A 113,550-nucleotide genomic window follows, 5' to 3' on the forward strand; every position below is an offset into this window, starting at 1 on the left:
CGACCAGCTTCGGCGGGATCCACACCTCGGTCGACCGCCGCGCCCGCTGGGGCGACGCGGTCAGCGACGGGTTTGCGCGCATCTCGTTGGGCATCGAGGACATCGACGATCTGATCGCCGACGTCGAACAGGCGCTCGGCTGAAAACGCCACGTCGTCGCGGTCGACATCATCGCTTTCGGCCTCGGGCGGTAGCCTCTCTAGGTTGTGACTGCCCACAGTGACTCCGGCTCGGAGCGCATCCGGGTCGCCGTCGTCTACGGCGGACGCAGCTCCGAGCATGCGATCTCATGCGTCTCTGCAGGCAGCATCCTGCGCCATCTGGATCCGGCGCGCTTCGACGTCAGCGCGGTCGGCATCACGCCGCAGGGCGCGTGGGTGCTCACCGACGCCCAACCCGACACCCTGGCGATCACCGATGGGCGGCTGCCCGAGGTGACCGAGGCGTCGGGCACCGAACTGGCGCTGGCCGCCGATCCCGGCCGTCGCGGCCACCTGCTGTCGCTGGAACAGGGCGCCGGTGAGCTGCTCGCCGCGGTGGACGTGGTGTTCCCCGTGCTGCACGGCCCCTACGGCGAGGACGGCACGATCCAGGGACTGCTCGAGCTCGCCGGTGTGCCGTACGTCGGCGCCGGCGTGTTGGCCAGCGCGGCAGGTATGGACAAGGAGTTCACGAAGAAGCTGCTCACCGCGGCTGGCCTGCCGATCGGCGATCACGTGGTGCTGCGCCCGCGCGACGAAACACTGGAGCTGGAGGCACGTGAACGGCTCGGTCTGCCCGTCTTCGTCAAACCGGCCCGGGGCGGCTCCTCGATCGGCGTCAGCCGCGTCACCGCGTGGGATCGGCTGCCCGACGCGATCGCACAGGCGCGCCGCCACGACCCGAAAGTGATCGTCGAGGCCGCGATACCGGGACGTGAATTGGAATGCGGGGTGCTGGAATTCCCCGACGGCCGCGTCGAGGCGAGCGCGATCGGCGAGATCAGGGTGGTCGCCGCCCAGGGCCGCGAGGACGGGTTCTACGACTTCGCGACCAAATATCTCGAAGAGGCCGCCGAACTCGACGTGCCCGCCAAGGTCGACGATGACACCGCGGATGCGTTGCGCAGCTTGGCCATTCGCACGTTTCACGCCATCGACTGCCAGGGGCTGGCCCGGGTCGACTTCTTTTTGACCGACGACGGCCCGGTGGTGAACGAGATCAACACCATGCCGGGCTTCACCACGATCTCGATGTATCCGCGGATGTGGGCTGCCAGCGGCGTGGACTATCCGACGTTGTTGGCCACCATGGTCGAAACGGCCATTGCGCGCGGCACCGGCCTGCGTTAGCCCACCGGCGCCGGGTCAACCGGCTTGGCCGGCAACGACTTCGCGATCGCTTCCGATATCTGCTGAATCGGTGTCGGCCCGGAATCCTGCGGCAGGGTCAACGCGACGTAGACGGGCCGGTCGACGGCATACCACGTGCTACGTCCGGCCTCGGAGACCTGAAACCAGCTCACCGCGTCGACGACCTGCAGCGGGGTGCCCACCACGAATTCGGCGGGCCGCTCGAGCCCACAGCGCAGGATGACCGCCTCACGGTCGGGGTCGGTGCGCCACGCCGCTGATCCCGGCGGTGCCGGTTCGGCGAGGCGGGCACGGTCGAAATCGCCCAGCTTGTCCGGCAGCGCGTCGATGAGCGTGTCGCACTCCGCGCTTTGCGCCTGGGGTGCGGGCACCGCCACGATCCCTACCACTTGTTGTTCGGCGGGGGTTTCGCGCAGCGCCGCGACCGCCAGGATCGCGACGACGGCACCCACCGCCACCACCACAGCCGCGATCAGCAGCGCGCGCGGCGGGCCGTCTCGGTCGTTCGAGTCCACAGCCCAACTCTATGGCCGCATAGACTCCACGCCGCAGGGGCCGGTACAGCACGGGTTCCGGGGAGGTGACATGGCGACAGATGATCCCGCCGAGACCCTCGCGAGCCAGGGCGAGTTCGAGGTGATCTCGCGGTTGGTGGCGAATCGCGAACAGCCACCGGCGGTGGCGCTCGGCCCCGGCGACGACGCGGCGGTGCTACATGCCCCAGACGGAAAGACGGTGGTGTCCACCGACATGCTGGTGGCCCAGCGGCACTTCCGGCTCGACTGGTCCACGCCGTATGACGTCGGGCGCAAGGCGATCGCCCAAAACGCCGCCGACATCGAGGCGATGGGGGCACGCGCCACAGCGTTCGTCGTCGCGTTCGGCGCACCGTCGCACACCGCCACGGCGCAGGCGCTCGAACTCGCCGACGGTATGTGGCACGAGGCGCGGCTGGTGGGTGGCGGGATCGTCGGGGGTGATCTGGTGAGCGCTCCGCAGTGGGTGATCTCGGTGACTGCGCTCGGCGACCTCGACGGCCGTCGACCGGTGCTGCGCAGCGGCGCACGAGCGGGTGACGCCGTGGCCGTGACCGGCGCGCTGGGGTACTCGGCAGCTGGATATGCGTTGTGGCACAACTCGGTCAGTGGGTTCGAAGAATTGCGGCGACGTCATCTGGTTCCCGAACCGCCGTACGGGCAGGGGCGGGTCGCGGCCGATGCCGGCGCTACCGCGATGACCGATGTGTCCGACGGGTTGCTGGCCGACGTCGGGCATATCGCCTCGGCCTCGGGTGTCGTGGTGGAGGTGTCGACGGACATGTTGAGCGCTGATCGCGCGGCCGTCGAGGCGGCGGCGGCGGCGGTCGACACCGACCCCTGGGCGTGGGTGCTCGGCGGCGGTGAGGACCACGCGCTGGTGGCGGCGTTCGCGGATGGGGTGCCCGAGGGGTGGCGGGTGATCGGGCGTGTGCTCGAGGGGGCGCCTGGGGTGCTGGTCGACGGCGCCGAATGGCAGGGCGATCCGGGCTGGCAGTCGTTTGACTCGTTAGGGTGACGGATCGTGACGGTGTACGCGATCGCGCAACTGAAGTTCACGGACCGTCGCGCCTATGACCGTTATCAGGCGCGCTTCATGGAGGTCTTCTCACGGTATGCCGGGACGCTGCTTGCCGCCGACGAGGCTCCTCAGGTCGTGGAAGGCCAGTCGGATCGAGAGAAGGTGGTGCTGATGTCGTTTCCCGACGAAGCGTCGTTTCATCGGTGGGCGCAATCACCTGAGTACCAAGAGATCTCCAAGGACCGCCGCGCGGGGGCGGATGCCGTGGTGCAGTTGGTCAAGGGGCTGACGTGACCGCGCGGCCGCTGGGCGAACTCGTCGAGGAGGGCTGGGCCAGCGCGCTGGAACCGGTGGCGCCGCAGGTCGCCCAGATGGGGGAGTTCCTGCGTGCCGAGCTGGCAGCGGGCAACGGGTACTTGCCTGCCGGTCAGAATGTGTTGCGGGCCTTCACCTTTCCGTTCGATCAAGTCAGGGTGCTGATCGTGGGGCAGGATCCGTATCCCACACCCGGCCATGCGGTCGGGCTGAGCTTCTCGGTGGCCGCCGACGTGCGTCCGCTGCCGCGAAGCCTGGAGAACATCTTCACCGAATACGGCAAGGACCTCGGTCATCCGCCGCCGGCCAACGGCGATCTCACGCCGTGGGCCGAGCGCGGGGTGATGCTCCTCAACCGGGTGCTCACCGTGCGGCCCGGCAGCCCGGCGTCACATCGCGGTAAGGGGTGGGAAGCGGTGACCGAATGCGCGATCAAGGCGCTGGTCGCCCGCAAGCAGCCGCTGGTGGCGGTGCTGTGGGGGCGCGACGCGTCCACCCTGAAACCGATGCTCGAGGGCAACGACTGCGTGTCGATCGAATCGCCGCACCCGTCACCGCTGTCGGCCTCACGCGGCTTCTTCGGCTCGCGCCCGTTCAGCCGGGCCAACGAGCTGCTGGAGAAGATGGGGGCCGACCCGATCGACTGGCGCCTCACCTAAGCCGTTAACCCGCCGAGCCGACCCGCGCCTTGCGCCGAGATCGACGTTTTGGCGCGCTTTACTCGCACTTTGCCGCCCGTATGTCCCAGTGGCGCGACAAGCGCGCGCCCCTACGTGCCGGGGATCGGCGGCGGCGACGGAATCGGCGGCGGTGACGGGATCGGTGGCGGTGACGGGATGTCGGGCACCGGAATCTCGACGGTGGCGTCGGGCGGCGGACCCGCGGTGGTCTCGGCCGGCACTTCGGGCGACGCCGTCGGCGGCGCCGACGTCTCAACCGTCGTCTCGACCGTGGTTTCGACCGACGTCGTAGTCGTCGTCGTGGTGGTGGTCTCGGAATCGGCGGCGTCGTCGCCACCGCAGGCCGTCACCAACGACGCCACCGCAATCCCGGAGGCCAGCGCGAACAGTTTCGGTTTAGATGCTCCGCGTGAGGTCATGAAGCCACGACTTACCCGAGACGGCAGGCGTTCAAACGCCTGGTTGCTTTGAGACGTCCCGGGTGACCGTCACGTCGGGATATCGATACTCCACCTCGTCGCGCCGAGGTCGACGCCCGTGTGTCCCGTTCGGCGCGACGAAAGCGCAACAAAGTTAGTTCTGCGGGGTCATCGTCACTTCGGGAACATCGATATCCGGTGAAGGAATCTCGATGGTGTTGTCGCCCTCGGTAGTTTGGGGAGCCTCAGTGGTCGTCTCGGCCGTGGTGGTAGTGGTCGTCGTCTCGGTTTCGGTGTCGGCGGTCTGGCTGTCGCCGCATGCCGCTAACAGCCATCCAGCGGCAAGGGCTCCGCTGATGGTGACCAGTGCAGGACGAGCGATTCCAGAGTGCATTTGTGACCGTTCCTTCCGACCGGGCCGGGTGCCCGATCTCACGGTCAGCCTTTCCCACCCGCGGCGACGCTAAACGTCGCGGTCACCGGGCAGCCTCAGGCGCGCGCGACCTTTCCGGCCTTGATGCACGACGTGCACGCGTTGATGCGCTTCTTGTTCCCGCCGGGAACGGCGGCGTGCACGGTCTGCACGTTCGGATTCCACCGACGGCTGGACCGGCGATGGGAGTGCGACACCGACTTGCCGAAGCCGGGGCCCTTCCCGCAGATATCGCAGACGGCAGCCATATGTAGAACTCCTCGGATCAGTACTTGGGGGGTCCGGACTTCGTTCGCCGCGCCTCGCGACGGGGCCGACCCGACAACCTGATCAGGATACCGGTAGCTGCATTGATCGCCAAAATAGGCGCTGTAAAGCCGTCGGCGCCCTCGAACGTTAGCTCGTGCGCGCCGCTGGCGCGAAATCTTGCACACAACCTCACGTTGGGCGCAAAGAGCGGCCACAACAGTGTGTCGGCGCTGTCAGCAAGAGTCGTTAGGCTGACGCCCACGGCGGCATCGAAGCGGCGATATCTGGCGGGAGGTGGGCATGTCGAGTCGACGGCTGGACGCCTCTGCGCTGCGGGGTTGGGCGCACACCGCCGTCGGCGACCTCATCACCCACACCGACGAGATCAACCGGCTCAACGTGTTCCCCGTCGCCGACGCAGACACCGGCACGAACATGCTGTTCACCATGCGTTCGGCGTGGGCGCAGGCCGACGCCCTGCCGGAGACTGACGACGTCGCGCAGGTGGCAGCGGCGCTGGCCCGTGGCGCGCTGCACGGCGCCCGCGGCAACTCCGGGGTCATCCTGTCCCAGATCATGCGCGGGCTCGCAGACGTCAGCGCCGAAGCAGCCGCCCAGCGGCGTGCGGTGCTGGTCGAGGTCGACGGCGACCTGCTGGCCTCGGCGCTTCGCCGGGCGGTCACGCTGGTGGTCGCCTCGATCGGCCAACCCGTCCCCGGCACCATCTTCACCGTGCTCAGAGAGGCGGCCAACGCCGCCGAGCAGGCGGTTGCCGACGGCTCCGGGTTCGCTGACGTGCTGCTGGCCGCCGGTGACGCCGCGGCCGTCGCCCTGGACAAGACACCCGGGCAGCTCGCCGTGCTGGCCGAGGCCGGCGTGGTGGATGCCGGTGGGCGGGGCCTGCTGGTGCTGCTGGACGCGATGAGCGCCACCTTGACCGGACACGCGCCCCGCCGGCCCCAGTACGTGCCAACGCCACGCCACGCCCACGCCGACGTCGCCGCAGATACCACCGCAACGCCGCAGTTCGAGGTGATGTACCTGCTCACCGGCTGCGACGCCGGCGGGGTGGAGAAGCTGCGCGGCGAACTGGACCGGCTCGGTGATTCGGTGGCCATCGCCGCCGCCGGAGCCGGCGGGCAGTACTCGGTGCACGCGCACGTCGACGACGCCGGAGCCGCCGTCGAGGCAGGTCTGTCGGTGGGAACACCGAACCGCATCCAGATCACGTCGCTCACCGGCACCAGCGGTACCCGCCCGTCGGGAGGCTGGGCGCGTGAACGGGCGGTGCTTGCCGTCGTCGACGGGGTCGGGGCGCAGGAACTGTTCGCCGGTGAAGGCGCGCACGTGCTGCGTCTGCCGCCCGACGGCCCGGTCAGCGCCAAACAACTGCTGCACGCGTTGGTCGACGCCGGCGCAGCCCAGATCATGGTGTTGCCCAACGGTTATGTCGCCGCCGAGGAACTGGTCGCGGGATGCACGGCGGCGATCGGCTGGGGCATCGACGTGGTACCGGTGCCCGCGGCGTCGATGGTGCAGGGACTGGCCGCGCTGGCCGTCCACGACGCCGGCCGCCAAGCCGTCGACGACGGCTACACCATGGCCCGCGCGGCGGCGGGCGCCCGGCACGGTTCGGTTCGGGTGGCCACCGAGGAGGCGCTGACCTGGGCGGGCACGTGCAAACCCGGTGATGGACTTGGTATTTCGGGCGACGAGGTGCTGGTCGTGGGCGAGGATGTCGCCGTGGCGGGCGCCGGCCTGATCGACCTGCTGCTGGCCGCGGGCGGGGAACTGGTCACCGTGCTCACCGGCGCCGGCTCCGACGTCGGCGTTGGCGCCGCACTGCAGGAGCACATGCACCGCCGCCACCTCGGGGTCGAGCTCGTCATCTACCACACCGACCACCGCGGCGACGCGCTGCTGATCGGGGTGGAGTAGCGGTGGCCGCCCTCGACGATCGACTCGACTACATCATCGGCAGCAAGGCCGCCGAACCGCTGAAGGAACACTTCGGCATCCTCACCGTCAACGATCTGCTGCGCCACTACCCGCGCAAGTACAGCGACGGAATGACTGTGCTCGACGCCGACGAGGAACTCCAAGAGGGCGAACACGTCACCTTCGTCGACACGATCACCGACACGAAAGTCGGTGACATGAAGCCGCAATACGACAAGAAGTCGAAGAAGACGCGCAAACGCAAATGGCTGCGCGTGACGCTCGGGGAGCGGCGCTCGAAGGTCACCGCGACGTTCTTCAACGCCGACTGGATGCTCGACGGTCTCGTCGTCGGAACCCGGTTGATGTTGTCGGGAGAGGTCAAATACTTCCGGCGCACACTGCAGCTGACGCATCCCGCGTTCCTGGTGCTGGACTCGCCGAAGGGCAAGACGTTCGGCACCAAGTCGCTCAAGACCATCGCCTCGGCCTCCGGAGCCGTCGGCGACGACGTGTTGTCGGCGTTCGAACGCGAGTTCTTCCCAATCTATCCCGCGAACAACAAGATACAGAGCTGGGACATCTACGCGTGTGTGCGCCAGGTGCTCGACGTGCTCGACCCCATCGCGGAGCCGCTACCGAAAACCCTTCTGCAGCAGCATAACCTGGTCACCGAGGATGAGGCGCTACGCGCCATCCACATCGCCGAGAACAAGACCGAACGCGAGCAGGCCCAGCACCGGCTCACCTACGACGAAGCCATCGGCCTGCAGTGGGCGCTGGTGAAACGGCGGTACAGCGATGTCGGCGAGTCCGGTCCGGCGGCCCCGCTGCGCGATGACGGGCTGGTGGCGGCACTGCGTGACCGACTACCGTTCGCGTTGACCGACGGCCAAACCGAAGTGCTCGACGTCATCTCCGCCGAGTTGGCGGCCAGCAGGCCGATGAACCGCATGCTGCAAGGCGAGGTGGGTTCGGGCAAGACCATCGTCAGCGTGCTGGCGATGTTGCAGATGGTCGACGCCGGCTATCAGTGTGCGCTTCTGGCGCCGACGGAAGTGCTTGCCGCCCAGCATGACCGGTCGGTGCGTGAGGTTCTCGGCCCGCTCGCGATGGCGGGCCAGCTCGGCGGAGCGGACGGCGCGACGCGGGTGGCGCTGTTGACCGGGTCGATGTCGGCCGCGCAGAAGCGGGCGGTGCGCGACGAGGTCGCCGGCGCGGAGGCGGGCATCGTCATCGGCACCCATGCGCTGCTGCAGGACGCCGTCGAGTTCCACCGGCTGGGCATGGTCGTCGTCGACGAACAACACCGCTTCGGTGTGGAGCAGCGAGATCGCTTGCGCAGCAAGGCCGCCGAGGGAGTGACGCCGCATCTGCTGGTGATGACCGCCACGCCGATCCCGCGCACCGTGGCGCTGACCCACTACGGCGACCTGGAAACCTCGACATTGCGCGAACTGCCCCGCGGCAGGCAACCGATCGCCACCAACACCATTTTTATCACCAAGCACCGCTCCTGGCTGGACCGGGCCTGGCAGCGGATCACCGAAGAGGTTCACGCGGGGCGACAGGCCTACGTGGTCGCGTCGCGCATCGACGCCGAGGACAAACCCAAGGATGCGGAGGACCCCGAGCGGCAGAGTGTGCCGCCGCCGGTCACCGTCGTCGACCTGTTCGAGGGGCTGCGCCAAGGCCCGCTTTCGCAGCTGCGGCTCGGGCTGATGCACGGCCGACTACCCGCCGACGAAAAAGACGCGGTGATGGGCGCCTTTCGAGCCGGTGAGATCGACGTGCTGGTGTGCACGACGGTCATCGAGGTCGGCGTCGACGTACCCAACGCCACCGTGATGCTGGTGATGGACGCCGACCGGTTCGGCATCAGCCAGCTGCACCAGTTGCGTGGCCGGATCGGCCGCGGTGAGCACCCCAGCCTGTGCCTGCTGGTCACCAACCTCTCCGAGGACTCCAAGGCCGGCGCGCGGCTGAAGGCCGTCGCCTCCACGCTGGACGGCTTCGAACTCGCCGACCTCGACCTGAAGGAGCGCCGCGAAGGAGATGTGCTGGGACACACCCAGTCCGGGCAGGCGATCACGCTGAAATTCCTGTCGCTGGTGGATCACCTGGAAATCATCCTGGCCGCCAGGAAGTTCTGCGAAGCGATGTATCAGAAGAACCCGGCCGATGCCGGGCTGGCCATGCTGGCCGCACCGTTCGCCGACACCGACCGCGTCGAGTACCTCGACAAGTCATGAACCGCAAGCGGTTTCTGTGGCTGGCCGCGTTCGTCGCGCTCGCCGTGCTCGTCGCGGTGCAGACCACGACGTCGACCGGACAGCGTGCACCGGTGGCCGCGGACGCGGAGATACCCACCGTCGCACCGGGCGTCGACGTGCTGGCCGGTGTCGCGGTGATACCGCAGCGGGTCCGCACCCACGACTACCGGCGTGCCGCGTTCGGTGACAGCTGGACCGACGACAACACCGCCCCTGGCGGCCACAACGGCTGTGACACCCGCAACGACATCCTCGAGCGCGACCTCGCCGACAAAACCTACGTGCCGATCACACGGTGCCCCACCGCCGTTGCCACCGGCACGCTGCACGATCCCTACACCAACGCCGTCGTGGCGTTCACCCGCGGCGCCGGCGTCGGAGCGTCGGTGCAGATCGACCACCTCGTGCCGCTGGCGTTGGCGTGGGATCTCGGCGCGCGCGACTGGCCCGGCCACACGCGAGTCCGGTTCGCCAACGATCCGGCCAACCTGATTGCCGTCGCAGGGGATGCCAACCAGGACAAAGGGGATCAGGAACCCGCCGACTGGATGCCGCCCAACACCGCGTTTCACTGTCAGTACGCCATGCAGTTCATCGAAGTGCTGCGCGGATACGAGCTGCCGATCGATGCGCCGTCGGCGACGGTGCTGCGCGACGCCGCAGCCACCTGCCCGGCAGGCTGAACCCGAGCTCGCCAGGTCTTGCCGGAAAACATTACAACTGTAATCATGTCGGCTCATGGGCTCTCTGTCCGGCAAGATCGCCATCGTCACCGGCACCAGCCGAGGTGTCGGCGTCGGCATCGCACACGAACTGTTACGGGAAGGCGCGACCGTCGTCGGATGCTCCCGATCCGCGCTCGACGCCATGCCCGGTACCGCCGACAATCCGGACTGGGCCGCTCGTAGCGCCCAATGGGTCTGCGACCAAGGCGATTACGAAGCGATCGACGCCTTCGTGCAGCGCGTCGCCGACACGTACGGCCGGATCGACATCCTGGTCAACAACGCCGGCGGGACGGTGCCCACCCCGCACGTGCACGACGTTCCAGAACTCGTCCAGAAGATCCAAGGCGCCCCACGCGCCCAGGACGACTTCGCCCGCACGGCGCTGTTTCACTCCTTCGCCATCCAGATGAACCTGATCAGCCCGATGTGGTTCGCCATCCGCGTCTATCGGCAGATGCAGACCCAGGACGGCACCGGTGCGATCGTCAACGTCTCCAGCGGGGCAGGCCATCCCGCCGGATCGCCCACGCTGGTGTCCTACGGCGCCGCCAAATCCGGCCTCAACCATCTGACCCGCTCCCTGGCCCAGGAATGGGGTCCGAAGGTACGGGTGAACTGCGTGGCCCTGGGGCCCACCATCACCGAGAACTTCCGCTCGTTCGTGCTGCCCGAAAGCGACCCGACCGGCACCCAGTACTTCGAGGCCATCCCGTTGAAACGGGGCGGGGAACCCGAAGAGGTCGGCCGCACGGTGGTGTTCCTGTGCGCGGGCGGAGCGGATTTCGTCAACGGGACCACCGTCGAGATGGACGGCGGAATGCTGCCGGGCGTGCTGTACGACGCCGGCCTCAAGACCATCACAGACCTTCTGTGACAACGGGAAAGGCGCACATGACACGGCGAGTCATCCAGTTTTCCACCGGCAACGTCGGCGTGCATTCGCTGCGGATGCTCATCGAACGCCCGGATTTCGAGCTGGTCGGTCTGCACGCGTCGAACCCGGCCAAGGTGGGTCGCGACGCAGCTGAGTTGGCCGGTCTGCCGAACCCGGTTGGCGTCACCGCCACCGACGACGTCGACGCGCTCGTGTCGCTCAACGCGGACTGCGTGGTCTACACGTCGCAGGCCGAGACACGTCCCCATGACGCCCTGGCGGAGATCACGCGATTTCTGCGCGCCGGCATCAACGTCGTCGGTACGTCGTTCGTGTGGATGGTCGCCCCCGACCAGGCCGACGACTGGCTGCGCGAACCCCTGCGTCAGGCCTGCGTCGACGGCGACGCGACGCTCTACATCAACGGTGTGGACCCGGGCTTCTCCGGTGACACCCTGGTCTACACCGCGCTCAGCCTGGCCGGGCGGGCGACGTCGATCACCGTTCAGGAGGTGTGCGACTACGGCAGCTACGACGACGCGGAATTCACCGGCGTGACTTTCGGATTCGGGATGCCGCCCGAGCACACCCCGATCCTGTTCAGCCCCGGTGTGCTCGCGTCGATGTGGGGAGCACAGGTGCGCAGCCTGGCCAGCGACCTCGGCATCGAACTCGACGAGGTCCGCGAGCGGCACGAAAAATGGGCCACCCCGACGCCGATCGACTGCACAATGATGCGCGTCGAACCGGGACAGGTCGCCGCGGTCCGGTTCGCCGCGGAGGGCCTGCGTGACGGCCGGCCGGTGATCACCATGGAGCACGTCAACCGCCTGACCGAGGCCGCCGCACCCGAATGGCCCTATCCGCCCGAGAGCCGCGCCGGTGTGCACCGGGTCGTCGTGGAGGGCGATCCCGGCATCGTCATCAACGCCCACGTCGGAACTTCGGGAATCGACCACAACCAGGGCGGGGTCATCGCCACCGCCGCTCGCGCGGTCAACATGATCGAGGCGGTGTGCCGTGCACCCAGCGGCATCCTGGCCGCACACGACCTGCGTCCCAGCGACCACGTGCGCGGCGTGATGTGGTAGGCCGCATGACAACACCGCGCCGGCCGCCGTCGGGCAGCCAGGCGCGCGCCGATCGCAGCCGGCGAATCGTCGTCGAGGAGACGGTTCGCTACATCCTCGAGGAGGGCTTTCCGCCACCCAGCATCCGACGCATCACCGAACGCGCCGGGTTGACTTGGGGCACAGTCCAATACCACTTCGGAGACCTCGACGGGGTCCTGATGGCCGTGGTCGACGCGGGATTTGCGGAAGTGGTCGAAACGCTCGAGACCGTGGCCGCCCAAGTCCCCGCCATCGACACTGAGGAACGGCCCGCATATGTGGTCGATGCGGTGTGGCAGGCGTTTTCGCGGCCAGCGTCGATCGCGGCGATGCAGATCCTGATCGCCACCCGGGGTGAGCGGACCGCCGCCGCCAACGCCCGCCTCGCCGACATGGCCGAGCGCATCACCCAGATCGGTCGACACCTGCGCCCGGACATCGATGCCACGCTCGCAAGACGTCTCGGCAACCTGGTATGGCACACGATCCGCGGCATGGTGACGGTGCAGTTGCTGTGGCCCGAGCCGTTCGACAGCAGCCGGGACCGTCAGATGCTCGTCGAGGTGCTCGCGGGGTACCTGGCCGGCCGACGTTGAGGCCCCGGCTCACCGGCGAAGAGGCTACTCGCCCTGGTAGGTGTCGGGGTTCGGGCGGAAACGGGTGCCGGCATCGAGCCCGTTGAGCGAGGCCATCTGATCGTCGGTGAGCTCGAAGTCGAACACCTCGATATTCGATTTGATCCGCTCCGGCGACGACGACCTGGCCACCACGGTGTTGCCCAGCTGCAGGTTCCAGCGGATCAGCACCTGGGCGGGGGTCCTGTTCTGCGCCTGCGCCACCGAGGTGACCGTCGCATTGTCGATCAGCTGCCCGACACCCAACGGGCTGTAGGCCTGCGTGACGATGCCGTAGCCGGCGTTGACCGTGCGCAGCTCGGCCTGGTTCAGCAGCGGGTGCAGCTCGATCTGGTTGACCGCCGGCGTGAAGAACGACAGGTCGATGATGTCCGAAAGGTGTTCGGCGTGAAAGTTGCTCACCCCGATCGACTTGGTGTCGCCGTCCTCCTTGCGCTTCATCAGCCCGCCCCAGCTGTCGACGTACTTGCCCTGCTCGCCTGCGGGCCAGTGGATCAGGTACAGGTCGACGTAATCCATGCCCAGTCGTTGCAGGCTGGCAGTGAGCGCGTCCTGCGATGACTGAAAGCCCAGATCCGTTGCGGCCAGCTTGGTGGTGACGAACACCTCCTCGCGGGGCACGCCCGACGCTTTGACGGCGCGGCCGACGGCTTCCTCGTTGCCGTACGCGGCGGCCGTGTCGATCAATCGGTATCCGGACTCCAAGGCGGTGAGGACCGCTTGTTCGGTCTCAGTGTCGGACAACTCACCGACGCCGAAGCCGATCACCGGCATCGCGTTGTCGTCGTTGAGCGCGACGGTCGGAATCGCGGTCATGTCACCTACCCTGTGAAGTTGAATGTGCGGGGGTCGGGACCCAGGCGCGTGTCGTCGCCGAGCGAAGAGATGGACGCCATGTCCTGCTCGCTCAGCTCGAAATCGAACACGTCGAAGTTGCTCACAATTCTCTCTGGGGTCACCGATTTCGGGATGACTATATTGCCGAGTTGGATATGCCACCTAATCAGTACCTGCGCGGGCGTTTTCGAATGTGCCTCGGCGACGGCCGTCACGGTCGGATCGGCCAGCAGTGAACCCTGGCCAAGGGGGCTCCACGCCTCGGTGGCAATGCCCTGCTGAGCGTGCATTTCGCGCAGCTCATGCTGTTGCAGACGCGGATGCAACTCGATCTGGTTGACCGCGGGCACGATCCCGGTGGCGTCGACGAGCTTGCGCAGATGTTCGGGGGCGAAGTTGCTGACCCCGATCGAGCGGATGCGCCCCTGTTTGCGCAGTTCGGCGAACGCCTTGAAGGTCTCGACGTATTTGTCGTTGGCCGGCACCGGCCAGTGGATCAGGTACAGATCGAGGTAGTCCAACCCGAGCCGGTCCATGCTGGCGTCGAACGCCTTCAGCGTGCTGTCGTAGCCCTGGTCGGCGTTCCACAACTTGGTGGTCACGTAGACGTCCGCACGGGCCAACCCGGATTTGGAGATCGCCTGCCCGACCTCGCGCTCGTTGCCATACGCTGCGGCGGTGTCGATGTGTCGATAACCGGCCTCCAACGCCGTCGCCGCCGCACGCTCGGTGTCTTCGGGCGGGGTCTGCCAAACGCCGAGCCCGACCTGGGGAATCGAATTGTCGTCGTTCAACCTGATCGAGGGAGATGCCATGGCTCAAAGTCTGCCAGGTGAGGTTTCGTGGCGTCCGAGCCGCAAGGACGCCGTCGTCAACGCCGCCGCGGGCCTGACGCTGCGTGCCCTGCCCCGGATCCCCGAACCGGTCAAGCGCGCACTGCTGGGCGGGCGGGCGGTCACCATCGACGGCAACACGCTGGACACGACGCTGCAGCTGATGCTCGCCGGGCAGAAGGCGGCAGGCATCGACGGCCTGGTGGGCAGCGACGACGTCACCGCCGCACGCCAGCAGCTGGAAGCCCTGTCGGCCAGTTTCAAACAGAACATCCCGGTGGCCGCAGTGACCAATCTCTCGATACCGGGCCCGGCGGGACCGATCGCGGCGCGCCATTACCGGCCCGACCCCGGCCACGGCCCGCTGCTGGTCTTCTACCACGGCGGCGGTCAGGTGATCGGCAGCATCGAGACCCACGATGACCTGTGCCGTCAGCTCTGCCGCGACGGCGGCGTGCACGTGCTGTCAGTGGAATACCGGCTGGCCCCGGAGCACAAGGCGCCCGCGGGCACCGACGACGCCTACGTCGCCTTCGGGTGGGCGCTCGACCACGCCGCCGAACTCGGCGCAGACCCGCAGCGGGTCGCGGTCGGCGGCGACAGCGCCGGCGCCAACCAGGCCGCGCTGGTGTCCCTTCGCGCCCGCGCCGACGGGGCGCGGTCGCCCGCGCTGCAACTGCTGTTCTATCCGGTCACCGACTACAGCGCCCAGACCCGATCCAAGACGCTGTTCGCCGAGGGTTTCTTCCTGACCAAACAGGACCTGGACTGGTTCAGCGGGCACTACCTCGACGGCGCGGCCGTAGCCGCGTCGGACCCGCGGGTGTCGCCGCTGCTGGCCGACGACCTGTCCGGGCTGCCGCCCGCCCTGGTGCTGACCGCCGGCTTCGACCCGCTGCGCGACGAGGGCAGGCAATACGCCCAGGCCATGCGCGCTGCCGGCGTCGCGGTGGACTACCGCGAGTTCGGGTCGCTGGTCCACGGCTTCGCGAACTTCTTCCCGTTGGGCGGGGACAGCGCCACCGCGATGGCCGAGAGCATCTCGGCGATGCGCGCGCACCTGGCCCGCGCCTGAACGACGGCAGAAAGGTCGCCGGTACGCTTACCCCGTGGCCTCCAAACCCAAGAAAAACCCCCGGTACGACCTCAAGGCGGCGGACCGCAAACGCAACCTGGCGATTCAGATCGGGTTGACCGCGGTCGTCGTCGTGTTCGCCGTCGGGTTGGTCCTCTACATCGTCACGTCGGCCGAGGAGAAACCCAGAGACGGCGACGCCCAGGCGATCCGGGTGACCTCCAGCGAGCTGATCACCCAGGAAGGCAGCTCGGAGCCCAAAGCGGTGGTCTCGCTCTTCGAGGACTTCCTGTGCCCCGCGTGCGGAAACTTCGAGCAGATGTTCGGTCCCACGCTGAACAAGCTGATCGACAGCGGCGCCATCGCCGCCGACTACCACATGATCTCGATCCTCGACCGCCAGGGCGACGGCTACTCGACCCGCGCAGCCAACGCCGCCTACTGCGTGGCCGACGAATCCACCGACGCGTTCCGGCGCTTCCACTCCGCGCTGTACGCCCAGCAGCCCCCCGAGGGCGTGGGCCCGTTCCCCGACAACGCCCGGCTCATCGAAGTGGCGCGGCAGGCCGGCGCGGCAGGTGGTGTCCCCGAGTGCATCAACAGCGGCCGCTACAACGACATGGTGAAGGGCATGGCCTCGGCCACCGGCGTGCGCTCCACGCCGACCGTGCGCATCAACGGCGAGGACTACAAGCCCACGACCCCCGATGCGCTGATCGCCAAGATCGAGGAGATCGTCGGCAACGTGCCCGCCCTGGACGCCGGCGCGCCGCCGCCCGCGCCTGATCCGACCCCCGCAGTACCGGCGCCGTGACCGTCACCGCGCCCGGCACCGACGCGCCGAGCGAACCCGCGGACACACCGTCGGGCCCGCAGGTGCGCCGGCCGAGCGCGGCCTGGCTGCTGATCGCCGGGCTCGCCGGTCTGGCGGCGTCGTTCACGCTGACCGCCGAGAAGATCCAGACGCTGATCGACCCGAATTACGTGCCGAGCTGCAGCATCAACCCGGTGCTGTCGTGCGGTTCGGTGATGATCACCCCGCAGGCGTCGCTGTTCGGTTTCCCCAACCCGCTGCTCGGCATCGCCGCGTTCACCGTCGTCGTGGTGACCGGGGTGCTTGCGCTGGCGCGCGTCGAGTTGCCCCGCTGGTACTGGGCGGCGCTGGCGGTGGGCACGCTGCTCGGTGCGGTGTTCGTGCACTGGTTGATCTTTCAGAGCCTGTACCGCATCGGCGCGTTGTGCCCGTACTGCATGGTCGTGTGGGCGGTGACCATACCGCTGCTGGTGGTGGTGGCCGCCATCGCCGGGCAACCCGAACGCGGCGGCGCCATCGCGCGCGGTCTGTACACCTGGCGGTGGTCGCTGGTGACATTGTGGTTCACCGCGCTGATTCTGCTGATCCTCGTGCGGTTCTGGAGTTACTGGTCCACGCTCGTCTAGTCCCCACGAAATCCGACCGGGTTAAGGTAGCGCGTGATCTCTAAAGTCCTTGTGGCCAATCGCGGTGAGATCGCGATTCGGGCGTTTCGCGCGGCCTACGAGCTGGGGATCGCCACCGTCGCGGTCTATCCCTATGAGGACCGCAACTCGCTGCACCGGCTCAAGGCCGACGAGTCGTATCAGATCGGGCAGACCGGCCATCCGGTGCGGGCGTATCTGTCGGTCGACGAAATCGTCCGAGTCGCACAGGGCGCGGGCGCCGACGCGGTCTATCCGGGGTACGGCTTTTTGTCGGAGAACCCCGAGTTGGCGGCCGCATGCGCGCAAGCGGGGATCACATTCGTCGGTCCGAGCACCGAGGTGCTGGAGCTGACGGGCAACAAGTCCCGCGCGATCGCCGCGGCCCGCGACGCCGGCCTGCCGGTGCTGGACTCCTCGGCGCCGTCGGCGTCGGCCGAGGAGCTGATGGCCGCCGCGGAGGCCATGGAGTTCCCGCTGTTCGTCAAGGCGGTATCGGGCGGCGGCGGACGGGGGATGCGCTACGTTCCCGACCGCGACGCGCTGCCCGAGGCGATCGATGCCGCCGGCCGGGAAGCCGAGTCCGCGTTCGGTGACCCGACGCTGTATCTGGAACAGGCGGTGGTGAACCCGCGCCACATCGAGGTGCAGATCCTGGCCGACACCCACGGCAATGTGATCCACCTGTTCGAGCGTGACTGCAGCGTGCAGCGCCGCCACCAGAAGGTCATCGAGCTGGCCCCGGCCCCCAACATCTCCGACGACCTGCGTGGGCGGATGTGCGCTGACGCCGTCGCGTTCGCCCGGCACATCGACTACAGCTACGCGGGCACCGTGGAGTTCCTGCTCGATGAGCGCGGCCACTACGTGTTCATCGAATGCAATCCGCGTATCCAGGTCGAGCACACCGTGACCGAGGAGATCACCGACGTCGACCTGGTCGGCTCCCAACTGCGCATCGCCGACGGCCAGACTCTCGACGAGCTCGGGCTGAGCCAGGACTCGGTGCAGGTGCGGGGCGCGGCCATGCAGTGCCGGATCACCACCGAGGATCCGGCCAACGGCTTTCGGCCCGACACGGGCCGCATCACCGCCTACCGGTCTCCGGGCGGGGCGGGGATCCGGTTGGACGGCGGCTCGCATCTGGGCGCGGAGATCAGCGCGCACTTCGACTCGATGCTGGTCAAGCTGACGTGTCGCGGCCACGATCTGTCGGCGGCGATCGCGCGGGCACGACGGGCGTTGGCGGAGTTCCGGATTCGCGGTGTGTCGACGAACATCCCGTTCCTGATGGCGGTGGTCAACGACGCCGACTTCCGCGCCGGGCGCATCACCACGTCGTTCATCGACGAGCGCCCCTACCTGTTGACCGCCCTGACTCCGGCCGACCGCGGCACCAAAATCCTCAACTACCTCGCCGATGTCACCGTCAACCAACCGCACGGGGCGCGCAGCGCCGCGGTGTATCCGCGCGACAAGCTGCCGCACATCGACCTGCGCTCCACACCGCCCGACGGCTCTAAACAGCTGTTGGAGCAGCTGGGCCCCGACGGGTTCGCTCGGTGGCTGCGCGACTCCAAGGCGTTGGGCGTCACCGACACCACGTTCCGCGACGCCCATCAGTCCTTGCTTGCCACCAGGGTTCGCAGCACCGGACTCTTGGAAGTGGCGCCGTACGTGGCGCGCACGACGCCGCAGCTGTTGTCGGTGGAGTGCTGGGGCGGGGCGACTTACGATGTGGCGCTTCGGTTCTTGAAAGAAGACCCGTGGGAGCGGCTGGCCGCGCTGCGGGAGGCCATTCCCAACATCTGCCTGCAGATGCTGCTGCGCGGACGCAACACCGTCGGCTACACGCCGTATCCGGAGTCGGTCACCGACGGGTTCGTCGCCGAGGCGACGGCTGTCGGCATCGACATCTACCGGATCTTCGATGCGCTCAACAACGTCGAGTCGATGCGCCCGGCCATCGACGCGGTCCGCGAAACCGGCACGGCGATCGCCGAAGTCGCGATGAGCTATACCGGGGATCTGTCCGACCCCGGCGAAAACCTGTACACGCTGGACTATTACCTCAAGCTGGCCGAGCAGATCGTCGACGCCGGCGCGCACGTGCTGGCGATCAAGGACATGGCCGGGCTGCTGCGCCCGCACGCCGCGCACACCTTGGTCTCCGCGTTGCGGTCCCGGTTCGACCTGCCGGTGCACGTGCACACCCACGACACACCGGGCGGGCAGTTGGCGACCTATCTGGCCGCGTGGCAGGCGGGCGCCAACGCGGTCGACGGGGCGTCGGCGCCGTTGGCGGGCACCACCAGCCAGCCCGCGTTGAGCTCGATCGTGGCGGCGGCCGCGCACACCGAACACGACACCGGGCTGTCTCTTGCGGCGGTGTGCGACCTGGAACCGTACTGGGAGGCGCTGCGGAAGGTCTACGCGCCCTTCGATGTTGCGGCGTCGGGCCCCTTCACGTCGACGGGGCGGGTCTATCACCACGAGATCCCCGGCGGTCAGTTGTCGAACCTGCGTCAACAGGCCATCGCGCTGGGCTTCGGGGACCGGTTCGAGGAGATCGAGGCCAATTACGCCGCGGCCGATCGAATCCTGGGCCGGCTGGTGAAGGTGACCCCGTCGAGCAAGGTGGTCGGTGATCTGGCGCTGGCCCTGCTGGGCGCGGGGATCACCGCCGAGGAGTTCGCCGAGGACCCTTCGCGGTTGGACATCCCCGACTCGGTGATCGGCTTCTTCCGCGGGGAACTCGGCGATCCGCCCGGCGGATGGCCCGAACCGCTGCGCACCAAGGCGCTCGCCGACCGGGCGCCGGCCAAACCCCAAGCCGAGCTCAGCCCCGACGATGAGGCGGCGCTGAGCCAGCCGGGACCCAACCGGCAGGCAACGCTCAACAGGCTGCTTTTCCCTGGCCCGACAAAGGAATTCGAGGAGCACCGGGAAATCTACGGCGACACCTCGAGCCTTTCGGCCAACCAGTTCTTCTACGGGCTGCGGTCCGGCGAGGAGCACCGGGTCAAGCTCGAACGGGGGGTTGAACTGCTGATCGGCCTCGAAGCGGTCTCCGAAGCCGATGAACGCGGCATGCGCACCGTGATGTGCATCATCAACGGCCAGTTGCGCCCCGTCGTGGTGCGTGACCGCAGCATCGCCAGCGACGTCCCCGCTGCCGAGAAGGCCGACCGGTCCAACCCCGACCACGTCGCGGCCCCGTTCGCCGGCGTGGTCAACGTCAACATCGCCGTCGACGACGAGGTGCAAGCCGGCCAAACCATCGCCACGATCGAGGCGATGAAAATGGAAGCCGCGATCACCGCGCCCAAGGCCGGCAAGATCAGCAGGGTCGCGGTGTCGACCACCGCACAAGTCGAAGGCGGTGACCTGCTGGTGGTGGTCAGCTGACCCGCATCATCGCCGGAGCACTCGGTGGACGCCGGATTGTCGTGCCGCAGCATCGATCTGGGCGGGGCACCCGACCGACCACTGACCGGGTGCGCGAGTCGTTGTTCAACGTGCTGGCTGCGCGCGTCGACCTGACCGGCGCATCGGTGCTCGACCTGTACGCGGGCTCGGGCGCGCTCGGGCTGGAGGCGCTGTCGCGGGGGGCGGCCACCGCGCTGTTCGTGGAGTCCGATCCGCGCGCGGCCGCCGTCATCGCCAAAAACGTCGCCGCGCTTGACGTGCCGGGTGCCACGGTGCGCCGCGGCGCCGTCGTCGCGGTGCTGACAGCCGGTGCGCAGCGGCCGGTTGACCTGGTCCTGGCCGACCCGCCCTACGACGTCGACGCCGCCGAAATGCGGCGCGTGCTGGACGCGTTGAGCCGGCACGGATGGAGCGCGCCCGGCACCGTCGTCGTCGTCGAACGCCCAACGGCGACACCCGCACTGGACTGGCCGGACGGCTGGGCGCCGTGGGAACCGCGGCGCTACGGCGACACCCGCGTGGAGTTGGGGGAGCGGCGCTGACCCCCTGATAGCGTCATCACCCATGAGTGGCGTGGTATGCCCGGGCTCCTTTGACCCGGTGACCCTTGGCCATGTCGACGTCTTCGAACGCGCGGCGGCCCAGTTCGACGAGGTCATCATCGCGGTGTTGGTGAACCCCAACAAGAAGGGCATGTTCGACATCGACGAGCGCCTGGCGATGCTCGAGGAATCCACCGCACACCTGCCCAACGTGCGCGCCGAAGCCGGTGAGGGCCTGGTGGTGGACTTCGTCAGGAACCACGGGCTGAGCGCCATCGTCAAGGGACTGCGCTCCAGCACCGACTTCGAATACGAGTTGCAGATGGCGCAGATGAACAATCACGTCGCCGGGGTCGACACGTTCTTCGTCGCCAGCGCGTCGCGCTACTCGTTCGTGTCGTCGTCGCTGGCCAAGGAGGTCGCCTCGCTGGGCGGCGACGTGACCGAACTGCTGCCCGAACCGGTCAACCGGCGGCTGCAGGCAAAGCTCAAGGGTTAGCTCGCTCACATCACGGGTAATCGCTGGCAGGCGCACAGCCCCTCGCGCCCCGCCCAACCCATTGAGTATGGAGTTCTTGCCATGGTGCAGACGTTTGTTCAGTCGACCGACGATGTCGTGAACTTTTTGACCGATCAGCACAACCTGATCAAGGACCTGTTCGAAGAGGTGCTCAGCGCCTCCGACGACAAGGCCCGCGAGACCGCCTTCGTCGAATTGCGCCAACTGCTCGCGGTGCACGAAACCGCCGAGGAGATGGTGGTGCACCCGCGTGCGCGCCGCGAGATCGCCGACGGTGAGGCGATCGTCGACGCCCGCCTCCAAGAGGAGCACGACGCCAAGGAAGAGCTGACGGCGCTCGAGCAGATGGACATCGGGTCCAAGGAGTTCATCGACAAGCTCAAACGGTTCCGCGAGGACATCCTCCACCACGCCGAGGCCGAGGAGCGCGAAGAGTTCAGCAAGCTGCAACGCGAACTCGACGCCGACGACCTCGAGCGGATGGTCAAGGCGGTGCAGGCCGCGCAGGCCATCGCGCCGACCCGCCCGCACGCCGGGGTGGAGTCAGCCACCGCCAACTTCGCCGTCGGCCCGTTCGCGTCGATGCTCGACCGCGCCCGCGACATCATCTCCGCTGTCCTGCGGTAGCCCAGCTCCTGGTGACGCCTGCATTCCTTCCGTGTTGACATAATGTGAGGGTTAGCAATTTCACACGGGAGTGGCAGCCTGGGGAAGCGGCGGCACAGCAAGACGCCCGGAATGCGACACACCGGCGTCGGTAGCTGAGTCACAGGCGTAACACCAGGCACACTGGTAACTGTCAACTACGCCTGGAGGGTGTTGCCGTGTACCGAGTTTTTGAAGCGCTCGACGAGTTGGGCGCGATTGTCGAAGAAGCCCGCGGTGTGCCGATGACGGCCGGCTGCGTGGTGCCCCGCGGTGATGTCCTCGAGTTGATCGACGACATCAAGGATGCGATCCCAGGCGAACTCGACGACGCCCAGGACGTGCTGGACGCGCGCGACGGGTTGCTGCGCGAGGCCAAGGAGCATTCCGACTCGATGGTCGCCACGGCGTCCGCCGAGGCCGACTCCATGATCAACCACTCCCGCGCCGAGGCCGACCGGCTGCTCGCCGACGCCAAGGCCCAGGCCGACCGGATGGTCGCCGAGGCCCGTCAGCACAGCGAACGCATGGTCACCGAGGCCCGCGACGAGGCCAACCGCGTCGCGGCGACCGCCAAGCGGGAGTACGAGGCCAGCACCGGGCGGGCCAAGACCGAGGCCGACCGCCTGATCGAGAACGGCAACCTCGCCTACGAGAAGGCCGTGCAGGAAGGCATCAAGGAACAGCAGCGGCTGGTGTCGCAGACCGAGATCGTGCAGACCGCGACGGCCGAGGCCACTCGCCTCATCGACTCGGCGCACGCCGAGGCCGACCGGCTGCGCGGCGAATGCGACATCTACGTCGACAACAAACTCGCCGAATTCGAGGACTTCCTCAACGGCACGCTGCGCTCGGTGGGACGGGGCCGCCACCAGCTGCGCACCGCCGCCGGGACCCACGACTACGCAGCCCGTTAGCGCTGGGCAGGGGTCGCCGTAGGATTGAACTATGGCGACGCATGCGAACGCGGCGGCGCACCAAGGGTCGCGAACGCCGCTTGTCATCGAAATTTCCCGGCTCGGCAGGCGGCCCGGCTCCATGTTGACGGTTTCCGAGACGATTTCTGCCCCATCACGCATCGGGCTGGAGCTGATCGGAATCGCCGAAGGTGCGCCGCTGGAACTGGACCTTCAGATCGAATCCGTCTCGGAGGGCGCGTTGGTGACCGGCACGGTGGCCGCGGAGACCTCGGGCGAATGCGCGCGCTGCCTGACCGGGGTCACCGGCCACGTGGAGATCTCGCTCACCGAGCTGTTCGCGTATCCGGCCAGCGCGACCGACGAAACCACCGACGCCGACGAGGTCGCGCGGGTCTCCCACGAGGGTGGGGCCGACATCATCGACCTGGAGCAGCCGATCATCGACGCGGTGGGCCTGGAGCTGCCGTTCGCGCCGCTGTGCGAACCGGACTGTCCCGGTTTGTGCCCGAAGTGCGGCGTGGCGCTGGCGACCGCGGAGCCCGGACACCACCACGAGCAGATCGATCCGCGGTGGGCCAAGCTGGCAGGCATGTTCGACACTGTCGGCGGAGCCGACGATCCCACTGAGGGCGCCGGTGACTGACCGCGAGCCGCTGCTGGCGGCGCTCGGCGTGAAGCTGCCCCACGACCTGCTCACCATGGCGTTGACGCACCGCAGTTACTCCTACGAGCACGGCGGGCTGCCCACCAACGAGCGCCTGGAGTTCCTCGGCGACGCGGTGCTGGGGCTGACCATCACCGAAGAGCTCTACCACCGGCACCCCGACCGCAGCGAGGGCGATCTGGCCAAGCTACGGGCCAGCATCGTCAACACCCAGGCGCTGGCCGACGTCGGGCGCAACCTTTCCGGCGCTGGGCTGGGCAGTTATCTGCTGCTGGGTAAGGGTGAGGAGAACTCCGGCGGCGCGGACAAGGCCAGCATCCTGGCCGACGGTGTCGAATCCTTGCTCGGTGCAATCTATGTCGAGCACGGCATCGAGGTCGCCCGCGAGGTGATCCTGCGGTTGTTCGGCGAATTGCTTGACACCGCACCGACGTTGGGCGCCGGGCTGGACTGGAAGAGCAGCCTGCAGGAGCTGACCGCGGCGCGGGGGATGGGTGCGCCGTCGTACGTGGTGACCTCGACGGGACCCGACCACGACAAGGAATTCACCGCGACGGTGATCGTCACCGAGATCGAGTACGGAAAAGGTGTGGGCCGCACCAAGAAGGAGGCCGAACTCAAAGCGGCCTCGGCGGCGTGGAACACGCTGTCCGCGGCATCTGATGTAGATGCCTGAGCTGCCCGAAGTCGAGGTCGTCCGACGGGGATTGCACGCGCACGTGGTCGACAAGACCGTCACCGCGGTGCGGGTGCATCATCCGCGCGCGGTGCGTCGGCACGAGGCGGGTCCCGCCGATCTGACCGCGCGGCTGCTCGGGTCGCGCATCGTCGGCACGGGACGCCGCGGCAAGTACATGTGGCTGACGCTGGACGACGGTTCGGCGCTGGTGGTGCACCTGGGCATGAGTGGGCAGATGCTGCTGGGCGCGGTGCCCAACGAGCGGCATCTGCGGATCGCGGCGCTGCTCGACGACGGCACCGCGCTGAGCTTCGTCGACCAGCGCACCTTCGGCGGGTGGCTGCTCACCGACATCGTCACCGTCGACGGCAGCGATGTTCCGGCGCCCGTCGCCCACCTGGCGCGTGACCCACTGGATCCGATGTTCAACCGCGACGGTGTCGTTACGGTGTTGCGGCGCAAGCACTCCGAGATCAAACGTCAGCTGCTGGACCAGACGGTGGTGTCGGGCATCGGCAACATCTACGCCGACGAGGCGCTGTGGCGCGCGCGGGTCAACGGCACCCGGCTGGCGTCGGCGCTGCCCCGTCGTCAGCTCGGCGAGGTGCTCGATGCAGCGGCCGAGGTGATGGCCGAGGCGCTGGATCAGGGCGGTACCTCGTTCGACTCGCTGTATGTCAACGTCAACGGCGAGTCCGGCTACTTCGAGCGCTCGCTGGACGCCTACGGCCGCGAGGGTGAGCCGTGTCGGCGCTGCGGCGCGGTGATGCGGCGGGAGAAGTTCATGAACCGCTCGTCGTTCTACTGCCCGAAATGCCAACCCCGCCCGCGGGTCTCACGCGGAAAGCCGCGAGGTGCACGTTAGCGAGGTCTCTACTCGCACTCTTCCGCGCTAACGTACATCTCGTGACGGAACTCTGGGTGGAGCGCACCGGCGTGCGCCAATACGTCGGGCGCAGCTCACGCGGCGCGCAGGTGCTCGTCGGCAACGAGGACGTCGACGGCGTCTTCACCCCCGGTGAGCTGATGAAGATCGCGCTGGCGGCCTGCAGCGGGATGGCCAGCGACTCGCCGCTGCGGCGCCGGCTCGGCGACGACTATCCGGCCACGATCCGGGTGTCGGGCGCCGCCGACCGCGACCAGGAGCGCTACCCGCTGCTGGAAGAACACATGGAACTGGACCTGTCCGGGCTCTCCGAGAACGAGCGGGCCCGCGTGCTCACGGTCGTCGAACGCGCCATCGACCAGGTCTGCACCGTTGGCCGCACGCTCAAAGCCGGGACTAAAGTGACGTTTGAGGTAAATGATGCAGGAGTTAGCTGAGGTACGCCTGACGGCATGGGTGCACGGCCACGTCCAAGGTGTCGGCTTCCGGTGGTGGACCAGATCGCGCGCGCTGGAGTTGGGGCTGACCGGCTACGCCTCCAACCGGCCCGACGGCCGCGTCCAGGTGGTCGCTCAGGGCCCGCGCGACGCCTGCGAAAAGCTTCTTGAACTGCTGCGAAGCGGTAATACACCCGGCCGCGTGGACAACGTGGTCGCCGAGTTCTCAGAAGTTCGCGACTCACTTGTCGGCTTCATCGAGCGATAGCCCGCGCGGCGGTAGGGTTGCACGTCGTGCACCTCAAGAGTCTGACGCTGAAGGGCTTCAAGTCCTTTGCTTCGCCCACGACTCTGCGTTTCGAACCGGGCATCACCTGTGTCGTCGGCCCCAACGGGTCGGGTAAGTCCAACGTGGTCGACGCGCTCACGTGGGTGATGGGCGAACAGGGCGCCAAGACGTTGCGCGGCGGCAAGATGGAAGACGTCATCTTCGCCGGCACGTCCTCACGGCCGCCGCTGGGCCGCGCCGAGGTCACCGTGACGATCGACAACTCCGACAACTCGCTGCCGATCGAGTACTCCGAGGTGTCGATCACCCGGCGGATGTTCCGCGACGGCGGAAGCGAGTACGAGATCAACGGCAGCAGTTGCCGGTTGATGGATGTGCAGGAGCTGCTATCGGATTCGGGCATCGGCCGCGAAATGCACGTCATCGTCGGACAGGGCAAGCTCTCCGAGATCCTCGAATCGCGTCCGGAGGACCGGCGCGCGTTCATCGAGGAGGCCGCCGGTGTGCTCAAGCACCGCAAGCGCAAGGAGAAGGCGGTCCGCAAGCTCGACGCGATGTCGGCCAACCTGGACCGGCTGACCGATCTGACCACTGAACTGCGCAGGCAGCTCAAACCGCTGGGCAGGCAGGCGGAGATGGCCCGGCGCGCGCAGACCATCCAGGCCGATCTGCGCGACGCCCGGTTGCGGCTGGCCGCCGACGACCTCGTCACCCGCCGCGCCGAGTTCGACAACACCAATCAGGCCGAGACGACGCTGCGTCGCGAGCACGACGAGTTGAGCACCCGGCTCGAGACCAAGACCGTCGAGTTGGCCGGCCACGAGTCGGCCGTCAACAGCCTGTCCGAGCGGGCCGACGCCGCACAGCAGACCTGGTTTTCGTTGTCGGCGCTCGCCGAGCGGGTCAGCGCGACAGTGCGCATCGCCAGCGAACGTGCCCAGTACCTCGACACCGCGCCCGACGCGTCCACCGGCCCCGACCCCGACGAGCTGGACGCCCAGGCCGAGGAGGTCGCCGCCGAGGAACGCCGGCTCCTCGAGGAGCTCGAGGAGGCCCGGGCCACGCTGGAGGCGGCCCGCAGCGAACTCGCCGAACGCGAACAGGTGGCCGCCGAGGCCGAACAGGCGCACATGGCGGCCGCGCGCGCCGAGGCCGACCGGCGCGAGGGGGTGGCGCGGCTGGCCGGCCAGGTCGACACGATGCGCACCCGCGTCGAGTCGATCGACGAAACCGTGGCCCGGCTCAGCGCGGGCATCGACGAGGCGGCCGCGCGCGCCCAGCAGACCCAGGCCGAGTTCGAGACCGTGCAGGGCCGCGTCGGCGAACTCGACGCCGGCGAGGTGGGGCTGGACGAACACCACGACCGCACCGTGACCGCGCTGCGGCTCGCCGACGAACGGGTCACCGAACTGCAGGCCGCCGAGCGCGGCGCCGAACGCCAGGTCGCGTCGCTGCTGGCGCGCATCGAAGCGCTCTCGGTGGGTCTGGACCGCAAGGACGGGGCTGCTTGGCTGCAGGAAAACCGCAGCGGCGCAGGGCTTCTCGGGACAGTCGCGAACCTGCTCAAGGTGCGCGACGGCTATCAGGCCGCGGTGGCCGCGGCGCTGGGCGCCGCAGCGGACGCCGTGGCCGCCGAAGACGCCGGGGCGGCCCGCTCGGCCGTCGCCGCGCTCAAGGAGTCCGACGCCGGGCGCGCGGCGATCGTGCTCAGCGACTGGCGCGCCCACACCCCGCCGCAGCGCGGGCAGCTGCCCGACGGCGCCGTGTGGGCGGTCGAGCTCGTCGAGGCGCCGCCGCGGCTGCAGGGCGCGGTCACCGCGATGCTGGCCAACGTCGCCGTGGTGGCCGATCTATCCGCGGCGCTCGACGTGGTCGGCTCCCGGCCGGAGCTGCGGGCGGTCACCACCGACGGCGACCTCGTCGGCGCCGGCTGGATCAGCGGCGGCTCCGATCGCAAGCCCAGCACGCTGGAGATCGCCTCGGAGGTGGACAAGGCCCGCGCCGAACTGGCCGACGCCGAGAAGCAGGCCGGTGAATTGTCGGCGGCCTTGGCCGGTGCGTTGGCCGAACAAGCGGCGCGCCGCGACGCCAGCGAACAGGCGCTGGCCGCGCTCAACGAGTCCGACGCGGCGATCTCGGCGATCTACGAGCAGCTGGGCCGCCTCGGGCAGGACGCCCGCAGCGCCGACGACGAGTGGCAGCGGCTGATCAAGCAGCGCGACGAGCTGGAAGCCAACCGGTCGCGCACCGTCGAGGAACTCGCCGGGCTCGAGCAGCGGCTGCACAACGCGCAGCAGGAGCCGACGTTCGAATCCGAACCGGTGAACCGGCAGGAGACCATGGCCGCCGCCGAAGCCGCGCGAGCCGTCGAGGTCGAGGCGCGGCTGACGGTGCGCACGGCCGAAGAGCGGGCCAATGCCGTTCGGGGCAAAGCGGATTCGCTGCGACGCGCAGCGGCCGCCGAGCGGGAGGCGCGGGTGCGCGCGCAGCGGGCCCGGGAAGCACGCGCCCACGCCGCCAAGGTGGCCGCGGCCGTCGCGGAATCGGCACGCCTTGTCGCACAACGGCTCAGCGCGGTGGTGACAGTGGCGTCGCGGGCCCGCGACGCGGTCGCCGAGGAACGCCAGCACCGCTCGGGCGCGTTGACCAAGACCCGCGACGAGGTCAACGAACTCACCGCCAAGATCAACGGCCTCACCGACGCGCTGCACCGTGACGAGGTCGCCAAAGCCCAAGCGGCACTGCGGATCGAGCAACTCGAAGAACAGGTTCTCGAACAGTTCGGGATGGCCACCGCCGACCTCATCGCCGAGTACGGGCCAGATGTGCCGTTACCGCCGTCGGAGCTGGAGATGGCCGAGTACGAACAGGCCCGCGAACGCGGCGAGCAGGTCACCGCACCGGCCCCGATGCCGTTCGACCGGCCCACCCAGGAGCGGCGCGCCAAGAAGGCCGAACGTGAGCTGGGCGAGTTGGGCCGGGTCAACCCGTTGGCGCTGGAGGAGTTCGCGGCGCTCGAGGAGCGCTACAACTTCCTGTCCACCCAGCTCGAGGACGTCAAGGCCGCGCGCAAGGACTTGCTCGACGTCATCGAGGACGTCGACGACCGGATCCTTCAGGTGTTCACCGAGGCCTACACGGACGTGGAACGCGAGTTCCAGCAAGTGTTTTCGGCGTTGTTCCCCGGTGGCGAGGGCAGGCTGCTGCTCACCAACCCCGATGACATGCTGACCACCGGCATCGAGGTCGAGGCCCGCCCACCGGGTAAGAAGATCAAGCGGTTGTCGCTGCTGTCCGGCGGTGAGAAGTCACTGACCGCGGTGGCGATGCTGGTGGCGATCTTCCGGGCCCGGCCGTCGCCGTTCTACGTGATGGACGAAGTCGAGGCCGCGCTCGACGACGTGAACCTGCGCCGGCTGCTCGGGTTGTTCGAGCAGCTGCGGTCGCAGTCGCAGCTGATCGTCATCACCCACCAGAAGCCGACGATGGAGGTCGCCGACGCGCTGTACGGCGTCACGATGCGCGACGACGGCATCACCCAAGTGATCAGCCAGCGGATGCGGGGCCAGGAGCTGGTGGCCGCGACAAACTAGCGGTTCGGGCGTAGTCGGTCACGGGAAGCGTGACCAACCGCGCCGAAATCACTGCGGTGGCGGCTGAGACAATGGCGGCGTGACAGAAGGTTTGTGGATCGCGATCGCGGTCATCGCTGTACTGCTGGTTGCCGCGCTCGTCGTCGGATTGGTGCGCTACCGGCGGCGACGGATCAGGTTGTCGTCCGCAGAAACCGCCACACCGCTGGACCGCTCGGGGGGCTACACCGCGTCATCGGGGTTCACGTTCTCCTCCGGTGCGGCGACCGCCGAACCCGTCGAGAAGATCGACACCACCGGTCTGCCCGCCGTCGGCGACGACGCCACCATTCCGCGCGACGCGCCCAAACGCTCGATCGCCGACGTGCAGCTTCCCGAGCCCGAAGCGCCGCCGGTCGAGGAGCCCGCGCCGGTTGTCGAGCAGCCCGAAGCGCCGCCCGCAGCACCCGAGGCACCGGTCGAAGAGCCGGTCGAGGCGCCGACCGCACCGGCCGTCGAGGAGATCGCCCCACCGGAAGGCCGCCTGGAACGGCTGCGCGGACGGCTGGCCAAGTCGCAGAACACGCTGGGCCGCAGCATGCTCGGCCTGCTCGGCGGCGGCGACCTCGACGAGGACTCCTGGGAGGAGGTCGAGGACACGCTGCTGATCGCCGACCTCGGCCCGACCGTCACCGAGTCGGTGATCGCCGCCCTGCGGTCACGGATGGCCGCCGCTGCTATTCGCACCGAAGCCGACGCCCGCGCGGTGCTGCGCGAGGTGCTCATCGAACAACTGCAACCCGACCTCGACCGTTCGATCAAGGCGCTGCCGCACGCCGACAAGCCGTCGGTGCTGCTGGTCGTCGGGGTCAACGGCACCGGTAAGACCACGACGGTCGGCAAGCTCGCCCGCGTTCTGGTCGCCGACGGGCGCCGCGTCGTACTCGGCGCGGCCGACACGTTCCGCGCCGCGGCGGCCGACCAGTTGCAGTCGTGGGCGTCGCGGGTGGGTGCGCAGGTGGTGCGCGGCGTCGAGGGCGCCGACCCCGCGTCGGTGGCGTTTGACGCCGTCGACGCCGGCATCGAGTCCGGCGCCGACGTCGTCGTCATCGACACCGCCGGACGGCTGCACACCAAGACCGGTCTGATGGACGAGCTCGGCAAGGTCAAACGCGTGGTGAGCCGCCGCACCCAGGTCGACGAGGTACTGCTGGTGCTCGACGCCACGATCGGTCAGAACGGGCTGCCGCAGGCGCGGGTGTTCGCCGAGGTCGTCGACATCACCGGGGTGGCGCTGACCAAGCTCGACGGCACCGCCAAGGGCGGGATCGTCTTCCGCGTCCAGCAGGAACTCGGTGTCCCGGTCAAGCTCGTCGGCCTTGGCGAAGGCCCCGACGACCTCGCGCCGTTTGAGCCCGCGGCGTTCGTCGACGCGCTGCTGGGCTGACCCGCCCGCCGGTGCGCGCCGGCGAAACATGAGCGTAACGATGTCCACGGATGCGTTCACATCGACGAAACGCACACGCATCACCGGTGAAACGCCGGGCGCAGAGTCTCTTCGGGAGGCCCGATCTTTATCGGCCCACGTCCCAAGGAGGTTCACACAAAGTGCTTCTAGCCTTACCAGACGACGCGTTCGCGCCTTTCGGGCCCGGCGGGCTGAGTTCCGGCGATACCGCCTGGGTGCTCACCGCTGCCGCGCTGGTGTTGTTCATGACACCGGGCCTGGCGTTCTTCTACGGCGGCCTATCGCGGCAGAAGTCCGTTCTCAACATGATGATGATGTCGTTCGGTTCCATCGGCGTCGTCAGCGTCATCTATGTGCTGTGGGGCTACTCGATGTCGTTCGCCTCGGCGCACACGGGTCAAAGTGACATCCTGGGCGTCTTCGACAACCCGTTCGCACTGTTCGGGCTCAGCCCCCTGCTCCAGACCCAAGAACTGGGCGCCGACACCCTTTACGTGGTCGGTGGGTTCGGCAGCGTGCCTGCGATCGTGTGGGCGGGTTTCCAGCTCACGTTCGCCGTGATCACCGTCGCCCTGATCAGCGGCGCGGTGGCCGAGCGGATGAAGTTCGAAACCTGGCTGGTGTTCGGCGCGATCTGGGTCACGCTGGTGTACTTCCCGCTGGCGCACATGGTTTGGGGCGGTGGGCTGTTGTCGGGTGCCGAAAACGGTATTGCCTCATGGCTGTTCGGCTACGACGCGGATGCTGGCGCGGCCAACGTGGCGCCGATCGACTTCGCCGGCGGCACCGTGGTGCACATCAACGCCGGGATGGCTGCCCTGGTGTTGGCCGTGCTGCTGGGCAAGCGAAGGGGCTTCGGCAAGATGGCCTACCGCCCGCACAACATCCCGTTCGTGATGCTGGGTGCCGCGATCCTGTGGTTCGGGTGGTTCGGCTTCAACGTGGGCTCAGAGGGTGCGGCCGACATGCTCGCCGGCCAGGTCTGGGTGAACACCACCGCCGCCACAGCCGCCGCGATGCTCGGCTGGTTGGTGGTCGAACGTATCCGCGACGGCAAGCTGACGAGCGTGGGCGCGGCCTCCGGCATTGTCGCGGGGCTCGTGGCGGTCACCCCGGCCTGCGGTGCGCTGTCGCCGATCGGAGCGCTCATCCTCGGTGTGGTCGCCGGTGCGTTGTCGTCGCTGGCGGTCAGCCTGAAGTACAAGCTGGGTTACGACGATTCGCTCGACGTCGTCGGCGTGCACCTCGTCGCCGGCCTGTGGGGCACCATCGGTATCGGCCTGCTGGCCACCGAAACCGGCCTGTTCTACGGCGGCGGTCTCCAACAGTTGGTGGTGCAGGCGGTAATCGCACTGGCCGCAGTGGTGTTCACTGGCATCATGACGGCGATCATCGCGTTCATCGTCAAACCCATGGGGTGGCGGGTGAGCGCGGAGAACGAGGAAACTGGTATCGATGAGACCGAACACGCTGAAACGGCTTACGAGCTCGCCTGAGCGGCGACAATTTCATCGGAAGGGAACACCTACATGAAGCTGATCACGGCGATCGTCAAGCCGTTCACGCTCGAAGACGTCAAGACGGGGCTCGAGCAGACGGGCATTCTCGGGATGACCGTCAGCGAGGTTCAGGGGTATGGACGCCAGAAGGGTCACACCGAGGTGTACCGCGGCGCCGAGTACTCCGTCGATTTCGTGCCGAAGGTGCGCGTCGAGGTCGTGGTCGAGGACTCGGCGGTGGACAAGGTGGTCGATGTCATCGTGCAGGCCGCACGCACCGGGAAGATCGGCGACGGGAAAGTGTGGGTCAGCCCCGTGGACACCGTGGTGCGGGTGCGCACCGGTGAGCGGGGGCCCGACGCCCTTTGAGCCGCATCTGAACTCACGAGCTCGTCGTCCGGCTACACACCGTAGGCATCGATTTGGTTGAGGCCGGAAAAGGACACCGATGACAGAGCAGACACCCGATCCCGCTCTCGGCGAGCCCACATGGGCGGCGCCGGGGGCGGGATCGGCTCGTCCGGCCACCGACCTCGTCGCCGCGTGCAAGCAGCTGCTGTCGGGTTCGACGCACCAACTGAATTCGGCCGCGCTGCGCGATGCGCTGCTGGAACTACACGAATTCTGGCTCACCACAAAGGCTACCGAGATCGGCGTCACGCCGAGTAGCGGCTTCGCCATCGTCGCGACCGGCGGGCTCGGACGCGGTGAGCTGGTGCCCTACTCCGACCTGGACCTGATGCTGCTGCACGACGACATGCCATCCGACATCGTCGGAAAGGTCGCCGAACTGTTGTGGTATCCGTTCTGGGACGCCAACATTCGCATCGACCACAGTGTGCGCACCGTCCCCGAGGCGTTGCGTGTCGCAGGCACCGACATCTCGGCCGGTCTGGCGATGCTGGAAGCCCGCCACATCGCAGGCAATTCGGAGCTGGCGTCGGCGCTGGTCAGCGGAGCCCGCCGGCAGTGGCGCACCGGAATCGCCTCGCGGTTCGACGAACTCGTCGAACACACCCAGGCGCGATGGCAGCGCAGCGGTCAGATCGCGCACCGCGCCGAACCCGATCTCAAATGCGGACGCGGCGGCCTGCGTGACGTGCAACTGCTCAACGCGCTGGCCATCGCGCAGTTGGCCGACGGCTACCCCAACCGGTCGTCGGCCTCACCGAGCGCGACGCTGGGCGAGGCGCACCTGGCGTTGCTCAACGTGCGCACCGAACTTCACCGGGCCGCAGGCCGTGGACGCCAGGTGCTGCTGGCCCAGCACGCCGATGAGATCGGCGCCGCGTTGCAGATCGGGGACCGCTTCGATCTGGCGCGGATGCTCTCCGACGCAGCACGCACGATCAGCTTCTATGTGGAGACCGGGCTGCGCACCGCAGCCAACGCGCTGCCGCGCCGTGGTCTCGCAGCGTTCCGCAGGCCCGCGCGTCGTCCCCTCGACGAAGGCGTCATCGAGTTCGCCGGCGAGGTGATCCTGGCCCGCGATGCCCGACCGCAGCGCGACCCCGGCCTGGTGCTGCGGGTGGCGGCCGCCTCGGCCACCACCGGGCTGCCGATGGCAGCGTCCACGCTGGGGCGGCTGGCCGAGACAGCGCCCGAGTTGCGGGCGCCCTGGCCGTGTCAGGCGCTCAAAGACCTGCTGGTGATGCTGGGCGCAGGGTCGGCCACAGTGACGACCATCGAGGCGCTGGACCGCACCGGCCTGTGGGGCCGGCTGTTCCCGGAGTGGGGTGCGGTGCGCGACCTACCGCCGCGCGACGTCGTGCACATCTGGACCGTCGACCGACATCTAGTCGAAACCGTCGCGCGCGCAAGCGCATTCACCACCCGGGTGTCGCGTCCGGACCTTCTGGTCCTCGGTGCGCTGTGTCACGACATCGGCAAGGGCCGCGGCGGCGACCACAGCGTCATCGGCGCCGAGTTGGCCGTGCAGATCGGCACCCGGCTGGGCCTGCGGCCCTCAGACGTCGAAACCCTGTCGAAGATCGTGCGCTACCACCTGCTGCTCGCGCATACCGCGACCCGACGCGATCTGGCCGATCCCAAGGTCATCGCCTCGGTGGTCGACGCTCTCGACGGTGACCCCGTGCTGCTGGAACTGTTGCATGTGCTCGCCGAGGCGGACTCGCAGGCCACCGGGCCCGGTGTGTGGGGTGACTGGAAAGCCGCCCTGATCGGCGACCTGGTGCGGCGCTGCCGGCTGGTGATGGCCGGCCAGCCGCTGCCGCAACCCGATCCCATTGACCCGCAGCATGTTTCGTTGGCCGCTGACGCCGGTGTGCACGTCGAGCTGGTGGCCGGCGACAGCCCGCACGTCTACCACGTCACGATGATCGCCCCCGACCGGCGCGGGGCGCTGTCGAAGGCGGCCGGTGTGCTGGCGCTCAACTCGTTGCGGGTGCACTCCGCGTCGGTCAACGGCCTTTCCGGTTCGGCGATCAACACCTTCGTCGTATCCCCGCATTTCGGCTCGCCGCCGTCCGCGGAGTTGCTGCGCCAGCAGCTCGTCCTCGCGCTCGACGGGGACCTCGACGTGCTGGCATCGCTGGACCGCCGCGAAACCGACGCCGCGCAACACGGGGCCGCCAGGGCTGGGCAGGCGACGGCCGCCGTGCCCATCAACCACGTCACCGCGCCACCGCGGATCCTGTGGTCTGACGGCGCCGCACCGGGGGAGCAGGTGGTCCAGATCCGCAGCATCGACCGCACCGGCCTGCTGGCGAGGCTGACGGCCGTGTTCGAACGCGACGGTGTCGACATCGCATGGGCCAAGGTCACCACGCTGGGGTCGTCGGTGGTCGACGTGTTCGGCATCACCGGCGTCACCGGCGCCGACGCCAGCCGTGCCGACATCGAGCGCGCCCTGTACGCGGTGCTGCCCGCCCCGCCCGCCCCGCCGGCCAAGCCGGTTCCCGAGGCCGGATAGCCACCGCTAGGTCGGTGGTGGCCCGGCGACGTCGGGATGCAGGTAGTTCGGTCCGGGCAGCCCGAGGCGACGCATCGCCAACCCGGTCAGCGCCTCGAAAATGGCGCGTCGCGCGTTCATCGTCGTGGTGTAGCCAGGGTCGAGATGGGGTGCGACCTCGACGACTTCCATTCCCACCACCGGGGTTTCGTGACAGATTCGCCGAATCGCCGGCAGCAGTTCGCGGTTGGTCAGACCGGGCGGTTCGGGGGTTCCGGTGCCGGGGGCGAAGGCGGGATCCAGCACGTCGATGTCCAGCGACAGGTACAGGTATTCCGGCCCGTCGAGGGCTTCGCTGATCGCGTGTTCGAGCACGACGTCGAACCCACGCCGATCGATCTCGGCCATGAAGTGGGTGCGAAGCCCGTTCTCCCGCATCCACCCGAACAACGCGTCATCGGGTGCCACCGCGCTGCGCAACCCGATCTGGATGAAGTTGCGCCCCGGGATGTGCTCGTCGTCGATCAACCGGCGAATGGGTGTGCCGTGTGACGCCAGGTGACCGACGAGGTCGTTGGCGCAGTCGGGATGGGCGTCGAAGTGCACGACGCCGACCTTCCCTGGCCCGTACACGTCGGCCAAAGCTGCGGCGTTGGGCCACAGGATCGAGTGATCCCCGCCGAGCACGACCGGCACCGCGTTCACCTCCGCGATCTCGCGGACCAGGGCGCGGATCGGCTCCATCGAGTTCTCGATGCTCAACGGGTCCACCGCCGCGTCGCCGTAGTCGACGACCGTGAGCACCTCGAATGGGTGCACCCGGGTGCTGTCGTTGACGAGCATCCCGGGCGTGTGGGCCAGCACCCGTTCGTCGGCGCGGATTCCGCGGGGCCCGAACGCGGCGCCCCGGTGGCCCATCGACATGTCGACGGGCGCGCCGAGCACGGCCACGTCGACGCCGCCGGCGCGCAGGTCGTCCTGGTTGAGGCACAGCGGCAACCCGAACAGGGTGGCGATGCCGGCGTAGGCGGGGGTGAACTGGTAGCGCTGGAGGTTGATGGGACCCGGTTCGCGGTGCGGGTCCCTCGAGCGGTCCACGGGCGCGCGCCAAACCTCTCCCGACAGATCCATGACGTTTCTCCCATGTAGGTGCCGGTCCGTGCGCCAGCAGAACCTACGCGACAACCGTCGCGGTGTCTCGTATTCGACACCGGCAGCGAGTCGAACCGGGGAGGCGCGCTCCGATGGCGTCTGCGGATGCCAAGTAGTCTGGCCTCGTGTTTGAATCCCTGTCCGACCGATTGACCGGCGCCCTGACGGGGCTGCGCGGCAAGGGCCGGCTGACCGACGCCGATATCGACGCGACGGCCCGCGAGATCCGGCTGGCGTTGCTGGAAGCCGACGTGTCGCTGCCCGTCGTGCGCAACTTCGTATCCCGCATCAAGGAGCGCGCCAAGGGCGCGGAGGTGTCCGCTGCACTCAACCCCGCTCAGCAGGTCGTCAAGATCGTCAACGAGGAACTGATCGGGATCCTCGGCGGCGAGACGCGCCAGCTCGCGTTCGCCAAGACCCCGCCGACCGTCGTCATGCTCGCCGGCCTGCAGGGCTCGGGTAAGACGACGCTGGCCGGCAAGCTCGCGAAATGGTTGAAGGACCAGGGTCATACCCCGCTCCTGGTGGCGTGTGACCTGCAGCGTCCTGGCGCGGTCAACCAGCTGCAGATCGTCGGCGAACGCGCCGGCGTGGCGGTGTTCGCCCCGCATCCCGGCGTCGGGCCCGACGGCCAGGAGAACGCCGCACCCGGCGATCCGGTCGCCGTCGCCGCGGCCGGGCTGGAGGAAGCCAAGACCAAGCTCTACGACGTGGTGATCGTCGACACCGCGGGCCGCCTCGGCATCGACGACGAGCTGATGAGCCAGGCCGCGGCGATCCGCGAGGCCGTCGACCCCGACGAAGTGATCTTCGTGCTCGACGCGATGATCGGCCAGGACGCCGTCACCACCGCCGAGGCGTTCCGTGAGGGCGTCGGCTTCACCGGGGTGGTGCTGACCAAGCTCGACGGCGACGCCCGCGGCGGCGCCGCGCTTTCGGTGCGCGAGATCACCGGCGTACCGATCCTGTTCGCCTCCGCAGGGGAGAAGCTCGAGGACTTCGACGTCTTCCACCCCGACCGGATGGCCAGCCGGATCCTGGGCATGGGCGATGTGCTCACGCTGATCGAGCAGGCCGAACAGGTCTTCGACGCGCAGAAGGCCGAGGAGGCCGCGCACAAGATCGGCAGCGGTGAGCTGACGCTGGAGGACTTCCTCGAGCAGATGCTGGCGATCCGCAAGATGGGCCCGATCGGAAACCTGCTGGGCATGCTGCCCGGCGCCGGGCAGATGAAGGACGCGCTGGCCGCCGTCGACGACAAGCAACTGGACCGGCTGCAGGCCATCATCCGCGGCATGACCCCCGAGGAGCGCGCTGACCCGAAGATCATCAACGGGTCGCGCCGGCTGCGCATCGCCAACGGGTCCGGCGTGACGGTCGGCGAGGTCAACCAGCTCGTCGAGCGCTTCTTCGAGGCCCGCAAGATGATGTCGCAGATGGCCGGGCAGATGGGGATGCCGTTCGGCCGCAAGAATTCTCGCAAGGGCGGCAAGAAGGGCAAGAAGGGGAAGAAGGGCGGACGGGGGCCGACGCCGCCGAAGACGCGCAACCCGTTGGGCGCCGGGATGCCGGGGTTGCCCGCGGGCTTCCCAGACCTGTCGGAGATGCCCAAGGGGCTCGATGAGTTACCGCCCGGGCTCGCCGACATCGACCTGTCGAAGCTGAAGTTCCCGAAGAATTGACCCGCCTACACGTGCGCGGGCGCGGGCTGCCCGACGAAGAACCGGTCGAGTGGTGGGTCGTCAATGGGGTGCTCAGCGCCGAGCCGGTCGCCGACGCCACGACGGTCTTTGACGGCGGGTGGATCCTGCCCGGCCTGGTCGACGCGCACTGCCACGTCGGGCTGGGTGAGCACGGCGCGCTGGACAACCTCGACGACTGCGTCGCGCAGGCCGAGGTCGAACGTGACGCGGGCGCGCTGCTGCTGCGCGACTGCGGTTCGCCGATCGACACCCGGGCCCTTGCCGACCACGACGATCTGCCGGAGATCATCCGCGCGGGCCGCCACCTCGCTAGGCCCAAGCGCTATCAGCGCGGGTTCGCGATCGAACTCGACGACGAGTCCGCGCTGCCCGACGCGGTGGCCGACCAGGCCCGCTTCGGCGACGGCTGGGTCAAGCTCGTCGGCGACTGGATCGATCGCGACGTCGGCGACCTGGCGCCGCTGTGGTCCGACGACGTGCTCAAGGCCGCGATCGACGCCGCGCACGCCAACGGCGCCCGCGTCACCGCGCACGTGTTCAGCGAGGATGCGCTGCCCGGGTTGATCAGGGCAGGGATCGACTGCATCGAGCACGGCACCGGGCTGACCGATGACACCATCGACTTGATGGTCGAACACGGCACCGCGCTCGTGCCGACGCTGATCAACGTCGAGAACTTCCCCGGCATCGCCGCGGGCGCCGGCGAAAAATACCCGACCTATGCCCAGCACATGCGCGATCTCTACGAGCGGACCCCGGCGCGGATCGCCGCCGCCCTCGAAGCAGGGGTGCCGATCTATGCGGGCACCGACGCCGGCAGCATGGTGGCCCACGGCCGCATCGCCGACGAGATCGACGCGCTCAAGGGAATTGGGATGAGCCCGACGCAGGCGCTCGGCGCGGCGTGCTGGGACGCCCGCGAATGGCTCGGTCGGCCCAACCTGGAGCACGGGTCGCCGGCGAATCTGGTGTGCTTTCGCGACGATCCGCGCACCGGCGCGGCCGTCGTCAACCACCCCGATCTGGTGATCCTGCGCGGCGTGACCTTCTAGCGCGAGACTCTCTAGCGCGAGCAGACACAGAAGGCCCCGTCGCGCCGACGAAAAAGGGCACTTTGCGTCTGCTCGCGGGGGAAAGTCTCGCGGTCACCGGTACTGGCTGAAGCCCCAGTCCAGCAGCTTGATCGCCTGCCCGTACAAGTCGCCGCTGCCGTACAGCTGCGCCACCACCAGCCGGTGGCCATTGCGTTGCGCCGCACCGACATACGTCTTGCGGGCGAGGTTGGTGTAGCCGGTCTTGCCGACCAGCGTGCCGGGATAGCGCTTGAGCAGTTCGTTCTGATTGGTGATGGTCTTGGGCCCGTTGTCGGTGGGAAATAGCGACGACGGCTGGCGCACGATGGCCGCGAACGCCGGATATCGCAGCGCCGCGCGGTAGATGATGGCCAGATCGTTGGCGGTGGTCACCGATTCCATTCCGGGCCCGTCCAGACCCGACGGTGAGGAGGCGCGGGTGCTTCGCGCGCCCAGCGCCGCGGCTTTGGCGTTCATCCGTGCGACCGCGACACGGTAACCGCCGAGCCCGTCGGCCAGCGTGTTGGCCGCGTCGTTGCCTGACACCAGCATCAACCCGTCGAGGAGTTGACGCACGGTGTACGGCCGGCCGGCTTTGACGCCGGCGCAGGAGCATTCCACGTCGGCGGCGGCCTGGCTGGCGCGGATCACCGCGTTGAGCGGAAGGTGGTCGAGCACGACCATCGCCAGCAGCGCCTTGATGGTGCTGGCCGGCGGATGCGGCGCATAAGGGTTGCGCGAGGCCAGGATTCGGCCGTTATCGAGGTCGGCGAGCACCCACGCCTGCGCCGGCCCGTCGGGAAGCGTGACGGCGCCCGACGGTTCGACGCCGGGCTGCGCGGATGCCGGGGTTGCGATGACCACGGCTGCCGACAGCGTAACGGCCAACGCGGCCAGCAGCTTTCGCATGGCCGCCGAGCGTATTCACCGCGGTCGCCGACGCGGTCTCGAAAGTGTTGCGATTCGGCAACTTTCGGTGTGGGAGCTGGCTACAGGTAGCCGATGCTCTTGTTCGGGTCCAGTGCGAAACCCCAGTCGAACAGGTTGGCGGCTTGGTCCCAGTAGGTCGGCTGGCCGGGTTTGTCCATGCCGAACATCAACGCCACGACCAGCCGGCGGCCGTCACGTTCGGCGGCGCCGACGAACGTCTTGCGGGCGATGTCGGTGAAGCCGGTCTTGCCGCCGATGGTGCCGGGATAGCGCTCGAGCAATTCGTCCTGGTTGACCAGCACCCGGTCGCCGTTCTTGGTCGGGAACACAGCGGTCGGCTGCCGGGTGATCTGGGCGAACACCGGGTTGGCCATCGCCGCGCGGAAGATCACCGCCAAATCGTGCGGTGAAGACCACATCGCGACCCCGGGACCGTCCAGCCCCGACGGTGACCCGGCGTTGGTGCCGTAGGCGCCAAGCAACGCGGCCTTGGCGTTCATCTTCGTCAACGCGACGTCATGGCCGCCGAGCATGGTGGCCAGCGTGTTGGCCGCGTCGTTGCCCGACACCAACAGCAGTGCCTCGAGAAGCTGACGCGTGGTGTAGACCATGCCGGGCGTCACGCCCGCGCAGTTGCACTCGACCTTGGTGTCGGCCTCGTTGGCGACGATGGTGGCGTCCAGCGGCAGCTCGTCGAGCACGGTCAGCGCCAACAGCACCTTGATGGTGCTGGCGGGGGCGTACTGGCCGTACTCGTCGCGGGCGGCGAGCACGGCTCCGGTGTCCATGTCGGCGATGAGCCAGGCCTGCGCCGGGCCCTCCGGGATCGGCACCGAACCCGCGGGTTGCTCGACGCCGAGCGGCGCGGCAATCACCGTCGCGGACTGTCCGAGGAGCAGACACAGGGCGGCCGTTAAGCCGATCAGCAGCCTTCGCATGGGCAGGCAGCTTAGTCGTGTTGAATCGACCCATGTTGAGCCTGGAAGAGATTTCGGATCGGTTGGAGATCCAGCAGCTGCTGGTCGACTACTCGACGGCCATCGACCAACGCCGGTTCGACGACCTCGATCGCGTGTTCACCTCAGATGCCTACATCGACTACCGGGCGATGGGCGGCATCGACGGCCCCTATCCGCAAGTCAAAGCGTGGCTGGCCGACGTGCTGCCGAACTTTCCGGCCTACGCCCACATGTTGGGCAACTTCGACGTCCGCATCGCCGGCGACACCGCGTCGTCGCGGACCATCTGCTTCAACCCGATGGTGATGGGCGGGGAGCAGGGTCAGATCCTGTTCTGCGGCCTCTGGTACGACGACGAGTTCGTCCGCACCTCGCAGGGCTGGCGGATGACCCGGCGGGTCGAGACCAAGTGCTTCGACAAGCTGGTGTGACCCGATGAGCGACGAGCGGGTCCGCACCATCGAGCGGGCGCTGGGCCTCACCGATCTGACGGAGCTGACGGCGGCGGTGCGCGCGTTGACGCCGTCGGAAGCCGTCGAGGTGCTCGAGCGCCACGACAGCACCAATCGCGCGGTGCTGTACCGGCTGCTCGCCAAGGACCAGGCGCTTCGGGTGTTCGAAGCGTTGGACCCGAGCCTGCAGAGCGACCTGGTGCGCGCCCTGCAGGACGACGACGATGTCGCCGCCCTGTTCGCTGGCCTGGAACCCGATAACCGGGTGGAGTTGCTCGATGAGCTGCCCGCCTCGGTGGCACGACGGCTGATGCGGGGACTGCCTGCTCCCGAACGCGATATGACAGCCGGCATCCTCGGCTATCCGCCGGGGTCGATCGGCAGGCGGATGAGCCCGGAGTTCGTCGCGCTGCGCGCGGATCTGACTGCCGGCCAAGCACTCTCGGTGATCCGCGAACGCCTGGCCGACGCCGAGACCGTCTACACGCTGCCCGTGACCGACGACCAGCGCGCCGTCGTGGGCATCGTCAGCCTGCGCGATCTGATGAGCGCGGCGTCCGACACGCCGATCCGCGACGTCATGCAGCACGCACACTTTGCGCGGGCCACCGACAGCGCCGAGGAGGCGGCGCGGCGGTGCGCCGATCTCAAACTGCTCGCCCTTCCGGTGGTCGACGCGGAGTCGCGGCTGGTCGGCATCCTCACCGTGGACGATGCGCTGCGCATTCTGGAATCCGCCGAGACCGAGGACCAGGCCCGTATCGGCGGCACCGAACCGCTGCGCCGCCCCTACCTGGCCAGCCCGATCAGCGCGCTGGTGCGCGCCCGCGTGGTCTGGCTGCTGGTCCTGGCGGTCGGCGCGACGCTCACGGTGCAGGTGCTGGAGGTCTTCGAAACCACCCTGAGCCAGGTGGTGGCGCTGGCCTTGTTCGTCCCGCTGCTGATCGGCACCGGGGGCAACACCGGAAACCAAGCGGCCACCACGGTGACGCGGGCGCTGGCGCTCGGCGACGTCGGGACCCGCGACCTCACCAAGGTGCTGATCCGCGAGTTCAAGGTCGGGTTTTCGCTCGGGCTGCTGCTCGGCGCGGTGGCGTTTGTGGCGACCAGTTTGGTCTACGACCGCCAACTGGGCACGGTGATCGGGCTGACCCTGCTGGCGGTGTGCACGATGGCCGCCACCGTCGGCGGGGTCATGCCGCTGCTGGCCCGCGCCGTGCGCGCCGATCCCGCGGTGTTCTCCAATCCGTTCATCACGACGTTCGTCGACGCGACCGGGTTGCTGATGTACTTCCTGATCGCCAGGGCCGTCCTGGGCATCTGATCGATTTCCGCTGGATCACCCGGTTCTGGCACAATGGGCGGCTGTCTGCCCACGGCCACGGCCGTGCGGCGGTCACACACGTAAGGCAAAACCGGACCCGGGCATCCCGCCCAGGTTGCTGAATTGCCAGCGTGGCAATCACAGGAGAAGTCGCTTAACCATGGCTGTCAAGATCAAGCTCACCCGGCTTGGCAAGATCCGCAATCCCCAGTACCGCATCTCCGTCGCCGACGCGCGCACCCGCCGCGACGGCCGCGCGATCGAGGTCATCGGCCGGTACCACCCGAAGGAAGACCCCAGCCTCATCGAGATCGACTCGGAGCGGGCCCAGTACTGGCTCAGCGTCGGCGCCCAGCCCACCGAACCGGTGCTGGCGCTGCTGAAGATCACCGGCGACTGGCAGAAGTTCAAGGGGCTGCCCGGCGCCGAGGGCTCGCTGAAGGTCAAGGAGCCCAAGCCCAGCAAGCTGGACCTGTTCAACGCCGCGCTGGCCGAGGCCGAGGGCGGCCCCAGCACCGAGGCCACCCAGCCCAAGAAGAAGAAGGCGCCCGCCGCCAAGAAGGCCGCGGACAAGGCGAGCGAGGAGTCGGCCAAGAAGGCCGTCGAAGCCGAGGCCACCGCCGATCCGTCCGGCGCCAAGGACGCATCTGAGGCGGCAGCTGAAGGTGCCGACGCCACCGCGGCCGGCGCCGCGGACAACGCCGCCTCGGGCGAGTCCGCGCCGGCCGAAAGCTGAGCGCGGCCGTGAGCTCAGTCGTCGTCGACGCCGTCGAGCATCTGGTGCGCGGAATCGTGGACAACCCCGACGATGTCCGCGTCGACATGGTCACCAGCCGTCGCGGCCGCACCGTCGAGGTTCATGTCCATCCCGACGACCTCGGCAAGGTGATCGGCCGTGGGGGCCGCACCGCGACCGCGCTGCGCACGCTGGTGGCCGGGATCGGCGGTCGGGGCATCCGCGTCGACGTGGTGGATACCGACCAGTAGACGCTTCCATGGACCTGGTTGTCGGGCGGGTCGCCAAGGCGCACGGCGTCGCAGGCGAGCTCGTCGTCGAGGTCCGCACCGACGAGCCCGACGAGCGGTTTGTTCCCGGCGCCTCGCTGCGCGGCCGGTCCGCCAAGGGCGGATCCGAACAGCGCTACGAGATCGAATCGGTGCGCCCGCACGGCAATCGGCTGCTGGTGCGCCTCGCCGGAGTGAGCGACCGCAACGGCGCAGACGCGTTGCGGGGCACCCTTTTCCTGGTGGACGCAGCCGAACTGCCGCCCATCGACGACCCCGACGAGTTCTACGACCATCAACTCGAAGGGTTGGCTGTCCGCACCACCGACGGCACGCACGTCGGCGCGGTCGCCGAGGTGCTACACACCGCCGCAGGCGAACTGCTCGCGGTTCGCGCCGGCGATCGGGAGGTGCTGGTGCCGTTCGTGAGCGCGATCGTGACGTCGGTGTCGCTGGCCGACGGGGTGGTCGAGATCGATCCGCCCGAGGGCCTGCTGGAGTTGGGCTGATGCGCATCGACGTGGTGACCATATTTCCCGACTATCTCGACCCGCTGCGACAATCGTTGCCCGGCAAGGCGATCGAGGCCGGCATTGTGGAGTTTGCGGTGCACGATCTGCGGCGCTGGACCCACGACGTGCACCGGTCCGTCGACGACACACCCTATGGCGGCGGCCCAGGCATGGTGATGAAGGCCCCGGTCTGGGGCGATGCGCTCGACGAAATATGTTCGCCGGAAACGCTTCTGGTGGCGCCGACCCCGGCAGGTCGGCTGTTCACCCAGCGCTATGCGCAACGCTGGAGCGCCGAGAAGCACCTGGTGTTCGCCTGCGGGCGCTACGAGGGTATCGACCAGCGCGTCGTGGAGGATGCAGCGCGCCGGATGCGCGTGGAGGAAGTGTCGATCGGTGACTACGTGCTACCCGGCGGTGAATCGGCGGCGCTGGTGATGATCGAAAGCGTCGTACGCCTGCTGCCCGAGGTTCTGGGCAATCCCGCCTCACACCAAGACGATTCGCATTCCGACGGCTTGCTGGAGGGACCCAGCTACACCCGGCCACCGACCTGGCGCGGCCTCGACGTGCCCGACGTCCTGCTGTCGGGCGATCACGCCAAGATCGCGGCCTGGCGCCGCGAGCAGAGCCTGCAGCGCACGCGGGAGCGGCGCCCAGACCTGCTGGACTAGCGCCTCGCCGGAGAGTTTTGTGGCTAGTTGATCCGGCCGCCGGGGAACATCGTCTTGACGGCCTCGGTGATGGTGTTGCGCGCGGTCGCGTCGTCGGTGGGGTGCATCGAGCCGATCGCCATCACGTAACGCCGGTCCGGCCCGATCACGCCCGTGGACAGGTGCACCCAGTTCCCGGCGTCCCAGCAGCAGAACCAGCCTTGTTTGACCGCGACGGGTTCGGCGTAGAGCCCGTCGGGGATGCCGAACCGCTGCGGATACACGCCGCCGGGCACCGTGCCGTCCGGTGCGGTGGGGGTGTGCTCCGCCAGGGCGGACAGGATGATGTCGGCCTGCTCGGACGGCAACCCGCCGGCGCCCGAAAGCAACATGTCGTAGTAGCGGACCAGGTCGGGCGTCGTGCTCAAGGTGTTGTACCAGCGCCCGTTGTAGGGCGCGGTGGTGGCGTTCAGGCCGTAGCGGTCCTTGATCCGGCCGATGACCTCACTGCCGCCGCTGCGGTTCCAGAAGACCTCGGCCGCGCTGTCGTCGGACGCCCGCAACATGACGTCGAGGGACGCGCGGTCCTCGGGGGACAGTTGCGTCTTGCCCTCGGCCACCTGCAACAGCAGGTCATCGGCGATGAACACCTTGACCACCGATGCGATCGGCATCGCCATGGCGTTGCCGTTGGAGACGACCTGACCGGTGTTGCGATCGAGCACGGTGACCGTGATGTCGGCGCCCGCCGCGGCAGCGGCCGCGGTGGCCTGTTGGGTCCGCTCCTGCAGTCCGTCGAACGAGGCGGGGGGTTCGCCGGGCGGCGCTTCGGGGAGCGGGGCCATGCGGCCCTGCGGCGCGATGACGACAACGGGAGCTTCGGCGGGCGGGGGAGGCGTGCCGTACACCTTGGCCTCGCATCCCGAACACGCGAGCACCGCAACGCTCGTCGCCGCTAACGCCGTGACCAGCTTCGACGGCACCCGTCGCATGGCCCTCCTTCGCGGCTCGCCCGCACGATCGGCACCCATCTCAGCGCCATACCCTCTGTCATGGAGCCTAACCGCGACGGCGCCCACCTGCTCGGCCGACACCGCCGCGTCCCGGCGGCCTGGCCACGGCATTCACCGGATTTCAGAGATCCGACGCCATCTGGCACAATTGAGCAGTTGTCTGTGCAGGCTGGCTCTGCCCACTGCGAGATACACCCCATACGCCCGATCCATCGGCTCGGCCACGCGTCGCAACGGCGACCGCGGCGCCGGCAGCCCGACAGCAAGGAAGTGTCACCGATGAACACGCTGGACTTCGTCGACCAGACGTCGCTGCGCGACGACATCCCGGACTTCGGCGCCGGCGACACCGTCAACGTCCATGTGAAGGTCATCGAGGGCTCCAAGGAGCGCATCCAGGTCTTCAAGGGTGTGGTCCTGCGCCGCCAGGGCGGTGGCGTCCGCGAGACTTTCACGGTGCGCAAGGAAAGCTACGGCGTCGGCGTCGAGCGCACTTTCCCGGTGCATTCGCCCAACATCGACCACATCGACGTCCTCACCCGCGGTGACGTCCGCCGCGCCAAGCTCTACTACCTGCGTGAACTGCGCGGCAAGAAGGCCAAGATCAAGGAAAAGCGCTGACGTTTGGTCGGCTGCTTACGCACGGACTCTGATCGTTGGAGCGCTCACGGCGCGGTGATGAACAACGCGCTGGCTACCCTGATGCGGTGACCGGACCCACTGCGCCCGATGATTCGTCGGCTGAGCCCGAACTCGACAACACCGCTTCCGACGCCGACCCGACGGACGAGAAACCCGAGAAGCCCAAGAAAAAGGGCGGCGCGCTGCGGGAATTCGCAATCCTCGTCTCGATCGCGCTGGTGCTCTACTACGTGATGCTGACGTTCGTCGCGCGGCCGTACCTCATACCGTCGGAGTCGATGGAGCCCACGTTGCACGGCTGCCCGGGCTGCACCGGCGACCGCATCATGGTCGACAAGATGACCTACCGGTTCACCGAGCCCGAACCCGGCGACGTGGTGGTGTTCAAGGGCCCGCCGAACTGGAACATCGGCTACAAGTCGATCCGGTCGGACAACACCGCGGTGCGCTGGGTGCAGAACGCGTTGTCCGTCATCGGGTTCGTCCCGCCGGACGAGAACGACCTCGTCAAGCGCATCATCGCGGTGGGTGGACAGACCGTGCAGTGCCGCGAGAGCACCGGGCTGACGGTGGACGGCGAGCCACTCGACGAGCCGTACCTGGACCGCGAAACGATGAACGTGCCGGACCCGAACTTCTACAAGTGTCTGGGCCCCGAGTTCGGGCCGGTGACCGTGCCCGAGGGCAGGCTGTGGATGATGGGCGACAACCGCACCCATTCGGCCGACTCGCGCGCGCACTGCACCAACACCCCCGCCGATGCGCAGCGTGGAATCCTGTGCACCGGTGATCCGATGGCAGGCACCGTGCCGGTGGACAATGTCATCGGAAAGGCGCGCTTCATCGCCTGGCCCCCGTCGCGGTGGGGTGGCGTGGGAAGCGTGAACCCGCAGACCTGAGTCCCGACGCAGTAGGAGAGTTACTGTTGCCGCCGACATGGCCTCCGCGAACGGTGATCCGCAAATCCTCGGGCCTGCGAACGCTGGAGTCCGCGCTGTACCGCAGCGGCCTCGGGCCGGTGGCCGGCGTCGACGAGGTTGGTCGCGGGGCGTGCGCGGGACCGCTCGTGGTCGCCGCATGTGTGCTCGGGCCCAACCGGTTGGAGAGCCTGTCGGCCCTCGACGACTCCAAGAAGCTCAACGCCAAGGAACGCGAGCGACTCTTTCCGCTGATCTGCCGATACGCGCTGGCCTACCACGTGGTGTTCATCCCATCCGAAGAGGTGGATCGGCGCGGCGTGCACGTCGCCAATATCGAGGGCATGCGCCGCGCGGTGGCGGGCCTGTCGGTGCGGCCCGGCTACGTGCTCTCCGACGGGTTCCGGGTACCGGGCTTACCGACGCCGTCGTTGCCGGTGGTGGGTGGCGACGCGGCCGCGGCGTGTATCGCGGCGGCCAGCGTGTTGGCCAAGGTCAGCCGGGACAGGCTGATGGTCGAGATGGAAGCCGAGCATCCTGGCTACGGCTTCGCCGACCACAAGGGCTACAGCACCCCCGCGCACAGCGCCGCACTGGCCGAACTCGGGCCGTGCATCCAGCACCGCCACTCGTTCATCAACGTGCGCCGGGTGGCCACCAGGGCGGGGATCAAGGTGGTCACCGAGTTGGTGACCGGACCGGCAGGCGACGGGAGTGAGCCGGATCAGTGCATCGAAGTCGGGTAATGGGAGAATTGACGGATACCGGCTGCGCGACGAGCAGACGTGCCGGTGGGGACCGATATGAAGGACAGCTGAGCTGATGAGTGCCGAAGATCTCGAGAAGTACGAAACCGAGATGGAGCTCTCGCTCTACCGCGAATACAAGGACATCGTCGGGCAGTTCAGCTACGTCGTGGAGACCGAGCGCCGCTTCTACCTCGCCAACAGTGTGGAGCTGGTGCCCCGCAACACCGACGGTGAGGTCTACTTCGAGCTGCGGCTTGCCGACGCATGGGTGTGGGATATGTACCGGCCCGCGCGGTTCGTCAAGCAGGTCCGGGTGATCACCTTCAAGGACGTCAACATCGAAGAGGTCGAGAAGCCCGAGCTGCGCCTGCCCGAGTAGCAGGCGGGGGTCTGCCTGGAATTGACACGGCCGCAAGGGCTGTCGTCGGCTGACTTACCGGCCGGCCTATTTGTATAAAAATTGCCGTTTTGGACATTACGGGCGGTTCTTGCGGCGATCATGAAGGTCGAGCGCGGGTCGCCGCCGTGCCGCCGTTTTCCATTATTGACCTAAGGTTTGCTCCGTGGCGGTGGACGTTGACGACTGACGAAGGTATCGGACACAAGCTGTCGCGGCGTTTCACGCGCAAGACAGATAACTCCGATTTGTCTTGTCAGTAGCCTGTGCCTGCATCGAATCTTGGCCACCGTTCATATAGCAAATACTGTCGGTCGGTGTGCCGATGGGCGCCGCCCGAGGCAACCGAACTGCGGTATGTGTTACGCGGTGAGCTGTTGACCCAAAGATGTGTTCCGGCGTAAAGTGCTGCACCGTCGTCCAACGCGCGATGGGGGTGCGACCGGCTTGTCGAACCGAACGCCGTGGCGCCGCTCGATGCACTGCGTGTGCGGAGCACATCGATGACACGCACGCTGCTGCGTCCACTGGTGGGTTTGATAGCCATCGTCGTGGTCGTGGCGGTAGTTGTGTTGGCGGGGAGCCTATTCCGCGGCAGCTTCACCGATTCTGTGCCGGTCACGGTGCTGTCGCAACGCGCTGGTCTGGTGATGAACCCGGACGCCAAGGTCAAGGTCCGCGGGGTGCAGGTCGGCAGCGTTGCCTCGATCGAAGAGTTGCCCGGCGGTACCGCGGCGATCCACCTCGACATGGATCCCGCGCGGCTGCACGCGATACCGGCCAACGCGTGGGTCGATATCGCTTCGCCGACGGTATTCGGTGCCAAGCAGGTCCAGTTCGTCTTTCCCGATCGCCCGTCGACGGAGTCGCTGCGAGCTGGTCAGGTGATCGACGCACAGCACGTCATGGTCGAGGTCAACACCGTATTCGAGCAGTTGACCTCGGTGCTGTCGAAGGTCGAGCCCGCCAAGCTCAATGCCATGCTGGGCGCGATCGCGTCCGCAGTCAGCGGCCGCGGCGAGAAGTTCGGCCAGATGCTGTCGGATCTGGATGCCTATCTGGCCACGCTCGAACCCAGCCTTCCCGCACTTCGAGCCGACCTGCAAACGGCGCCGGGCGTGGTGCGCGCATACACCGATGTGGCACCGGATTTCGTCACGATCGCCGACAACGCCGCGCAGATCAGCGACTCGATCGTCGATACGCAGTCCCACCTCGACGCGGCACTGGTAAGCGTGACCGGACTGGCGGACATCGGACACCAGGTGCTGGGTGAGAACCGCCAACCGATGACCGAAGTGGTGCGCCTGCTGGTGCCGACCACCGATCTGCTCAACGAGTACAACCAGGCGCTGTGGTGCGCGCTGTCCGGCATGGTCGAGGCGACACACCGGCCACCGCTGAAGGAACCCGGCGTGGTGGTGTTGGCCGGGTTCCTCTGGGCCCAAGAGCGATACCGCTATCCGCTGGACCTGCCCAAGGCCGGGGCGGAGGGCGGCCCGCAGTGCACCGGCCTGCCCAACCTTCCGTTCGAAGCGGTTCCGCCGTACGTCGTCGCCGACACCGGGACCAACCCGTGGCGACGCACCTATCCGGGCATCGTGCTCAACTCCGACCTGATCAAACAGATCATGTTCGGTAACACCGAGACCGCGGGCCCACCCCGCAATACCGCGCAGGTCGGTCAACCCGGATGAGGCAGTCGTTTCGCCCCACGCTGATCAAGTTCGCGATCTTCGCGACGGTGATGATCGTGCTGACGGCCTTGCTGTTCTTCATCTTCGGCCAGTACCAGACCGGTTCGAGGAAGGGCTATTCGGCGGTGTTCGCCGACGTATCGCGGCTCGAGGCCGGGGCGTCGGTGCGGGTCGCGGGCATGCGGGTCGGCACGGTGAACGGCGTCGAACTCCAACCGGACAAATCGGTGGTCGTGACGTTCGACGCGGGTCCGGACGTGGCGATGACCACCGGTACGCGCGCGGCGGTGCGCTATCTCAACCTGGTCGGCGACCGCTACCTGGAGCTCATTGAGGGCCCGACAGGTGACCCGCTGCCGCCCGGCGGACAGATCCCCAAGGACCAGACCAGGTCCGCGCTCGACATCGACCTGCTGCTCGGCGGGCTCAAACCGGTTCTGCGGGGGCTCAATCCGCAGGATGTCAACGCGCTGTCCGCTTCGATCATCGGGATCTTCCAGGGCCAGGAGAACACGCTGCATTCCCTGTTCTCCAACACCTCGGGCTTCACCGCGGCGTTGGCCGAGCACAACAAGACGATCCAGGCGCTGATCGACAACCTGCGCACGCTGCTGGCGACCCTGACCAAAGAGGGCGATAAGTTCTCCGACACGATCGGGCAGCTCGAGGCTTTGGTGAGTGCGCTTGCCGCCGAACGTGATCCGATCGGAACAGCCATCGAAGCGCTGAACAACGGCACGGCGTCGGTGGCCGACCTGCTGGCCGACGCGCGAGAGCCGTTGGCGGACAGCGTCGATGAACTAAGCCGACTGGCCGGCCATCTCGATGCCCAGAAGGATCGCCTCGACACCAGCCTGCAGAAGGCCCCGGAGAACTACCGCAAGCTGGTGCGCACCGGCTCCTACGGCAGCTTCTTCAACTACTACATCTGCGAGTTGAAGTGGCGGGTGACCGATCTGCAGGGCCGGACCGCGGTCTTCCCGTGGATCAAACAGGAGAACGGGAGGTGTACCGAACCCTGATGCGCAAATATCGAGGAATACAGTTGGTTCGGGTGGGGTTCCTGGGCATCGTCCTGGTGGTCTTGGTCATCGCGGTCGGCCTCGCCCCCGAACGGCTGCTGTCCTGGGCGACGTCGATCCGGTACCAGGCGCAGTTCACCGACGCCGGCGGCATCACGGCGGGCAACGAGGTGACGATCTCGGGTATGAAGGTCGGCTCCGTCTCCGACGTCGCGCTGCGGGGTCGCCATGCCGTGGTGACGTTCAGCGTCGACGCGACGGTGCAGCTCGGCTCGGGTACCACAGCGCACGTGCGCACCGGCACCCTGCTGGGAGAACGCGTGCTGACCCTGGAACCCGGCGGCGACGGCACGATGAGCCCGATGGACGTCATCCCGGTGTCGCGTACCGCTTCGCCCTACTCGCTGACCCAAGCCGTCAGCGAGTTGACCACGAACACCGCCGGAACCGACACCGCTTCCCTGAACGAGTCGCTGGACACCCTGTCGACGACACTGGATCAAGTTGCCCCACAACTAGGTCCGACGTTCGACAGCGTGACCAAGCTGTCGCAGGCGATCAACGAACGCGACGACACGCTTGGTGATCTGCTCGAGAACGGTGCCGATATCTCCGCGATCCTGGCGGAGCGCAGCGCGCAGGTGAACACGCTGATCCTCAACGCCAACGACTTGGTGGCGGTGCTGTCGGAGCGCCGCCGCGCCATCGTCGAGCTCCTGGTGCACACCTCGGCGCTGGCCAAGCAGATGTCGGGTCTGATCCGCGACAACGAGGCCGAGCTCGCGCCGACGCTGGACAAGCTCAACGGCGTCACCGCGATCCTGGAGAAGAACCGCGACAACATCGCCAAAGCCCTTCCCGGGCTGGCGAAGTTCCAGATCACCCTCGGCGAGACCATCGGCAACGGCCCCTACTACCAGGCCTACATCCCCAACATCATGTTCGCCCAGCTCTTGCAGCCGTGGCTGGACTACGCGTTCGGGTTCCGGCGCGGGGTCGACGCCGGCCAGCCGCCCGACAACGTCGGTCCGCGCGCTGAACTTCCGTTCCCGTACAACGGCATTCCGCAGCCATGGGAGCAGTGGGGGGAGCCGCCGCGATGATCCGCAGCCGTGGTGTGCAGCTCGTCCTGGCGGTGACGCTGGTCGCACTGCTGGTCGGCGGGGTCGCGATCGTGATCGCGCAGACCGTGTTGCGTCCGACCCGGATCATCGCCTACTTCACCACCGCCACCGCGATATACCCCGGCGATGAGGTGCGTATCGCGGGCGTCAAGGTGGGCTCGATCGAGTCGATCGAGCCGGTCGGCACGCAAGCGCGGATGGCAGTTTCCGTCGGGCACGGCATCTCGGTGCCTGCCGACGCCAGGGCCGTCATCGTCGCCCAGAACCTCGTTTCGGCGCGCTACGTCCAACTCACACCGGCATTCGAATCGGGTCCGGTGATGCAGGACGGCGCGGTGATTCCGGTCGAGCGCACCGCGGTTCCGGTGGAGTGGAACGAGGTCAAAGAGCAACTGATGCGGCTGGCGACGGAGTTGGGGCCCGGAAGTGACGCCGACGCCGCCGCAACGGGTTCGGTCGGCCGGTTCATCGACAGCGCGGCGGCGGCGATGGATGGTAACGGCGCCAAACTGCGCCAGACACTCGAACAACTGTCCGGGGTGGGTCGGATATTGGCCGACGGCGGCGGCAACATCGTCGACACGATCACCAACCTGCAGACCTTCGTGACCGCGCTGCGCGACAGCAATCAACAGATCGTGCAGTTCCAGAACAGGTTCGCCACGCTGACCAGCGTGATCAACGACAGCAGGTCGGAACTGGACGCGGCGCTGACCAACCTGTCCGAGGTCGTCGGTGAGGCAACGCGTTTCGTTCACGGTACGCGGGACAAGACCTCTGAGCAGATCCAGCGGCTGTCCAACGTCGTGCAGAACCTCGCCGAGCACCGCATGGAGCTGGAGAACGTTCTGCACATCGCACCGCACTCGATCGCCAACTCGGTCAACATGTTCGATCCGCGCACTGGGGCTGCCAGCGGAGTGTTCGTGCTGAACAACATGGCCAACCCCGAATGGTTCATTTGCGGAATGATCGGGGCTCTGGAAAACGTCACCGCCCCGGCCACCTCCAAGCTGTGTACCCAGTACCTCGGGCCCGGATTACGCCTGGCGAACTTCAACAACCTCCCGTTCCCGTTCAGCCTGTTTCTGAGCTCCAATCCACCGCCGCACATGTTGCGCTACAGCGAGCCGAGTTTGTTGCCGGGTGCCGGGGGGCCGCCGCCCGGACCGCCTGACATCCCACCGGCCGTGTCGGCGTACACGGGCGCCGGCGATGTGCCGCCGCCGTCCGGCTACAGTCCGCCCTCGGGACCGCCGACGTTGCCGGAGATGCTGCTGCCGGCCGAGCAAGCGCCGCCGAACGAGGTGACCCCGCCATGATCGGTGTGCGGGCGGGACGCCGGGTGTTGGCGATCGGTTCGGCCATGGTGCTGAGCACCGCCGGCTGCGCGTTCGACGGGGTGAACTCGCTGCCGCTGCCCGGCGCGGTCGGGCAGGGCCCGGCCGCGCACGTGTATCACGCCGAGCTGGCCAACGTTGGGACATTGGAGTCCAAATCGCCGGTGATGATCGACGACGTCGTGGTCGGCAGCGTCGGCGAGATGACGTTGCACGGCTGGCATGTCGATCTGGAGTTGTCGGTGCTGCCCGATGTCGCAGTGCCGGCCAACGCGGTGGCGAGCGTGGGGCAGACCAGCCTGTTGGGTTCGATGCACGTCGCGCTTGATCCGCCGCCGGGTGAAGCTCCGAGCGGTCGGTTATCACCCGGCGCGACAATCGGCTTGAACAATTCCTCGACCTACCCGTCGACCGAACGCACACTGTCCTCGCTGGCGGCCGTCGTCAACGGTGGCGGGCTGGGCCAGATCGGGGACATCATCGGCAATTTCAACATCGCCCTGTCGGATCGCAGAGACGTCGTGCGCGATCTGCTCACCCGGCTCGACACGTTCGCGGGCACCCTGTACGAACAGCGCGACAACATCATCGCGACCATCGAGGAGCTGAACCGCTTCTCCGAACGCCTGGTCAGTCAGCGCGACGTGATCACCCGGGCGCTCAACAAGATTCCACCGGCTCTCGATGTCCTGCTCGAGGAGCGGCCGAAGATCACCACGGCTCTGAAACGGCTGGGGGAGTTCAGCGACACCGTTTCCGGGCTCGTGAACGACACGCACGCCGATCTGGTGAAGAACCTGCAGAACCTCGCGCCGACGCTGCGTGCTCTGGCCGACGTCGGGCCGGAGATCGACAGCGCGCTGGCCTATCTGCCGACGTTCCCGCTGACCCAGAACATCATCGACCGCGGTGTGCGCGGTGACTACATGAACCTGTTCGTGACGGTCGATCTCACCAACTCGCGGATAAAGCGCGGTCTGCTGCTCGGTACCGGGCTCGGTCAGGACCGGGCGTCTCTGATTCCGGCGCCGGGGGATCCCGGCTACGACGCCTACTACACGAAGTTCCCGCTCGGCGTCGGTACCTCACCACCGTTCGGCCCGATCCCGAACGCAGATCCGGCGCCGTGGGAGCCGGGGGGCGGAGGCTGAGATGCTCTCGCGGTTGGTCCGAATTCAGCTGGTGATCTTCACGATCGCTTCGGTTGTGGCGATGTTGGTGATGGCGTTCGTCTACCTGCAGGTACCTACACTGTTCGGTGTCGCGCGGCTCACCGTCAAGCTGGAGCTGCCTGCCTCAGGCGGTCTGTACCGCTTCGCCAACGTGACCTATCGCGGGGTGCAGATCGGCAAGGTGACGGCGGTCGACGTGTCCCGCACGCACGCGACCGCGACTTTGTCGCTGGACACCTCACCGAAGGTCCCCGCCGACCTGGTGGCCGAGGTGCGCAGCGTGTCCGCGGTCGGTGAGCAGTACGTCGAACTGCTGCCGCGCACCGACGCGCCGCCATACCTGCGGAACGGATCGGTGATCACCATGGGGGACACCAGAATCGGCCAACCGGTCAGCCCGATGCTCGATCAGGTCAGCGCGCTGCTGAACAGCATCCCGCAGGACAGCCTGAGCGAGCTGATCGACGAATCCTTCGACGCGTTCGGCGGTGCCGGATACGAAATGGGCTCGCTGGTCGACTCGTCGGCGACGATCGCGGCCGAGCTCAGCTCGGTGGCGCAGCCATCGGCGATCCTCGTCGAAGATTCACGGCCCCTGCTGGACGCGCAAGCTCAGAGCACCGACACATTGCAGGTGTGGGCGCAAAGTCTGACCGGTATCACCGGTCAGGTGGTGACCAACGACGCGCAGATCCGCACGCTGTTACGGCAAGGGCCCGACGCGGCCGACGAGGTCTCGCAGTTGCTCAACCAGATCAAGCCGACCCTGCCGGTGCTGCTGGCCAACCTCACGACCTTCGGCCAGGTCGCGGTCACCTACCGGCCGTCTCTCGAACAGGTTCTCGTGCTGTTACCGCCGTTCGTGGCCAACACATTGGCATCGGCTCCAGAGAACAACCCCACGGGTATCCCGTTGGGCGACTTCCGGATCCAGATCGCCGACCCCAACCCGTGCACGGTCGGGTTCCTGCCGCCTTCGTCGTGGCGCAGCCCCGCAGACACCACCACGCTCGACACTCCGGACGGCATCTACTGCAAGCTCCCGCAGGACTCGCCGATCGTCGTTCGGGGAGCACGCAACGCGCCGTGCATGGGGGTGCCCGGTAAGCGCGCGCCCACGGTGGAGATCTGCTACAGCGACGAGCCCTACCGGCCGCTCGCGATGCGCGAGCACACCCTCGGCCCGGCACCGATCGATCCGAACTTGATCGCGCAGGGTGTGCCGCCCGATGACCGGGTGACTTTCCAGGAGAACATTCACGCTCCGATCGAGGGCACGCCGCCACCGCAGGGTTCGCCGCCGGCCGCGGTTCCCGCGGCGCCGAACTCGTTCGGTACCACGGGTGCCGAGCCGGCCCCGTCGGTGGCGATTGCCCATTACGACCCGCAGACCGGCCAGTTCGCCACCCCCGACGGCACGGTCGGCCAGCAGACCGACCTCGTCGACCCGCCGAAGAACTGGCAAGACCTGGTGTACAAGGCGCCACGATGATGCGGGGCCGGATGGTGATGAGTGTGGCGACAGCGGTGCTGCTGTGTTCCGCTGGCACGGCAACTCCCGCGCACGCCCATGACGAACTGGCGCTCAACGGCACCTACACCGCGTTTTCCGACGGCCGGTGGGCGAAGACGAACGACTCCCGCCACGACGAGAAGAGCGTGCACCAGACGTGGACCATCACGTCGACGTGTATGAGCTTCCAGGACTGCACCGGCCGGGTGGTCAGCGACCACGGGTGGAGCGGCGATCTGGTCTATCTGAGCGGGCGCTGGAAAGTCACCCACACCGTCGAGAACTGGGAGCCCTGCATCGACGGCACGGCACACCCGGGACAGCAGAGCTTCATCTTCTGGGTCGGCTACCCGAAGGTGCCCGGCCAGTACGTGGGCTGGGACAGGACCGAAGGGCCAAGTGGCGCCTGTGGTTTCAACAAGGTGCTCGACATCGAGATGCCGTTCACGCTCACCCGCGTGGATTGAACGCGTGCTGCGGAATCGTCAACGGTAGGTCGACCGCGCTGAGTAGCCCCGGTGGTGCGGCAACGACATACGGCACGGCGTTGACCACCCGCATTGCGGTGGCAACCATGGCGCCGGCCCCGGAGGTCATGTGCTCGATGGCAGCCTTGCGGCGATCGCGAATCGTGGGCGTGAGGGTGCACTCGATATCCGGTTGGCCGGTGATCATGACGCGGTAGGACAGGTCACCGTGACCCTGCGGCCAATCGGGGGCGACGTCGGGCGCGAGCCTGGTGACGTGCTCGATGACGATCGCCTCCACCCCGTCGACCACGCCGATGGCCTGCATCCGCAGGGCACCGCAGGTGCCCGCCTCGACGGTGCCCATCGCGACCTGAAGCGTGCGGTTGGTCACCTGCCTGTCGAACTTCTCCCGCACCTCGGTGACCTCGACGCCGAGTGCGTCGGCCATCATGCGGATCCGTCCCTGCCACTCGCCGGCGATCGCACCCGGCAACGCGATCCACGGTTCGTATTCAAGAGGTCGGCCGAAACCCATTGCATCGCTCATGATGTCGGCCACCCCGTAGTCGTCGTACAGGGCGATCTCGTTGGCGTAGATCTTCTCGATCTGGCTCGACTGCGTGGACAACACCAGCGGCAGGTAGTCGGCGGCGAAACCCGGCTCGATGCCCGACGCGTACAGCGACACCTGACCTTCCTTCGCCGCGACCGCGAGTTGATCGCGCCACTCGGCCGGTTCGTAGGCACGGGGGTTGATCAGGTGGGTGGTGCTGGTCGTCACGACGTTGATGCCCGCGGACAGCAGTTTCACATAATCCGGGATCGCCAACGCGTCGCGCTCGGGTCCACTCGCCGCATAGATGACGCAGTCGGGCTCGAGCGCGATCAACGCATCGGCGTCGGTGGTGGCCTTGAGCCCGATCGGTTCGCCGTTGGTGAGTTCGCCGGCGTCCTTACCGTCCTTGTCGGGGGAGTGCACCCATACGCCGACGAGTTCCAGATTGGGTCGTCGCTGGATGGCGCGGATGGCGATCGCGCCGATTCCACCCGTCGACCAGACCACCACGCGGTACTTACCGTCTGCCATCACTCCTCCTTCTTGGGAAGCGCCGAGGAGGCTGCTGTGTACGAATATAGAGGTTTAGAATAGTATTCACTATTAAATCGAAAAGCAGAACAAAATTTAGGTTATAGTCGGTCGGCGTGACCACCCCCTGCCGGACGCGACGCTGATGTTCACGCTGCGGTTCGACATGCGAGCACCCCAGGCGGGTGCACCCGCCACGGACCTCTATGCGGCGGCCATCGACATGTGTGCGTGGGCGGAGACGCGCGGAGCGGTGATTGCCGTGCTGTCAGAGCACCACGCCACCGATGACGGTCACCTTCCCGTCCCGCAGATCCTGGCGTCCGCGATCGCCGCACGCACCGAACACCTCGCGATCATGTTGGCCGCGGTGCCCATCACGTTCTGGGACCCCGTGCGACTCGCCGAAGAGATCAGCGTCCTGGACATCATCAGCCGGGGTCGGATCTCCTACGCATTCGGCATCGGTCACCGGGCCGAAGAGTATGCACACTTCGGCATCGACATGGCCCACCGCGGCGCGCTGGCCGACGAAAACCTGACCCTGCTGCGACGTCTGTTGGGCGGAGACGCCGTCGACGTCGACGGACGGCGTATCCGGGTGACACCGCCCCCGGTGACACCGGGGGGTCCGTACCTGCTGATCGCCGGAGGCAGTAGGGCAGCCGCCCGCCGCGCGGCACGGCACGGGCTCGGCTTCATCTCGCAGATCGCATCGGCCGAGCTGAAAGACTTCTACGAATCCCAGTGCCGGGCCAATGGATTCGAGCCCGGCCTCATGCAGTTCCCGACCGCGGACGCGCCCACCACGGTGTTCGTCGCCGACGATGTCGATGCGGCCTGGGCAGAGCTCGGCCCGTACCTGCTGCACGACGCGCTGACCGCGGCGTCCTACCGGCACGGCGAGACGTCGGTGGCCAGCATCTCTGATGCCAAGAGCGTCGCCGAACTGAAGAGCGCGGGCGGGCCGTACCGGATCTTCACCGTCGACGACGCCGCCGCATACATCCGTGCCGGCCGGCCGCTGCCGTTGCTTCCGCTGTGCGGCGGCGTCCCACCCGACATCGCCTGGCCCTACCTCGAGCGCGCCGTGGTCGCGTGCGAACGTGTGTGAACGACAGGAGGACTCGTGACATCACCGCTGCGAACTGTGGTCTGGTCCACCGGAGGCGTCGGATCGATTGCGATCGACGCGATCCGGCGCCGCCCCGATCTCGAACTCGTCGGGGTCTGGGTGCACTCCGACGAGAAGATCGGTAGGGACGCAGGGGAGTTGGCCGGAGGAGAACCGCTCGGGGTGGCCGCGACCAACGATGCCGACGCGCTCATCGACATGGCGCCCGACTGTGTCGTGTACGCCGCAAGCGGGCCCGAACGTGATGCCGGCGCGGTGCCGGACTACCTCAAGCTGCTCGAGGCCGGGATCAACGTGGTGTCGACGACGTCGACGACTCTGATCTATCCGCCCGCGTACTACTCACCCGACTGGCGCGACCAGCTGGAGAAGGCGGCCACGGCGGGCAATGCCTCGTTCTACGCATCCGGCATCTTCCCGGGGTTCGGCTCGGACCAACTCGCGCTGCTTCTCGCGACGCAGTCGAAGACGATCCGGTGTCTGAAGGTCACCGAGGTCGCGCTCAACGACCATTATCCGGTGGCCGATGTGATGATGAACGGGATGGGCTTCGGCCACCCGCTCGACTTCGAGCCGCTGATGAAGACGCCGGGTTTCATCGAAATGGCTTGGCAGGCCCCGATTCACCTGATGGCGGCGGGACTGGGGGTCGAGGTCGAAGAGGTCCGCGGTGCTTTTGACCGGCGTCTGACCGACCGGGACATCGAGGTCGCGTTCGGGACGATCAAGGCCGGCACATGCGGTGCGGTGAGCACCCGAGCCGCGGGTGTGGTCGACGGCCGAGAAGCCATCGTCGTCGAGCACATCATCCGGATGGCGCGCGACGTCGCACCGGATTGGCAGGCATCGGAGTTCGACGCCACTTACCGCGTCGACATCGAAGGCGATCCCGACATCCACTGCGCGATGAACATGGGCGCCGCCGAAGGGCACGGCGCGGGCTACGCCGCGATGACCGCCACGGCGATGCGGGTGGTCAATGCGATCCCCTATGTGGTCGATGCCCCTGCCGGCCTGCTGAGCTCGCTGGACCTGCCGAACACGCTGCCGCGCCACGCATTCGATTGATCGGAGACTGTGGTGTTCTCGATCCGGTTCGATATGCGCGCACCTGAGTTCGGCGCCCCGAGCAGGGACCTCTATGCGGCGGCGATCGACATGTCGGCGTGGGCCGAGCAGCATGGCTGCCTGGCCGCGGTGCTGTGCGAGCATCACGGGTCCGAGGACGGCTATCTGCCCGCGCCGCTGATGCTGGCGTCGGCCATCGCGGCGCGGACCGAGCGGCTGATGCTCAACGTGGTGGTGATCCTGCCGTTCTACGACCCCGTTCGGTTGGCCGAAGACATCGCGGTGCTCGACATCATCAGCAACGGCCGGGCGTCATATGTGTTTGGGCTCGGCTACCGGCCGGAGGAGTTCGAGCATTTCGGCATCGACCGGTCGCGCCGGGGCGCCTTGGCCGACGAGAAACTGGCCCTGCTGCGCACCCTGCTCACCGGCCGGGCAGTCGTTCACGACAGCCGGCGCATTCTGGTGTCGCCGCCGCCACACACTCCCGGCGGGCCGGCGCTGATGTGGGGCGGTGCGAGCCTGGCGGCGGCGCGGCGCGCCGGGCGCTACGGTCTTGGCCTGCTGGCGAACGGCAGCGTCACCGGTATGCAGGAAGCCTACGAAGCCGCGTGCCGTGATTACGGGCACGAACCCGCTGGGACGCTGCTTCCGCCGCCCGACACGCCGACGGTCACCTTCGTCGCCGATGACGTCGACGCCGCGTGGGACCAGATCGGCGAGCACCTGCTCCACGACGCCCAGATGTATGCCGAGTGGAACCCCGGTAACGACACCTCGGCTGGGATCTCGGCCGCTGACGATGTCGCACAACTGCGCAGCGACTTCACCTCGCACCGGATCATCGACGTTGCCGAGGCGGCCGAAATCCTGTGCAACGGTGGACTCCTCAACCTCTCGCCGCTGTGTGGCGGCATACCGCCCGACGTCGCGTGGCCCTACCTGCAGCGCGTCGGCGAATTGGTCATGAATCGCACGACAACCAAAGGGAGCAACAAATGACCGGCGCGAGTACCGTCGACCTGTACTACGACCCCTTCGATTTCGCGATCGACGACGATCCGTACCCGGTGTGGAAGCGGATGCGCGACGAGGCGCCGCTCTATTACAACGAGAAGTACAACTTCTACGCGTTGAGCCGCTACGACGATGTCGCCCAGGGGCTGCACGACTGGGACACCTACCGATCGGGCAAGGGCACCACGCTGGACGTCATCATGAGCGGCGTCGAGGTCCCGCCGGGGGTGATCCTGTTCGAGGACCCGCCACTTCATGACCTCTACCGGCGCGTGCTGTCGAGGGTGTTCACGCCTCGGCGGATGGAGGCCGTCGAGCCCCTGACGCGGCAGTTCTGTGTCCGGGCGCTCGATGCGCTGGCCGGATCTTCGCGTTTCGACGTGATCGGCGATTTCGGGGCGCTGATTCCGATGCGCACCATCGGTTACCTGCTGGGCATTCCGGAGGAGGGTCAACAGCAGATCCGCGACAACACCGACGCGTCGATCGGACTGAAAGAGGCCAGCTTTCGGGCGGTGTCGGCGGCCACCTTCGAGAACGCCTATCAGCTGTTCGCCGACTACATCGAATGGCGGGCAGAGCACCCGTCGGACGATCTGATGACGCAGCTGCTCAACGCTGAGGTCGAAGAGGACGGCAAGCTGCGACCCCTCTCGCGGATCGAGGTGTTGACCTACACCAGCATGATCGCCGGTGCCGGCAACGAGACCACCACCCGGCTGATCGGTTTCATCGCGCAGATGCTCGCCGAGCATCCCGATCAGCGGCGCGAACTCGTCGACGACTTCTCGATGATCCCCCGGGCGATCGAGGAGGTGTTGCGCTATCAGGCGCCGTCGCCGGTGCAGGCCCGCCACGTCGCGCGCGACACCGAAAGCCATGGGCAGAAAATTCCCGAAGGTTCGGTGATGTTGTTGCTCAACGGATCTGCCAACCGGGACGAGCGACGCTACCCCGACGGCGAGAGCTTCGACATCCACCGCACCGGATCACACCTGTCGTTCGGCCAGGGCCTGCACTTCTGCCTCGGCTCGTCGCTGGCGCGGATGCAGGCCAGGGTCGCCCTCGAGGAGATGCTGAAACGGTGGCCGGAGTGGGACGTCGACTACCAGGAGGCCGCCATGGCGCACACGGCGAGCGTACGGGGCTGGGGCAAGCTGCCGATCACCGTCGGCTAGCCATCTTGCGCGAGCAGACGTGAAAACCCCCGAATGGAAGCTTATTTGGGGGTTTTCATGTCTGCTCGCGCTGGGAGGGGGTGCTCCTAGCGTGCGGTGACCCCGCGCAGAAGCGTGTCACGGACATGGATTTGCGACGCGCGGGTGCCGAGATCATGCAGCAGGTTCTCCGGAATCCACGAGACGCCGATGACGATCCGGGCCAACATCTCGTTCGACGGACCGTCGATGGTGATCTCACCGGACCGAACCCCCGCGGACAGCAGGGATTTCATCTGCCTCACCCGTTTGGTGAACAGCCACGCGATGTTGGGTGTGTCGGGTGGCGACTGTCGCATCCACGCGAGCTGGATCCGGAACTCGTCGCCGAAATGCGCCAGCGCGTTGGTGTGGATCCAGCTCAACGCGTCGAGTTTTTCGATCGCCGACGCCTCGGAACGCAGCACGTTGGTCCAGCCCACCTCGGCCACCTTCTCGCCGAACGACTGCATGATCGACGCCAACAGCTCCTCTTTGGAGCCGATCAAGCGGTACACCGTTCCGGTGCCCAGGCCAGCCGCCGAGGCGATATCGCGGATGGTGGTGACCTCGTAGCCTTTTCGGCCGAACTCGGCGCGCGCGACCGCGCGTACGTGCGCGGCTTTGTCGTTCGGCGCGGCGTTCTTCTCCTCGATCCACGACTTCACGGCGTCGTCGGCGGCGATGAACGCCGCAGAGCGGTCGAGATCGGCGTCGGCGGGCGGGACAGTCGCCAACCCCTCCAGCAGGATTCGGCACAACAGGGCCGCGGCCTTGTCGGCACCCGCACTGTGCCTGATGACATCGAGTCCGACCTGGCGCATCGACTGGACGATACGGTCGGCGAGGATCGGTAGGTCGATGTCCGGCCGCAGATATCCGTTCCACCGTGCGGCCCGCAGCGTCTGCACCATCGCTTCGAGGATCGCCGCCGGGCGCTGCTGGGCCAGCGCGGCGAGTTCGGGGTTGGAAGTCGGGGCCTCGTAGAAGGTCATCTGCAGCGCCGCGCTGTGGGTCACGGCGCACTGGGCGATCGCCGCGCCCAGCTCCACGATCCGGTCGAAGGCCGACAGCGGCGCTGGATCATCGAGCCGGTTGAGGGCCTGTTCGGCGATGCGATCAAGATCGTCGTGGTAACGCCGAAGCAACTCGACAAGGATCGCTTCCTTGGATTCGAAATGGTGGTAGAGGCTGCCCGGCAGAATGCCGGCGGCGTCAGCGATCTCCTGAAGTGATGTCCGCAGACCCGACGTGGCGATCAACGACGCCGCCGTCTGTAAGATTTCGGTTCTGCGGGTGCCGTCGTCGTAGGAGTGGCCTGCGTGTGCCGCGAGGTCAGGCTTCACGCGAGGACGCCCCACGACACCTCCCAGCTCAGCTCCAGTGCAACGGTTTGGTCGGACCGACCCAAAGTTTGGTCAAGGTTACCAGAGCGGGACCGCCGCAACCGTGCGCGCAACCGCGAATGCGCCGGTAGACGCGCTGCCCAACGGGGTCATGGTCCGATAGGGGCGCGGGTGACGGTCAGAGGGCGATCGTAGGAGGTGTCGGTGCGGTCGTGGGCGACGGTCATGATGTCGGCCAGAAACCCCATGGTCTCGTCGGTGATCAACGACGTCGACTCCGTATGCCACTCGACGATGCACACTCTGGCGACGATGGCCCAGCGGTCGTCGCGTCGCTCCAGCCGGTCGACGTAGCGGCCCCCGTTGACGATCAAATGGTTCGGCGGCTCGCGGTCGGTGCCGACGAACAGATAGTAGGTTTCGGCGTGCGCCTGATCGCCCGCGATATCGGCGGTGTGATTCAACAGGTAGTGCTGGTAGCGGGTCTGTGTCCGGTGGTATGCGAACGCCCAATCGATGAAGTCATCGACCGGGCCCACGAAACCGATGTGTTCGTCGACCCCGTTGTCGTGGTAGGCGGAGCGCAGCAGGTCGCGGTCGCGGCGATCCATCCCGCGAGCGTAGCGCTGCATGCAGTCGAGGATGTCCGCGCGATCGCAGAGCTCCTGCAGTCTGGCGTTCACAACGACGGCCCCGCCCAGGTGTCCACGGCGACCACTTCGGTTATCGGCCGCCGCGGCGCCGGACGGAACGTGACACCGGGCCGCAACCGAGCGACCGGCAATAGACAGCCCTGCGCGTAACTGTCGGGTATGGACAACGTCTCTCGGACCGCCGCCTCGTGAGCCAGGTGCAGCGTCGTCACGCAGGTCCCGTAGCCGCGGGTGTGCAGGGCGAGCGCGAAGTTCCACACAGCAGGAAAGATCGAGCCGTACAGCGTTGCTTGAAAGAACGACTCGTCGCCGTCGACGCGAGGCAGATACGGTTCATAGCAAGGGATTACGAGCAGCGGAACCTTCGCCATGTTCTCCACCAGCCATTCGGTGGACGACATGATCTTGGCGCCCGGCATATCGGCGGGCAGCAGGTCGGCGATCAATTGACCACCGACCCTCTGCAGGTAGGCGTCGCGGTAGAGCCCGGCGAGCCGAGCGCGGAGCTGCTCATCGGCGACGACGATCCAGCGCCAGCTCTGTTGATTGGACCCGTTGGCGGCCTGCATCCCGATCCGCAGGCACTCCTCGACGGTGCGTCGATCCACCGGCGCGTCGAGGTCGAGTGATCGTCGCGCCGACCGGGTTGACGTCAGGAGCCGGTCGATGTCCATGTCGAGGTTCACGGCGCGCTCCTTGTGCTCGGCGTTCGCGCCGACCATAATCCGGAACAGATTTTTGGTCAACGACGCCGACGCCATGTCAAGGAGCCAGATGTCCTACGAAAGCACCGCCGAACCGATCAGAATCGGCTACCTGATGGACTTTCTGCTGTCCGACGACTACCCGCAGGAGCGGCGCGACGACCTGACGATTCCGTTCGACATCGTGTTCGCCGACGCGCTGGAGCAGGGGTTGATCGACCGACCCGTCGAGATCGTCTACCGCGAGGTCGAAGGCCTGCCCAAGGGGTCGGTGAAGAAGGTCATCGACGCCTACGGTGAGTTGGTCGACGAAGGCTGCCTGGCGGTCTTCGGCCCGCACATCGGCGACAACGCGGTCGCGATCCGCGGCGAGATCGTCGATCGGTTCAAGGTGCCCGCCCTCAGCGTCACCGGATCCGACGACGCGCTGAGCGAGTGGTTCTTCGCCTTTCCGATGGGTTCACACCATGATGAGCCGATCTTCTGGTCCGACCTGCTGGCCAAGGGCGGACACACCGACGTCGGGGTTCTCGTCGAGCAGTCGCTGGTGGGGGAGGCCTACCTGGGTAATTTGCGGAAAGCCTGTCAGCGCAAAGGTATCCGCATCGTCGCCGAGGCCGCTATCGCGCAGACGGCGCGCGATGTCACCGCAGCCGTGCGGACCCTGTACGACGCGAAGGCCCAGGCGATCGTGCACTGCGGGTTCGGCTTCGGCATCGTTTCAGTCAACCCCGCGCTGGCTGAACTCGACTGGGATCCGCCGCGGTTCGCAGGCACCGCGTGGCAGAACGCCTGGATCAACCCGGTGATGTGGAACGCGTTTATGGGTTGGACCGGTGTCGACCAGTACGACGAAACCAACGCGGTGGGTCAGCTGTTTCTCGACCGGTTCCAGCAGCACTGCGGTAGACGCCCGGAATGGTGTGTGCCCGTGGTGAACTGCGACATCGCCCGCACCCTCCTGCACGCGCTGACCGATGCGCATCCGCTGAGCCCGCGAGGAGTCAAGGAGGCGCTCGAACGGGTCAAGATGCTGCCCGCCGCCTCAGGCGCGCCCGGCACCCGGGTGTCGTTCGGCAACTGGACCAGGCGGGGATGGATGGGCGCCGGCTACCTGGTGGCGCGCCGACTCGACGCCGATGGTGTCAACTCGCACCTGGTGGACCGCTTCGGCGAAGAGTGACGATCATCCGGCCACGCCGAGACGCCGGGTCACCGCGAACACCTCGTCGTAGATCGACCCGGGGATCGTGAACGGTTCTGTGGCCGTCACTTCCGCAAGGTGCGTGGCGATGTCGTCGGCAGTCGGATCGCCATCCAGATGGCCATCGCGCGGCGCCAGCCAACCGTCGCTGAGCCCGACGAACACGCGGGCGAATCGGCCCGCACACGCCGAGAAGTTCTGATGGCTGAAATCGCAGTCCCGGCTGGCCAGAAACACCACGATCGGCGAGACCAGTTCGGGGCGGATCGCGGCGAAAAAGCCGTTCTCCTCGAGGACCTTCGGATCGCCCAGCGTCTCGGTGACCATCCGGGACAACCCGAACGGCAGCACGGTGTTCGCCCGGATCCCGTGCGGATCACCCTCGAGCGCAATCACATTGGCCAAGCCGACAATGCCGGCCTTGGCGGCGGCGTAGTGCGCCTCCAGATGCTGGCCGAACATCCCCGCCGACGAGGCGATGAACACGAACCGGCCGTACCCCTGGGCCTTCATCACCCGGTAGGCGGGCTGCGCGAGGTAGAACGCGCCGTCGAGGTGGACCGAGAGCATGCGCCGCCAGTCCTCGGGCGTGAGCTCGTCGAACGGGGTCGCGTTGAAGATTCCGGCATTGCTGACCACGACGTCGAGCCGACCGAACGCGTCAACAGCGGTCCGCACAATCGCCTCGCCACCGGCAGGGCTGTCCACCGAGTCATGGGATGCGACGGCCACACCGCCCGAGGCGGTGACCTGGTCGACGACGCGGTCGGCGACCGTAGCGTCCTCGCCATCGCCGCCCATGCTCCCGCCGCGGTCGTTGACCACGACGGACGCACCGCGCCTTGCCAACTCGAGCGCGTAGACGCGCCCGAGACCGCGTCCCGCCCCTGTGACCACGGCAACTTGGCCGGCGAAATCGATCATCAGACCTCCGGTCATTGACTGCGGTGCTGCCGGACTTTACGTTGGAACAGATATTTGGTCAACGAACGGGGTGGCAGGGAACGTGCCCGACGACAGCGCGGCCGGCGAAGACGCCGGTAACCCCAAGCGCCTGGCGTTGCTGGCCTCCGCGCTCGCCGGCCGCACAGTGGCCGTCGCGCCGACAGCGCCGGGCGAGGCGGCCTGGACCGACGGCATCACGGTGTACATCGACCCCACGGCGAGTGCGCCCAGCCAACTCCAGTCGGTCGCGGTGCAGGCGTCGCTGCTGGCCAGCGGCGGCCTGGAGCCCGACGTGGTGCGCAGGCTCGTCCGGCGCCCCGCACTGGCCCGGCGGTATCTCGCGGTCGAAGGCCAGCGGGCACTGTCGACGAACGACGATCTGCTGCCGTTCGGTATCCATTCACTGCTTGACCTCGACATGGCGGCGCGGGCCGATTCGGCGGTCAGGTCGCTCAAGGTCGCTGGAGCCCAGCGTGACATCGCTGATCCGCCCGCAGACTTCGGCGTGATCAGGGCCCAGAAACTATTGGCGGCGCGCGCTGCTGTCGCACAGGCAGAGTCGGTCAGCGGACACGCCGCGCGCCGTGAGGCGAACAAAGCGCTTGCCGACCTCGATGACGACGGTGACGACAGCGCCGACACCGAAGACGTGTTCGACCCATTCTCGAGCCCTGTCGGCGGCGGCGGGGCACTCGGCAGGCTGCTGAAGCGGATGATGCGCAGCGTACGCAAACTGTCCGAGGGTGGCACGCCGGGTGCCGATACGCCAACCCATCGCTCCCACAGGGGTATTCGCGGAGTCGGCGCGGTGACCTCCACGGCGGCCGGTGCTGCGGACGCCGACAGCGTGCAGCGCTCCGCAGACGAGGGGCGCACGTATCCGGAGTGGGACTTCGGCCGCCGCTGCTACCGGCCGGACTGGTGCACGGTGCAGGAAATCGATCCCCCGATCGAGAAGGGGCCCGTGCTGGCACGGCCAGACGTGCACGCGCTGAGGCGACCGCTGACCCGGCTCGGCATCGGACTGGACCGATGCCACCGGCAGACCCAAGGCGACGATATCGACGTCGACGCCGCGGTGGAGGCGCGGGTGGAAACGTTGGCCGGTTCGACGCCCGACGAGGCCGTATACCTCGACAGCTTGCGCAGACGCCGTGATCTGGCGGTCCTGATCCTGCTCGATGTCTCGGGTTCCGCCTCGGAGGCGGGAACCTTCGGGCAGACCGTGCACGAGCAGCAGCGCGCGGCCGCCGCTGCGCTGACGATTGCGCTGCACGAACTCGGAGACCGCGTGGCGCTGTACGCGTTCCAGTCGCAGGGACGTTCAGCCGTGCACCTGCTGCCGGTCAAGCGGTTCGAGGACCACTTCGACGCGATGGTGATGCGGCGCCTGAGCAGTCTGACCCCGGGCGCCTACTCGCGGCTCGGCGCGGCCATCCGCCACGGCACGGCGGTGATGACGGAGAAGGCGGGCACCTCCCGCCGCCTGCTCGTCGTCCTGTCCGACGGTTTGGCCTACGACCACGGCTACGAACGGCTGTACGGGGCGGCCGATGTGCGACGAGCGCTGGGGGAGGCCCGCCGGGAAGGTATCGGCTGCCTGTGCCTGACAATCGGCGCCGCCACCGATTCCGGTGAACTGGCCAGAGTGTTCGGCAGCGCTGCGCACGCGTCCATCCCGAAACCCACGCAGCTGGCCGATGTGGTCGGCCCGTTGTTCCGCGCGGCGTTGCGCACTGCCGACCTGCGTCGGCGCGTCGACCGCCCCAAAAGCTTGAACCAAACATCTGTTCCGCGCTAGGGTCCGTAGAACCCGAGTGAGAGCGAAGGGAAAGCATGCAGGTAAAGCCGCCGCGCCCGTATTACGTGCCCGTCGCCAACGAGGAACAGGTGTTCAAGGCGGCCTACCAGCAGGGTCTCTCGATTGCCCTGAAGGGTCCGACCGGATGCGGTAAAACGCGCTTCGTCGAGGCGATGGCACACGATCTGGACCGGCCACTGGTCACCGTCTCCTGCCACGACGACCTGACCACCGCCGATCTCGTCGGCCGGTTCCTGCTGCGCGGCGGCGACACCGAGTGGGTTGACGGGCCATTGACCCGCGCAGTCCGCGACGGCGCGATCTGCTATCTGGACGAGGTCGTCGAGGCCCGCCAGGACACCACCGTCGTACTGCATCCGCTGGCAGATCACCGGCGCCAACTGCCGATCGAGCGACTGGGCGTCACGCTGGACGCGGCACCGGGCTTCTGCCTGGTCGTCTCGTACAACCCGGGCTATCAAAGCGTGCTCAAAGACCTCAAAGACTCGACGCGCCAACGGATGGTCGCGATCGAATTCGGCTTTCCGACACCCGATGTGGAAGAGAAGATCGTGGCCAACGAAGCGGCCGTCGACCATGACCGCGCCGCCGAGCTCGTACGGCTCGGACAGGCGATCCGACGGCTGGAGACCGGGGGACTCCGCGAGGTCGCCTCCACGCGAGTGCTGATCGCGGCAGGCCGGCTGATCTCCGAGGGGCTCACGCCACGGGACGCGGCGCGGGCGGCGATCGCCGGCCCGCTCACCGACGACCCGAACGTGACCCGCGGCTTGATCGAGATGATCGACGCCTACCTGCTCGACCGGTCGCCGAACGATTGACCCCGGTGGCCGCCATCGCTACTGTCTGAACAAATATTAGGTCGACTACCGACGGAGGTTGCATGTCCTACGAGAGCACCGCGGAACCGATCAAGTTCGGGTACCTCATGGACTTCAAGCTGCCCGAGGCGTATCCGCAGGAGATGAAGGAAGACCTGTCCAATCCGTTCGAGCTGGTATTCGCCGACGCGGTCGAAAACGGTGTGATCGACCGGCCGATCCAGATCATCTACAAGGAGGTCGAGGGGCTTCCGAAGGGTTCGGTCAAGGCGGTGATCGACGCGTACGGCGAACTGGTCGACGAGGGCTGTCTCGCGGTGTTCGGCCCGCACATCACCGACAACTGCGTGCCCACGCGGGAGGCCATCGAGGAGCGGTTCCGGGTTCCCGCCCTCAGCGTCACCGGCAGCGACGCCTGGTTGGGGGAGTGGACCTTCTCGTTTCCGCAAGGGTCGCTGACCGACGAGCCGATCTTCTGGGCGGACCTGTTGGCCAAGGGCGGCCACACTGAGGTGGGGGTGCTCATGGAGCAGTCGCTGGTCGGCGAGACCTATGTGAAGAACTTCCGAAGCGCCTGCCGCCGCAAGGGAATACGGATTGTCGCCGAGGCGGCGATCGCGCAGACGGCACAGGACGTCTCGGAAGCGGTGCGCACCCTGCACGAAGCCAAGGCGCAGGCCGTCGTGCACGCCGGTTTCGGCTTCGGCATCGTCTTCGTCAACCCGGCCCTCGAAGAGCTCGGTTGGGATCCGCCCAGGTTCACCAGCACGGCCTTCCAGAACGCGTGGGTCAACCCGATCATGTGGAACGCGTTCATGGGATGGACCGGTGTCGACCAGTACGACGAGGGCAACCCCGTTGGTCAGCGGTTCCTCGACAAGTACCAGGAGAAGTTCGGCCGCCGGCCGGAATACTGTGTGCCCGTGGTGAACTGCGACGTCGCCACCGCACTGCTGCGGGCATGCGCGGATGCCCACCCGCTGAGCCCGCGAGGCGTGAAGGAAGCGCTGGAACGCGTCAAGATGCTGCCCGCTGCCGCCGGGGCGCCGGGCACCCGCGTGTCCTTCGGAAACTGGACGCGCCGCGCCTGGATGGGCGCCGGATATCTGGTGGCCCGACGACTGGACGCCGACGGGGTCAACTCCCATCTCGTCGACCGCTTCGGTGAGGAGTAACCGATGACTACCGAAACCCCGAAGGCCGAAACCACCACGCAGCCGGCCGACGAGCTGCCGAAACGCTCCTGGGTCGGCCCGTCGATCTCGGTGGCCGCCCTGCTGGCCGTGGCGGTGTTCTTCGGCGTCAACGCCCGCAAAGGTCCCGGGTCCCCCCGGATCGCCAACCCGGACGTCGAGGGGGCGCCGCGGCCTGTGGAGGTGCTGTTCGGGTGGAGCACGTCGACCTGGGTGGTGATCCTCGAGACCTTCACCATCGTCACGATGGTTGTCATCATCACCCTGTGGGTGGTGCACTGGCGGCGCAATCCCCACAACCCCACACTGTTGATGGCTCTGGTGACCTCGCTGATCGTGTGGCAGGACCCGATCATGAACTGGTCGCCGTTCGCGGTCTACAACCCGGAACTGGCGCACCTTCCCGAGGACTGGCCGCTGGTGTCGCTGTCGCCCACGGTCGAGCCGTTCGTGGTTCTCGGTTACGTGATGTTCTATCTCGGGCCGTACTTCCCGGCCATCTGGATTCTTCGCAAACTACAGGCACGCCGGCCTGTCGGATCGTTCGTGTGGCGTCACCCGCTGATCAGCTTGGCGGCCATCATCTTCCCGATCGGGGTGATCGTCGACGCAGCACTCGAGATCACGCTAGTGCGCACGGGCATGTACATCTACTCGCAGGTGCCGCCGTGGGCGTCGATCTTCGCCGGCGAACCCCATCAGTTCCCGCTGATCTGGGAAGTGGTGGCGGTGACGTTCGTGATGATCCCCGCCGGCGTGCTGCTCTACCGTGACGACACGGGTAAATCCGTCGCGGAGAAACTCGCCCAGCGCGCGCGGATCTTCGCCAGCAGACCCAGGCTGGGCACGTTCGTCGTGATGTTCGTGATCCTCAACGTCGCCTACTTCTGCTACGGCGGGCTGTTCGCGATCGTGAAGGCCACCAAGATCTCCACCTCGGTGGCCTGCCCGTGGCCGTACCCGGAGGTCAAGGTCTATGACCCGCAAGGCTTTTACGAGGCGAACGGTCAAGAGGGCCCGTACTCGGTCGGGATCATGTCGACCTGGATGAGCGGGCAACCCGACGGGCGCCCGGACGTCGAACTGGGCTCCAAGAGTGACCGGTGCGCACCGGAAAACCAAAGTGGGTGACGGGGCCTTGCGCAGCGTAGTCATCACGGGTGCCTCCAGGGGCCTCGGGCTCGCGTCCGCATCGCACCTGTACCGGCAGGGCTGGCGCGTCGTCGCGGCCATGCGGTCCATCGACGCCGGGATGCAACGCCTGCGTGAGGCGACGGGTGCGGCGCCGGACGATCCGAACCTGATCGGCGTGACCCTCGACCTCACCGATGCCGCGTCGATCACCGCCGCCGCGAAGGCGATCGACGAGGCCGTCGGCGCACCGTACGCGCTGGTGCACAACGCCGGAATCTCCGCGGCCGGGATGGTCGAAGAGACCCCGGTCAGCTTGTGGGAGCAGATGTTCGCGACCAACATCTTCGGGCCGGTTGCGTTCACCAAGGCGTTGTTGCCGTCCATGCGTGAGGCCGGTCGCGGTCGCATCGTGCTGGTGTCGAGTCAGGGCGGTGTGCGCGGAATGCCCGCGACCGCACCGTATTCGGCCGTCAAAGGCGCGTTGGAGCGCTGGGGTGAGTCGATGGCGGCCGAGGTGGCGCCGTTCGGCATCGGGGTGACGATCCTGGTGACCGGCACCTACGACACCGAGATCATCACCGACGCGGGAACCACCGACTGCCGCGATCTCGACGGGCCCTACGCCCCGCACCACGCCACGATGGACAAGCGGGGGCGGGCCGCGATGCGGATGGCCGCACGATCGCCGGAGAAGTTCGCGGCGGGCCTGGCCAAGGCGCTCGACAGCTCGAAACCGTTCGTCAAGAAATCGGTGGGGCCCGACGCACGAATGTTGTTGATCGCCAACCGGGTAGTGCCGTCTGCTGCACTGCACCAGATGATCCGGCTGATGATGGGCATCCCGCGCTTCGGCGCGCTCCGAGGAAGTAGAGACCATGGCTGACGTTCGTTTCGAATCGAAGATGATGATCGACGGCAAGCTCGTCGACGGTGAGGCCGGCACCTTCACCAACATCAACCCGGCGACCGAAGAGGTGCTCGGCGAGGTGGCCGACGCGTCGAAGGCCGATATGCATCGCGCCATCGACGCCGCGCGTCGCGCCTTCGACGAAACCGACTGGGCGACCAACCATGCGTTGCGCCAGCGGTGCCTGTTGCAGTTGCAGGAGGCGCTGGAATCGGAGCAGGAAGAACTGCGCGAGGAGCTCATCCTCGAGGTCGGTTGCCCGCGGGCGATCACCCACGGGCCGCAGCTGGATGCGCCGTTGTCCGATGCGTTGCGGTATCCGGCCCGGTTGATCGACGAATACCCCTGGGAGACTTCGCTGGGTGATGCGCTGGTGTCGGTCACCGGGGTGAACACCACCCGCAAAGTCTGGCGTGAGCCCGTCGGCGTGGTCGGGGCGATCGTGCCGTGGAACTTTCCGTTCGAGGTCTCTATTCAGAAGATCGGTCAGGCGCTCGGGACCGGAAACACCGTCGTGCTCAAACCGGCGCCGAACACGCCGTACAACGCCACCCGGCTGGGCCGGCTCATCGCGGAGAACACCGACATCCCACCGGGCGTCGTGAACGTCGTCACCGCATCGGACCACTTCGTCGGCGAGGAACTCACGCTGTCGCCGAAAGTGGACCTGATCTCGTTCACCGGATCCACCGTCGTCGGGCAACGGATCATGGAAAAGGGTGCCGCGACGATGAAGCGGCTCTTTCTGGAACTCGGTGGCAAGTCGGCGACCATCGTGCTCGAGGACGCGGACTTCGCGGTCGGCTGCATGATGGGCATCGCGCCGTGCATGCACGCGGGCCAGGGCTGCGCCAACCCCACCCGGTTGCTGTTACCGCGCTCGCGCTACGACGAAGGCGTAGAGATCCTGAAGGGCATCTACGAAGGCGTCACCGCCGGCGATCCGCAGGACCCCGGCACGCTGTGCGGCCCGGTGATCTCCGACAAACAGCGCGGCCGTATCCGCGGATACATCCACAAGGGTGTCGAGGAGGGCGCGACCCTGCTCGTCGGGGGAGCCGAGACCCCCGATGGTATGGACAAGGGATTCTTCGTCAAGCCAACGCTTTTCACCGACGTCGACAACTCGATGACCATCGCGCAGGAGGAGATCTTCGGACCCGTGCTTGCCGTGATCCCGTTCGACGACGAGGACGACGCGGTGCGGATCGCCAACGACAGCCCGTACGGCCTGGCCGGCAACGTCATGGCCGGAACGCTGGATCGTGCGCTTTCGGTGGCCAAACGACTACGGGCCGGCTTCATCGGTTTGAACGGCACCGCCGGCTACGGCGCCGACACCCCGTTCGGCGGATACAAGGCCAGCGGCATCGGACGCCAGAACGGTGTCGCCGGGTTCGACCAGTACACCGAGATCAAGTCTGTCGCCTATCCAGCCGGTTCCTAGGAAGAAGACATGCAACTGTTGTTTGACGACCTCGAGGACTTCGGCGAATTCGACGACTTCGTGTCGGGCGATGTGCGTGATCCCCACACCGAACTGGCGAGGCTGCGGCGCGAGGAGCCGGTCCAGAAGATCGAGATCCCCGGCATTCCAGGGCAAGAGGGTAAGCCCATCGTCATGGTGTACCGCTACGAGGAAGCCCAGCAGATGCTGCGCGACAACGAGACGTTCTCGTCGTCGATCATCATCCAGGCGTTCGGCGACGTGTTCGGCAAGCATGTGATGCTCGGTATGGACGAGCCCGTGCACGGCAGGCATCGAGCGCTGGTGGCCAAGGCGTTCTCGCAAAAAGCCCTGGCCCGGTGGGAAGACACGTTGGTGACCAAGATCGGCAACGCGCTGATCGACCGGTTCGCCGACCGGGGCAGCGCCGACCTGGTCAAGGAATTCAACTTCCCGTACCCCACGTTGATCATCGCCGGGCTGTTGGGGCTGCCGCAGGACGATTACGCGCAGTTCCAGAAGTGGTCCATCTCGCTACTGTCGTTCACCATCAACCCCGAACGCGGCCGCGAAGCCTCCCAGGCGCTGGCCGAGTACTTCACCCCGATCCTTGCCGCCCGTCGTCAAGACCCCCGCGACGATCTGATCAGCGGGCTGGCAGCCGCCGAGATCGACGGTGAGAAGCTGTCCGACGAGGAGATCTTCTCGTTCCTGCGGCTGCTTCTACCCGCGGGGGTCGAAACCACGTACCGGTCATTGGGTAATCTCTTGTTCGGGTTGCTCACCAATTCCGAACAGCTGCAGGCGCTTCGAGCCGACCGATCGTTGATACCGCAGGCGATCGAGGAAGCCGTGCGCTGGGAGCCGCCGCTGATGATGATCACCCGAGTAGCTACCTGCGACACCGAACTCGGCGGAGTGCACATTCCCGAGGGCTCCTCGGTGATGCCGGTACTGGGCGCAGCCAACCGGCAAGAGGAACGCTTCCAGCACCCCGACCAGTTCGACATCCTCCGCGAAGCCAAAGCCAACATTGGCTGGGGCTACGGCGTACACGTCTGCCTCGGCATGCATCTGGCGCGGCTGGAGATGCGGGTGGCGCTCAACCTGCTGCTGGACCGCCTGCCCAACCTGCGGATGGATCCTGCTGCCGACGACCCCTACATCCGCGGTCAGGTATTTCGGTCACCGACATCGGTGCCGATCGTCTTCGACGCGAACCCTCGCCGTGACGAGCAGTCGTGAAAACCCCCTATACAGCACATTGTTGGGGGTTTCGACGTCTGCTCGCATCAGTAACCAGGAGATGTGAATGACCGAACTGCGCTTCGATGACAAGGTGGTCGTCGTCACCGGCGCCGGCCGGGGTGTCGGCCGCAGCCACGCCTTGCTCCTGGCCGCAAGGGGCGCCCGCGTCGTCGTCGCCGACAACGGAGCCGAGATCGACGGGAGCGCGAGTTCGTCAGGACCGGCCGACGACGTCGTCGCCGAGATCGCGCAGTCCGGCGGCAAAGCGGTGGCATGCAGCGCCTCGGTCGCCGAGGAGGCCGGGGCCGCGGCGATCGTTTCGACCGCCCTCGACGCATTCGGCCGGATCGACGCGGTGATCAACAACGCCGGCGTCCACGACCCGGATCTGTTCGAGACGCTGTCGACCGAGCGGACCCGCGCGATGCTCGACGTTCATTTCTTCGGAACGTTTTTCCTGTCGCGGGCGGCGTGGCCGCACCTGCGCGACGCGGGCCGCGGCCGCATCGTCAACACCGTTTCGGAGGCCATGCTCGGCGGCATCCCGGAACTGACCAGCTACGGGGCGGCCAAGGGCGCGATCTGGGGACTGACCCGCAACCTGGCCACCGAAGGCGCCGCCCACGGCATCGGCGTGAACGCGCTGGCGCCGCGCGCCTACACGCGGATGTCGGCATCGCAGGGACGGCAGCTGGCCGAGCAGTTCAGCCTGTCCGAGGACGCGATGGCCGAGATCAACGCCAGCATGCCACCTGAACTGTGCTCTCCCGCAGCGGCTTTCCTGGCCCACGAGTCGTGTGAGCTCACCGGCGAAGTGCTGATGGCTGGGATGGGCGGTGTGTCGCGGCTGGCGGTCGTGCGCACCCAGGGCATTTGGAAGTCGTCGCTGAGCGCCGAGGACATCGCCGACAACCTCGACCAGATCATGAACGTCAACGACGCCTACGTGACCGAAGCAACCAGGAGTGTTTTGTGACCGATTTCGAGACCGTCGACTTCTTCACCGACGAAAACCTCGTCCCCGACCCGTACCCCTATTTCGACTATCTGCGATCCAAATGCCCTGTGGTGCAGGCGACACCGTTCAACATCTTGGCCGTCACCGGATATGAAGAGGCGCTGGCGGTGTACAAGGACCTGAGCTTCTCGTCCTGCGTCTCGGTGGCCGGACCGTTCTCCGGGATGCCGTTCGGCCCAGGCGAGTCTGACGACGTCTCGGAATTGATCGAGCAACACCGTGGCGCGGTGCCGATGGCTGAACACATCACGTCGCAGGATCCGCCGCTGCACACCCGCACGCGGGGTCTGCTGAACAAACTCATCACGCCCAAGCGCCTGAAGGAGAACGAAGACTTCATGTGGCGGTTGGCCGACCAGCAACTCGACACCTTCCTCGAGAAGGGCGGCTGCGAGTTCTTGGCCGCTTACGCCAAACCGTTCTCGCTGCTGGTCATCGCCGATCTTCTCGGTGTGCCTATCGAGGACCACGAGGAGTTCAAGGAGGTCTTCGCGCTGGAAACGGTCGGCGAATTGGGTAAGGAGGCGCCGACGTCGCACAACCCGCTGGAGTGGCTCAACGACAAGTTCTACTCCTACATCGAGGACCGCAGGCGTGCGCCGCGTCAGGATGTGCTGACGGAACTGGCGCAGGCCAAACATGAAGACGGGTCGACGCCTGAGATCGAGGACGTCATGAACCTCTCGACGTTCCTGTTCGCCGCCGGCACCGAGACGACGACGAAGCTGGTCAGTTCGGCCGTGTGGTTCATGGCTGACAATCCGGGATTCGAGAAGCAACTGCGCGAGGACCGCAGCAAGATCCCGGCGTTCCTCGAGGAGACTCTGCGGATGGAAAGCCCGGTCAAGTCCCACTTCCGGATGGCACGCACTACCACGAAGATCGGTGACGTCGAGGTACCCGCGGGCACCACTGTCATGCTGCTTCCCGGTGCGTGCAACCGCGATGAACGAAAGTTCGCCGACCCCGACACGTTCCGGGTGGACCGGCCGAATGTGCGGGAGCAGATCGCGTTCATCCGCGGCGTCCATTCCTGCCCCGGTGCGCCGTTGGCACGCGCCGAAGGGCGGATCTCGTTGAACAGGATCCTCGACCGGATGACCGACATCACGATCTCCACCGAGCACCACGGCCCGCCGGACGACCGCAACTTCACCTACGAGCCGACGTTCATCATGCGCGGGCTCAGTGAACTGCACATCACGTTCACGCCGACCGGCTAGACCTGCCCGTGTTAATACTGATACCCGCGAGCAGACGCAAACTCGCACAAAAGTACCGCGAAAACTGCGATTTAGTGTCTGCTCGGCAGAAGAAAGGGAGTAGCGCATGACCGGAAAGCTCGCCGGCAAGGTCGCTTTCATCACCGGTGCGGCGCGCGGTCAGGGTCGCGCGCACGCTATCGCGATGGCCAAGGAAGGCGCCGACATCATCGCGGTCGACATCTGCCGCGACATCCCGTCCAACCCCTATCCGCTCGCGACACCCGAGGACCTCGCCGAGACCGAACGGTCGATCAAGGAACTCGGCAGGCGCGTCGTCGCGCGGGTGGCCGACGTGCGCGAGCGCCACGAACTGCGTGAGGCGATGGAAGTGGGCGTGGCGGATCTCGGCAGGATCGACATCGTCGTCGCCAACGCCGGCATCCTGCCGATGGCGATGGGCAACCCCGATCCGATGGGGTTCGTCGACGCCTCCGACGTCGACCTGGTGGGCGTGATGAACACGGTAGCGGTGGCGATTCCGCATCTGCCCGACGGCGCGTCGATCATCGTCACCGGCTCGACCGCAGGGATGATCCGCGGCACCACCACGAGCCCCGACATGGGCCCGGGCGGCGCCGGTTACGGATGGAGCAAGCGCATCGTGATGGAGTACGTCGACGAGATGTGTCTTCACCTGGCGCCCAGGATGGTTCGCATCAACGCCATCCACCCGACCAACTGCAACACCCACCTGCTGCAGAACGAGGGCATGTACGGTGTGTTTCGGCCCGACCTCAAAGCCGAGGGCAAGACGCCGACCCGCGAGGACGCCGAACCGCTGTTCACGCTCTTTCAGGCGATGCCGATCCCGTACATCGAACCGGAGGACATGGCCAACCTCGGGGTGTTCCTGGCCAGTGACGACAGCCGCTACATCACCGGACAGCACATCCGCGTCGACGCCGGCTCACTGCTGAAGTGGCCCAACGGACCGGGCGGTTAAGGCCGGTGCAGGAAGCCGTGCAGGATCGCTTGCACCAGCTCGTCGACGATCACCTCCCGCGGCGGCGGCCGGTTGCCGAAGAAGGTCGAGCGCAAGGCGACCATGCCGACGATCATCGCGACCGTCGAATGGGCGGGCAGATCCGGTTGGCCCGAATGCATTCCGCGTAGTTGCATCCCCTCCGCGCTGATCTGGCCGAGCAGCGTGAGGGCGCGTCGGATGTCGGCGATGCCCGCGCTTTTGATCTCGTCGTCGCTGAGCCCGTCGGAGGCGACCAGCGTCAGCAATAGGCCCCGGTGTTCGACGAGCACGTCGTAGAGTTCGCCGACGAATTGCCGGGTCAGTTCCTCTTCGGTGGTCTTATCGGGAATGACGGCCTGCCAGGTCTTGCCGAAGTCGTCGACGAAGTCGGTGAACGGCAGGACCAGAGCCTCGCGGAACAGCCCAGCCTTGGAGCCGAAGTGGCGGAACAGCAGGTACTCGGTGACGCCGGCGGCTTCAGCGATCTCGCGGGTCGTCGTCGTGCGGTAGTCGCGACGCGCGAACAACTCGCGGGCGGCGTCGAGCAGCAGCCTGCGGGCCTCGCCCCGGGGGCGCCTGGGGGCCTGTTTTTTGGCTGAACGCCGCTGGGACACGGTTTCTCACTTTCTGGGACCGCGCTGAGAGCGGCTGACGACATCAACGATAACGTCCTTGACCAAACCTAAGTAATAGTGTCCACTATTACGCATGGGTCAACTCATCATGCTCGGAACACTGTTCGGGCTGATCATCTTGATTTTCGGGCTGGTGATCTACTTCGATCCCGAAGCTCGCGGCAACGCCAACGAGGACCACCGATGAACACCGAGCTGACGCCGGCCCTGATCGCCGGTCTGTCGTTCGCCTACATCGGCGGCGTGCTGTTTCTTGCCTACGGGGTGTTCCTGAGCATCAGGCGCGGGCGCCTGCACCCGCTGCTGCTGGTCTCCATCTCCGCCATTTCGTTCTCGTGGATCGAGGCGCCCTACGACTGGGCGGTATACGCACAATTCCCGCCGGCGCTGCCGCGCATGCCGTCGTGGTGGCCGCTGAACATGACGTGGGGCGGCGGTCTGCCGTCGGCCGTACCGATCGGCTACATCGCCTACTTCGTGCTGCCCGCCGTGATCGGCGCGGCGCTCGGGCGGCGGATCATCCGTCGCTTCAACTGGCGCGCACCGCAAACCCTGTTGGTCGTGGGGCTGATCGTCGGGTTCTGCTGGGCCCTGTTGTTCAACGGGTTCTTCGGCCCCCGGCTCGGTGTCTTCTACTACGGCTACATCATTCCCGGGCTCGGGCTGTTCGAGGGCAGCAAGTTTCAGTACCCGCTGTACGACGCGCTCGCGATGGGTGTGCAGATGATGGTCTTCACCTACCTGCTGGGCCGTACCGACTCCGAAGGCCGCAACGTCATCGACATGTTGGCGGACAAGGTGTCCAAGACCCGCCTGCAGTCGACCGTCGTCTCCGTGATCGCGGCCGTCGTCGTCGGCCACGCGGTCTACGGCGCGGTGTTCGCGCCGCATCTCGTGACCAAGCTCGCCGGGTACGTGACCTCAGGACCGTCAGAACAGCTTTTTCCCGGGGTACCGAACCAGCCGAGATAGCCGTCCGATTAGCTCCTGCTCGGGTGAACGGCACCGTAATCTGCGATATGTGGATCCTTTCACGCATGAAAGGAGGACCCGCGTGAGAATTTCTCTGCGTTATCTGTTTTTGGGAGTGGCGTCGACAGCGCTGGGCGTCACACTGTTCGCGGGTGCACCCGCGGCGTACGCCGATTGCACGGATGCGGGTGCGGCGACAGTGTGTGCGCAGGGGTCGGTACGCGGCGGGGGGCCGGATGCGCCGGTGGCCGGCCCCGTCTATCCCGGCTACTGCGCCGACCCGTGGTATTGCAGCGACGACTGGGGACTCGACGTGATCATCAACCCGGATCCGCCGCGTCCGCCCATCGACATCGGGCGTCCGGGCCGGCCCGGGCCCCGCTGAGGTGATTCCGAAAGTCCATTTCCAGCAAGGAGTTTCAAATGTTCTCTCGCAGTGTCTTAGGCGCCGGCATGGTCGCAGGCGCGATGCTCCTCGGTACCGTGGCGAGCGCCAGTGCCGATCCGCAGAACTGTACGGCCGCCGATTTATCCGGTGTCATGGCAGGCGTTTCCGCGGGCACGTCGTCGTATCTGTTCACCCATCCGGATGTCAACGCGTTCTTCACCGGTCTCAAGGGCAAGCCCAGAGATCAGATGGCGGAGGAGATCAAGGCGTACCTGGACGCCAATCCACAGGTGCGCGACGAGCTTCGGGCAGTAAGGCAGGCTGCTGCCGACTTCCGGGAGCGCTGTGACGCGCCGTTACCCGACATGTCGATGGGTTAACGACACCAAGAACTGACAGACTGAGCGGGTGCGCATCCCACCGAAGTGCTGGCTCACCGACATGGACGGTGTGCTGGTCCGCGAAGAGCACGCGTTACCGGGCGCGGCCGAGTTCCTGCAACGCCTGATGGATCGCGAGCGGCCGTTTCTGGTGCTGACCAACAACTCGATCTTCACGCCGCGCGATTTGTCGGCGCGGCTGGTGCGGTCGGGGCTGACGGTGCCGGAGAACGCGATCTGGACGTCGGCGTTGGCCACCGCCGCGTTCCTCAACGACCAGTTGCCCGGCGGGTCAGCCTACGTCATCGGTGAGGCGGGTCTGACCACGGCGCTGCACGAGGTCGGGTACACGCTCACCGACATGGAACCCGACTTCGTCGTGCTCGGCGAGACCCGCACGTACTCGTTCACCGCGATCACCAGGGCCATCCGGTTGATCCTGGCCGGGTCCCGGTTCATCGCCACCAACCCCGACGTCACCGGGCCTTCGGCGGAGGGGCCGCTGCCGGCCACCGGATCCGTCGCCGCGATGATCACCAAGGCCACCGGCCGTGAGCCCTACTTCGTCGGCAAGCCGAACCCGATGATGTTCCGCAGCGCGCTGAACCGGATCCAGGCGCACTCCGAGAGCACCGTGATGGTCGGTGACCGGATGGACACCGACGTCGTCGCCGGGATCGAAGCCGGGTTGGAGACCATCCTGGTGCTGACCGGGTCGACGACACCCGATGAGGTCGAGCGCTATCCCTTCCGGCCGAGCCGGGTACTGCCGTCGATTGCCGAGGCAGTCGAGTTGGTTTGACACTTGATAGCTTGGCCGGGTGACTGCTCCTGCTGATGCTGTGCGCCCGCTTGCCGGGGTGCGCGTTGTCGAGATCTCCAGCTTCGTCGCGGTGCCGCTGGCCGGAATGACGCTGGCCCAACTCGGTGCCGAGGTGGTTCGCGTCGATCCGATCGGCGGCGCGGCGGACTACCGCCGGTGGCCGGTCACCGGCGACGGCGAAAGCATCTACTGGGCGGGCCTGAACAAAGGCAAGCGTTCGGTGGCCGCCGATATGCGTTCGCAGGACGGGCAGCGGTTGGTGCAGCGGTTGATCGCCGACAGCGGCATCTTGTTGACGAATGTCGCGGGTCGCGAATGGCATTCGTATGACACGCTGGCGGCGCTGCGCCCGGACCTGATCCACGTCGAGGTGTCCGGCCGCGCCGACGGCGGCACCGGCGTCGACTACACCGTCAACGCCGGGATCGGGTTCCCGTTGGCGACCGGCCCGGCCGAACTGGGCACCCCGGTCAACCACGTGCTGCCGGCCTGGGACGTGTCGTGCGGGATCTATGCGGCGCTGGCCGTCGTCACCGCGCTGCGCCACCGCGACGCGACCGGACAAGGCCAGCGGATCAGCATCCCGCTGGAGAACGTCGCGTTGGCGACAGCGGGAAATCTGAGCTTCTTCACCGAGGCCATGGTCAATGGCACCAGCCGCCAGCGGATCGGCAACTCGGTGTACGGCCAGTACGGCCAGGACTTTTCGAGCAGCGACGGGGTGTCGTTCATGGTGGTTGCGCTCACCGCACGGCACTTCCGCGATCTGACCGAGTTGACCGGCACCACGAAAGCCGTTGCTGCACTGGCTGACACCCTCGGCGCAGACTTCAACGACGAGGGGCAGCGCTATGAGCATCGCGATGCGCTCTCGGGGTTGTTCGGTGAGTGGTTCGCCTCGCACACCGCCGACGAGATCACCGCGGCACTGTCGGCGTCATCGGTGTTGTGGGAGCGGTATCGCACCTTCGCCGAGGCCGTCACCGAGGAGAAGGTAACGGCCAACCCGTTGTTCACGCCGCTGGATCAGCCGCGCATCGGGGAGTATCTCGCGCCCGGGTTACCGATCTCGATCGGCGGCGCGTATCCGCCCGCGACCGCCGCGCCGGCGCTCGGCGACGACACCACCGCAGTGCTCACTGAGTGGTTGGCGATGAGCACCGACGAGGTGTCAGCGTTGGTCGAATCCCGTGCTGTGGCAACGGGTCACGTCCAATGAGCAAGCTGCTCGAGTTGCTCGAGGTGCGGCCGGGTCCCGGCGTGGACTCGTGGATCGGTGCAGCGAGCGGGCCGGCCGGAAAACGCGCGTACGGTGGGCAGTTCGTCGCGCAGAGCCTGGCGGCGGCGTGCCGCACCGTCGAGGCCGATCGGTTGCCCACCAACATGCATCTGCAGTTCCTGCGCGGCGGGGAGGCCGGTGACGAGGTCGAGTACCGCCTGACACGGGTGTTCGACGGCCGGACCGCCTCGGCGCGCCGGGTCGAATCGCATCAGGATGGTCGGTTGTTGACGACGGCGACGGTGTCGTTCGCGACCGAACTGCCCGGCCCGCAACATGGTCAGCGGCCATCGACGCCGCAAGATCCTTCGGCGCTGCCGTGCACCGGGCCCGCCGGACCCGCGCCGTCGATGCCGCTCGACGAACTCGACATCAGGATCGCCGACGAGGGTGCGGGTGATCAGTTTGTGCGTCGATTATGGTGGCGCACAACGGCTGTGCTGCCCGATGAGCCGCTGTTACACACGCTGCTGGCCGTCTACGTAACCGATGTGTACATGATCGACCCGGCGCTGCAGGTGCACGGTCATTCGATGGCAGCGCGCACCCATCGAAGCGGCACAACGGATTCCTCGATCTGGTTTCACCGCTCGGTGCGCGCCGACGAGTGGAATCTGCTCGAGACGACGTCACCGGCCGCCGCGCGGGGACGCGGGGTGGTCACCGGAAGTTTGATCCGCGCCGACGGTGTCATCGCGGCGACGCTGGCTCAGGAGGGCCTCATCGCCGATCGGGGCTAGCCTGACCCGCGTCTTACTTGCGCCGAGATCGACGTTTCGGCGAGTGCTACTCGCACTTTCCCACCCAAACGTCCCTTTCGGCGCTACATCCGGCCGGAGCGGGCGCGCACGAAGCTGTACACCCCGAAGGCGGCGATGCCGATCGCGGCGAGAATGAGAAGAAACTTGCCGAACGGCGCCTGCCCGAGGGTCTTGACCGCCGCGTCGATCCCCGTCGCCTTGGCCGGATCGGCCTGCATCGTGGCCACGATCACCAGCACCCCTGCGCCCGCGAGCACCAGGCCTTTAGCCGCGTATCCGGTCATCCCGATGGCGGTGACGCCGGTGCCGACTGAACTGCGCAGGTCTTTGCAGAACCGTTTCGTCACGCCTTCGTAGACGTGATAGCCGCCGACGCCGAGCAACCCAAGTCCGACCGCGATGAGTACGGCCTTGCCCCAACCGGACTGCATCATCTGCGCGCTCAGGCCGGCGTTCTGCTGAGTGCTCTGCTGTCCACTGCCCATCGCAAAGCGTGCCGCCGAAAACGCGATGGCGAAGTTGACCGCGGCCAGGCCGAGCGACTTCGCCTTCTTCCATGCCGGGCTGTCGTCCTGGAAACGGCGCGAACCTTCACCGGGCCGCGGGCCGACGATCGCCTCGGCGACACGCCAGAGGCCCAGGGCCACAAGACCGACGGCGATGACCCACAACAGCACGGTGCCACCGCTTTGTTGCGCCAGCGTCGCCAGCGCCCCGGACTGGTCGGCGTTGCCACCGGACCCGAGCGCGATCTGCAGGATCAGGTACCCGACGAGCAGGTGCAGCACGCCACTGATCGCGAAGCCGGCGCGGGCCGTGTACTCGAACGCATCACTGTTGGTGGCTCGATCGGCGACACCGTGTAACGACTTGTCGGTCATGCCGGCGGGTACCCCCTTTTTGACGGCGGCGAAACGGGGCGCGCCGAATTTGTGGATGAATTCGCGGTTGGGGATAAGTCGTGTCGCCGCGACGCGGATTGTCGGTGCCGAGCCGCACGGTAAGGCCATGACTACGTTGACCAGCGCCCAAATCGGCGCCCTCGGAGAGCAGTTGGCGGTCGACCATCTGACGTCGCTCGGGTTGCGGGTGGTGGCCCGTAACTGGCGGTGTCGCCACGGCGAGCTGGATGTGATCGCGTCCGACGACGCGGCGCGCATCGCGGTGTTCGTCGAGGTGAAGACCCGCACCAGCGATCGGTTCGGCGGTGTCGAGGAGGCCGTGACCCCGCAGAAGGTGCGACGGCTACGACGGCTGGCCTGCCTGTGGTTGGCAGCCCAGGACATCGGGTGGGCGCAGATCCGCATCGATGTCGTCGGGGTGAGGATCGGTCGGCGGCGCACCCCGGAGATCACCCACCTTCAGGGGGTGGGGTGATGGCGTTGGGGCGGGCGTTCTCGGTGGCGGTGCGCGGGCTGGAGGGCCACATCGTCGAGATCGAGGCCGATATCAGTTCGGGGTTACCGGGTGTGCACCTGGTTGGGCTGGCGGATGCGGCGCTGCAGGAGTCGCGCGATCGGGTCCGCGCGGCGATCACCAACTGCGGCAACAGTTGGCCGATGGCTCGGCTGACGCTCGCGCTGTCGCCGGCGACGCTGCCGAAGATGGGCAGCGTTTACGATTTGGCGCTCGCGCTGGCGGTGTTGTCGGCGGAGAAGAAGGCCGAGTGGCCGCGGTTGGAGAAGACCCTGCTGCTCGGGGAGCTCGCGCTCGACGGCCGGGTGCGTCCGGTCAAGGGAGTGCTGCCCGCGGTGCTGGCCGCCAAACACGAAGGCTGGCCGACGGTGGTGGTGCCCGCCGAGAACCTCGCCGAGGCCAGCCTGGTCGACGGCATCGACGTGTTCGGCGTGCGGACGCTGCGCCAGTTGCAGTTGTGGATTGTGGGAAAGATCCAGCTGGAAGGCAGGGTCGACGCGCGGTGCGGCGCTGTGCCGCCGCCGCTGGACCTCGCCGACGTGGTTGGCCAGACCCAGGCGCGCTTCGCGGTCGAAGTGGCCGCCGCCGGTGGCCATCATCTGATGCTCACCGGCCCGCCGGGTGTCGGTAAAACCATGTTGGCGCAACGGCTTCCGGGGCTGCTGCCGACGCTGTCGGAACGCGAGTCGCTGGAAGTGACGGCGATCCACTCGGTGGCGGGCACGCTGTCGGGCAGCACACCGCTGATCACCCAGCCGCCGTTCATTGCGCCGCACCACACCTCGACCGTCGCGGCCATGGTCGGGGGCGGTTCCGGGCTGGCGCGTCCGGGCGCGGTCAGCCGCGCACATCGCGGCGTGCTGTTTCTCGACGAATGCGCCGAAATCGGCGTCAGCGTGCTGGAGGCACTGCGCACTCCGCTGGAAGACGGCGAGATCCGGCTGGCCCGCCGCGACGGCGTGGCCCGGTACCCGGCGCGGTTTCAACTCGTGCTGGCGGCCAACCCCTGCCCGTGTGCACCGGCCAACCCCAACGACTGCATCTGTCGCGGCGGCGACAAGCGCCGATATCTCGGCAAGCTGTCCGGTCCGCTGATCGACCGGGTCGACCTGCGCGTCGAGATGCACCCGGTGCGGGCCGGTGAACTCGTCCAGCAGGACGGTGAGTCCACCGCCGCGGTGCGCGAGCGGGTCGCGGCGGCGCGGCAGGCGGCCGAGGAACGGTGGCGGCCGTATGGCATTCGCAGCAACGTCGAGGTCAGCGGATCGCTACTGCGGCGCAAGTTCCGGTTGCCGCGGACGACGATGAAGCCGTTGTACGACGCGGTGGATCGCGGTCTGCTCAGCGCCCGTGGCATGGATCGCACGCTGCGGGTGGCTTGGTCGCTGTGCGATTTGGCGGGCCGGACCTCGCCGGGGTTGGAGGACGTCACTGTGGCGTTGAGTTTCCGGCAGGGTGGGGGTGCGCGATGACCGAGGACGTTGCGCGGGCATGGGCATATCTGTCGCGGGTGGCCGAACCGCCGTGCCCGGCGCTGAAAGCGCTCGTCGCGCGGGTTGGCGTCCTGGAGGCCGCCGACCGGGTGCGGCGCGGGCACGCCGGCGACGCGGTCAACGAACGGGTTGAACCACGGCGTCACATTGACTGTGCAGCAAGAGATCTGGAACTGCTCGCGGCGATGGGCGGTCGGCTGGTCACCGCCGACGACGACGAATGGCCGGTGTTGGCGTTCACCGGTTTCGGCGGGATCGCCGGGCGGCTGCTCCCGCAGGCTCACCCGCCGATGGTGTTGTGGGTTGTCGGGCCTGCGCGGCTGGACGAGGTGTCCACCCGCGCCGCGGCGGTCGTCGGCACCAGGGCGGCCACCGCATACGGTGAGTTCGCCGCCGCCGATCTGGCGGCGGGTCTGGCATCACGAGATGCGGCGGTGGTGTCCGGCGGGGCGTTCGGCATCGACGGCGCGGCGCATCGGTCGGCGTTGGCGGCCGACGGGTCGACCGTCGCGGTGCTGGCCGGCGGCATCGATGTGCCGTATCCGGCGGGACACAGCGCGCTGCTGCGACGCATCGCCGAGGACGGGGCGCTTGTCACCGAATATCCGCCGGGGGTGCGCCCGGCGCGACATCGGTTCCTCACGCGCAACCGGCTGGTCGCTGCGCTGGCCGGGGCCACCGTGGTCGTCGAGGCCGGCGCCCGCAGCGGTGCCGCCAACACCGCGGCGTGGGCCCGCGGACTGGGCCGCGCGGTGTGCGCGGTGCCCGGCCCGATCACCTCGTCGGCGTCGGTGGGCTGTCACGTCCTACTGCGCGACGGAGCGTTCCTGGTCACCCGCGCCGAAGACGTCATCGAACTGGTCGGCCGAATCGGTGAACTCGCTCCCGACGAGGCTCGGCCGGTCTCGGTCCTCGATGACCTCGACGACACCGACAAGCGCGTGTACGACGCGTTGCCCGCGCGGGCGGCGCGCAATCTCGACGAGATCGCGATGGCCGCCGGTTTGCCGGCACGGCAGGTGTTGGGTCCGCTGGCAACCCTGGAGCTGTGCGGTTTGGTGCGCAGTCGCGACGGCCGGTGGAAACGTGCACTCCGGTAGGTTGTCGAAATGCGTTGGCAGGTGAGCAGGCAGGTCGGCCGGATCGCGGCGGCCCTGCTGCTGCTGGTGGCGGTTTCGGTCACCGACTCGCGAATCGCGCAGGCGGAGGCGGTCGTTGCGCCGCGTGACGGATACGGCTTCGCGGTGGGCGCGCCGATGACGTGGATGAGCGATATGGACGCCGACCGCGAACTCGACGCCGTGGCCCGAACCGGCGCGGAATGGTTGCGGGTGTTCGTCGACTGGAACCGCATCGAGCCGATGCCGGGCGCCTACAACTGGGGCTATCTGGATCACTGGGTCAACGGCGCGGTCTCGCGCGGATTGAAGGTGCTGGCGATGGTCGCCTACACCCCGGACTGGGCCAGGACGCCGGGCTCCTACTTCAGCGCCCCGCCCGTCGAGCCGGCCGTGTTCGCCAGCTTCCTGGACACGCTGGTGAAGCGCTACGGCGACCGGATCAGCAGCTGGGAGGTGTGGAACGAACCGAACGTGCCGATCTTCTTCGGCTACCTCGACGACCGCGCGACGCGCTACACCGAGTTGTTGAAGGCCGCCTACCCCGCGATCAAGGCGGCGCAACCGCACAGCACCGTGCTGGCGGCCGGAATGAGCCGCGCGTACGCCCCGGATGCGCCGCCCGCCTTCGTCGAGGCCATGTACGCGTTGGGCGCCAAAGACTTTTTCGACGCGATGGCCATGCATCCCTACGTCTATCCCGCCGGGTTGGCGGTCGACGACCACAACGGTTGGTCCGATGTCGAACGGGTACGCCAACTCATGGTCGACAACGGCGACGGCGAAAAGAAGATATGGATGACCGAGATCGGTGCGCCCACCGCCGCCGCCACCGCCGGCGGCGTCAGCCAGCAGGAGCAGGCACAGCAGATCACCGACGTGTTGGCCAAGGCAGCACGCACCGACTACAGCGGCCCGGTGTTCATCTACTCGATCCGCGACATCGACACCGCCGACGCCGCAGACGACCAGGACAACTTCGGGGCATTGCTCACGTCGGACTGGCAACCCAAGGCAGCGGCCGAGGTGTTGACAAGGTAGAACGCCGCCGATTGCACCGCGCTCGTATAGTCGGCCGCGTCGGCAGGATCGGCTGCGGCCGTGGATTTGGAGGTTTACGTGGCAGGGCGTCCGATACACACCTTCCAGGTGGTGCGTACCGAGGAGTTGACTCCACACCTGATCCGTGTGGTGCTCGGCGGTTCGGGCCCGGGCACGGGCTTCGACACCTTCACGCCCAACGACTTCACCGACTCCTACGTCAAGATCGCGTTCTTCGCCGAGGACCCCACTGCAGAAGACGTCGCTGCGTTGCCGCAGCCGCTGACCATGGACAGTTTCCGGACCTTGCCGCCCGAACGACAGCCGACGGTGCGCACCTACACCGTGCGACACGTCGACGCCGAGCGTCAGGAGATCTGGATCGACTTCGTCGTGCACGGCGAGCACGGTGTGGCCGGGCCGTGGGCGGCCGCCGCCCAGCCGGGCCAGCCCGTCTACCTGATGGGGCCCAGCGGCGCCTACGCACCCGACCCCGCGGCGGACTGGTATTTGTTCGCCGGTGACGAGGCCGCCATCCCTGCAATCAGCATTGCGCTAGAAGCGTTGCCCGACAACGCGATTGGCAAAGCCTTCATCGAGGTGGCCGGCCCTGAGGACGAGCTTCCGCTGAAGAAGCCCGACGGGGTCGAGCTGACCTGGATCTATCGCGGCGGCCGCGCCGACCTGGTGCCCGAAGACATGGCCGGCGACCACGCGCCGCTCATCGCGTCGGTCAAGGAGACGCCGTGGCTGCCCGGGCAGGTGCAAGTCTTCATCCACGGTGAGGCGCAGGCGGTGATGCACAACCTGCGGCCCTACATCCGCAAGGAGCGCGGCGTGGAAGCCAAGTGGGCGTCGTCGATCTCCGGCTACTGGCGCCGTGGCCGCACCGAGGAGACGTTCCGCCAGTGGAAGGCCGAGCTGGCCAAGCAAGAGGAACAGGCCAACGCCTGACCGCGGGCCTGGCACCCTAGCCTCATGGCGTTCAGCGACTACCAACTCGAGATCTACTTCCAGGGCCTGTCCGGGGTGCTGCCGACGCTGCCGATGGCGTTCGGTGAGCTGGAAACCAAAGCCCAAGCCGTCATGTCGTCGTCGATGTGGTCCTATGTCGCCGGGGGCGCCGGCGACGAACGCACCCAGCGCGTCAACGTCACGGCGTTCGACCACTGGGGGCTGATGCCGCGGATGTTCGTGGGCGCCAACGACCGCGACCTGTCGGTGGAGCTGCTCGGGCTTCCGCTGCCGTCGCCGGCGTTGATGGCGCCGGTCGGCGTCGTCGGGCTCTGCGCCCAGGACGGCCACGGTGACCTGGCCACCGCCCGCGCCGCCGCCCGCACCGGCGTGCCGATGATCGCGTCGACGATGTCGGCCGACCCGATGGAACAGGTTGCCGCCGAATTAGGCGACACCCCTGGGTTTTTCCAGCTCTACACGCCCACCGACCGAGAACTGGCCGCCAGCTTCGTGCGCCGCGCCGAGGCGGCCGGGTTCAGAGGCATCGTCGTCACGCTGGACACGTGGATCCCCGGCTGGCGCCCGCGCGATCTGACGACCTCGAACTTCCCGTTCCTTCGCGGCCTGTGTCTGGCCAACTACACCTCCGATCCGGTGTTCCGGGCGAGCCTGGCGCGCCCGCCCGAGGAAGACCCGCAGGGCGCGGTGTTGCGTTGGGCGCAGATCTTCGGCAACCCGCTGACGTGGGACGACCTGCCGTGGCTGCGGTCGCTGACCGACCTGCCGCTCATCGTCAAGGGCATCTGCCATCCCGACGACGCCCGGCGCGCCAAGGACGGCGGGGTGGACGCCATCTACTGCTCCAACCACGGCGGCCGGCAGGCCAACGGCGGCATCCCCGCCATCGACTGTCTGCCCGCGGTGGTCGACGCCTCCGACGGGCTGCCCGTGATCTTCGACTCCGGAATCCGCAGCGGCACCGACATCGTCAAGGCGCTCGCGCTGGGTGCTGACGCCGTCGCCATCGGCAGGCCATACGTCTACGGGCTCGCGCTAGGCGGTGTGGACGGCATCGTGCATGTGCTGCGGTCGCTGCTGGCTGAGGCCGACGTGACCATGGCCGTTGACGGCTACCGCTCGCTCAAAGAACTGACCCCGGAGGCGATGCGGCGCGTCACCTGACACCTGACCGCGGGTCTGCGACGGTAGGGGCGTGGAGGCGATCCTCGAGGAGTTCGACGAGTACCTTGCGCTGCAGTGCGGGCGCTCCGCGCACACCCGCCGCGCCTATCTTGGCGACCTGCGGGCGCTGTTCGAATTCGTCGCCCAGAAGACCCCCGACGCCGGGATGGCCGCGCTGACGTTGCCGCTGCTGCGTTCCTGGCTGGCCGCACAAGCCGCCGCCGGTTCAGCCCGCACGACGCTGGCGCGACGCACCTCGTCGGTCAAGACGTTCACCGCGTGGGCGCTGCGCCGCGGGCTGATCACCGCCGACCCGGCCGCTCGTCTGCAGGTGCCCAAAGCGCGTCGCACCCTGCCCTCGGTGCTGCGTCAGGACCAGGCGATCGACGCGATGGACGCCGCGAAATCTGGTGCGCAGCAAGGTGATCCGCTCGCGCTGCGGGACCGGTTGATCGTGGAGTTGTTGTACGCCACCGGTATTCGGGTCAGCGAGCTGTGCGGGCTGGACGTCGACGACGTCGACACCTCGCGGCGGCTGCTGCGCGTGCTGGGCAAGGGCAACAAACAGCGCACCGTCCCGTTCGGCGAGCCCGCGCAGACAGCGCTCACCGCGTGGCTGACCGACGGCCGCCCCGCGCTGGCCACCGTTCAGTCCGGGCCGGCCCTGCTGCTGGGCGCGCGCGGCCGACGGCTGGATCCGCGCCAAGCCCGCACCGTCGTGCACCAGACCGTCGCGGCCGTCGACGGCGCCCCCGACATCGGTCCGCACGGGTTGCGGCACAGCGCCGCCACCCATCTGCTCGAAGGCGGCGCCGATCTGCGGGTCGTGCAGGAACTGCTCGGCCACTCCACGTTGGCGACCACCCAGCTCTACACCCATGTCACCGTCGCGCGGCTGCGCGCCGTGCACGACCAGGCCCACCCCCGCGCGTGAATCGGCGATTTCGGCGCCCCTACGCGCGCTCAGCGATGGTTAGCGCATCGAAATCGCTGCAAGGGGAGCGGTTGACCGTGAAGCTGTCGTGGGGAACCGTTTCCTACCTTCGGTGGACAACCGAAAAACCCGGCGCCGCACCGACAGTCGTCCTGCTGCACGGCGGCGGCGTGGACAGCGCGTCGCTGTCCTGGGGTGAGGTCGGTCCGCGGCTGGCGGCGGCCGGCTACCGGGTGCTGGCTCCCGACCACCCCGGCTACGGGGAGAGCCCGCCCGCGCGGTGGCCGTCGACGCAGGAACGGCTGGTGGCCTACGTGGGTGAGCTGATCGATGTCCTGGAGCTGGACCGCTACGCGATCGGCGGGCTGTCCCTCGGCGGCGGGCTGACGATCGGCCACGTCCTGGACCGGCCGCAACGGGTCAGCGGCGCAATGCTGCTGGGCAGCTACGGCCTCATGCCGCGCCTGTCGCAAGGTCCGCTGTCCGCGCCGCGTCAGGCGCTGACCTGGACGATGCTGCGCACCGGGTTGCTCGACGCCCTCACCCGCCGGTCGGGCCGCAACCGCACCGTGATGGCCCGGCTCATGCCCGCGCTGATTCGCGACCCCGCGCGACGCACCCCGGAACTGCTCGACGAGGTCGTGGCCTCTGCCCGTGCCGGCGACGGCTTCGACGCGTTCGGCCAATGGCAGCGCGATCAGGTGCGATGGAATCGCCTGACCACCGACTACCGGGCCCGGTTGGCGTCGTTTCCGCGCCCGGCGCTGGTCATCCACGGCGAAAGGGACACCAGCGTGCCTGTCGCTGCGGCCCGCGCGGCGGTGGAGCTCATCCCCGATGCCAGGATCAAAGTCATTGGGGGAGCAGGGCATTGGGTGCAACGGGATAAACCAGATGTCGTCGTGCCCGCGATGGTCGACTTCCTCGACGAGGTCAGCGCAGCCGGTTGATCACCTCGGCGATGTCGGGCATCGCCGACGTGCACGCTCATGGTCGGGTGGGTTTGAGCCGGATCGGGGTGGTGGCGACCAACCCCAGTGGATCTACGTAGTCCGCGCGCGACGCCGGGCCCCACATCGCGCCCCAGTGCAGACACGCCGCCGTCGGGCAGCCGGGATGGCCCGCCTGCAGCACCCCGATCGCGGTGCCTGCGTCCACGCGCTGCCCGACGCGCACCGCGGGATCGACCGGTTCGTAGCTGGTCCGCAACCCACCGGGGTGTGCAAGCGACACCAGCGGCCGACCGGCCAGCTCCCCGGCGAACACCACGGTGCCCGCAGCGGCGGCATACACCGGCTGGCCGCTCGACCCGGCCAGGTCGACACCGCGATGACCGCGCTGCCAATTCGGGGACGGCGCGTCGAACAGCCGCACCACCGCGGGCCGCGGCTGTAGCGGCCACGCCAACCGCTGCCCCTGCGCGGCCGCCGGCGCCGCCCACACCAGCGCCGCCACCGCCACCGCGATCCACCGCATCCGTCCAGCTCAGCGCATCGCGGGCAAACCGCGCCAGGTTGCCGCCGCGATCTGTGGATCAGCAGGTCGCTGTGGAAAAAGCACCCCCGCGCACGGTGTAAACTGCTAACCGCAGCTCGCACGAGCGGGCTGACTTCGCGTGTCTGCGCACGACCCGGTTTTTTCAAGGTCGTACCCCGGATGCCGTCGGTCCCGTCCAGACGGGTCTGGCATTCCGAGCAGGCACCAGGGCTCGGCGTCACCCGACGTCGGGCGACAACCGACAACACATAAGGACATGGCTGACTATGGCCGTCGTAACCATGAAGCAGCTGCTTGACAGCGGCACCCACTTCGGGCACCAGACCCGGCGCTGGAATCCCAAGATGAAGCGGTTCATCTTCACCGACCGCAACGGCATCTACATCATCGACCTGCAGCAGACGCTGACCTACATCGACAAGGCGTACGAGTTCGTCAAGGAGACCGTCGCGCACGGCGGCACCATCCTGTTCGTCGGCACCAAGAAGCAGGCGCAGGAAGCGATCGCCGAGGAAGCCACCCGCGTCGGCATGCCGTACGTGAACCAGCGCTGGCTCGGCGGCATGCTCACGAACTTCCAGACCGTGCACAAGCGGCTGCAGCGCCTCAAGGAACTCGAGGCCATGGAGCAGACCGGGGGCTTCGAGGGTCGCACCAAGAAGGAAATCCTGATGCTGACCCGCGAGAAGAACAAGCTCGAGCGCAGCCTCGGCGGTATCCGCGACATGCAGAAGGTGCCTTCGGCCGTCTGGGTCGTCGACACCAACAAGGAGCACCTCGCCGTCGCCGAGGCTCGCAAGCTCAACATCCCGATCATCGCGATCCTCGACACCAACTGCGATCCCGACCTCGTCGACTACCCGATCCCGGGCAACGACGACGCGATCCGCTCGGCCGCGCTGCTGACCAAGGTGATCGCCGCGGCGGTCGCCGAGGGGCTGCAGGCCCGCGCCGGGGTCGGCCGCGACGGTGACAAGCCGGACGCCGCCGGTGCCGAGCCGCTCGCCGAGTGGGAGCAGGAACTGCTGGCCTCGGCAACCAGTACGGCCACCGCGGCCGCGACGGCATCCCCGACGGCCGCCGGCGCGGAGCCCGGCACGCCGGAGGCGAACGTACAGACCGAACCAAAAACTACGGAGAGCTGAGATGGCTAACTACACCGCTGCCGACGTCAAGCGACTGCGGGAGGTGACCGGCGCCGGCATGCTCGACAGCAAGAACGCGCTGGTCGAGGCCGACGGCGATTTCGACAAGGCCGTCGAACTGCTGCGCATCAAGGGCGCCAAGGACGTCGGCAAGCGCGCCGAGCGCGCCACCGCCGAGGGTCTGGTGGCCGCCAAGGACGGCGCGCTGATCGAGCTGAACTGTGAGACCGACTTCGTCGCGAAAAACGCCGAGTTCCAGGCTGTCGCCGAGCAGATCGTCGCGGCGGCTGCGGCGGCCAAGGCCAACGACGTCGATGCGCTCAAGGCGGCCAAGATCGACGACACGCCGGTGGAGCAGGTCATCGCCGATCTGTCGGCCAAAATCGGCGAGAAGCTCGAACTGCGTCGGGTCGTCTACTTCGACGGCACTGTTGAGACCTACCTGCACAAGCGCGCCGCGGATCTGCCGCCGGCGGTCGGTGTGCTGGTGGAGTACACGGGCTCGGGCAAGGAGGCTGCACACGCGGTCGCGCTGCAGATCGCCGCGCTGAAGGCCAAGTACCTGACGCGCGACGACGTACCCGAGGACGTGGTGGCCAACGAGCGCCGCATCGCCGAGGAGACCGCGCGCAACGAGGGCAAGCCGGAGCAGGCCCTGCCCAAGATCGTCGAGGGCCGCGTGACCGGCTTCTACAAGGACGTCGTGCTGCTCGATCAGCCGTCGGTGTCCGACAACAAGAAGACCGTCAAGGCGCTGCTCGACGAGGCAGGCGTGACCGTGACCCGGTTCGCGCGCTTCGAGGTCGGCCAGGCCTAACCGGTTCTGCGGCTCGCGCGTTCGTGGGGCTGCGGCGGTACGAGTTGGTACCGTCACCTGCATGGAACGTATTCACGCCTTCGGCGATGACGCCCTCGGTGACCTCGACGGCGTTGGTCTTGTCGACGCACTGCGGGCGGGCACGGTGTCGGCGGCCGAACTCGTCGAGGCCGCGATCGCCCGCACGGAGAAAGTCAACCCGACGTTGAACGGGTTGGCCTACGATGCGTTCGACCGCGCCCGCCATCGCGCGAACGCGCCGCACCCCTACGGCGGCTACTTCGACGGCGTGCCGTCCTATCTCAAGGACAACGTCGCCGTGGCGGGCATGCCGACGATGAGCGGCACCGACGCGTGGGATCCGCGGCCCGAACCCCTCGACGGCGATTTCGCGAAGGCCTATCTGGCGACAGGGCTTGTGCCGCTGGGCAAGACACAGCTGTCGGAGTTCGGGTTCAGCGCGTCGGCCGAGCATCCGCGGATCGGGCCGGTGCGCAACCCGTGGAACCCCGAACACACCGCCGGCGCGTCGTCGTCGGGCTCGGGCGCGTTCGTCGCCGCGGGCGTGATGCCGATCGGGCACGCCAACGACGGTGGCGGTTCCATCCGAATTCCGGCCGCCTGCAACGGTTTGGTCGGCCTCAAGCCGTCGCGCGGACGGCTGCCGCTGGACGCCGACGTGCGGCGGATGCCGTTGCGCATCGTGGCCAACGGAGTGGTCACCCGCTCGGTCCGCGACACCGCCGCGTTCTACCGGGAGATGGAACGCGTCTACGCCAACCCGAAGCTGCCGCCGGTCGGCGATGTCACCGGCCCCGGTAAGCAGCGGCTGCGGGTCGCGGTGTGCACCCAGTCGATCAAGCGCGAAGCCAGCCCCGAAATTCGCGAGCTCACCCTCAAGACCGCCGCATTGCTCGAGGAGTTGGGACACAAGGTCACGACGATCGACAACCCGGTGCCCGCGCGGTTCATGGACGACTTCCTGCTGTACTGGTCGTTTTTGTCGTTCGCGCTCGTGCGCAGCGGCCGCCACGCGTTCGGCCCGAGCTTCGACCGCGGCCGGTTGGACAACCTGACCCTGGGTCTGGACCGGCACGCCGCGCGCAACCTGCACCGGTTGCCGCTGGCGATTGCCCGGCTCTCGCGGGTGCGGCGGATCACCGCGCGGCTGACCGCCACCTACGACGTGGTGTTGACGCCGACGCTGGCCGACGTGACGCCGCGGCTGGGCCATCTCGATCCGACCGCCGAGTACCGCCAGATCATCGACCGCCTGGTCGAATGGGTGGCGTTCACCCCGTTGCAGAACGCCACCGGCGAACCGGCCATCTCGCTGCCGCTGGGCGAATCGGCGTCCGGGCTGCCGGTCGGGATGATGTTCGGCGCGCCGTTGGGGCACGAGGCGCGGCTGTTGCGGCTGGCCTATGAGCTCGAAGAGGCCCGGCCCTGGCGCCGCATTCAGGACTGAATGCTTTCGCGGCAGAACTTCTCGGTCGCGCGGGTCAGCGATGCGGGGCCGTCGCGCAACGCCTGCTGCAGCGGCGTGCCCTCGGCGGTGATCGCCACCAACCGGTCGACACCGTAATCCAATAGCACCGAGGCGTCCGGGGCGACGCGGCCCGCGAAGATCACCACTCGGGCACCGGCCTTCACCGCCAGCTGTGCAACGCCGAACGGCGTTTTGCCCATGACGGTTTGGGCGTCGACGCTGCCTTCGCCGGTGAAAACCCAGTCGGCGTCGCGCAGGGCCTGCTCGAGGCCGACGGTGCGCGCAACCTCCTCGGCGCCGGGGCAGATCTCGGCGCCGAGGTATTCGGCCAGCGCGAACCCCAGGCCACCCGCGGCGCCCGCCCCGGCCCGTTGCGGCTGCACATGACCCAGCGTCGTCGCCGTCACGGCAGCCAGCCGAGACAGCGCCGCATCCAGGCGTGCGACATCGGCTGGGCCCGCGCCTTTTTGGGGCCCGAACACCGCGCTGGCGCCTGTCGGCCCCAGCAGGGGAGCGGTGACATCGGAGGCCACGCGGATTCGCGCGTCGCGCAGCCGCGGGTCCAGTCCGGAGACGTCGATGCACTCCAGCCGCTCCAGCGCAGCGCCGCCCGGCTCGAGCGGGCTGCCGTCGGCGTCGGTCATCACGGCGCCGAGTGCGACGAGCATGCCTGCGCCGCCGTCGTTGGTGGCCGACCCGCCCAGCCCGACGAGGATGTCCTCGGCGCCGCGGTCGAGCGCGGACCGGATGAGCTCACCGACACCGAAGGTGCTGGCGCGCATAACGTCTCGTTGTTCAGTCGGGATCAGCTCTAATCCCGCGGCAGCGGCGATCTCGATCACCGCCAGCTGCCGCAGCGGCACGTACCCGTAGACAGCGGTGACGGGCCGACCCAGCGGGTCGGTGACCGCCGCCTCGACGCGTTGGCCGTGCAGCGCGTCGACGACGGCATCCACGGTGCCTTCGCCGCCGTCGGCCATGGGCACCTCGAGGCACTCGGCATCGGGGAACACCGCGCGCACACCGGCGCGCATCGCGGACACCGCTTGCGACGCCGACATCGACTCCTTGAACGAGTCGGGGGCCAAGACGATCTTCATCGCCGCCATTCTCACCCGATGCCGCGCCGGTTCGCAGAACTAGTCGGTGCCCAGCGCCACCAGGATGCGTTTGAACTCGCGGCGTTGGGTAGCGGTCAGGTTGGCCATCAGCCGTTTTTCCGCTTCGCGCACGCCGGGATCAGTGCGGGTCAGCACGTCGCGGCCCTCGGCGGTGAGCTCGGCCGGCAGCGATCGGCCCGACGAAACGCTGGCCGGCCGGGTCACCAACGCGCGGTCCTCCAACGCGCGCAGCACCATGTTCATCGCCTGCGGGGACACGTTCATGAGCCGGGCGAGCTCGGCGTTGGAGCGGCCCGGGTACTTCGACAGGATCCGCATGCAGATGTACTGCGGAAACGCCAGGCCGATCGGGTCGAGGGCGGTCGTCGTCACCTCCGCACGCAACGCGTTGGCCACCCGGGACAGCAGATAGCCCAACGGCTGATCTTCGAGCATCTCGCCGGCCGAGCCGGCATCGCCGAGTGACGTCATATCAAGCATATTGACACATATCAACGTGGTTGATATACCGAGTGCATGACGGAACCGACGGGCGAGTTGTTCGAAAACGCATACAAGGGCGAGATGCCGGAGATGAGCGGCGGCCGGCCGCCGTGGAGCATCGGGGAACCCCAGCCTGAGTTGGCGGCCCTGATCGAGCAGGGCAAGTTCCACGGTGATGTGCTCGACGCCGGCTGCGGGGAGGCTGCCATCTCGCTGTATCTGGCCGAACGCGGGTTCGCCACCGTCGGGCTGGATCAGTCCGCCACCGCGATCGAACTGGCCAGGGCCGAAGCGGCCAGGCGCGGGCTGACCAACGCCACGTTCGAGGTCGCCGACATCAGCGCCTTCGACGGCTACGACGGCCGGTTCGGGACGATCGTCGACTCGACGCTGTTTCACTCGATGCCGGTCGAACTTCGCGAGGGGTATCAGCGCTGCATCGTGCGGGCCGCGGCCCCGGGGGCGTCGTACTTCGTGCTGGTCTTCGACAAGGCGGGCATGCCCGAGGGTCCGGCCAACCCCGTCACCGAGGACGAGTTGCGTGATGTCGTGGCGAAGTACTGGACGATCGACGAGATCCGCCCCGCGCGCATCCACGGCGTGTTCCCCGAGGGTTTCGAGGAGTTCTTTCCGGTGACCGACGTGCGCGATGAGCCGAAGGGGCGTAAGTCGGTGCCGGCCTGGTTACTCTCTGCGCACCTGGGTTAGCCCACATCGACCCCGCAGCGGCGGGGCGGCCGTCATGAGGCAGGATGAGGGAAACTCAGCGAGGACCTCGAAGGAGTCGGATGGCGGACCCCGTCGACAGTACCGCCGCCGGGGAGGCGGCTTCGGAGGCCACGGGCCCCAACGGGTCCGGCCCCCTCATCCGGCCGAAGTACACGCGGGTGCTGCTCAAGCTCGGTGGCGAGATGTTCGGCGGCGGGCAAGTGGGTCTGGATCCTGACGTCGTGCACCTGGTGGCCCGACAGATCGCCGAGGTGGTTCGCAGCGGCGTGCAGGTGGCCGTCGTCATCGGCGGCGGCAATTTCTTCCGAGGCGCACAACTGCAGCAGCGCGGTATGGAGCGCACCCGCAGCGATTACATGGGGATGCTCGGCACCGTCATGAACAGCCTTGCGCTGCAAGACTTCCTGGAGAAGGAAGGCATCGCGACCCGAGTCCAGACCGCGATCACCATGGGGCAGGTCGCCGAGCCCTACATCCCGCTGCGCGCGGTGCGGCACCTGGAAAAGGGCCGCGTGGTGATCTTCGGCGCCGGCATGGGACTGCCGTACTTCTCCACCGACACCACCGCAGCGCAACGGGCGCTGGAGATCGGCGCCGAGGTGGTACTGATGGCCAAGGCGGTCGACGGGGTCTTCACCGCCGACCCGCGGCTGCACCCCGAGGCCGAACTGCTCGCCGCGATCACCCACCGCGAGGTCATCGACCGCGGCCTCAAGGTCGCCGACGCCACCGCGTTCAGCCTCTGTATGGACAACGGCATGCCGATCCTGGTGTTCAACCTTCTGGAAGACGGCAATATCGCCCGCGCCGTCGCAGGTGAGAAGATCGGAACACTGGTCACCACCTGACGGTCGGCTGTGCACCTCGAGACGCAGGAACAGGAGAAGCACCGTGATCGACGAAACGCTCTTCGACGCCGAAGAGAAGATGGAAAAAGCGGTGGCGGTGGCGCGCGACGACCTGGCGTCGATCCGCACCGGACGGGCCAACCCCGGCATGTTCACGCGCGTCAACGTCGACTATTACGGTGCGCCCACGCCGATCACGCAGCTGTCGAGCATCAACGTGCCCGAGGCGCGGTTGGTGGTGATCAAGCCGTATGAGGCGAACCAGCTGCGCAACATCGAGGATGCGATCCGCAACTCCGACCTGGGCGTGAACCCCACCAACGACGGCAACGTCATCCGCGTCGCCATCCCGCAGCTCACCGAGGAACGCCGTCGCGACCTGGTCAAGCAGGCCAAGGCCAAGGGCGAGGAAGCGCGGGTGGCGGTGCGCAACATCCGTCGTAAGGCGATGGAGGAACTGCACCGCATCAAAAAGGACGGCGAGGCCGGCGAGGACGAGGTCTCGCGGGCCGAAAAGGACCTCGATAAGACCACCCACCAGTACACGGCCCAGGTCGACGAACTGGTCAAGCACAAAGAGGGCGAGTTGCTGGAGGTCTAGTGACCCGACAGCACGCGAGTCCCGTGGCAGACACCGACGCCGGCCCCACCGAACCCTCCGCGAAGAAGTCGCGGGCGGGTCGCAACCTGCCTGCGGCCATCGGGGTCGGTGTGCTGCTCGGCGCCATGGCGATCGGCACGCTGCTGTTCTGGCCGATCGGGTGGCTGCCGATCCTGGCGGTCTTCATCCCGATCGCCACCTACGAGGTGATAAGCCGGCTCCGGGAGGGCGGCTACGACCTTCCGGCTGTTCCGCTGCTGCTCGGCGGCCAGGCGATGATCTGGTTGAGCTGGCCGTTCGGCACCGCGGGGGTGTTGGGGGCCTACGGCGCGACGATCGTCGTCTGCATGGTGTGGCGGCTCGTCGGGCACGGGCTGCGACGGCAGCCGGTGAACTACCTGCGCGATATCGCTGCCGCGGTGCTGCTGGCGACGTGGGTGCCGTTGTTCGCCAGCTTCAGCGCGGTGCTGATTTTCCAGGACCACGGCGGGGGCCGGGTGTTCACGGTGATCGCGACGGTGGTGTTCGCCGACATCGGCGGATACGCGGCCGGGGTGTTGTTCGGCAAGCACCTGATGGCTCCGGCGATCAGCCCGAAGAAGTCCTGGGAGGGGCTGGGCGGGTCGCTGCTGTTCGGGGTCGCGGCCGCGGTGGTGTCGGTGACGTTGCTGATGGACAAGCCCGCGTGGGTCGGGGTGCCGCTGGGGCTGATGCTGGTCATCACCGGTGTGCTTGGCGATCTGGTGGAGTCGCAGGTCAAACGCGACCTCGGCATCAAGGACATGGGCACGCTGCTGCCGGGCCACGGGGGCATCATGGACCGCATCGACGCGATGCTGCCGTCGGCCGTGGCGGGCTGGATCGTGTTGACGCTGCTGGCCTGAGCGCACCCCGCTTGCCTGGCCGGGCTCAGTGCTCGCCGACGGTTGCGCGTAGCGCCTCGCGCAGGGTCTTCAGGAACCCGGCGGCGGCATCGAAGCCGGGTCGGGGCCCGCAGCGCGTCCAGGAGTCGACGACGCAGCGTGCGACTTGGCGCAGCCGGACATTGCTGTCCTGCGACAGCATCCGAAGGACGTCGAACGCGTTCTCGGCGGTGAGGCCGAAAGCCAGCATCAGGATCCCCTTGGCCTGTTCGATCACGGGTTGGCCGGCCAACTTGTCCCTCAGCTGCTCGACTTCCAGTCGCAGGCGCTCGGCCTCGGTCGCGGGGGCGGGAGCGGCGGCTGTCCTCCCGTGCGTTGGACCTTGGCTGGCCAAGGTGAGCGTCATTGCTGCTCCTTTCGGGTTCGGCTGAGGTCGGCGAGGACGGAAGCGGTGTGGCGCGGGGTGCAGTGGCCGGCCAGGTCGCGGATCTGTGTTCGGCAGCTGAATCCGTCCGCGATCACCAAAGTGTCGCGATCCGCACCGCGCAGCGTGGGTAGGAGTTTGTCCTCGGCACAGGCAACGGATACGTCGTAATGGCCGCGTTCGAAGCCGAAGTTCCCTGCGAGGCCGCAACACCCGGCATCCAGGACGTGTGCGCCGATGCCGGCGTCGTCGAGGAGTTCCTTCTCATGGGTGTAGTGCAGCACCGCGTGCTGGTGACAGTGGGGTTGTACGACCGCGCGACCGCCGGTGTGGGGGGGATGCCAGTCGGGCGCCCGTCGACGCAGCAGTTCGCCGATCGTGTAGGTCTGTGCGGCGAGTCGGTGTGCGTCCTCGTTGCCGTACAGCAGGTTGACGGCATCGGAGCGGAACACCGCGGCGCAACTTGATTCCAGGACCACCACCGGGATACCGGTGCGCAGCGCCGGGCGCAGCGCTCGCAGCGTCCTGCTCAGGACCTTCTTCGCGACGCCGAGTTGGCCCGTCGAGATCCACGTCAGACCGCAACAGAGCGCTCGTTCGGGCACGGCGACGGTGAACCCGACAGACTGCAGCAGTTCCACGGCGTCTCGGGCGATGTCCGGATCGAAGTTGTTGGTGAACGTGTCCGGCCATAGCAGCACCGGTCCACGTTCACCTTCCCGGTGGGGCTGGGTGCGCCACCATCGCGTGAAACGTTCTGCCGCGAAACGCGGTACGTCACGGTGAGCATCGATTCCTCCGGCAGCTTTGATCACCGCGTCCAGACGCGGCATATGGGTCATCGCGTTGACTGCGCGAGGGGCCACCGCCGCGAGGCGGGCCCACAGCGGGATCCAGCCCATCGAGTAGTGCGCCATCGGACGCAGCCGGTGGTGGTAGTGGTGAAAGAGGAACTCCGCCTTGTACGTTGCCATGTCGACGTTGACCGGACAGTCACTCAGGCAGCCCTTACAGGCCAGGCATAGGTCGAGGGCGTCGCGCACCTCGGTCGAGGCCCAGCCGTCGGTGATGACGTCGCCATGCAGCATCTCGAACAGCAGGCGGGCACGGCCGCGGGTCGAGTGGTGTTCCTCGCCGGTGGCGCGATAACTGGGGCACATGACGCCGGACTCGTCACCACGGCACTTGCCGACACCGACGCATCGCGCGGCGGCATGCGAAAAGCGGTGTCCGTCTTCGGCGTAGCTGAAGACGGTCGATGGCTCGATCGGCAGGTACCCGGTGCCGAACCGCAGGTTCTCATCGAGGCGGTACGGGTTGACGATCTTCCCCGGGTTCATGTGGTTGCCGGGATCGAACAGTGCCTTGGTCTTGTCGAACGCGTCGACGACGCGCTGCCCGAACATTATCGGCAGCAGTTCACCGCGCGACTGGCCGTCACCGTGCTCACCGGACAACGACCCGCCGTAGTCGACGACGAGATGAGCGGCGTCGTAGGCAAACCGGCGGTACTTGGCGATCCCGGCGGAGGTTCTGAGGTCGAAGGGGATCCTGGTGTGCACGCAGCCTTGCCCGAAATGCCCGTAGAGCGACGATGTTCCGTAGTCGTAGCGGTTCAGCAGGGCCCGAAAGTCGCGTAGGTAATCACCGAGCCGCTGCGGCGGCACCGCGGCATCCTCCCACCCTTCGTGCGTTTCGGGTCCGACCGGGGGATACGCCGTCGCCCCCAGACCGGCTTCGCGGGCCGCCCACACCTGCTTTTTGCGTACCGGATCGTCCACGACGGTGGCGTCGCAGTCGGTGACCTTCTGCAGCGCTTCGATCAGGGCTTTGGCCCTGTGGTCGGCGTGATCTTGGTTCTCGCCGTCCATCTGGATCATGAGCCATCCACGGCCGTGAGGAAGTTGATGTAACGCCTGCTCGGCCAGCCGCCGCGAATGTTCGAGTTCGACCAGCCGATGGTCCAAACCCTCCAGCGCGGCCGGCTCATGTTCCAATACGGCAGGCACGGCATCCGCGGCGGCGGCGATGTCGTCGAAGCCAAGCAGTACCAGGGCGCTTGCGATGGGCCGGCGGACGAGCCGGATCTCGGCGCGCGTCACGGTGATCAGCGTGCTCTCGCTTCCGACCAGGGCCTTGGCGAGGTGAAAGCCGTTCTCGGGCAACAGGCTGTCGAGGTTGTAGCCCGATACCCGACGTGGGATATGGGGGTAGCACGACCTGATGTCGTCAGCGTATTCGGAAATGATCGAGCGCAGTCCGCCGTAGAGTTCTGCGACGCGCCCGCCCGCGGCGATGATCCGGTCGACCTCGGAGTCGTCGGTCTCGCGCACCCAGCGGTGTACACCGTCGTAGGTCAAGATTTCAAGGGCGCGAACCGAATCGACCATTTTGCCGTAGGCCTGGGCGGTGGAGCCGCAGGAGTTGTTGCCGATCATTCCGCCGATCGTGCAGCTGACATGTGTGGAGGGTTTGGGGCCGACCATCCAGCCGGCGTCGGCGAGTTGGTCGTTGAGGTCGTCGAGTTTGATGCCCGGTTCGACGACGGCCGTGCCGTTATCGGTGTCGACAGCGTGCACGCGTGTGCAGTACTTGCTCCAGTCGAGCACCACGGCGGCGTTGCAGCACTGTCCGGCGAGGCTGGTGCCGCCGCCGCGGGAGAGCACCGGTACGTCGTGGTCGCGGCACACCGCAATGGCCGCGACCGCGTCGTCGGTGGTGTATGGCACGACGACGCCGATGGGCACCTGGCGGTAGTTCGACGCGTCGGTGGAATATGCGGCGCGCGACCCCCGGTCGAACCGGACCTCTCCTGTGATTTGGTGGTCGAGTTCCGTCGCGAGTTTGTCGAAGAGCAGTGGTGAAGTTGGGCTCATGGGCTGGACTCCCGGTGTCAGCGGACGCGATAGGGATCGAGATCTTGGCTGCGCACGGCAAGACCGTGGCCGGGGGCGGTCGGATCGGGCCGGATCACACCGTCGACCGGAAACTTTGCCCCCTCGAAGTACCGCGTCTCGATGCGGGCGTGATCGTGAAACCACTCGAGGTGGCGCAGGTTTGGCGTGGCCGCACCGACCGCTGCGTGCAGCCACGGCGCGCAATGCGCGGACACCTCAAGGTGGTGTGCGGCGGCCAAGGCGGCAACCCGCTGCCATTCAGTGATGCCGCCACAGCGCGTCGCATCGATCTGCAGGCAGTCGACCGCCGAACACAGCGGGACGAAATCATCGAGGCGGTAGCCGTATTCACCCGCCGCGACATCGGGTTCGACCGCATCGCGAACGGCGCGCAGTCCCGGCGCATCATCGGATGAAACCGGCTCTTCCAGCCAGGCGATCTCGAGATCGTCCACCTCAGACATCAGCCGTATCGCCTGTTTGGCGGTGTAGGCGCCGTTGGCGTCGACCATCAGTGCGGCTTTGTCGCCGACCACGGCGCGGGCGTGGCGCATTCGCGACACATCTCTTCGGCTGCACGATCCCCATGACTGACCGATCTTGATCTTCACATCGGACACCCCGAGGTCCTGCACCCAACCCAGTAACTGGTCGCGCATCTGGTGGTCGTCGTAGGTGGTGAAACCCCCACTGCCGTAGACCCGTACGGCGTCGCGAACGCTGCCGAGGAGTCGGTGCAGTGGCGTCGCGAGCACCTTGGCTTTGAGGTCCCACAGTGCCGTGTCGACGGCGGAGATCGCTTGTCCGGCAATGCCGCCCCGGCCGATGTTGCGCACACCTTTGGTCATGGCGACGAACGCCGCTCCGACGTCGAGCGCATCTCGCCCGACGACCTGTGTGGCGAGGTTCCGGGTGATGACGTCGGCGGAGGTCGGGTCCCCGTACGTCCAACCAGTTCCGGTGATATCACCGCAGTCGGCAGAGGCGATTACCAGCGTGGTGTCTTTCCAGGCCAGCGTTCCGTCGGCCTCCGGCGCATCGGTCGGGATGGTGTACGCACCAGCATGCAGTGCAGCCACGGTTGCGGTCCGGGTGCCGGCGCGGACGGCGTCGTTGGTTCTCGTCATGAGCGTGCGTGCGGTATGAACTCTTGTGCCTTGGTCTTGAGGCCTTCCTTGATGAAGCCCCGACTGTCCTCATCGCCCTTGAGCACTGCCGTGACGGTCGCCTTGGCTTGTTCCAGGGTGGCGTGCTGCGGAATCGGCGGCATGTTGGGATCGGTGTGCACGTCGAGCACGGACGGGCGGTCGGCGGAGAGGGCTGAACGCCACGCGTCTGCCAACTGCTCGGGGTCGCGCACGGTGTGCGCCTGCAGCCCCAGGCTGGCGGCGAACCCGGCGAAGTCGACGTCTGGAAGGGTCTGGGATGCAGTGAATTTGGGCGACCCGTTCATCGCGCGCATCTCCCAGGTCACCTGGTTGAGGTCGTTGTTGTGCAGCACCGCGACGATCAGGCGCCGGTCTGACCACTGCTGGTGATAACGCTTGATCGTGATGAGTTCGGCCATCCCGTTCATCTGCATGGCGCCGTCACCGACGAATGCGATGACCGGGCGGTCGGGGTGTGCGAACTTGGCGCCGATGGCGTAGGGAACGCCGGGGCCCATGGTGGCCAGCGTCCCGGACAGCGAACCACGTACGCCCGGCCCGAACCGCAGTTGTCGGGCATACCAATTGGCAGCGGAGCCGGAATCGGCGGTCACGATCGCGTCGCCGGGTAACTGCGAGGAGAGTTCGGAAAACAGCCGTAGCGGGTTGACACGATCGGTACTGAGCGCAGCCTCTCTGGCCATGGTCTGCCACCAGCGGTCGACATTCGATTCGACCGTGTCCCGCCACGACCGGTCAGACTTGTACCGCAGCCGCGGAATAAGACTTCGCAACGCGGATTTCGCGTCGGCGACCAAGTTCACGTCGTAGGGGTAGCGCATGCCGATCATCGTCGGATCGATGTCGATCTGGACGCTGCGGGCCTGTCCGAAATCGGGCAGGAATTGGGTGTAGGGAAAGCTCGATCCGACCGTGAGGAGCGTGTCACAGTCACGCATCAGCTCATAGCTGGGCCGAGTGCCCAGTAGGCCGATCGAGCCCGTCACCCAGGGCAGCCCGTCAGACAGCACGTCCTTCCCCAGCAGCGCCTTGGCCGCTCCCGCGCCGAGGAGGTCAGCGGTCTCGGCCAGTTCGGCTTCGGCTCCGCGGGCGCCATTGCCGACCAGCATCGCGACTTTGGTTCCCGCATTGAGGATGTCGGCGGCGCGCGCGATCGCCTCATCGTCGGGGGTCACCGCCGGCCAGTCCACGCCGAGGCTGGACGGCACCATCTTGAAGGCGTGCTGCGGTGGGCGATAGGGGAGTTCCTGCACGTCGGCCGGAATGATGAGAGCGGTCGGGGCCTGTCGGGCCACCGCGGTGCGGATGGCGCGGTCGAGGACATTGGGAAGCTGTTCGGGCACCGTCACCATCTGTACGTAGTCGGCGGCAACGTCCTTGTAGAGGGAAAGAAGGTCGATTTCCTGTTGGTAGGAGCCACCCATGGCGCTGCGGTTGGTCTGCCCGACGATGGCCACCACCGGTACGTGGTCGAGTTTGGCATCGTAGAGGCCGTTGAGGAGATGTACCGCTCCGGGGCCGGACGTGGCCATGCAGACACCGAATTTCGCACCGCCGAACTTTGCATAGCCAACCGCTTCAAAGGCGCTCATCTCTTCGTGCCGAGATTGGACGAACTGCGGATCGTCTTCGGCACGACCCCAGGCGGCCAGAATGGCGTTGATTCCGTCACCCGGATACGCGAACACCCGGCGGACACCCCAGGCACGTAATCGGCCGAGTAGGTAGTCGGCGACTGTTTCGTCGGACATAGCTGGTCCTCTCAGAATCACCTGTGAACAGGGCCCTATCCCCGTCCTACGCTTTCAGTTGCGCTCTAGCAACGATTGCAAGCTGTAAACTAGCTGAGAATTCGTCGTGAGCCACCGCGTCGCGCACACCCGGTGCGCTGTACCGAGCGGAAGGCGTCGACGTCCCCCGCCTACCTGGCTGCGTGGAGATGTTGTCGACGGCGGTGCGCGGACGTGGAGGTGTGGTGGCCGCTGAGTTGTCGCGCGCTGTTGATCAAGCCGACAAGGCTGAAGGCCTGCGGCGTATTGCCCAGTTGTCGCTGACTTTTCGGCTCGTACTCTTCGCTGAGCAGTCCGACGTCGTTGCGCAACCCCAACAGTCGTTCGAAGAGTGCGGTGGCTTGCGCGCGGCGCCCGATACCGCACAGCGCATCGACAAGCCAGAAGCTGCAGGCCAGGAATGCGCCCTCTCCACCGGGAAGTCCGTCGTCGCTTTTTTCTGGCAGGTATCGCAACAGCAGCCCGTCGCGGCTGAGCTCGCGTTGCACGGCCTCGACGGTGCCGACGATGCGCGGATCGTCGTAAGGCAGGAAGCCGACCCGTGGCAGCAGCAACAGCGCGGCGTCGAGGTGGTCGGAACCGTAGGACTGGGTGAACGTACCGCGCTGCGCGTTGTACCCGTGCCTGCAGACGTCAGCGTGGATCTCGTCGCGCAGTGCGCGCCATCTGTCGAGCGGTCCCGGCAGGTTGTGGTTCTCGACCGTCCGCACCGCCCGGTCTATCCCGGCCCACGCCATGACCTTGGAATGCACGAAATGGCGTGCAGGGCCTCGGATTTCCCAGAGGCTGCTGTCACAGCGTCGCCAGTTGCCCTCGAGGAAGTCCAGAAGTGCGCGCTGCACGTCCCAGGCGGTGTCGTCGGTTGGCAGGCCGCAATCTCTGGCCAGATGCAGCCCGTCGAGCACTTCGCCCCACACGTCGAGCTGGAGTTGGGCCGCCGCGGCGTTGCCTACCCGCACCGGGGTGGAATTTTCGTAACCGCCCAGCCAGGGAAGGTCGAATTCGGGTAGCCGCCGCCTCCCGTCCGCGCCGTACATGATCTGCAGGTCCGCCGGGTCACCCGCGACCGCGCGCACCAGCCATTCCCGCCATGCTCGCGCCTCGCCGACGAAACCGGTGCCCAGAAGCGCTTGCAGGGTGAACGTGGCGTCGCGAAGCCAGCAGTAGCGGTAGTCCCAGTTGCGGGGGCCGCCAAGTTGCTCTGGGAGCGACGTCGTCGCAGCGGCCAGGATGCCGCCGGTGGGAGCGAATGTCAGCGCCTTGAGCAACATCAGTGCCCGGCGCACCTCCGATTGCCACGATCCGGTGTAGCGGCACTGTGCCGTCCAGTCGCTCCACCACCGTTCGGTTTTCGCCAGCGCTTGCTCGGCATCGACCGGCTGAGGTGGCGGCAGATGGGAAAGCTGGTGGGTGAGGACGAAGGGTATGCGCTGCCCCTCCGCGACGGTGAACACCGCGAACGTGGTCAAGTCGCGTCCGCGCGTTTCGACCGGTGTGCGCAGCCACACCGAGTCCGGTCCGGCGATGGCCGAAAGGCCGCCGTCGCAGCGGCGCACCCAGGGGACCACGTGGCCGTAGTCGAAGCGCAGCCGCAGCGTCATCGCGATCGGGACCGTGCCGCTGACACCCTCGACGATGCGAACGACATCGGCGGCAACGCCGCGCGGGGGCATGAAGTCGATGATCCGAACGCTTCCGTGCACGGTGTCCCACTCCGTTTCAAGCACCAGCGAGTCGTCGCGGTAGCGCCGTCCGGTGGCCGTGCGGCCTTCGGCGGGCGCCATCTGCCACACTCCCGCGTCGGCTCCGCCGAGCAACGCCGCAAAGCAGGCCGGTGAATCGAAGTGCGGCAGACACAACCAGTCGATGGCTCCATCACGGCCTACGAGAGCGGCGGTTTGCAGGTCGCCGATCAGGGCGTAGTCCTCGATCGCTGCCATGTTTCAGCCTTCGTCGTCGAGGGTGATGATTACCTTGACGTCGTGAGGCTGGGCGGTGAAGGCGTCGACGGCCAGGTGCAGCGGGACTCGCCGGGTGATCAGGCTGGCCAGCCAGTCCTTATCGGCCTTGGCCAACGCCTCGGCGGCCTGGCGGTAGTGGCGCAGGTTGGCATTGACCGACCCGACCACCGCGTCGTTCTCCAGCACCAGCTCACGGTTGATGGCGCCGGCGTCGATTTTCAGTCGTCGCCCGGCCGGGGAGACTCCCGTCAGGCAGACGACGCCGTAGGCCGATGTGTTCGCGATGGCGCCGAAGACCACCGATCCGGCCCCGGTCGCCTCGATCACCACGTCCGGCTGCAGTTTCGAGGCAACGTCGTCGATGTCGTCGTGGTGGTAGGTGGCGCCCAGCGCCGCGGCGATCCCCGGCTTGGGCCCTTCGGTGACGCGGTCGAGGATGTGGGTGTCGAGGCCTTGCTGCACCGACAGCAACGCGGCCAGCAAGCCGATCGGTCCGGCGCCGGTGATCAGCGCCCGTTCGGGTTCGAAGTATCCCCGTTGGCCGATGCGTCGGACCTGTTCCCAGGCCTTGGCCACCACCGTGGTCGGCTCCATGAGCACCCCGACATCCCGAAGGCCCTTGTCGATGGCCACCGCGTAATCGGTTTCGACGCACCATCTTTGGCTGCCGTAGCCGTCGATCTCCTTGATGCCGCGCTCGGTGTAGCGACCGTTGCGGCACATGTCGAACTCGCCGTGGGCGCAGGCCCGGCATGGCACTGGGTCGGGCCGGCGCACCACGCCGACCACCAGGTCACCGGTGGAGAATGCAGTACCGGGCGGCGCGGCGGCCACCCGGCCCAAAGACTCGTGCCCGATCACCAGCGACTGTCGGCCGGGCGGCGCCCAGCCGTACTGTCCGCTGGCGATCTCCCTGTCGGTACCGCACACACCGAGCGCCAGACCGTCCACCAGGAGTTCGCCGGGACCGGGATCCGGATCGTCGAGCTCATCGACAGCGAGGGTGTCTGTCTTGCCCGGTTGCACCGTCAATGCCTGCATGCCGGTAGGACTTGCCGGTACACGGTGTTTGCAAACCGATAATCATTGCGGTTTGATAAATAATTTCCGGTGGAAAGCGAGGCGAAGGTGACGGGTCGCGGCAACGTGACGAACGATCAGGTGGAATCGGTGATGAGGGCCTCCCGCGCACTCGTCGGCATTACCGCGGCTTCCGTGTCCACCGTCGACGAGGTGGTGACCGTGCCACAGCTGCGGGTGATGATGATGATCGCGACGCGCGGCGCCATGAACCTCGCCGCAGTGGCGGCCGGCCTCCAGGTCAGCGCATCGAACGCGAGCAGGATCTGCGATCGGCTGCTCAAGATCGGGATGGTTGACCGCCGAGACGATCCGGCCGACCGGCGCAACATCGCTTTGACGCTGACCTCGGCTGGTCAGGCGTTGATCGATCGGGTCATCCATCATCGTCGACTCGCGATTCGGCGGGTTTTGCGGCAGATGACCCCGGAGCAGCGCGATGCGTTGACGGCGGGCCTGGACGCTTTCGCGACCCTCGCCGGGGAGCCGCGCGAGGAGCACCGGCACGCACTCATCTGAGCCGCCCGCCGGTGCGCGGGACGGCGCGTCGGCGGCGTCGCGGCGCGGAGGTGGGATACTGGCGAGAGCCCATGTCTACTTCTTTGCCGCTCGTGTTCGATCCGCCGCGCCGCGCCATGCCGCCGCGGCATTTCGCCGACCTCGACGAGGCGGGCCGCGCCTCGGCCGTCGGTGAACTCGGATTGCCCGCGTTTCGGGCCAAACAGGTGGCCAACCAGTACTACGGCAGGCTGGTCGCCGACCCCCGCCAGATGACCGATCTGCCCGCCGCGATGCGTGAGCAGGTCGCCGACGCGCTGTTTCCGACGCTCCTGACCACGGTGCGTGAGATCGAGACCGACGCGGGGGAGACGCGCAAAATGCTGTGGCGCGCGGTCGACGGCACGACGTTCGAGTCGGTGCTGATGCGCTACCCCGACCGCAACACCGTGTGCATCTCGTCGCAGGCGGGGTGCGGTATGGCGTGTCCGTTCTGCGCGACGGGGCAGGGCGGGCTGAAACGCAACCTGTCGACGGCCGAGATCCTCGAGCAGGTGCGCGCCGCGGCGGCCGAGTTGCGCGACCGCGATGGGGGTCGGCTGTCAAACATCGTGTTCATGGGCATGGGGGAGCCGCTGGCCAACTACAACCGGGTGCTGTCCGCGGTGCGGCGGATCATCGCACCGGCTCCGAACGGCTTCGGAATCTCGGCGCGGTCGGTCACCGTGTCCACCGTCGGGCTGGCGCCCGCGATCCGCAAGCTCGCCGATGAACGGCTCAACGTGACGCTGGCGTTGTCGTTGCATGCGCCCGACGACGAGTTGCGCGACACGCTGGTGCCGGTGAACAACCGCTGGAAGGTGTCTGAAGCTCTTGACGCGGCACGGTATTACGCCGATGTGACGGGTCGTCGGGTGTCGATCGAGTATGCGCTGATCCGCGATGTGAACGACCAGCCTTGGCGCGCCGACCTTTTGGGTGAGCGGTTGCATGGCGCGCTCGGTCCGCTGGTGCATGTGAACGTCATTCCGCTGAACCCGACGCCGGGTAGCGAATGGGACGCCAGTCCCAAGCCTGTCGAGCGGGAGTTCGTCAGGCGGGTGCGTGCGCGGGGGGTGTCCTGCACCGTGCGCGACACCCGCGGCCGCGAGATCGCCGCCGCGTGTGGGCAGTTGGCGGCGCAGGGCTGAACGCTGGCTGTTGCCCGCTCGTTACGGTGGCGGTTCGGGCAATGCCGGGCTGCCGGCTGGCGGCTTCAATTCCCACGTGTGAAAGGCCATCGCCAGCATCGCGTAGGTGCCGACGATGAAGATGAGTTCCATCGCCTGGTGCGTGCCGAGCTGGTGGACGAGACGTTGCCACGTCGCCGCGTCGGCGCGGCCTCGGGCGAGCAGCTCGTCGGTGGCGTCGAGCACCAACCGGTCGACACCGGCGAAGCCGTCGTTACCTTGGGCCAGGCGGTCGATATCGTCGGAGAGCATTCCACCTTCGGTGGCGACCTTGGTGTGCTCGGCCCAGAAGAACGCGGAACGGCGGG

113 protein-coding genes (2 of these 113 cut by a window edge) are annotated in these 113,550 nt (G+C 67.4%); 86 read left to right on the forward strand and 27 right to left on the reverse strand.

What is annotated here, in order from left to right; translation table 11 throughout:
• Positions 1–143 carry the final stretch of a cystathionine gamma-lyase gene (locus ABQE93_RS13995; RefSeq protein ID WP_448408533.1) on the forward strand. The gene continues 961 nt to the left of window position 1, outside the view, so 143 of the gene's 1,104 nt are visible here — the last part of the coding sequence; the start codon falls outside the window, past its left edge; the stop codon is at positions 141–143.
• A 63-nt stretch (positions 144–206) separates the two neighbouring features.
• Positions 207–1,331, forward strand: coding sequence for a D-alanine--D-alanine ligase family protein (locus ABQE93_RS14000; protein WP_448408532.1), 1,125 nt, complete (start codon positions 207–209; stop codon positions 1,329–1,331).
• Here the strand turns inward: ABQE93_RS14000 and ABQE93_RS14005 are convergent.
• Positions 1,328–1,867: a DUF3515 domain-containing protein gene (locus tag ABQE93_RS14005; protein WP_448408530.1), complete on the reverse strand. Its 540-nt coding sequence runs from the start codon at positions 1,865–1,867 to the stop codon at positions 1,328–1,330. The genes ABQE93_RS14000 and ABQE93_RS14005 overlap by 4 nt on opposite strands.
• Before the next feature lie 70 nt (positions 1,868–1,937).
• Here ABQE93_RS14005 and ABQE93_RS14010 point away from each other — a divergent pair, with 70 nt between their 5' ends.
• From ABQE93_RS14010 to ABQE93_RS14020, 3 genes are read left to right on the forward strand one after another with little or no spacing between them, the layout of a single operon-like run.
• Positions 1,938–2,906, forward strand: a complete 969-nt coding sequence (locus ABQE93_RS14010; protein ID WP_448408529.1) for a thiamine-phosphate kinase — start codon at positions 1,938–1,940, stop codon at positions 2,904–2,906.
• A gap of 6 nt (positions 2,907–2,912) precedes the next feature.
• Positions 2,913–3,203 carry a DUF1330 domain-containing protein gene (locus ABQE93_RS14015; protein ID WP_448408528.1) on the forward strand — a complete coding sequence of 97 codons (291 nt, stop codon included), beginning with the start codon at positions 2,913–2,915 and terminating at the stop codon, positions 3,201–3,203.
• A complete protein-coding gene (locus ABQE93_RS14020; protein ID WP_448408526.1) occupies positions 3,200–3,883 on the forward strand; it encodes a uracil-DNA glycosylase in 684 nt (227 codons plus the stop codon). Before ABQE93_RS14015 ends, ABQE93_RS14020 begins: the two co-directional genes overlap by 4 nt.
• A 110-nt stretch (positions 3,884–3,993) precedes the next feature.
• Here ABQE93_RS14020 and ABQE93_RS14025 read toward each other — a convergent pair whose 3' ends face one another.
• From ABQE93_RS14025 to rpmB, 3 genes are all read right to left on the reverse strand, one after another.
• Positions 3,994–4,323, reverse strand: a complete 330-nt coding sequence (locus tag ABQE93_RS14025) for a hypothetical protein (protein WP_448408525.1) — start codon at positions 4,321–4,323, stop codon at positions 3,994–3,996.
• 154 nt (positions 4,324–4,477) lie between these two features.
• Positions 4,478–4,717: a hypothetical protein gene (locus ABQE93_RS14030; protein WP_448408523.1), complete on the reverse strand. Its 240-nt coding sequence runs from the start codon at positions 4,715–4,717 to the stop codon at positions 4,478–4,480.
• A 95-nt stretch (positions 4,718–4,812) separates the two neighbouring features.
• Entirely contained in the window at positions 4,813–5,004 is a 192-nt protein-coding gene (rpmB, locus tag ABQE93_RS14035; RefSeq protein ID WP_448390772.1) for a 50S ribosomal protein L28, read from the reverse strand.
• Between the two features lie 301 nt (positions 5,005–5,305).
• Here rpmB and ABQE93_RS14040 point away from each other — a divergent pair, with 301 nt between their 5' ends.
• From ABQE93_RS14040 to ABQE93_RS14065, 6 genes are read left to right on the forward strand one after another with little or no spacing between them, the layout of a single operon-like run.
• Entirely contained in the window at positions 5,306–6,943 is a 1,638-nt protein-coding gene (locus ABQE93_RS14040) for a fatty acid kinase ATP-binding subunit FakA (protein ID WP_448408522.1), read from the forward strand.
• A gap of 2 nt (positions 6,944–6,945) precedes the next feature.
• Positions 6,946–9,195: an ATP-dependent DNA helicase RecG gene (recG, locus tag ABQE93_RS14045; RefSeq protein ID WP_448408520.1), complete on the forward strand. Its 2,250-nt coding sequence runs from the start codon at positions 6,946–6,948 to the stop codon at positions 9,193–9,195.
• The gene (locus ABQE93_RS14050) at positions 9,192–9,899 is read left to right on the forward strand and encodes an HNH endonuclease family protein (protein ID WP_448408519.1); all 708 of its coding nucleotides are present in this window, start codon (positions 9,192–9,194) and stop codon (positions 9,897–9,899) included. The genes recG and ABQE93_RS14050 overlap by 4 nt, the downstream gene beginning before the upstream one ends.
• 55 nt (positions 9,900–9,954) lie before the next feature.
• On the forward strand, positions 9,955–10,818 hold the full coding sequence (locus ABQE93_RS14055; protein WP_448408517.1) for an SDR family NAD(P)-dependent oxidoreductase: 864 nt from the start codon (positions 9,955–9,957) through the stop codon (positions 10,816–10,818).
• A 17-nt stretch (positions 10,819–10,835) separates the two neighbouring features.
• Positions 10,836–11,909, forward strand: coding sequence for an NAD(P)H-dependent amine dehydrogenase family protein (locus tag ABQE93_RS14060; protein ID WP_448408516.1), 1,074 nt, complete (start codon positions 10,836–10,838; stop codon positions 11,907–11,909).
• 5 nt (positions 11,910–11,914) lie between these two features.
• Positions 11,915–12,526, forward strand: a complete 612-nt coding sequence (locus tag ABQE93_RS14065) for a TetR/AcrR family transcriptional regulator (protein ID WP_448408514.1) — start codon at positions 11,915–11,917, stop codon at positions 12,524–12,526.
• Between the two features lie 24 nt (positions 12,527–12,550).
• Here the strand turns inward: ABQE93_RS14065 and ABQE93_RS14070 are convergent, their stop codons facing one another.
• Both ABQE93_RS14070 and ABQE93_RS14075 read right to left on the reverse strand, forming a co-directional pair.
• Entirely contained in the window at positions 12,551–13,381 is an 831-nt protein-coding gene (locus tag ABQE93_RS14070) for an aldo/keto reductase (RefSeq protein ID WP_448408512.1), read from the reverse strand.
• A gap of 5 nt (positions 13,382–13,386) precedes the next feature.
• A complete protein-coding gene (locus ABQE93_RS14075) occupies positions 13,387–14,217 on the reverse strand; it encodes an aldo/keto reductase (RefSeq protein WP_448408510.1) in 831 nt (276 codons plus the stop codon).
• Between ABQE93_RS14075 and ABQE93_RS14080 the strand changes: the two genes are divergently transcribed.
• From ABQE93_RS14080 to ABQE93_RS14165, 18 genes are all read left to right on the forward strand, one after another.
• Entirely contained in the window at positions 14,216–15,310 is a 1,095-nt protein-coding gene (locus tag ABQE93_RS14080; RefSeq protein WP_448408508.1) for an alpha/beta hydrolase, read from the forward strand. The two genes, ABQE93_RS14075 and ABQE93_RS14080, sit on opposite strands and share 2 nt — an antisense overlap.
• A 34-nt stretch (positions 15,311–15,344) precedes the next feature.
• A complete protein-coding gene (locus ABQE93_RS14085) occupies positions 15,345–16,124 on the forward strand; it encodes a DsbA family protein (protein WP_448408506.1) in 780 nt (259 codons plus the stop codon).
• On the forward strand, positions 16,121–16,750 hold the full coding sequence (locus tag ABQE93_RS14090) for a vitamin K epoxide reductase family protein (protein WP_448408504.1): 630 nt from the start codon (positions 16,121–16,123) through the stop codon (positions 16,748–16,750). Before ABQE93_RS14085 ends, ABQE93_RS14090 begins: the two co-directional genes overlap by 4 nt.
• Before the next feature lie 33 nt (positions 16,751–16,783).
• Positions 16,784–20,176 (forward strand): pyruvate carboxylase, encoded by a 3,393-nt coding sequence (locus ABQE93_RS14095; RefSeq protein WP_448408503.1) that lies wholly within the window; start codon positions 16,784–16,786, stop codon positions 20,174–20,176.
• Positions 20,173–20,739 (forward strand): 16S rRNA (guanine(966)-N(2))-methyltransferase RsmD, encoded by a 567-nt coding sequence (gene rsmD, locus ABQE93_RS14100; protein ID WP_448408713.1) that lies wholly within the window; start codon positions 20,173–20,175, stop codon positions 20,737–20,739. The genes ABQE93_RS14095 and rsmD overlap by 4 nt, the downstream gene beginning before the upstream one ends.
• A 22-nt stretch (positions 20,740–20,761) precedes the next feature.
• On the forward strand, positions 20,762–21,238 hold the full coding sequence (gene coaD / locus ABQE93_RS14105) for a pantetheine-phosphate adenylyltransferase (RefSeq protein ID WP_448408502.1): 477 nt from the start codon (positions 20,762–20,764) through the stop codon (positions 21,236–21,238).
• A gap of 81 nt (positions 21,239–21,319) precedes the next feature.
• Entirely contained in the window at positions 21,320–21,886 is a 567-nt protein-coding gene (locus ABQE93_RS14110; protein ID WP_448408500.1) for a hemerythrin domain-containing protein, read from the forward strand.
• A 197-nt stretch (positions 21,887–22,083) separates the two neighbouring features.
• The gene (sepIVA, locus tag ABQE93_RS14115; RefSeq protein ID WP_448408499.1) at positions 22,084–22,821 is read left to right on the forward strand and encodes a cell division protein SepIVA; all 738 of its coding nucleotides are present in this window, start codon (positions 22,084–22,086) and stop codon (positions 22,819–22,821) included.
• 31 nt (positions 22,822–22,852) lie between these two features.
• Positions 22,853–23,467, forward strand: a complete 615-nt coding sequence (locus ABQE93_RS14120) for a YceD family protein (RefSeq protein ID WP_448408498.1) — start codon at positions 22,853–22,855, stop codon at positions 23,465–23,467.
• Positions 23,460–24,164 (forward strand): ribonuclease III, encoded by a 705-nt coding sequence (rnc, locus tag ABQE93_RS14125; RefSeq protein ID WP_448408496.1) that lies wholly within the window; start codon positions 23,460–23,462, stop codon positions 24,162–24,164. The genes ABQE93_RS14120 and rnc overlap by 8 nt, the downstream gene beginning before the upstream one ends.
• Positions 24,157–25,032: a DNA-formamidopyrimidine glycosylase gene (gene mutM, locus ABQE93_RS14130; RefSeq protein ID WP_448408495.1), complete on the forward strand. Its 876-nt coding sequence runs from the start codon at positions 24,157–24,159 to the stop codon at positions 25,030–25,032. Before rnc ends, mutM begins: the two co-directional genes overlap by 8 nt.
• 41 nt (positions 25,033–25,073) lie before the next feature.
• The gene (locus ABQE93_RS14135; protein WP_448408493.1) at positions 25,074–25,490 is read left to right on the forward strand and encodes an OsmC family protein; all 417 of its coding nucleotides are present in this window, start codon (positions 25,074–25,076) and stop codon (positions 25,488–25,490) included.
• Positions 25,474–25,758, forward strand: a complete 285-nt coding sequence (locus ABQE93_RS14140) for an acylphosphatase (RefSeq protein ID WP_448408492.1) — start codon at positions 25,474–25,476, stop codon at positions 25,756–25,758. The genes ABQE93_RS14135 and ABQE93_RS14140 overlap by 17 nt, the downstream gene beginning before the upstream one ends.
• A gap of 26 nt (positions 25,759–25,784) precedes the next feature.
• On the forward strand, positions 25,785–29,372 hold the full coding sequence (gene smc, locus ABQE93_RS14145; RefSeq protein WP_448408491.1) for a chromosome segregation protein SMC: 3,588 nt from the start codon (positions 25,785–25,787) through the stop codon (positions 29,370–29,372).
• A 79-nt stretch (positions 29,373–29,451) separates the two neighbouring features.
• Positions 29,452–30,798 carry a signal recognition particle-docking protein FtsY gene (gene ftsY, locus ABQE93_RS14150; RefSeq protein WP_448408490.1) on the forward strand — a complete coding sequence of 449 codons (1,347 nt, stop codon included), beginning with the start codon at positions 29,452–29,454 and terminating at the stop codon, positions 30,796–30,798.
• Positions 30,799–30,959: 161 nt separating this feature from the next.
• Entirely contained in the window at positions 30,960–32,315 is a 1,356-nt protein-coding gene (locus tag ABQE93_RS14155) for an ammonium transporter (RefSeq protein ID WP_448408488.1), read from the forward strand.
• Between the two features lie 33 nt (positions 32,316–32,348).
• On the forward strand, positions 32,349–32,687 hold the full coding sequence (locus ABQE93_RS14160) for a P-II family nitrogen regulator (RefSeq protein WP_448408486.1): 339 nt from the start codon (positions 32,349–32,351) through the stop codon (positions 32,685–32,687).
• A 79-nt stretch (positions 32,688–32,766) separates the two neighbouring features.
• A complete protein-coding gene (locus ABQE93_RS14165; protein ID WP_448408484.1) occupies positions 32,767–35,250 on the forward strand; it encodes a [protein-PII] uridylyltransferase in 2,484 nt (827 codons plus the stop codon).
• Positions 35,251–35,256: 6 nt separating this feature from the next.
• Here the strand turns inward: ABQE93_RS14165 and ABQE93_RS14170 are convergent, their stop codons facing one another.
• On the reverse strand, positions 35,257–36,360 hold the full coding sequence (locus ABQE93_RS14170) for an agmatinase family protein (protein ID WP_448408483.1): 1,104 nt from the start codon (positions 36,358–36,360) through the stop codon (positions 35,257–35,259).
• A gap of 146 nt (positions 36,361–36,506) precedes the next feature.
• Here ABQE93_RS14170 and ffh point away from each other — a divergent pair, with 146 nt between their 5' ends.
• Together ffh and ABQE93_RS14180 are read left to right on the forward strand one after the other, a co-directional pair.
• The gene (gene ffh, locus ABQE93_RS14175) at positions 36,507–38,063 is read left to right on the forward strand and encodes a signal recognition particle protein (RefSeq protein ID WP_448408481.1); all 1,557 of its coding nucleotides are present in this window, start codon (positions 36,507–36,509) and stop codon (positions 38,061–38,063) included.
• Positions 38,060–39,136, forward strand: coding sequence for a metal-dependent hydrolase family protein (locus tag ABQE93_RS14180; RefSeq protein WP_448408479.1), 1,077 nt, complete (start codon positions 38,060–38,062; stop codon positions 39,134–39,136). Before ffh ends, ABQE93_RS14180 begins: the two co-directional genes overlap by 4 nt.
• Positions 39,137–39,229: 93 nt before the next feature.
• On the opposite strand, the gene ABQE93_RS14185 is transcribed toward ABQE93_RS14180, so the two are convergent.
• Both ABQE93_RS14185 and ABQE93_RS14190 read right to left on the reverse strand, forming a co-directional pair.
• Positions 39,230–40,066, reverse strand: a complete 837-nt coding sequence (locus ABQE93_RS14185) for a D-alanyl-D-alanine carboxypeptidase family protein (RefSeq protein WP_448408477.1) — start codon at positions 40,064–40,066, stop codon at positions 39,230–39,232.
• A gap of 80 nt (positions 40,067–40,146) precedes the next feature.
• Positions 40,147–41,025, reverse strand: coding sequence for a D-alanyl-D-alanine carboxypeptidase family protein (locus ABQE93_RS14190; RefSeq protein WP_448408475.1), 879 nt, complete (start codon positions 41,023–41,025; stop codon positions 40,147–40,149).
• Positions 41,026–41,057: 32 nt separating this feature from the next.
• Here ABQE93_RS14190 and ABQE93_RS14195 point away from each other — a divergent pair, with 32 nt between their 5' ends.
• The 6 genes from ABQE93_RS14195 (at position 41,058) to trmD (ending at position 45,013) form a co-directional block, all read left to right on the forward strand.
• A complete protein-coding gene (locus tag ABQE93_RS14195; protein ID WP_448408473.1) occupies positions 41,058–41,477 on the forward strand; it encodes a nuclear transport factor 2 family protein in 420 nt (139 codons plus the stop codon).
• Between the two features lie 4 nt (positions 41,478–41,481).
• A complete protein-coding gene (mgtE, locus tag ABQE93_RS14200) occupies positions 41,482–42,822 on the forward strand; it encodes a magnesium transporter (protein ID WP_448408471.1) in 1,341 nt (446 codons plus the stop codon).
• Positions 42,823–42,982: 160 nt separating this feature from the next.
• Positions 42,983–43,558 (forward strand): 30S ribosomal protein S16, encoded by a 576-nt coding sequence (rpsP, locus tag ABQE93_RS14205; protein WP_448408469.1) that lies wholly within the window; start codon positions 42,983–42,985, stop codon positions 43,556–43,558.
• Positions 43,559–43,566: 8 nt separating this feature from the next.
• Positions 43,567–43,809, forward strand: coding sequence for an RNA-binding protein (locus tag ABQE93_RS14210; RefSeq protein ID WP_003881089.1), 243 nt, complete (start codon positions 43,567–43,569; stop codon positions 43,807–43,809).
• Positions 43,810–43,817: 8 nt separating this feature from the next.
• Positions 43,818–44,336 (forward strand): ribosome maturation factor RimM, encoded by a 519-nt coding sequence (rimM, locus tag ABQE93_RS14215; RefSeq protein WP_448408467.1) that lies wholly within the window; start codon positions 43,818–43,820, stop codon positions 44,334–44,336.
• Complete coding sequence (trmD, locus tag ABQE93_RS14220) at positions 44,336–45,013, forward strand: tRNA (guanosine(37)-N1)-methyltransferase TrmD (protein ID WP_448408465.1); 678 nt, start codon at positions 44,336–44,338, stop codon at positions 45,011–45,013. Before rimM ends, trmD begins: the two co-directional genes overlap by 1 nt.
• Before the next feature lie 23 nt (positions 45,014–45,036).
• On the opposite strand, the gene ABQE93_RS14225 is transcribed toward trmD, so the two are convergent.
• Positions 45,037–45,984: a serine hydrolase gene (locus ABQE93_RS14225; RefSeq protein WP_448408463.1), complete on the reverse strand. Its 948-nt coding sequence runs from the start codon at positions 45,982–45,984 to the stop codon at positions 45,037–45,039.
• Between the two features lie 300 nt (positions 45,985–46,284).
• Between ABQE93_RS14225 and rplS the strand changes: the two genes are divergently transcribed.
• From rplS to ABQE93_RS14280, 11 genes are all read left to right on the forward strand, one after another.
• Complete coding sequence (gene rplS / locus ABQE93_RS14230) at positions 46,285–46,626, forward strand: 50S ribosomal protein L19 (protein ID WP_448408461.1); 342 nt, start codon at positions 46,285–46,287, stop codon at positions 46,624–46,626.
• Between the two features lie 86 nt (positions 46,627–46,712).
• Complete coding sequence (lepB, locus tag ABQE93_RS14235) at positions 46,713–47,546, forward strand: signal peptidase I (protein WP_448408459.1); 834 nt, start codon at positions 46,713–46,715, stop codon at positions 47,544–47,546.
• Positions 47,547–47,572: 26 nt separating this feature from the next.
• On the forward strand, positions 47,573–48,310 hold the full coding sequence (locus tag ABQE93_RS14240) for a ribonuclease HII (protein ID WP_448408457.1): 738 nt from the start codon (positions 47,573–47,575) through the stop codon (positions 48,308–48,310).
• Between the two features lie 76 nt (positions 48,311–48,386).
• The gene (locus ABQE93_RS14245; RefSeq protein ID WP_078020019.1) at positions 48,387–48,692 is read left to right on the forward strand and encodes a DUF2469 domain-containing protein; all 306 of its coding nucleotides are present in this window, start codon (positions 48,387–48,389) and stop codon (positions 48,690–48,692) included.
• A 521-nt stretch (positions 48,693–49,213) separates the two neighbouring features.
• Positions 49,214–50,407, forward strand: coding sequence for an MCE family protein (locus ABQE93_RS14250; RefSeq protein WP_448408455.1), 1,194 nt, complete (start codon positions 49,214–49,216; stop codon positions 50,405–50,407).
• Positions 50,404–51,429: an MCE family protein gene (locus tag ABQE93_RS14255; protein WP_448408453.1), complete on the forward strand. Its 1,026-nt coding sequence runs from the start codon at positions 50,404–50,406 to the stop codon at positions 51,427–51,429. The genes ABQE93_RS14250 and ABQE93_RS14255 overlap by 4 nt, the downstream gene beginning before the upstream one ends.
• Entirely contained in the window at positions 51,429–52,532 is a 1,104-nt protein-coding gene (locus tag ABQE93_RS14260; protein ID WP_448408451.1) for an MCE family protein, read from the forward strand. Before ABQE93_RS14255 ends, ABQE93_RS14260 begins: the two co-directional genes overlap by 1 nt.
• Positions 52,529–53,875 carry an MCE family protein gene (locus ABQE93_RS14265; protein WP_448408449.1) on the forward strand — a complete coding sequence of 449 codons (1,347 nt, stop codon included), beginning with the start codon at positions 52,529–52,531 and terminating at the stop codon, positions 53,873–53,875. The genes ABQE93_RS14260 and ABQE93_RS14265 overlap by 4 nt, the downstream gene beginning before the upstream one ends.
• Positions 53,872–55,044 carry an MCE family protein gene (locus ABQE93_RS14270; RefSeq protein WP_448408448.1) on the forward strand — a complete coding sequence of 391 codons (1,173 nt, stop codon included), beginning with the start codon at positions 53,872–53,874 and terminating at the stop codon, positions 55,042–55,044. The genes ABQE93_RS14265 and ABQE93_RS14270 overlap by 4 nt, the downstream gene beginning before the upstream one ends.
• A 1-nt stretch (position 55,045) precedes the next feature.
• Positions 55,046–56,557, forward strand: coding sequence for an MCE family protein (locus ABQE93_RS14275; protein WP_448408446.1), 1,512 nt, complete (start codon positions 55,046–55,048; stop codon positions 56,555–56,557).
• Complete coding sequence (locus tag ABQE93_RS14280) at positions 56,554–57,045, forward strand: Rv2253/PknI dimerization domain-containing protein (RefSeq protein WP_448412412.1); 492 nt, start codon at positions 56,554–56,556, stop codon at positions 57,043–57,045. The genes ABQE93_RS14275 and ABQE93_RS14280 overlap by 4 nt, the downstream gene beginning before the upstream one ends.
• On the opposite strand, the gene ABQE93_RS14285 is transcribed toward ABQE93_RS14280, so the two are convergent.
• Positions 57,029–58,135, reverse strand: a complete 1,107-nt coding sequence (locus tag ABQE93_RS14285; protein WP_448408442.1) for an NAD(P)H-dependent amine dehydrogenase family protein — start codon at positions 58,133–58,135, stop codon at positions 57,029–57,031. The genes ABQE93_RS14280 and ABQE93_RS14285 overlap by 17 nt on opposite strands.
• Positions 58,136–58,280: 145 nt before the next feature.
• On the opposite strand from ABQE93_RS14285, the gene ABQE93_RS14290 reads away from it, so the two are divergent.
• Genes ABQE93_RS14290 through ABQE93_RS14305 form a run of 4 tightly spaced genes read left to right on the forward strand, consistent with a single transcriptional unit; the run spans position 58,281 to position 62,533 of the window.
• Positions 58,281–59,249, forward strand: a complete 969-nt coding sequence (locus tag ABQE93_RS14290) for an LLM class flavin-dependent oxidoreductase (protein ID WP_448408441.1) — start codon at positions 58,281–58,283, stop codon at positions 59,247–59,249.
• A gap of 15 nt (positions 59,250–59,264) precedes the next feature.
• Entirely contained in the window at positions 59,265–60,338 is a 1,074-nt protein-coding gene (locus ABQE93_RS14295) for an NAD(P)H-dependent amine dehydrogenase family protein (protein WP_448408439.1), read from the forward strand.
• A gap of 12 nt (positions 60,339–60,350) precedes the next feature.
• Positions 60,351–61,340 (forward strand): LLM class flavin-dependent oxidoreductase, encoded by a 990-nt coding sequence (locus tag ABQE93_RS14300; RefSeq protein WP_448408438.1) that lies wholly within the window; start codon positions 60,351–60,353, stop codon positions 61,338–61,340.
• The gene (locus ABQE93_RS14305; protein ID WP_448408437.1) at positions 61,337–62,533 is read left to right on the forward strand and encodes a cytochrome P450; all 1,197 of its coding nucleotides are present in this window, start codon (positions 61,337–61,339) and stop codon (positions 62,531–62,533) included. The genes ABQE93_RS14300 and ABQE93_RS14305 overlap by 4 nt, the downstream gene beginning before the upstream one ends.
• Before the next feature lie 86 nt (positions 62,534–62,619).
• On the opposite strand, the gene ABQE93_RS14310 is transcribed toward ABQE93_RS14305, so the two are convergent.
• The 3 genes from ABQE93_RS14310 to ABQE93_RS14320 all read right to left on the reverse strand — a co-directional run bounded on the left by ABQE93_RS14310 (position 62,620) and on the right by ABQE93_RS14320 (position 65,224).
• Positions 62,620–63,897 (reverse strand): TetR/AcrR family transcriptional regulator, encoded by a 1,278-nt coding sequence (locus ABQE93_RS14310; RefSeq protein ID WP_448408436.1) that lies wholly within the window; start codon positions 63,895–63,897, stop codon positions 62,620–62,622.
• Between the two features lie 149 nt (positions 63,898–64,046).
• Positions 64,047–64,580 (reverse strand): nuclear transport factor 2 family protein, encoded by a 534-nt coding sequence (locus ABQE93_RS14315; RefSeq protein WP_448408435.1) that lies wholly within the window; start codon positions 64,578–64,580, stop codon positions 64,047–64,049.
• Entirely contained in the window at positions 64,577–65,224 is a 648-nt protein-coding gene (locus tag ABQE93_RS14320; protein ID WP_448408712.1) for a nitroreductase family protein, read from the reverse strand. Before ABQE93_RS14320 ends, ABQE93_RS14315 begins: the two co-directional genes overlap by 4 nt.
• 100 nt (positions 65,225–65,324) lie before the next feature.
• Here ABQE93_RS14320 and ABQE93_RS14325 point away from each other — a divergent pair, with 100 nt between their 5' ends.
• Positions 65,325–66,437 carry an ABC transporter substrate-binding protein gene (locus ABQE93_RS14325; protein WP_448408434.1) on the forward strand — a complete coding sequence of 371 codons (1,113 nt, stop codon included), beginning with the start codon at positions 65,325–65,327 and terminating at the stop codon, positions 66,435–66,437.
• A gap of 3 nt (positions 66,438–66,440) precedes the next feature.
• Here the strand turns inward: ABQE93_RS14325 and ABQE93_RS14330 are convergent, their stop codons facing one another.
• Positions 66,441–67,382 carry an SDR family NAD(P)-dependent oxidoreductase gene (locus ABQE93_RS14330; RefSeq protein ID WP_448408711.1) on the reverse strand — a complete coding sequence of 314 codons (942 nt, stop codon included), beginning with the start codon at positions 67,380–67,382 and terminating at the stop codon, positions 66,441–66,443.
• Between the two features lie 70 nt (positions 67,383–67,452).
• Between ABQE93_RS14330 and ABQE93_RS14335 the strand changes: the two genes are divergently transcribed.
• From ABQE93_RS14335 to ABQE93_RS14380, 10 genes are all read left to right on the forward strand, one after another.
• Positions 67,453–69,204 carry a nitric oxide reductase activation protein NorD gene (locus ABQE93_RS14335; RefSeq protein ID WP_448408433.1) on the forward strand — a complete coding sequence of 584 codons (1,752 nt, stop codon included), beginning with the start codon at positions 67,453–67,455 and terminating at the stop codon, positions 69,202–69,204.
• A 35-nt stretch (positions 69,205–69,239) separates the two neighbouring features.
• A complete protein-coding gene (locus ABQE93_RS14340) occupies positions 69,240–70,046 on the forward strand; it encodes a CbbQ/NirQ/NorQ/GpvN family protein (RefSeq protein WP_448408431.1) in 807 nt (268 codons plus the stop codon).
• 62 nt (positions 70,047–70,108) lie between these two features.
• Entirely contained in the window at positions 70,109–71,221 is a 1,113-nt protein-coding gene (locus ABQE93_RS14345) for an ABC transporter substrate-binding protein (RefSeq protein ID WP_448408430.1), read from the forward strand.
• Between the two features lie 3 nt (positions 71,222–71,224).
• Positions 71,225–72,370, forward strand: coding sequence for a spirocyclase AveC family protein (locus ABQE93_RS14350; RefSeq protein WP_448408429.1), 1,146 nt, complete (start codon positions 71,225–71,227; stop codon positions 72,368–72,370).
• 7 nt (positions 72,371–72,377) lie between these two features.
• A complete protein-coding gene (locus tag ABQE93_RS14355; RefSeq protein WP_448412409.1) occupies positions 72,378–73,256 on the forward strand; it encodes an SDR family oxidoreductase in 879 nt (292 codons plus the stop codon).
• Positions 73,249–74,727, forward strand: coding sequence for an aldehyde dehydrogenase family protein (locus tag ABQE93_RS14360; protein ID WP_448408427.1), 1,479 nt, complete (start codon positions 73,249–73,251; stop codon positions 74,725–74,727). Before ABQE93_RS14355 ends, ABQE93_RS14360 begins: the two co-directional genes overlap by 8 nt.
• Before the next feature lie 9 nt (positions 74,728–74,736).
• Positions 74,737–75,972 carry a cytochrome P450 gene (locus ABQE93_RS14365; RefSeq protein WP_448408426.1) on the forward strand — a complete coding sequence of 412 codons (1,236 nt, stop codon included), beginning with the start codon at positions 74,737–74,739 and terminating at the stop codon, positions 75,970–75,972.
• A 67-nt stretch (positions 75,973–76,039) separates the two neighbouring features.
• Positions 76,040–76,951, forward strand: coding sequence for an SDR family NAD(P)-dependent oxidoreductase (locus ABQE93_RS14370; protein WP_448408425.1), 912 nt, complete (start codon positions 76,040–76,042; stop codon positions 76,949–76,951).
• Positions 76,948–78,216, forward strand: a complete 1,269-nt coding sequence (locus ABQE93_RS14375; protein WP_448408423.1) for a cytochrome P450 — start codon at positions 76,948–76,950, stop codon at positions 78,214–78,216. Before ABQE93_RS14370 ends, ABQE93_RS14375 begins: the two co-directional genes overlap by 4 nt.
• A gap of 106 nt (positions 78,217–78,322) precedes the next feature.
• The gene (locus ABQE93_RS14380; RefSeq protein WP_448408422.1) at positions 78,323–79,201 is read left to right on the forward strand and encodes a mycofactocin-coupled SDR family oxidoreductase; all 879 of its coding nucleotides are present in this window, start codon (positions 78,323–78,325) and stop codon (positions 79,199–79,201) included.
• On the opposite strand, the gene ABQE93_RS14385 is transcribed toward ABQE93_RS14380, so the two are convergent.
• Entirely contained in the window at positions 79,198–79,836 is a 639-nt protein-coding gene (locus tag ABQE93_RS14385) for a TetR/AcrR family transcriptional regulator (protein ID WP_448408421.1), read from the reverse strand. The two genes, ABQE93_RS14380 and ABQE93_RS14385, sit on opposite strands and share 4 nt — an antisense overlap.
• 204 nt (positions 79,837–80,040) lie before the next feature.
• Here ABQE93_RS14385 and ABQE93_RS14390 point away from each other — a divergent pair, with 204 nt between their 5' ends.
• The 6 genes from ABQE93_RS14390 to ABQE93_RS14415 all read left to right on the forward strand — a co-directional run bounded on the left by ABQE93_RS14390 (position 80,041) and on the right by ABQE93_RS14415 (position 84,439).
• Positions 80,041–80,829, forward strand: coding sequence for a spirocyclase AveC family protein (locus tag ABQE93_RS14390; RefSeq protein ID WP_448408420.1), 789 nt, complete (start codon positions 80,041–80,043; stop codon positions 80,827–80,829).
• 82 nt (positions 80,830–80,911) lie between these two features.
• Complete coding sequence (locus ABQE93_RS14395; protein ID WP_448408419.1) at positions 80,912–81,214, forward strand: hypothetical protein; 303 nt, start codon at positions 80,912–80,914, stop codon at positions 81,212–81,214.
• A 38-nt stretch (positions 81,215–81,252) separates the two neighbouring features.
• The gene (locus ABQE93_RS14400) at positions 81,253–81,597 is read left to right on the forward strand and encodes a heme-binding protein (RefSeq protein WP_448408418.1); all 345 of its coding nucleotides are present in this window, start codon (positions 81,253–81,255) and stop codon (positions 81,595–81,597) included.
• Between the two features lie 61 nt (positions 81,598–81,658).
• On the forward strand, positions 81,659–82,399 hold the full coding sequence (locus tag ABQE93_RS14405) for an HAD-IIA family hydrolase (RefSeq protein WP_448408709.1): 741 nt from the start codon (positions 81,659–81,661) through the stop codon (positions 82,397–82,399).
• Between the two features lie 19 nt (positions 82,400–82,418).
• On the forward strand, positions 82,419–83,639 hold the full coding sequence (locus ABQE93_RS14410) for a CoA transferase (RefSeq protein ID WP_448408417.1): 1,221 nt from the start codon (positions 82,419–82,421) through the stop codon (positions 83,637–83,639).
• Positions 83,636–84,439, forward strand: a complete 804-nt coding sequence (locus tag ABQE93_RS14415) for an acyl-CoA thioesterase (protein WP_448408416.1) — start codon at positions 83,636–83,638, stop codon at positions 84,437–84,439. The genes ABQE93_RS14410 and ABQE93_RS14415 overlap by 4 nt, the downstream gene beginning before the upstream one ends.
• Positions 84,440–84,522: 83 nt before the next feature.
• Here ABQE93_RS14415 and ABQE93_RS14420 read toward each other — a convergent pair whose 3' ends face one another.
• Positions 84,523–85,341 (reverse strand): DUF1206 domain-containing protein, encoded by an 819-nt coding sequence (locus ABQE93_RS14420; protein WP_448408415.1) that lies wholly within the window; start codon positions 85,339–85,341, stop codon positions 84,523–84,525.
• A 127-nt stretch (positions 85,342–85,468) separates the two neighbouring features.
• Here ABQE93_RS14420 and ABQE93_RS14425 point away from each other — a divergent pair, with 127 nt between their 5' ends.
• From ABQE93_RS14425 to ABQE93_RS14460, 8 genes are all read left to right on the forward strand, one after another.
• Positions 85,469–85,837 (forward strand): YraN family protein, encoded by a 369-nt coding sequence (locus ABQE93_RS14425; protein ID WP_448408414.1) that lies wholly within the window; start codon positions 85,469–85,471, stop codon positions 85,835–85,837.
• Entirely contained in the window at positions 85,837–87,348 is a 1,512-nt protein-coding gene (locus ABQE93_RS14430; RefSeq protein WP_448408412.1) for a YifB family Mg chelatase-like AAA ATPase, read from the forward strand. Before ABQE93_RS14425 ends, ABQE93_RS14430 begins: the two co-directional genes overlap by 1 nt.
• Positions 87,345–88,469, forward strand: a complete 1,125-nt coding sequence (gene dprA / locus ABQE93_RS14435; protein ID WP_448408410.1) for a DNA-processing protein DprA — start codon at positions 87,345–87,347, stop codon at positions 88,467–88,469. The genes ABQE93_RS14430 and dprA overlap by 4 nt, the downstream gene beginning before the upstream one ends.
• A gap of 9 nt (positions 88,470–88,478) precedes the next feature.
• Positions 88,479–89,528, forward strand: a complete 1,050-nt coding sequence (locus ABQE93_RS14440) for a cellulase family glycosylhydrolase (RefSeq protein ID WP_448408409.1) — start codon at positions 88,479–88,481, stop codon at positions 89,526–89,528.
• Between the two features lie 78 nt (positions 89,529–89,606).
• Positions 89,607–90,482, forward strand: coding sequence for a siderophore-interacting protein (locus tag ABQE93_RS14445; RefSeq protein ID WP_448408707.1), 876 nt, complete (start codon positions 89,607–89,609; stop codon positions 90,480–90,482).
• 24 nt (positions 90,483–90,506) lie between these two features.
• On the forward strand, positions 90,507–91,667 hold the full coding sequence (locus tag ABQE93_RS14450; RefSeq protein WP_448408407.1) for an alpha-hydroxy-acid oxidizing protein: 1,161 nt from the start codon (positions 90,507–90,509) through the stop codon (positions 91,665–91,667).
• Between the two features lie 31 nt (positions 91,668–91,698).
• The gene (locus tag ABQE93_RS14455; RefSeq protein WP_448408405.1) at positions 91,699–92,601 is read left to right on the forward strand and encodes a tyrosine recombinase XerC; all 903 of its coding nucleotides are present in this window, start codon (positions 91,699–91,701) and stop codon (positions 92,599–92,601) included.
• 77 nt (positions 92,602–92,678) lie between these two features.
• The gene (locus ABQE93_RS14460; RefSeq protein ID WP_448412418.1) at positions 92,679–93,551 is read left to right on the forward strand and encodes an alpha/beta fold hydrolase; all 873 of its coding nucleotides are present in this window, start codon (positions 92,679–92,681) and stop codon (positions 93,549–93,551) included.
• A gap of 37 nt (positions 93,552–93,588) precedes the next feature.
• Here the strand turns inward: ABQE93_RS14460 and ABQE93_RS14465 are convergent, their stop codons facing one another.
• Positions 93,589–94,077 (reverse strand): M23 family metallopeptidase, encoded by a 489-nt coding sequence (locus ABQE93_RS14465; RefSeq protein WP_448408402.1) that lies wholly within the window; start codon positions 94,075–94,077, stop codon positions 93,589–93,591.
• A gap of 287 nt (positions 94,078–94,364) precedes the next feature.
• Here ABQE93_RS14465 and rpsB point away from each other — a divergent pair, with 287 nt between their 5' ends.
• The 3 genes from rpsB (at position 94,365) to ABQE93_RS14480 (ending at position 97,528) form a co-directional block, all read left to right on the forward strand.
• Entirely contained in the window at positions 94,365–95,243 is an 879-nt protein-coding gene (gene rpsB / locus ABQE93_RS14470) for a 30S ribosomal protein S2 (protein ID WP_448408401.1), read from the forward strand.
• Position 95,244: 1 nt separating this feature from the next.
• Positions 95,245–96,060, forward strand: a complete 816-nt coding sequence (gene tsf / locus ABQE93_RS14475) for a translation elongation factor Ts (RefSeq protein WP_448408399.1) — start codon at positions 95,245–95,247, stop codon at positions 96,058–96,060.
• Between the two features lie 61 nt (positions 96,061–96,121).
• Complete coding sequence (locus tag ABQE93_RS14480) at positions 96,122–97,528, forward strand: amidase (protein WP_448408398.1); 1,407 nt, start codon at positions 96,122–96,124, stop codon at positions 97,526–97,528.
• Here ABQE93_RS14480 and ABQE93_RS14485 read toward each other — a convergent pair.
• Together ABQE93_RS14485 and ABQE93_RS14490 are read right to left on the reverse strand one after the other, a co-directional pair.
• Positions 97,519–98,649, reverse strand: a complete 1,131-nt coding sequence (locus ABQE93_RS14485; protein WP_448408397.1) for a glycerate kinase — start codon at positions 98,647–98,649, stop codon at positions 97,519–97,521. The genes ABQE93_RS14480 and ABQE93_RS14485 overlap by 10 nt on opposite strands.
• A gap of 39 nt (positions 98,650–98,688) precedes the next feature.
• Complete coding sequence (locus tag ABQE93_RS14490) at positions 98,689–99,141, reverse strand: MarR family winged helix-turn-helix transcriptional regulator (protein ID WP_448408396.1); 453 nt, start codon at positions 99,139–99,141, stop codon at positions 98,689–98,691.
• Positions 99,142–99,186: 45 nt separating this feature from the next.
• On the opposite strand from ABQE93_RS14490, the gene ABQE93_RS14495 reads away from it, so the two are divergent.
• From ABQE93_RS14495 to ABQE93_RS14510, 4 genes are all read left to right on the forward strand, one after another.
• Entirely contained in the window at positions 99,187–99,861 is a 675-nt protein-coding gene (locus ABQE93_RS14495) for a class I SAM-dependent methyltransferase (protein ID WP_448408394.1), read from the forward strand.
• Between the two features lie 80 nt (positions 99,862–99,941).
• Positions 99,942–100,730 (forward strand): UMP kinase, encoded by a 789-nt coding sequence (pyrH, locus tag ABQE93_RS14500; protein WP_448408393.1) that lies wholly within the window; start codon positions 99,942–99,944, stop codon positions 100,728–100,730.
• A gap of 43 nt (positions 100,731–100,773) precedes the next feature.
• Entirely contained in the window at positions 100,774–101,331 is a 558-nt protein-coding gene (frr, locus tag ABQE93_RS14505; protein WP_448408391.1) for a ribosome recycling factor, read from the forward strand.
• Complete coding sequence (locus ABQE93_RS14510) at positions 101,331–102,215, forward strand: phosphatidate cytidylyltransferase (protein WP_448408390.1); 885 nt, start codon at positions 101,331–101,333, stop codon at positions 102,213–102,215. The genes frr and ABQE93_RS14510 overlap by 1 nt, the downstream gene beginning before the upstream one ends.
• Before the next feature lie 25 nt (positions 102,216–102,240).
• On the opposite strand, the gene ABQE93_RS14515 is transcribed toward ABQE93_RS14510, so the two are convergent.
• The 6 genes from ABQE93_RS14515 to ABQE93_RS14540 all read right to left on the reverse strand — a co-directional run bounded on the left by ABQE93_RS14515 (position 102,241) and on the right by ABQE93_RS14540 (position 111,476).
• Positions 102,241–102,600, reverse strand: a complete 360-nt coding sequence (locus ABQE93_RS14515) for an ANTAR domain-containing response regulator (RefSeq protein WP_448408389.1) — start codon at positions 102,598–102,600, stop codon at positions 102,241–102,243.
• Positions 102,597–105,494 carry an FAD-binding and (Fe-S)-binding domain-containing protein gene (locus ABQE93_RS14520; RefSeq protein ID WP_448408387.1) on the reverse strand — a complete coding sequence of 966 codons (2,898 nt, stop codon included), beginning with the start codon at positions 105,492–105,494 and terminating at the stop codon, positions 102,597–102,599. The genes ABQE93_RS14515 and ABQE93_RS14520 overlap by 4 nt, the downstream gene beginning before the upstream one ends.
• Positions 105,495–105,511: 17 nt before the next feature.
• Positions 105,512–106,642: an enolase C-terminal domain-like protein gene (locus ABQE93_RS14525; RefSeq protein WP_448408386.1), complete on the reverse strand. Its 1,131-nt coding sequence runs from the start codon at positions 106,640–106,642 to the stop codon at positions 105,512–105,514.
• Positions 106,639–108,435, reverse strand: a complete 1,797-nt coding sequence (locus tag ABQE93_RS14530) for a thiamine pyrophosphate-requiring protein (RefSeq protein WP_448408384.1) — start codon at positions 108,433–108,435, stop codon at positions 106,639–106,641. The genes ABQE93_RS14525 and ABQE93_RS14530 overlap by 4 nt, the downstream gene beginning before the upstream one ends.
• Positions 108,436–108,605: 170 nt before the next feature.
• A complete protein-coding gene (locus tag ABQE93_RS14535) occupies positions 108,606–110,414 on the reverse strand; it encodes a glycoside hydrolase family 15 protein (RefSeq protein ID WP_448408382.1) in 1,809 nt (602 codons plus the stop codon).
• A 3-nt stretch (positions 110,415–110,417) separates the two neighbouring features.
• Positions 110,418–111,476, reverse strand: a complete 1,059-nt coding sequence (locus tag ABQE93_RS14540) for a glucose 1-dehydrogenase (RefSeq protein ID WP_448408380.1) — start codon at positions 111,474–111,476, stop codon at positions 110,418–110,420.
• 69 nt (positions 111,477–111,545) lie between these two features.
• Here ABQE93_RS14540 and ABQE93_RS14545 point away from each other — a divergent pair, with 69 nt between their 5' ends.
• Positions 111,546–112,034, forward strand: coding sequence for a MarR family winged helix-turn-helix transcriptional regulator (locus tag ABQE93_RS14545; RefSeq protein WP_448408379.1), 489 nt, complete (start codon positions 111,546–111,548; stop codon positions 112,032–112,034).
• A 71-nt stretch (positions 112,035–112,105) separates the two neighbouring features.
• Positions 112,106–113,203 carry a dual-specificity RNA methyltransferase RlmN gene (gene rlmN / locus ABQE93_RS14550; protein ID WP_448408377.1) on the forward strand — a complete coding sequence of 366 codons (1,098 nt, stop codon included), beginning with the start codon at positions 112,106–112,108 and terminating at the stop codon, positions 113,201–113,203.
• A gap of 21 nt (positions 113,204–113,224) precedes the next feature.
• Here rlmN and ABQE93_RS14555 read toward each other — a convergent pair whose 3' ends face one another.
• Positions 113,225–113,550: the 3' portion of a carboxymuconolactone decarboxylase family protein gene (locus ABQE93_RS14555; RefSeq protein WP_448408375.1), read on the reverse strand. Its footprint extends 262 nt past the window's final position; 326 of the gene's 588 nt are visible here — the last part of the coding sequence; its start codon lies off the right edge, out of view; its stop codon occupies positions 113,225–113,227.

The sequence above is a fragment of the Mycolicibacterium sp. XJ662 genome, assembly GCF_053484035.1.

What these genes read in the sequence shown, in the direction of transcription:
- ABQE93_RS14010 (WP_448408529.1), top strand. Translation starts at nt 1,938, where the DNA reads ATGGCGACAGATGATCCCGCCGAGACCCTCGCGAGCCAGGGCGAGTTC.
- ABQE93_RS14025 (WP_448408525.1), bottom strand. Translation starts at nt 4,323, where the DNA reads ATGACCTCACGCGGAGCATCTAAACCGAAACTGTTCGCGCTGGCCTCC.
- ABQE93_RS14030 (WP_448408523.1), bottom strand. Translation starts at nt 4,717, where the DNA reads ATGCACTCTGGAATCGCTCGTCCTGCACTGGTCACCATCAGCGGAGCC.
- rpmB (WP_448390772.1), bottom strand. Translation starts at nt 5,004, where the DNA reads ATGGCTGCCGTCTGCGATATCTGCGGGAAGGGCCCCGGCTTCGGCAAG.
- ABQE93_RS14040 (WP_448408522.1), top strand. Translation starts at nt 5,306, where the DNA reads ATGTCGAGTCGACGGCTGGACGCCTCTGCGCTGCGGGGTTGGGCGCAC.
- ABQE93_RS14050 (WP_448408519.1), top strand. Translation starts at nt 9,192, where the DNA reads ATGAACCGCAAGCGGTTTCTGTGGCTGGCCGCGTTCGTCGCGCTCGCC.
- ABQE93_RS14055 (WP_448408517.1), top strand. Translation starts at nt 9,955, where the DNA reads ATGGGCTCTCTGTCCGGCAAGATCGCCATCGTCACCGGCACCAGCCGA.
- ABQE93_RS14060 (WP_448408516.1), top strand. Translation starts at nt 10,836, where the DNA reads ATGACACGGCGAGTCATCCAGTTTTCCACCGGCAACGTCGGCGTGCAT.
- ABQE93_RS14065 (WP_448408514.1), top strand. Translation starts at nt 11,915, where the DNA reads ATGACAACACCGCGCCGGCCGCCGTCGGGCAGCCAGGCGCGCGCCGAT.
- ABQE93_RS14070 (WP_448408512.1), bottom strand. Translation starts at nt 13,381, where the DNA reads ATGACCGCGATTCCGACCGTCGCGCTCAACGACGACAACGCGATGCCG.
- ABQE93_RS14080 (WP_448408508.1), top strand. Translation starts at nt 14,216, where the DNA reads ATGGCTCAAAGTCTGCCAGGTGAGGTTTCGTGGCGTCCGAGCCGCAAG.
- ABQE93_RS14075 (WP_448408510.1), bottom strand. Translation starts at nt 14,217, where the DNA reads ATGGCATCTCCCTCGATCAGGTTGAACGACGACAATTCGATTCCCCAG.
- coaD (WP_448408502.1), top strand. Translation starts at nt 20,762, where the DNA reads ATGAGTGGCGTGGTATGCCCGGGCTCCTTTGACCCGGTGACCCTTGGC.
- ABQE93_RS14110 (WP_448408500.1), top strand. Translation starts at nt 21,320, where the DNA reads ATGGTGCAGACGTTTGTTCAGTCGACCGACGATGTCGTGAACTTTTTG.
- ABQE93_RS14120 (WP_448408498.1), top strand. Translation starts at nt 22,853, where the DNA reads ATGGCGACGCATGCGAACGCGGCGGCGCACCAAGGGTCGCGAACGCCG.
- mutM (WP_448408495.1), top strand. Translation starts at nt 24,157, where the DNA reads ATGCCTGAGCTGCCCGAAGTCGAGGTCGTCCGACGGGGATTGCACGCG.
- ABQE93_RS14140 (WP_448408492.1), top strand. Translation starts at nt 25,474, where the DNA reads ATGCAGGAGTTAGCTGAGGTACGCCTGACGGCATGGGTGCACGGCCAC.
- ABQE93_RS14160 (WP_448408486.1), top strand. Translation starts at nt 32,349, where the DNA reads ATGAAGCTGATCACGGCGATCGTCAAGCCGTTCACGCTCGAAGACGTC.
- ABQE93_RS14165 (WP_448408484.1), top strand. Translation starts at nt 32,767, where the DNA reads ATGACAGAGCAGACACCCGATCCCGCTCTCGGCGAGCCCACATGGGCG.
- ABQE93_RS14170 (WP_448408483.1), bottom strand. Translation starts at nt 36,360, where the DNA reads ATGGATCTGTCGGGAGAGGTTTGGCGCGCGCCCGTGGACCGCTCGAGG.
- ABQE93_RS14185 (WP_448408477.1), bottom strand. Translation starts at nt 40,066, where the DNA reads ATGCGAAAGCTGCTGGCCGCGTTGGCCGTTACGCTGTCGGCAGCCGTG.
- ABQE93_RS14190 (WP_448408475.1), bottom strand. Translation starts at nt 41,025, where the DNA reads ATGCGAAGGCTGCTGATCGGCTTAACGGCCGCCCTGTGTCTGCTCCTC.
- ABQE93_RS14195 (WP_448408473.1), top strand. Translation starts at nt 41,058, where the DNA reads ATGTTGAGCCTGGAAGAGATTTCGGATCGGTTGGAGATCCAGCAGCTG.
- mgtE (WP_448408471.1), top strand. Translation starts at nt 41,482, where the DNA reads ATGAGCGACGAGCGGGTCCGCACCATCGAGCGGGCGCTGGGCCTCACC.
- rpsP (WP_448408469.1), top strand. Translation starts at nt 42,983, where the DNA reads ATGGCTGTCAAGATCAAGCTCACCCGGCTTGGCAAGATCCGCAATCCC.
- rimM (WP_448408467.1), top strand. Translation starts at nt 43,818, where the DNA reads ATGGACCTGGTTGTCGGGCGGGTCGCCAAGGCGCACGGCGTCGCAGGC.
- trmD (WP_448408465.1), top strand. Translation starts at nt 44,336, where the DNA reads ATGCGCATCGACGTGGTGACCATATTTCCCGACTATCTCGACCCGCTG.
- ABQE93_RS14225 (WP_448408463.1), bottom strand. Translation starts at nt 45,984, where the DNA reads ATGCGACGGGTGCCGTCGAAGCTGGTCACGGCGTTAGCGGCGACGAGC.
- rplS (WP_448408461.1), top strand. Translation starts at nt 46,285, where the DNA reads ATGAACACGCTGGACTTCGTCGACCAGACGTCGCTGCGCGACGACATC.
- ABQE93_RS14245 (WP_078020019.1), top strand. Translation starts at nt 48,387, where the DNA reads ATGAGTGCCGAAGATCTCGAGAAGTACGAAACCGAGATGGAGCTCTCG.
- ABQE93_RS14250 (WP_448408455.1), top strand. Translation starts at nt 49,214, where the DNA reads ATGACACGCACGCTGCTGCGTCCACTGGTGGGTTTGATAGCCATCGTC.
- ABQE93_RS14255 (WP_448408453.1), top strand. Translation starts at nt 50,404, where the DNA reads ATGAGGCAGTCGTTTCGCCCCACGCTGATCAAGTTCGCGATCTTCGCG.
- ABQE93_RS14260 (WP_448408451.1), top strand. Translation starts at nt 51,429, where the DNA reads ATGCGCAAATATCGAGGAATACAGTTGGTTCGGGTGGGGTTCCTGGGC.
- ABQE93_RS14265 (WP_448408449.1), top strand. Translation starts at nt 52,529, where the DNA reads ATGATCCGCAGCCGTGGTGTGCAGCTCGTCCTGGCGGTGACGCTGGTC.
- ABQE93_RS14270 (WP_448408448.1), top strand. Translation starts at nt 53,872, where the DNA reads ATGATCGGTGTGCGGGCGGGACGCCGGGTGTTGGCGATCGGTTCGGCC.
- ABQE93_RS14275 (WP_448408446.1), top strand. Translation starts at nt 55,046, where the DNA reads ATGCTCTCGCGGTTGGTCCGAATTCAGCTGGTGATCTTCACGATCGCT.
- ABQE93_RS14280 (WP_448412412.1), top strand. Translation starts at nt 56,554, where the DNA reads ATGATGCGGGGCCGGATGGTGATGAGTGTGGCGACAGCGGTGCTGCTG.
- ABQE93_RS14285 (WP_448408442.1), bottom strand. Translation starts at nt 58,135, where the DNA reads ATGGCAGACGGTAAGTACCGCGTGGTGGTCTGGTCGACGGGTGGAATC.
- ABQE93_RS14290 (WP_448408441.1), top strand. Translation starts at nt 58,281, where the DNA reads ATGTTCACGCTGCGGTTCGACATGCGAGCACCCCAGGCGGGTGCACCC.
- ABQE93_RS14305 (WP_448408437.1), top strand. Translation starts at nt 61,337, where the DNA reads ATGACCGGCGCGAGTACCGTCGACCTGTACTACGACCCCTTCGATTTC.
- ABQE93_RS14320 (WP_448408712.1), bottom strand. Translation starts at nt 65,224, where the DNA reads ATGGACATCGACCGGCTCCTGACGTCAACCCGGTCGGCGCGACGATCA.
- ABQE93_RS14325 (WP_448408434.1), top strand. Translation starts at nt 65,325, where the DNA reads ATGTCCTACGAAAGCACCGCCGAACCGATCAGAATCGGCTACCTGATG.
- ABQE93_RS14330 (WP_448408711.1), bottom strand. Translation starts at nt 67,382, where the DNA reads ATGATCGATTTCGCCGGCCAAGTTGCCGTGGTCACAGGGGCGGGACGC.
- ABQE93_RS14340 (WP_448408431.1), top strand. Translation starts at nt 69,240, where the DNA reads ATGCAGGTAAAGCCGCCGCGCCCGTATTACGTGCCCGTCGCCAACGAG.
- ABQE93_RS14345 (WP_448408430.1), top strand. Translation starts at nt 70,109, where the DNA reads ATGTCCTACGAGAGCACCGCGGAACCGATCAAGTTCGGGTACCTCATG.
- ABQE93_RS14350 (WP_448408429.1), top strand. Translation starts at nt 71,225, where the DNA reads ATGACTACCGAAACCCCGAAGGCCGAAACCACCACGCAGCCGGCCGAC.
- ABQE93_RS14360 (WP_448408427.1), top strand. Translation starts at nt 73,249, where the DNA reads ATGGCTGACGTTCGTTTCGAATCGAAGATGATGATCGACGGCAAGCTC.
- ABQE93_RS14365 (WP_448408426.1), top strand. Translation starts at nt 74,737, where the DNA reads ATGCAACTGTTGTTTGACGACCTCGAGGACTTCGGCGAATTCGACGAC.
- ABQE93_RS14370 (WP_448408425.1), top strand. Translation starts at nt 76,040, where the DNA reads ATGACCGAACTGCGCTTCGATGACAAGGTGGTCGTCGTCACCGGCGCC.
- ABQE93_RS14380 (WP_448408422.1), top strand. Translation starts at nt 78,323, where the DNA reads ATGACCGGAAAGCTCGCCGGCAAGGTCGCTTTCATCACCGGTGCGGCG.
- ABQE93_RS14390 (WP_448408420.1), top strand. Translation starts at nt 80,041, where the DNA reads ATGAACACCGAGCTGACGCCGGCCCTGATCGCCGGTCTGTCGTTCGCC.
- ABQE93_RS14400 (WP_448408418.1), top strand. Translation starts at nt 81,253, where the DNA reads ATGTTCTCTCGCAGTGTCTTAGGCGCCGGCATGGTCGCAGGCGCGATG.
- ABQE93_RS14405 (WP_448408709.1), top strand. Translation starts at nt 81,659, where the DNA reads ATGGACGGTGTGCTGGTCCGCGAAGAGCACGCGTTACCGGGCGCGGCC.
- ABQE93_RS14415 (WP_448408416.1), top strand. Translation starts at nt 83,636, where the DNA reads ATGAGCAAGCTGCTCGAGTTGCTCGAGGTGCGGCCGGGTCCCGGCGTG.
- ABQE93_RS14420 (WP_448408415.1), bottom strand. Translation starts at nt 85,341, where the DNA reads ATGACCGACAAGTCGTTACACGGTGTCGCCGATCGAGCCACCAACAGT.
- ABQE93_RS14425 (WP_448408414.1), top strand. Translation starts at nt 85,469, where the DNA reads ATGACTACGTTGACCAGCGCCCAAATCGGCGCCCTCGGAGAGCAGTTG.
- ABQE93_RS14430 (WP_448408412.1), top strand. Translation starts at nt 85,837, where the DNA reads ATGGCGTTGGGGCGGGCGTTCTCGGTGGCGGTGCGCGGGCTGGAGGGC.
- dprA (WP_448408410.1), top strand. Translation starts at nt 87,345, where the DNA reads ATGACCGAGGACGTTGCGCGGGCATGGGCATATCTGTCGCGGGTGGCC.
- ABQE93_RS14440 (WP_448408409.1), top strand. Translation starts at nt 88,479, where the DNA reads ATGCGTTGGCAGGTGAGCAGGCAGGTCGGCCGGATCGCGGCGGCCCTG.
- ABQE93_RS14450 (WP_448408407.1), top strand. Translation starts at nt 90,507, where the DNA reads ATGGCGTTCAGCGACTACCAACTCGAGATCTACTTCCAGGGCCTGTCC.
- ABQE93_RS14465 (WP_448408402.1), bottom strand. Translation starts at nt 94,077, where the DNA reads ATGCGGTGGATCGCGGTGGCGGTGGCGGCGCTGGTGTGGGCGGCGCCG.
- rpsB (WP_448408401.1), top strand. Translation starts at nt 94,365, where the DNA reads ATGGCCGTCGTAACCATGAAGCAGCTGCTTGACAGCGGCACCCACTTC.
- tsf (WP_448408399.1), top strand. Translation starts at nt 95,245, where the DNA reads ATGGCTAACTACACCGCTGCCGACGTCAAGCGACTGCGGGAGGTGACC.
- ABQE93_RS14480 (WP_448408398.1), top strand. Translation starts at nt 96,122, where the DNA reads ATGGAACGTATTCACGCCTTCGGCGATGACGCCCTCGGTGACCTCGAC.
- ABQE93_RS14485 (WP_448408397.1), bottom strand. Translation starts at nt 98,649, where the DNA reads ATGAAGATCGTCTTGGCCCCCGACTCGTTCAAGGAGTCGATGTCGGCG.
- ABQE93_RS14490 (WP_448408396.1), bottom strand. Translation starts at nt 99,141, where the DNA reads ATGACGTCACTCGGCGATGCCGGCTCGGCCGGCGAGATGCTCGAAGAT.
- ABQE93_RS14495 (WP_448408394.1), top strand. Translation starts at nt 99,187, where the DNA reads ATGACGGAACCGACGGGCGAGTTGTTCGAAAACGCATACAAGGGCGAG.
- pyrH (WP_448408393.1), top strand. Translation starts at nt 99,942, where the DNA reads ATGGCGGACCCCGTCGACAGTACCGCCGCCGGGGAGGCGGCTTCGGAG.
- ABQE93_RS14515 (WP_448408389.1), bottom strand. Translation starts at nt 102,600, where the DNA reads ATGACGCTCACCTTGGCCAGCCAAGGTCCAACGCACGGGAGGACAGCC.
- ABQE93_RS14520 (WP_448408387.1), bottom strand. Translation starts at nt 105,494, where the DNA reads ATGAGCCCAACTTCACCACTGCTCTTCGACAAACTCGCGACGGAACTC.
- ABQE93_RS14525 (WP_448408386.1), bottom strand. Translation starts at nt 106,642, where the DNA reads ATGACGAGAACCAACGACGCCGTCCGCGCCGGCACCCGGACCGCAACC.
- ABQE93_RS14530 (WP_448408384.1), bottom strand. Translation starts at nt 108,435, where the DNA reads ATGTCCGACGAAACAGTCGCCGACTACCTACTCGGCCGATTACGTGCC.
- ABQE93_RS14535 (WP_448408382.1), bottom strand. Translation starts at nt 110,414, where the DNA reads ATGGCAGCGATCGAGGACTACGCCCTGATCGGCGACCTGCAAACCGCC.
- ABQE93_RS14540 (WP_448408380.1), bottom strand. Translation starts at nt 111,476, where the DNA reads ATGCAGGCATTGACGGTGCAACCGGGCAAGACAGACACCCTCGCTGTC.
- rlmN (WP_448408377.1), top strand. Translation starts at nt 112,106, where the DNA reads ATGTCTACTTCTTTGCCGCTCGTGTTCGATCCGCCGCGCCGCGCCATG.